This is a genomic window from Tunturiibacter gelidiferens (genome assembly GCF_051013345.1).
In the GTDB taxonomy this organism is placed as follows: domain Bacteria; phylum Acidobacteriota; class Terriglobia; order Terriglobales; family Acidobacteriaceae; genus Edaphobacter; species Edaphobacter gelidiferens_A.
In genome coordinates this window covers 2,750,714-2,862,116 of record NZ_CP132939.1, presented here as the reverse complement: position 1 = coordinate 2,862,116, position 111,403 = coordinate 2,750,714, and the positions used below count along the sequence as shown (strand labels likewise).

Here is a 111,403-nt window from a genome sequence, read left to right as displayed (position 1 = left end):
GTTCGACGGCAAAGGCAACCTGAGCGACTGGTGGACACCGGAGGATACGAAGAACTTCGTGGCTCGGACGGACTGTCTGGCGGATGAGTATGGCAGCTTTGTCGCCGTCGACGACGTGAAGGTGAATGGCCGGCTGACGCTGGGCGAGAACACTGCTGACAATGGCGGTTTGCTGCTGGCTTACATGGCTTACCTCGATCGTGCGAAGAAGGAGGGCGTGGATCTGTCGGCGAAGAAAGATGGATACACGGCGACACAGCGGTTCTACATCGGCTATGCGCAGAACTGGTGCGAGAACTCGCGGCCGGAGCAGGTGCGGACGCAGGTATTGACCGATCCTCACTCGCCGGACCACTTCCGCGCGAATGGAGCTATTGTGAATCAGCCTGGATTTGCGGCGGCGTTTGGCTGCAAGAAGGGCGCGCCGATGGTGCCCGTGAGGAGCTGCCGCGTTTGGTGAACGATCTGGCTTAGTCTTCGGGTTCGAGACGACGCGGGAGAGAGGCTTCGGCTTTCTCTCCCGTTCGCTTTAAGTGTGCGAGAGTGGAAGTATGGCGGTTTTGGAGAAGAGACGGGCACTGGGGTTTGCGGCTTGTGCGCTGGCTAGTTCGTTGTGGGGATGCGGGTTTTTCTTTGGCAAGATTGCTCTGGCGGAGATGAGCTTCGCGCATATGGTGTTGTACCGGTTCTTGTTTGCGATGGTGGTGCTGCTGCCGTTGCTGGTGACGCATCGGCCGGGGTTGAATCGCCGGGAGTGGGGGTTGCTTCTGGCGGCCTCGTTTCTGGGTGTGCCGCTGCAGTTTCTGATTCAGTTCTATGCGCTGTCGATTACGACGGTCAGTCATGCTGCGTTGATGGTGGGGACGATGCCGGTGATTCTTGCAGTGGGGGCGGCGGCGTTTGCACATGAGCGGATGGACTGGGTGGGTTGGGTGGCGCTGGCGGGGTCGACGAGTGGGGCGGCTCTGATTGCTCTGGGTGGTGGATTGCATGCCAAAGGCGGCGCGACGCTGGCTGGGGATGCACTGGTGGTGGTTTCGTTGCTGATTGCGTTGTTCTGGATTCTTTTCAATAAGGAGTTGATGGGGCGGCACTCGCATGTTGTGGTGACGGCGTATGGGTTGCTGCTGGGGACCTTGATGCTGATGGTGTGGGTGCCGGTGCGGTATGGGATGCCGCCGGTGGCAGGGGTGTCGGTGAAGGCGTGGCTGGCCCTGGCTGCGAGTGGAGTGCTTTGTACGGCGACGACTACTCTGCTGTGGAACTGGGGGATGACGCAGGTTCCGGCGTCGCAGGCCGGAGTGCTGCTGAATATGGAGCCGCTGATTGGGAGTGTGCTGGGGGTGATTGTGCTGGGGGAGCGGCTGGGGCCTAGCGCGTGGGTTGGAGGCGGGTTGATTCTTGCTTCGGCCGTTACGTTGACGACGCGGTCGAAGACCAGGGTGCGCGAGGATATGGCTCTGGCTGGTTGAAGTTGCGGTTAGTGGCTGGTCGTCAGAGGCTCATGGGTCAGTGTCGAGGATCTGAGTTTTTGGTGGTGTGGCGCCAGATGAGGGTGAGGGTGATGCCCGCCAGGATGAGGCCAGTGCAGAGGCCTAGCCAGAGGCCGACGGCTCCGAGGTGCAGTCGGAAGCCGAAGAGGTAGCCGATCGGAAGACCGATGATCCAATAGCCGACGATGTGGACGATGAGGCCGGCGTGGGTGTTGCCGGCGCCGCGGAGGGAGCCGGTGGCGGTGATCTGGAGGCCGTCGAAGAACTGGAAGACGGCGGCGACGAAGAGAAGGGGATGGTGGCGGCAATGACGTCACGGTCGGTGGTGAAGCTGGCTGCGATGGCGTGAGGGAAGAGTAGGAGGACAGCGGAGAAACAGGCCATCACGCCTGCGCCGAGGAGGATTGCGGCCCATCCAGCGGAGGCGGCTTCGGCGGGGGCTTTGCGTCCGATCGCCTGGCCTACCCGCACCGCCGCGGCCGCGGAGATGGCGAAGGGAACCATGAAGGTGAAGCTGGCGCAGTTGAGTGCGATCTCGTGGCCGGCCAGGGGAGCCGGCCCATGACTCCGATGAGGAAGGTGACCATGCCGAAGATGGAGATTTCGACGAAGATCTGACCGCCGGCGGGGGCTCCGAGGAGTGCGAGGCGGTGCAGGCGGCGGGGTTCGAAGTGACGGGCCATGCTGCGGAGGCCGTAGTGGTGGCGGCGCTCGATGCGCCACAGGGCAACGACCATGAAGAGGGCGAGATAGCAGCGGGAGATCGCGGTGGAGAGGCCTGCGCCTGTGACTCCGAGGGCGGGAATGCGGAGGGGACCGAAGGTATGACCATAGATGAGGAGCCAGTTGCCGACTATGTTGATGAGGTTTGCCGTAACCAGAGCGACGGCGATGGGGCGGACGTGGTTGAAGGCCTGGAGGTAGCGGCGGAGGGTGAAGTAGAGGAAGAGGGCGGGAGTGCCGTAGTTGAGAGCGCCGAGGAAGGCCACGGAGCCGCTAAGGACGGCGTGGTCGATGGGGAGGCGGAGCATGAGGGCGGGGGCGCAGAGGATGATGAGGATGAGCGTGAGCGCTAATCCTGCGGCGAGAATGAGGCCATGAAGGAGCCAGCGGTTGGCTTCGTCGAAGCGGCCCGCTCCGTGGGATTGGGAGAGGTAAGTGTCGAGGCCGAGGAGAACACCGGCGATGCCGAAGGCGATGGTGTTGTAGAGGACCTGGCCGAGAGCGGCGGCGGAGATGGCGAGCGCCGGGTTGGCCATGTGTCCGACCATGATGGTGTCAACGATACCCATGGACATCCAGCCGAGTTCGGCGAGGATGAGCGGGAGGGCTAGCGTGAGCACAGGCCGAATTTGCTGGCGAATGGACATCGTATTTTCGGGTACCCCTCCCCCTCAGGGTATTTTGTACGCAAGTTCAATCGATTCTGTTAGATAGCAGCCTATAGTGCTTGCAAAATATTGATTACAAGAGACTTCCGCACAAAATACTTGTTTTGTTGTGTTTAGATCGCGGTATTGCTGGAAAAAGACGAAACCCCGGAGTTGGGCCGGGGTCTCTTGAAGTCTGCTACCAGTATAGCTGGTGGAATGAAACTAATACGCCACGCGAATCTGCTTGTCTGGCGCAGTGATTGGTGAGTTTGGGGGTTGACAAGGGCAAGAGCGGTTCGGCCGATAGATTGTCATAAACAGGACTAGCCTGCCGCGAGGGAAGAATGGACACCGCAGGACGGTGGCTGAAAGGGACGAGCGGTGAGGCAGGTTAGAGTTCGTCGAGATCCTTCGCTCCGCTCAGGATGACGGCAAAACCTGGAGGGGCGCAGGATGAGGCCGAAAGCTGGAGGACGCAGGATTACGGCAAAGGCTTTAGGAGCCGGACCGTTTTGAAGACCGACGAATCAAACGTTTGTAACCTTCCGATGGTTGGGAAAGGTTAACTGCAAAATTGCTCACAAGATTGAGAGAACCGAATGCGCGCCTTTGTTGTGGAACGTTCCGAAGCAGGTTTTATGAAGGTCGAGCTTCCCCGCCCTGTTCCGTTGGCAGGTCAGGTTCTGGTGCGCGTGCATGCGAGTGGCGTGAATCCGCTGGACACGAAGATCCGGGCGGGGAAGGCGGCTCATGCGAAGCAGCCGCTGCCCGCGGTGCTGGGTCTTGATATGGCCGGAGTGGTGGAAGAGGTTGGCGATGGTGTGACAACGTTACAGCCGGGCGATGAGGTGTATGGGATGGTGGGGGGCGTTGGCGGATTGCAGGGGACGCTGGCCGAGTTTGTGGTAGCCAATGCGGGGTTGGTCGCGCTGAAGCCGAAGTCGCTCTCGATGCGAGACGCTGCGGCGCTTCCGCTCGTCACCATTACGGCGTGGGAAGGTATGATCGATCGCGCGAAGGTGCATGAAGGCCAGAGGGCGCTGGTCCACGCGGGGGCGGGTGGAGTGGGGCATATTGCCGTGCAGCTGGCAAAGGCCTTCGGGGCTGAGGTCTTCGCTACGGTCTCAGCGGAGAAGCGACACTTCGTGGAAGAGTTTGGTGCGGTGCCCATCGACTACCGCACGCTTTCGACAGAGCAGTATGTGAACAATATGCCGGAGGGGAGGGCTTCGATGTTGTGTATGACACGGTGGGCGGTGCGACGATTGACGCGTCGTTTGTTGCGGTGAAGAGATATACCGGCCACGTGGTGAGCTGCCTGGGATGGAGCTCACACTCGCTGGCGCCGCTTTCTTTTCGCGGGGCGACGTACTCAGGCGTGTTTACGCTGATGCCGCTGCTGACGGGGTTGGGGCAGGCGCATCATGGGGAGATTCTTCGCGAGGCGGCAGAGCTGGTTGATGAAGGCAAGCTGAGGCCGATGATGAATGAACGGCACTTTGCAGGAACAGATCTCGATGCTGCCCATGCGCTGGTGGAGTCCGGTGCTCTGGGCAAAGTGGTGGTGGAGCTCTAGATTCTTTTGCGTAGCGGGGGCGTGGGCTTGGCTGAGGAATCGGCAGGGGTTGGAGGATTTACACGCTTGTAATCTTCCGCCGCGAGGGCTTGCTACACTTTCAAACATGCTCGAGCAACCTTTGACTCATCGCTTTACGGACGGACGGAGTGAGGGAACGACGATCCTGAAGCTCGTTGGGCCGCTGACCTTGTCTACGATTTTCGGGTTTCAGAATGAGTTTCGCGGGCAGACTCCGCAGGTGATGATCGTTGATCTGAGCGAGTCGCCCTATATGGACTCGGCCGGGCTGGGGCTGCTGATGAACTACTACGTGTCGGCGGAGAGCCATGGGCGAAAGCTTCTGCTGGCAGGCGTGAATGAGCGGATTGCGTCGTTGCTTGAGATGACGAAGGTGCATAAGATTTTGAAGAGCTTTCCGACCGTGGATGCGGCGGAGGCCAGTCTGTAAGAGCCTGTTCGACACGCGGAAGAGCTGATTTGATCTTCGGCGAGGACGCGGATCTTTAGAAAAGACAACGGCAACCGCAACCGCAGATTCCTCCGCTTCGCTGCGGAATGACAAACAAAAGAACAGGCAACGGCAACGACAGAAGAACAGGCAACGGCCACGACAAGAAGAACTCTGAAAGCGCTGGGATAGGGCCGATGACGCGCCCTATCCCGCTTCCTGGTGTCCTGCCGGACGGGCTCCCTGCGCGGGAGGCGGTCACTTCGTGACTCTTGTACCGGTCCTGGTGGGTTAGCGGCCGGGGTCCTCCCTTTGGTCGGAATGGGCTTATTGGGGGGTGATGATGCCTCCTACGGGCATGCTCTTTGGGAGACGGGCTTTCTTTTCGTTTGGGCGCTTGAGGTGCATGGCTTCGGCGGTCATGTCGGTGTACTTGAGGCCTGCGCCGGTGTTGAAGAGGACGACCTTGTCGGTGGGCTTGAGTTCGCCTGAGGCGAGGAGGGCGTCGTAGGCCGCGGTGGCGGCGGCTCCTTCGGGGAGAGGAAGATGCCCTCGTGTTTGGCCCAGTCGAGGATGCTGGCGAGGATCTGCTCGTCGGTGAAGGCGAGGCTGCGCCGCCGGACTGACGGACGATGTCGAGGATGATGGCGTCGCCGTAGGGCTTGGGGACGCGGAGTCCGGCAGCGAAGGTGGCGGCGTTCGCGAAGAACTCGCTGACTGGCTGGCCTTCTGCGAAGGCTTTGGCTACGGGGCGCAGCCGCTGGCCTGGAGGGCGTACATCTTTGGGCGCTTGCTTCCCTTCTCGACCCAGCCTAGCTGCTCTATTTCGTCGAAGGCCTTCCACATGCCGATAAGGCCTACGCCGCCTCCGGTGGGGTAGAAGACGGCGTCGGGGTAGGTCCAGCCTAGCTGTTCAACCAGCTCGTAGCCCATGGTCTTTTTGCCTTCTACGCGGAAGGGCTCCTTGAGTGTGGAGATGTCGAACCAGATCTGGTTGGCGGGGGTGTTGGCGTCGTGCTGGGCCTTGATGTTTTCGGCGACCATGCGGGCGCAGTCGGAGATGAGGCCGTCGACCATGGTGACCTCCGCGCCATAGAGGACGCCTTCGAGGTAGTTGGCGAGGGGGACGTCCTGGGGCATGAAGATGTGGGCCTTGATGTCGGCAGCAGCAGCGTAGGCGGCCAGGGCTCCAGCGGCATTGCCTGCGGAGGGGACGGCGAGATGCTGGAGACCATAGTGCCTGGCCATAGTGACGGCGAGGCCGAGGCCGCGGGCCTTGAAGGTGCCGGTGGGGTTGGCTCCTTCTTCCTTGATGTAGAGGCCGGGGTAGCGCTTGCTGTGCAGCATGGGGGTCCAGCCCTCGCCGAGAGTGACGGGGTTACGTCAGGCAGGACGCTGGAGTAGCGCCACATGCCGAGGCTTGAGGGCGATGCTGCGGCGCGGGAGGCGATGTCTTCGCGCTTTGCGGTGTGGCGGAGCTTGTCCATGTCGTAACGGACGTAGAGCGAGCCGGCGCAGAGGGGCAGAGCGTTTGAGGGGTTTCGGCAGAGAGGTGGTGGTGACAGCGAGAACATTCGATGAAAGCAATGGCGGGCATATATTAGATGTTACCGTAAAACCTGTTGGGTGGCCTTCCGGCCGGGACCGCTGCGCGCGGCGGTCACTTCGTGACGGGTATACTCCTTCGGTTGACGCTCCCGTTGGTCGCGAGGAAGATATTTGCGCCGACCATCGGGAGGCCCGGGCGAAGCCGGTATACATGTCACGAAGTGATCGCTGCCCGCGCAGGGCGAACGTGAGGCAGTCTCTGCCTTCAGTGTTGTTTGAGCCAGCGGCGTGACGAAAAGTCCATGAAGATGCTGGCGATGAGAAGGGCAAAACTGATGGCGAAGGCGCTGACGACCCAGTTGAGCTCCATCCGGCCTTTAAGCATGAACCTGTCGAGCAGGGCCAGGACCAGGACGAGGACCGCCGCCTCTGCGAAGAACGAGGAACATCGTGGTGCAGCGATGGCGATCAGGTCGAGGAGCGGCGATGGTTTCCTCTGGGGCGGAGCTTCGCTACCGGGTGCAACCAGCGCGATTCGATTGGAGGGCTGGGGAGAAGAAGCTGGGATTTGCTGCGGTGAGATGCTCCCGAGGGAGGTTAGTACGTTTTTGTGAAACATAAACAAGCCTTTGTGGTGCCTGCTTCCAGTCTCGCCCGGTGGCATGTGAATGTCGAGTTAATTTCCGGTAAATGAAAGATAATGAACGGTTTATTGATATATATCCGTGACAAATGAGAGAATATGCAGGGAATTGAGGTTTCGATGCGTTTGATCGCGGTGGATATGGACGGGACGCTGGTGGGGCCCGATGGGCAGGTAAGCGAGCGAAATCTGGCCGCGATGAAGTCGGCGGAGAGGGCGGGGGTGAAGGTGGTGGTGGCTACGGGGCGGCGGCACTCTTATGCGATGAGGGTGCTGCGCGGGCTGGGTCTGCGGGAGGAGGATGCGCTGATCAGCTCGAATGGGACGGTGACGCGGACGATTGGGGCGCAACTGTTAGAGAGGACGTTGCTGCCGGTGGAGACGGCGCGGTGGTTGTGTGGGCATGTGGAGGAGTTTCGCAACGCGCTGGTGGTGACCTTCGATAGGGTTGGCTCGGATGGGGAGGATGTCCGCGGGGCGTTGGTGGTGGAACATCTGGCGGAGCTGAATGCGAGCATCGGCAGGTGGGTGGCGGCGAATGAGCCTTATATCGAATGTGTGGTGCCGATTGAGAATGCGCTGGAGGGAGATTCGCCCATCCAGATGATGCTGTGCGGAACGGTGGAGAGGATGCGGCGGGCGGAGGCGAGGCTGCTGGAGCATCCGGGAGTGTCGGCTGTGGGGGTTACGCCGCTGCGGAGAGATGAGGTGCGGGATTTGGAGAATATTGGGTTGGCCAAGAGTGGGGTTTCGCCTCAGGAGAGGGCTGCGGTGACGGAGGCTGCGCTGCATCGGACGGAGTATTCGGAGAGGGATTTGAGTATTGTGGACATTTTGCCGGCGGGGTGCAGCAAGGGGTCGGCGCTGCTGCGGCTGGCGGAGAGGCATGGGGTGAAGGCGGAGGAGATTCTGGCGATTGGGGATAACTGGAATGACGTTTCGATGCTGGAGGTTGCGGGGCACGCGGTGCTGATGGCAAACGCTCCGCAGGATTTGAAAGCGATGGCTGGAGAGAGAGGGTGGGTGATGGGGCGGCGGCATGATGAGGATGGTGTCGCAGAGGCGATTGAAGCGGCGCTGAACCGTCTGCCAGTGACACGATAGTGGGAGTTTTGATTGGGTCGATTGCGGGCCGAGGGTGTTAGGCTTTGAATGTGGCAATGTGTCTTAGATCGTTTGTGTTTGGCGTAGCGATGGTGGCTGTGATGTGTCCGCTGGCGCATGCGGCGGAGCATGTCACGCTGAAGAACGGTTTCGAGGTGGATTGCGTTCGGCGGGAGGCGGTTGGGGATAGAGTTCGTCTCTACTTTGTTGAGAAGGGTAAGCCCGCTTCCGATTCGAACTACATGGATGTTGCATCGGACGCAGTGGTTCGGGTGGAGATGATCGCGGATTTGCCGGAACCAGTGGAAGAGGTGAAGGCGCCGTCTGCGGTAACGTTGATGATTGCACCGACGAAGGAAGAGATGCATGAGATGTTGGCGCATGCGGGTGCGGCGCACAACATTGATGAAGATCTGCTGGCCAGTGTGGTGAGGGCAGAGAGTGGCGGCCAGGTGAGGGCGGTCTCGCGGACTGGCGCGCAGGGGTTGATGCAGCTTATGCCGGGGACTGCGAGTGCGATGGGCGTGGAGGATGCGTTTCGTCCGGAGCAGAATATTTCTGGCGGTACGGCGTATCTGGATTTGATGCTGACGCGCTATCACGACAATGTGGCGTTGGCGCTGGCGGCTTATAACGCCGGACCGGGTGCGGTTGATAAGTATCATGGGGTGCCTCCGTATCGCGAGACGCGGGCGTATGTGGCCAGAGTGATTCGCGAGTTCAATCGGCGGAAGCAGATGGCGATGGTCGCGCTGGCGCGGTGACCGGGCTCAGGCTGCAGACCAAGAGAGAGATGGATGACGAAGCGTAATGGAGTGATGTGGGGAGTCGGCGCAGTCGCGCTGGTGGTGCTGGTGTGGCTGTTTCGGACCAAGGTGCAGTTCGACTGGGCCAACTTCTGGCAGCAGCTTCGCTATGTGAGCCTGGGACATATCGTTGCGGGTATTGTGCTGATTTACGTTACGTTTTATCTGCGGGCGGTGCGGTGGTCGGTGTTTGTGTCGCCGACGAAGAAGGTTGCGGCGACTTCCCTTGTGGGTTCGCAGTTTATTGGCTTTACCGCTGTCGCGCTGTTTGGGCGGTTGGCAGACTTCACTCGGCCGTTCCTGATATCGCGCCGGGAAGATCTGTCCCTGAGCTCGCAGGTGGCGGTGTGGACGATTGAGCGGATGTTCGATCTGGGCGCGGCTGCGCTGATCTTTTCTGGAGCGCTGGCGTTTACTCCGAAGGGGCTGCCGCATCATGAGGTCTTTGTGCGGGCGGGTGTGTTGAGCATGGGCGCGACGCTGGCGATCGCTATCTTTGCGGGTGTGGTGCGGGTTGCGGGTGGGGCGGTGGCGTCGTTTGCGCGGGGGACGGTGGGGCTGGTTTCGAAGTCTGCTGGAGAGAGTATTGCTACGAAGATCATCGGGTTTCGCGATGGATTGAATGCGTTGTCTTCGGCGCGGGACTTTGGTGTGGTGACGCTGCTGTCGCTGACGATATGGATGATGATTGGGTTTGCTTATTTGGAGACGGCGCATGCGTTTGTGCATACGCCTGAGTTGGCAGGGGTGACGTTTTCGCGGACGATGCTGCTGATGGCGGCCAGTATTGGCGGGTCGTTGGTGCAGCTTCCGATTATTGGGTGGTTTACTCAGATTGCGATCACGGCGGCGGCGATGCATACGTTTTACGGTGCGCCGATTGAGGCTGCTACGGCTTGCGGAGCGTTGCTGCTGGTGGTGACTTTTCTTTGCATCATTCCTACTGGATTGATTTATTCGCGGGTGGAGCATGTGAGCTTGAGGAGGGTGGCGCAGGAGAGCGAGGCAGCTGGGGCTGCGGTGGATTTGGGGTAGATGCTGTGTCCTGCCGGACGGGCCCACTGCGCGTGGGGCGGTCACTTCGTGACTTGTATACCTTTTTGCGGTGAGTGAAGGGCTCTGGGCCTCCCGTTGGTCGGCGATGATGATTCCGACCAACGGGAGGAGCTATGCCGCTCATCTTGCCTAGACCGGCATACGCGTCACGAAGTGACCGCCGCCCGCGCAGGGCGCCCGTCCGGCAGGACACCCGCTGCTAGAATCGATTTATTCCGATGAAGTGCCCCTACTGTGGTTTTGCCCAGGACCGAGTTGTCGATTCACGCGAGAGTAAAGATGCGGACTCGATACGCCGGCGACGGGAGTGCGAAGGCTGTAACAAGCGATTTACGACGTATGAGCGGATCGACGAGATCCCCTACATGGTAGTGAAAAAAGACGGAAGGCGGGAGAAGTTCGACCGGCAGAAGGTGCTAAGTGGGCTGCTGCACGCGTGCGAGAAGCGCCCTGTGGCCGCGGTAAATCTGGAGCGGATTGTGGATGAGACCGAGGCGTACGTGGTTGATTCTCCGGAGCGCGAGCGGACAACGAATGAGGTTGGCGAGTTGATCATGTCGCGGCTGAAGGAGATCGATACGGTTGCGTATATCAGGTTCGCGAGTGTGTATCGGGACTTCAAAGACGTTCGCGAGTTCAAGGAAGAGCTGGAAGATTTGTTGAACGGAAAAGATCGAAAGAGATTGTCGAAGAGGTGAGGTGACCGCGGATCTTCGCGGATAGTACGGATCTTAAAGTATAGGCAACGACAAAGACGAAATACGGGGTCTCTCCGCTGCGCAACAGACGATGAGACCGTCTGCCGCTCCGGTCGAGATGACGCCCTTCCGGTGGGAAGATTTGGAATGAGTCTAACTTTACAGAAAAGGCGGTAGTGGATGACGGCAACGAAGAAGACGCACAGGATTACCTTGATTCCGGGCGACGGGATTGGCCCGGAAGTCTCTGGCGCGGTGGTGAAGATACTTGAGGCCGCGGGTGCGGCGACGGGAGTTGCGTTTGACTGGCATCCGTATGACGCGGGGGCCAATGCGTTCGAGAAGACGGGTGAGTACATTCCGAAGGTGTTGTATGACTCGATCGAGAAGAATCGTGTGGCGCTGAAGGGGCCGGTGACGACACCGGTTGGCGGCGGGTTCGCTTCGATCAACGTGACGCTGCGGAAAAAGTTTGAGCTGTTTGCGAATTTTCGGCCGGTGAAAAATCTGCCGGGTCTGAAGACGAAGTACCCGGGGCTGGATCTCATTATTGTGCGCGAAAACATGGAGGATCTGTACGCCGGCCTGGAGCATGAGGTGGTGCCGGGGGTGGTGCAGGCGCTGAAGATTATTACCGAGAAGGGTTCGACCCGGATCGCCAAGTTCGCGTTCGATTACGCACGGAAGCATGGACGGAAGAAGATTCATGCGATCCATAAAGCGAACATTATGAAGCTTTCGGATGGCCTGTTTCTTCGGTGTTGTCAGACGGTGGCGAAGGATTTTCCGGAGGTCGCTTATCACGAACACATCGTGGATAACACTTGCATGCAGCTAGTGATGAATCCTTATCAGTACGATATTTTGCTTACCGAGAATCTGTACGGAGATATTCTGAGCGACCTTTGCAGTGCGTTTGTGGGTGGGCTTGGACTTGTTCCAGGTGCGAACCTGGGGACAGAGTGCGCGATCTTTGAGGCGGTGCATGGATCGGCTCCGGATATTGCGGGGAAAGATATGGCGAATCCTACTGCGCTGCTGCAGAGCGCGGTGCTGATGCTGCACCACATCGATGAACCGGCGACTGCGGAGCGTGTGCAGGCCGGGCTGGAGCAGGTCTATCGTGAAGGTAAGACGCTGACGAAGGATGTCGGGGGAACAAGCGGGACGAAGGCGTTTGCGGATGCGGTGGTGAAGGCGATGGAAGCTCCCGTGGCGGCGGCGTAGGGAATTCTTCACTGAGGACGCACGCAGAGGCAGGGGCGAATACAGGGATCTCTCCACTGCGGCGGCAAAGAACGCCGCCTTCGGTCGAGATGACGATTTTTTGTAAAGGTGCGAGGTGGTATGAGGCGGATTTGTGGGTGGTTGATGGCCGCGGCGGTTGCGGCGGCAGGGTTGAGCGGATGTAAGCCGAGTGACGCAGTGAAGCATAGCGGCGATGGAAGTACGGCGACTGTTCCGGCGACTCCTCCGGCTTCGACGGTTCAGCTCGACAAGGCGACGCTGGGGATGGTGACGGGGACGATTCGGTTTGCTGGGAAGACTCCGGAGCCGGTGAAGATCGATATGTCGATGGACCCCGTTTGTTCGATGACCGCGGGAGACAACTTTGCGGAGCAGTATGCCGTGAAGGATGGCAAGCTCGGGAATGTGTACGTGTATATCAAGAGCGGGCCTCCGGCTGCGATGCTGGCCGGTGGGCCGACGCCTGCTCCTGTGGTGCTGGACCAGGTAGGGTGTAAGTATGTGCCGCATGTGATCGCGGTGGTGCGCGGCGGGTCGGTGGAGTTCAGGAACTCAGACTCGACGATGCACAACATTCATACGATGCCGACGGTGGTGGGAAGCCAGCCGATCGATATCTCGCAGGGGCCCAAGGGTGCGCCGCAGGTGAAGCAGTTCAATCAGCCGGAGGTGATGATTCCGGTGCGGTGTAATAACCATCCCTGGATGAATGCGTTTATCAATGTGTCGGCGACGCCGTTTTTTGCGGTGACGGATGGGGATGGGCACTTTGGGATTAGCGGATTGCCGGCGGGGACGTATACTTTGGCGGCGGTGCACGAGAAGCTGGGCGAGCAGACGATGACGGTAACGGTTGAGCCGAAGGGAACGGCTAAGGTGGATTTCAGCTTTAGCTCGAAGTGAATACGATAAAGCAGCCACGGAGGCGGGATGATTGCAGGATTGACGGTGTTGACAGCGATGCAGCATACGGCGCAGTTCACAGTTGATTTGGCGTTTGTGGTGCATGCGCTGCCGCTTTGGTTTCTGGTGTTTGCTCTGTTTCTTCCACGTCTGGCGATGGTGGTGGCTTGGTTTCAGGGTTTGCTGGGGCCGTTTCACTTCGATCTGACACCGCCTCATTTTCAGGGTTTGGTTCCGCTGCTTTTCTGGCTGCTGCTGCCGAGGGCGCTGGTGCTTTATCTGATCTATCAGGATCAGGGGATTCACTTCTGGTTTCTGCTACATCTGCTGGTGGCCTTACTGGTGTGGGCCGGCGGCGGCCACCGGATGACGCGCACACGGCGGCGGGATAACTAGAGCGTCCTGCCGGACGGGCCTCCTGCGCGGAGGGCGGTCACTTCGTGACTTGTATACCCCTTTTGCTGGGTCTTCTGCTTGATCCTCCCGTTGGTCGGCTTGTGACGAGTGACGGTGTTGGGCCGGCGCGTTATTCTTAGTGGATGGAACGACGCAGGGTTGGCATTCTTGGCGCGACCGGAATGGTCGGGCAGCGATTCATTCAACTTTTGAGCAATCACCCGTGGTTCGAGATTGCGTGGCTGGCGGCGAGCGATCGCAGCGCTGGGAAGACGTATGCCGAGGCTTGCAGGTGGAAGCTGGATACTCCGCTGCCTGCTCGAATCGCTGCGATGACGTTGCAGCCGAATGTTCCCGAGGGCTCGGCGATTGAGCTGCCGAAGATTATCTTTGCGGCGCTGGATGCGGATATTGCGCGGGAGCTGGAGCCGAAGTTTGCGGCGGCGGGATGCGCGGTGATTTCGAACTCGAGCGCGTTCCGGATGACGGCGGATGTGCCGTTGGTGGTGCCGGAGGTGAATGCTGATCATCTCGCGCTGCTGGAGACGCAGAGTTGGCGGAAGGACCATGGCGGGCGCGGTGGATATATCGTCACGAATCCGAACTGCAGCGCGATTGGACTGGTGCTGGCGCTGAAGCCGCTTGAGGAGAGGTTCGGGATTGAGAGCTTGTTCGTGTCGACGATGCAGGCGGTGAGCGGCGCGGGGTATCCCGGCGTGGCATCGCTCGACATTCTGGGGAACGTGGTGCCGTTCATCAAGAATGAAGAGGAGAAGCTGCAGGAGGAGGTCGGCAAGCTGCTCGGCCGCCTTAGCGGCGCGAAGGTCGAGATTTTAGATGCGAAGGTGAGCGCGCACTGCAACCGGGTTGCGGTGGAGGATGGGCATACGGAGTGCGTAAGCATCAAGTTGAAGAAGAAGGCTACGCGTGAGGAGATTCTGGCGGCGTGGAGAGAGTTTTTGCCGCTGGAGGGACAACATCTGCCGACCGCTCCGGAGCAGCCGGTGGAGTATGACGAGGGAGTGGACCGGCCGCAGCCTCGTCTGGACAAGATGCGCGGGCATGGGATGGCGGCGACGGTGGGACGTTTGCGCGAGTGCACCGTGCTGGATTGGAAGTTTGTGGTGTTGTCGCACAATACGATTCGAGGAGCGGCGGGGGCGGCGGTACTGAACGCGGAGGTGCTGGCTTTGTTGGGTAAGCTGGATAAGTTGGGCGTTCCATTGGAGAGGTTTTCGGCCAGGGCCGTGGCGGTGACGGCTTGAGTGTAGCGCGAGAGAAGCTGGTTGTGATGAAGTTTGGGGGTACGTCGGTGGAAGATGCGCCGGCGATGAAACGGACTGCATCGATCGTTCGCGGACGACGGGAGAGGGGGCTGGAGGCTGTCGTTGTGGTATCGGCGATGGCGAAGGTGACGGATCTGTTGTTGTCGGCTGCGGCCGCGGCTGGACGTGGGGATAAGGCTGGGTCGCTGGCGATTGGCGCTCGGCTGAGACACCGGCATATCGATACGTCGACTGCATTGCTGGAGGGGAGCGATGTGTGCGAGTGCAGCAGGTGTTGCATCAGGAGTTCGATGCGCTGGACGACCTGCTGCGCGGGATTGCGGCGGTGGGAGAACTGACTCCGCGTACAAACGATCTGGTTGTGAGTTTCGGCGAGAGGCTGTCGAGCAGGATGATGGCGGAAGCGCTGGATCAGCAGGGGCTGCAGGGCGTGCATGTCGATGCTCGAAGCTGCATCATTACCGACGCGAGCTACGGCAAGGCGGTGCCACTGGATGGTGCGATTGAGGCGAAGCTGGCGGAGATTGTGTTGCCTCTAGTTGCAGGTGGAAAGACGCCGGTGATGGGCGGGTTTATTGGATCGACGGCGGAGGGTGTGACCACTACGCTGGGGCGTGGCGGGAGTGACTTCACCGCTGCGCTGGTGGGTGGCGGGATGCATGCGGGCGCGATTGAGATCTGGACGGACGTGAACGGCATTATGACGACTGATCCGAGGATCTGCCCGGATGCTCTGCGGGTGAAGACGATCAGCTTCGAAGAGGCCGCGGAGCTGGCTTACTTCGGGGCGAAGGTGCTGCATCCGGCGACGATATTGCCGGCCGTGCAGAAGAGCATTCCGGTGTGGGTGTTAAATTCTCGCAACGCGGAGAATGAAGGCACAAAGATTACGGCGATGGCGGCGAAGTGCGCGAGTCCGTTCAAGAGCATTGCGGCGAAGAAGAGGTTGACGATTATTGACGTCGTCGCAAGCCGGATGCTGATGTCGCATGGGTATCTGAAGGCTGTGTTCGATGTCTTCGATAAGTACAAGTGCGCGATCGATATGGTGTCGACGAGCGAGGTGAGCATCTCGCTGACGGTGGACAGCAATCAGCAGTTGCCGGAGATCTGCGCAGAGCTGGCGAAGATTGCGGATGTGAAGATGGAAGGGCATAAGGCTCTGGTATGCCTGGTGGGAGAGGATATTCGCGGGCACAATGGCATCGCGGGTCAGGTGTTTTCGTCGATCAGCCATGTGAATGTGCGGATGATCTCGCAGGGGGCAAGCGAGATCAACATGAGCTTCATGATCGATGAAGAGGATGTCGAAGAGGCGGTGCGGAGTCTGCACAACCACTTTTTGCGAACCCGGATGAGACGGTGTTCGATGTTGCGAACCGGGTTCAGCTTGAGGGTAAGGCTTAGGAAGGAAGACATGCGGGTTCTGGTGTTGGGGATGGGGAAGACAGGCAAGCTGGTGGCAACTGTTGCAGCAGAACACGGGCATAGCGTACATGTGCTGGATGCGAAGGAGAATGCGGGAGCGGCGGCGCTGACGCCACCGTTTGTTTCGGGGTTCGATGTGGTGATTGATTTCACTACTCCGGAGGCGACGGTTCAGAATATGCGGGCGTGCCTGGCGACGGGCGCGAAGATGGTGATTGGGACGACGGGATGGTATGACAAGCTGACGGACATGAAGTCGCTGGCGGAACGGAAACAGGCGGGGCTGTTGTATGGAACGAACTTTTCCGTCGGCGTGCAGGTGATGTTGCGCCTTGCAAAGACGATGGGGGAAGATCTGAAGAACGCAGGGTATGCGTTTTCTATTGCCGAAACGCATCATGCGAGCAAGCTCGATTCGCCTTCCGGCACCGCGATAACCTTGGCTAAGGTTGTGGAGGCTGCGACTGGTGCGACTGCGGTGCCGGTTGAGTCGAAGCGTGACAGCGATGTGATGGGAGTGCATTCGCTGAGCGCTGCGAGCGACGCAGACCGTTTGGTGTTGACGCATGAGGCGTTCTCGCGAAGGGCTTTTGCCGAGGGCGCGGTGAGAGCGGCGGAGTGGCTGTCTTCGCGGTCTGGATGCTATGACTTTCAGGATGTTTACAGCGAGATTTAGTGGTTGCAAGGAGACGTTATGAGCGTGATGGAAGCAGTAGCGAAGACGAAGTTTGCGGATTTGACCTTTGAAGAGAAGCTGGACCGGCTGGCAGAGGTCGCGGTGAAGGTGGGGCTGGGGCTGAGGGCGGGGCAGGAGTTGATCATGTCCGCTCCGATGGAGGCGTTGCCGTTGGTGCGTCGGATCACCGAACATGCGTATAAGGCAGGGGCGCTGCTGGTGACTACGTTCTACTCGGATGACCCGAGTGTGCTGGCGCGATTTGAGTATGGTGCGGATGCGAGTTTCGATCATGCGCCGAAGTGGCTCCAGGATGGGATTGCAGAGGGTTTCCGGAGCGGTGCGGCGCGGCTGGCGATTGCGGGGACTAACCCTGCGCTGCTGGCAAAGCAGGATCCGGCGAAGGTGGCGCGGGCTAACGTTGCGGCGTCGAAGGCGGGTAAGCCGGCGATGGAGTTGATTACGCGGCATGAGATCAACTGGACGATTGTGGCGTGTGCGACGCCGGAGTGGGCGAAGCTGGTGTTTCCAGGAGAGCCGGTGGAGGTCGCGGTTGCCAAGCTTTGGGAGGCTATCTTTGTTGCTTCGCGCGTGGCTGTGGACGATCCGGTGGTGGAGTGGCAGGAGCATGGCGCGCGGCTGAAGACGCGTATGGAGATGCTGAATGCGAAGCGGTTTTCGGCGCTGCACTTCAAATCGCAAGATGGCACGACGGATTTGACCGTTGGGTTAGCGGATGATCATTTGTGGGCCGGCGGTGGGACGACTGCGGGGAATGGAGTTTATTGTCAGCCGAATATTCCGACTGAGGAGTGCTTTACGACTCCGCATAAAGACCGCGTGGATGGGACGGTGCGGGCGTCGAAGCCGCTGTCGCACCAGGGGACGCTGATTGAGAATATTGCTGTGCGGTTTGAAGGCGGCAGGATTGTCGAAGCCACGGCGACGGCTGGCGAAGATGTGTTGAATCGTTTGATCAGTACGGACGATGGAGCGCGGCGGTTGGGAGAGGTGGCGCTGGTGCCGCACTCGTCACCGATTGCGCAGAGTGGCGTGCTGTTCTGGAATACGCTGTTCGATGAGAATGCGGCGAGCCATATTGCGCTGGGGCAGGCTTATTCGACGTGCTTGATCGGCGGCGAGAAGATGGATGCGGAGCAGCTGGCGGCACTGGGTGCGAATGCCAGCCTGATCCATGTGGACTGGATGATCGGGTCGGGTGAGATGGATGTGGACGGTGTGGCTGCGGATGGAACCGCCGAGCCGTTGATGCGCATGGGTGAGTGGGTTTAGCGTCGATTGGCCCGGTAGCCGTTTGGACGGTTTACCGGTCTGGTGCGCTTCGCTCGAAACCACATTGCTCGGGGTGCTTTTAGCGAACTTTGCTGGCTAAAAGCTCTGCTACAGAGGGTATGTAGAAGGGGAACGGCATGTAGTCATGCCATCCGACCAGTAATGAGAACACAAGGTGGATTAGAGGTGCCATGAGGAATGCCATAGGAATGTATTGGGCAATCTCAGCGCGTGACATTCGTAAGGCAAGTGGCGCCAGAGTGAGTGTGATGAAGGCTGGAAGGCCGTAGTAGATCTGCCAGGGGAGCGTGGGTAACCATAGGTGGGCATACCTTGCGAAGATCATTCCTGCTACAACGACGATCATCGCAAGGGTGAGTAGTAATCCCGCGCTGGGTCTACCTGTTCGTTTGCGAGTAATGAACGAAAGAACGGCAATAAATAGAAGAAATGCGGCTGCCATGAAGATGAGGAACCGGGCTATGTCTTGCATCTAGACTCCGAGTTTCGGTTTACGAGCCTTCGCAGGCGTGGTCGACGTTGGTCGTGCAGGATTACGAGGGAGATCGCGGAGAAGTTCCGCTCTGTTTTTCTTGTCGACTGAGGAAATTTCCCTCGCATTCGCAGGAAACTCGCTGTAGATTGATCTTCAACCGTACTGCGGTTCGTCCAAACATCCAAGTTCTCAAAGAGTAGTTTCGGCAAGACGATCTGGTTTGCAGAAAACCTTAGCTCATCTTCCTCAGTAGGCGTATTCCTTCTGTTGCGCGGTGTCGCATCTCTACTAATCGACTTTCGAGGAGAACTCTATGAATTCCGATATGACGCAAGGCGTTTCCCGTAGGTCGTTTCTGCGCATTGCTGGTGCTGCCTCGGCGGCTACTTCGTTTCCTGCATTTGCCGCGATGACACCCGCTGCAGCACCAGCACAGACGGCGCGACGAAGCGGATCGCGTGGGATGCAGCCACTGTCGGCTGACACCGTGGTGATCAGCTCGAATGAAAATCCACTGGGGCCGGCGCAGTCCGCGCTGACGGCGATATGTAGCATGGGCGTGCAGGGCGGCCGGTACCACTGGGATGAGTACGTGAAGACGATTGATGTGTTCAATGGAGAGTTTGGTTTGAAGAAGGATTATTCAGCATTGTTTCCTGGATCGAGCGGACCGCTGGATCTGGCGCTGATGTCTAACCTTGGCCCGGACAAGCCGCTGGTTTATGGCGATCCGAGCTATGAACAGGGACCGCGCGCGGCTGAGGTGATGAAGGCGCCGAAGTATCCGGTGCCGCTGACTGCGACCTACGCGCATGATGTGAAGGCGATGTTGAGGGCACATCCTTCTCCGGGGGCCTATTACATCGTGAATCCGAATAACCCGACGGGGACTATGACGCCTAAGGAAGACATTGTCTGGCTGGTGAATAACAAGCCGAAGGGATCCATCGTGATCATTGATGAGGCTTATCACCACTTCTCGAATGACGAGTCGTGCATCGACATGGTGAACCAGGATAAAGATGTGATTGTGATGCGGACGTTCTCGAAGATCTATGGGATGGCGGGCCTGCGTGCGGGATTTGCGGTGGCGCGGCCGGATCTGATTGATCGATTTAACAACGTCGGTGGGCCTAGCCAGAGCCTGGCGAGTATCTCGATTACGAGCGCTGCCGCTGCTCGCGCGAGTTTGCAAGACAAGGACCTGGTGCCGCTGCGCAAGAAGATCAATGCAGATATTCGGACGGAGACGGTGGAGTTTCTGACCAAACACGGTTACAAGGTTGTTCCGGGGTCGCAGGGCAACATGTTCATGGTGGATGTGAAGAGGCCCGGGAAGGAGTTTCAGTCTGCGATGTTGAAGGAGAACGTTGCGATTGGACGGACGTGGTCGGCCATGCCGAGCTATGTGCGGGTGACGGTGGGGACGAAGGCTGAAATGGAGAAGTTCCAGACAGCTTTCGTGAAGTGCATGGATATGCCGGCGGGTGCGGCGAACGGAGCGGCGGAGCTTCGTATGCCGGAGTTCCACGTGCCGTCGGAGCTCTCTAGAGGCTAGTTGTGTAAAAGAAGCCCTGGCGAGAGATCGCTGGGGCTTTTTTTGTTTTGGGGAGTTGCGGGGACGGTTGTTCTGAAATCAACACCGCCGGCGCGGTAAACTTGCAGTCATTATGGAATTGATGGGTTGTGGAACGGCACTGGTGACTCCCTTTCGCAGGGACGGCAGCGTAGACGAACCTGCGCTGCACGCGCTGGTGATGTGGCAGATCGAGAGCGGGATCGATTTCCTTGTGCCCTGTGGGACGACCGGCGAGGCTTCAACTTTGAGTGAAGTCGAGTGGTTGCGGACCATTGAGGTGGTAGTGGCGGCCGCGGCTGGGCGGGTTCCGGTTTTTGGGGGCTGCACGCATAACTCGACCCAAGAGGCCGTGGCGCGGGTGCAGAAGCTGTCTCAAGTCCATGGGTTGGCAGGCGTTTTGTCCGCGAATCCCTACTACAACAGGCCTGGTCAGGAGGGGCAATATCAGCACTTTCGTGCGATCGCAGAGGCGACGGAGTTGCCGGTGCTGCTGTACAACATTCCTTCACGAACGGGTGCGAACCTGGAGCCGGCGACGGTGCTTCGGCTGGCGGAGCTGAAGAATGTGATTGGCGTGAAGGAGTCGAGCGGAAATATTGCTCAGATCACCGAGTTGCTGACGACGGCGCCGCGGAGCTTCAAGGTGTTTGCGGGAGATGACGGGCTGGCGTTGCCGGTGCTGGCTTTGGGTGGAGCGGGACTAGTGTCGGTGGCTTCGAATGTGATTCCGGTGCAGATGGCGCGGATGGTAAGGGCCGCTCTCGAGAACGACTGGGTGGATGCGCGGCGGATCAACCGGCAATTCTTCCGGCTGATGCAGGCGCATTTCTGGGAAGCGAGTCCTGCTCCGGTGAAGGCGGTGATGCATATGCTGGGGCGTGGGGAGGATGTGCTGCGGCTGCCGATGGTGCCGGTGTCGGATGCGACGCGGAGACGGCTGGAGCGGATGGTGGGCGAGTTGGGAATGCTGGTGGGGGTTCCTCATTCTGGTGGAGATCTGCGGATGTTCTAGGCTGCGATCGAGATGTTTGATTGTCGCGAGATATTGAGAGACGAGGATGATGTTTTGAACGGAACTTTGCAGGAACGAATTGAGCATTGGTTTGCGCAGGGCGCGGCGGCGATTGGGAGTGCTGAGGCGGAGGCGAGCTTTCTTGAGTTGCGCGGGAAGCTGGAGGCGGGCGAGTTGCGGGCTGCGGAGCCGGATGCCTCAGTGCCGCTTGGCTGGCGCGTGAATGGGTGGGTGAAACGCGGGATTTTGCTGGGGTTTCGCATTGGAACGATGATGGAGATGGGTGGAGACACGCTTCGGTTTATCGATAAACACACGTATCCGGTAAGGCGGTTTGAGGTGGCGGATGGGGTGCGTGTGGTGCCGGGTGGCGTGAGTGCGCGGAGTGGGGCGTATGTGGCTAAGGGTGTCGCATTGATTCCGCCTTCTTACGTGAATGTTGGGGCGTATGTGGACGAGGGGACGATGGTGGATTCACATGCATTGGTGGGAAGTTGTGCGCAGGTAGGTAAGCGGGTGCATCTTAGTGCGGCGGCTCAGATTGGCGGGGTGTTGGAGCCGGTGAATGCGAGTCCTGTGATTATTGAGGATGATTGTTTGATTGGCGGGAATACTGGGGTTTATGAGGGGACCGTGGTGCGGAAGCGTGCGGTGCTGGCGGCTGGAACCGTGTTGACGCGGGGGACTCCGGTGTATGACCTGGTGAAAGGCAAGATTTATAAAGCGACGGGGGAGATGCCGCTGGTGATTCCTGAGGGGGCGGTGGTGGTGCCGGGGTCGCGGGCGGTTTCGAAGGGCAAGGGCGCGGAGTGGGGGCTTAGTTTGGCGGCTCCGGTGATTGTTAAATATCGGGATGAGAAAACTGAGCTTTCTTTGGTGTTAGAGGAGATTTTGCGCTGATTTGTGGTGGTCAATCGTGGTGAGTTTGTGGTGTTTTGCGTGGCTGATGTGGTGTTTTAAATGCTGTTTTTTGGGTGTCTAAAAATACGCCACGATTTTGAAGTTTATTTTTTACCGCGTCCTGCCGGACGGGCCCACTGCGCGTGGGGCGGCCACTTCGTGGCGCGTATACCTTGTTTTCGCTGACAACTGTCTGCGGTGGCCCTCCCTTTGGTCGGGAGGGACACTGCTCGGGCTCGGTGTTTATGCGTGTTTGTTTGGGACTGTGTTGAAGAGGTTGATGAAACCCTCGGACAGGGTGGGGTGGGTGAGGATGAGGTTGTGGACGGCGGTGTAAGGCAGGTTGGCGGACATGGCTAGCTGGATGACGGGGAGAAGTTCGCCGGTGCCGGGGCCGATGGCGGTGAAGCCGAGGATTCGGTCGTCAGGGGCGATGAGGACCTTCATGAAGCCTCCGGTTTCGTCCAGCGTGCGTGTGCGAAGGGCGGCGGCCATGGGGATCTTGCCGAGGCGGTAGGCGATTCCCTGCTTCTTCGCTTCGTTTTCGGTGAGGCCTGCGTGGGCTAGTTCGGGGTCGGTGAAGGTGACCGAGGGGATCTGGCGGCCCTTGGTGGTGCGGCTGGCTCCGGCCAGGCTGGCTTGGGCTAAGTTGTCCCGGATGATGCGGAAGTCGTCGAAGGAGGCGTGGGTGAAGTGGGGGGAGCCGGCGCAGTCGCCCAGGGCCCAGACGCCGGGTGCGGTAGTCTCGAGGCGGTCGTTGACCTGGAAATGACCGGCGGGGTGGTCTTGATGCCGACCAGGTCCAGGCCCATGTTCTGCGTGTTGGGGGTGCGACCGGTGGCGGCTAAGAGATGGGTGCCCTCGAGTTTGCCGCCGTCGCTGAGGTGCACGATGACGGATTTGCCGGAGGTGCCTTCGACGCGGATGACGCCGGCGTTGGTGACGATGTCGATGCCTTCGTCCGCAAAGAGCTGGTGCAGGGCTTCGGTGACGTCGGGATCTTCTCGATGGACCAGGGTGGGGTTGCGTTCGATGATGGTGACGTTGGAGCCGAAGCGGCGCATGGCCTGGGCTAGCTCGAGGCCGATGAAGCCGCCACCGAGGATAAGGAGGTGTTCGGGGAGGGTGGTGAGTTCGAGGACTTCGATGTGGGTCATCGGAGTGGATTCGGCGAGGCCGGGGATGGGGTCGATGGTGGCGCGGGAGCCGGTGTCGAGGAAGATGGAATCGGAGCGGAGGGTGCGGGTGCCACCGGCGTTGAGGGCGACCTCGATGGTTTTTTCGGCGATGAAGCGGCCGAAGCCCATGACGATCTCGACGTTATTTTTTGTGTAGTTGGTGAGGTGCATGTCACGGAGACCATCGATCATGCGTTGGCGGCGGGCGCTGACGGCCTCCATGTCGACGCGCCAGTCGCCGTGAACGATGCCGAACTCAGAGCCGCGCTGGAACAGGGAGGCGACCTTGGCGGAGTGGATGACGTTTTTGCTGGGCAGGCAGGCTACGTTGGGACAGGCTCCGCCGAGACGCTTGTCTTCGACGTTGGCGACCTTTTTGCCCTGAGAGCCGAGATGCCAGGAGAGATATTTTCCGGCTTCTCCGCTGCCTATGATGAGTGCGTCGTACTGTTCCGGTGTGGACATAGGAATCTCCGTGAGATTGAACCTAATAATCGCGGCGCTTTTCAGATGCACTGGAGGTTGCAGACGGCTCCTATTATCGCGCCATAAGCTGAGTTGGCCAGCGCCTCCGTCACGGCCGCGCTAATTGGCCGCACTCGTCGGCACCTATGTTCCGGAGAGGAGTGCTTTGGCATTGCTTGATGCCGGTCGTCATCTCCGCGACCTGCTGGAGCGATCCGACGTGTCGGTCAGCTCGAGGTCGAAGTGCTATTTGGAAGTGCCGATAGTGGGGGTTCCGGGATAGAGTTGCTGGCCTGTCTCATGATCGAGAATTTGAATGCCGAAGCGTTCTGCCACTTCTTGCTCGGTACTCAGCTTTGAAGTGACAGGTAAACCCGCGCTTTCCCATGCAGCCAGTCCTCCCTCCAGGATCCACACGCTGAGTATCCCCTTTTTCTTTAGAGATACGGCGACGCGGGCGCTTGTCAGCTGACTGGAGGAATAGCAGTACAGAATGATTCCCAGATCTTTGGGAGAGATGACCTTTGATCGAGCGCGTAAGCGGGCTGGATCGATACGAAACGCGCCAGGAATCCCTGGTCTGTCCTGGCGTTCCTCGTCAAAGCTGAGGAGATCGATGATCACAAACTTCTCTCCGGAAGAGAGCTTTTGATTCAAGAGAAGAGGGGCTATTCTGCGTAGCCGCAGACGCCTTAGCATTCGAATGATGACCCAGGATCGCCAGAGGATGTAGCAGGCTAACGGTATCCCGATGAGCGCAGCCAATAGATCTCCGAACCGGGACAGCGTCGCCGCGACCGTCTCCAGACTCTTCGCGAAGAGAAAGCCGCAACCTGTATAGGCCGTTGCCCAAGCCAGAGCTCCAACAGCGTCGTGCGCAAGAAAGGCAGTCCTGCTGGCTCCTTCCAATCCCGCGAGCGGCGGGGTAACGCCATCCAAGCCAGGCACAAATTTGGCGACAAACAGGGAGCGCAAGCCCCAACGCTGGAAGGCTTCCCGGGCTTTTTGTGCGGTGTACTGCGGGTCGCTGCTGAAGGCACAGATGATCCGCAGGATGCGGCGCCCCCAGTGACGCCCGGCTTCGAACCAGACGAGGTCACCGGCAAGGCAACCGACTACACCAACGCAGAGGACCAGACTTAGATGCAGATCTCCGCTTCTTGCAAGTGCTCCCGCCGTCATCAAGAAGAGGATTGCAGGAACAGGAAGGCAGAGCTGTCTGGCAAACACGGCCAGTCCAAGAATCGGATAACTGAGTCGAAAGGCAAGATTCATTTAGAGCGGTCTACCTGTCTTTGAAATATAGCAATGGTTGCACGCTTTTCGGGGAGTTGCAGGGTTAAGAATCTGTTCTCTCACTGTGAGGAGAAGAAAGTTAGCTTTTCTCTGCCCAGGTTCTGGAGGAGCGTGCTCATGGATATCCCCATCATAATGCGACGCGGATCATCGAAGAGATGCGCGATTGCCGGTACCGATCTTCCCGTGATATCAAGGAAGGCATGAGTACTCCTGAGCAGACGAATTCGGTCGATGCAGCCAAGCGCAGGGCTGCGGTGTGGGCTGCGTCGCAGATCGAAGACGGGATGGCCGTGGGCCTTGGCACTGGTTCGACTTCGGCGCTGGTGATTGAAGAGGTGGGGCGAAGGGTTGCGGAGGGTTTGCGGATCAAGGCGATCGCGACGTCTGAGGCTTCGCAGAAGCTGGCGCTGGAGTTGAAGATTCCGATGAGCGATTTCGCGCATCTGCCCGAGCTGGACATGACGATTGATGGGGCGGATGAGGTGCAGGAGGGTACGCTTTATCTGATCAAGGGGCATGGGGGGCGCTGCTTCGGGAGAAGATTGTGGCGATGGCGAGTAAGAAGTTGATTATTGCGGTGGACCCGAGGAAGCTGGTGAAGACGCTGGGAGCCGTGTTTGCGCTGCCGGTGGAGGTGGTGCCGTTTGGGTATGAGACGACGGTGAAGCGGCTGCAGGATCTCGGGTTCGAGTCTGAGTTGCGGGTGACCGATGATGGCAAACCTTATGTGACGGATGGGAAGCACTACATTGTGCACTGCAAGCTGCCGCAGGTTGGGTTCGATGCGCATGAGGCGGCGGCGAAGCTGAAAGCGACGGTTGGGGTGGTGGAGCATGGGCTGTTTCTGGGGATGGCGAGTCGGGTGGTGATTGGCGGGCCTGAGGGGATCAAGGTTCTTGAGGCCGCTCGGTAGCGAAACTAAATTTCGCGATCTTCACGACGAGCACTTCGTAGCAACAAGATACCCAACAGACCTGGAATTGCAGCCACGAAGAGCGCGAAAGCTGAGTCTCGCGGAAATGATCTGTACTCTTTTGCAGGGCCAGTTTCTTCAACTATTTAGTAGATAAATCCAAATGCGCTGATAGGAGCCAGAGCCATAAGCCATATGGCCGCGAACTTTCTGTACCAAATTGCCGAAATGCACGCTGGTAAGAGAGTGAGTCCATACAGAACTAGTCCTACAATCTCGGGAGCGGTGTCATTGGCTCCGATCGTGAACGAACCGATGAGCGTTGCCCGAGAGCATGAAGCCCCCAAATGCAGCCTAATCCTGTAATTACTTTGGTCGAGTCGTGCATACGCCAGAGTTTACATTGTGCTTAGTCGACGCCGGAGAGCGTGCATTTCGTGGAAAGAGCTGTTTGCCATGAGAACAGACAACGACAAAGGCAAAGACAAATGCGGGGGTCTCTCCACTGCGGCGGCAAAAAACGCCGCCTTCGGTCGAGATGACGATGTCCTCTTGGCGGTTGGGAATGAGAACAGGCAACGACAAAAGCAAAGACAAATGCGGGGGTCTCTCCACTGCGGCGGCAAAAAACGCCGCCTTCGGTCGAGATGACGATGTCCTCTTGGCGGTTGGGAATGAGAACAGGCAACGACAAAAGCAAAGACAAATGCGGGGGTCTCTCCACTGCGGCGGCAAAAAACGCCGCCTTCGGTCGAGATGACGAAGTTTTGCTGTTTGCGATAAGAACGGACAGCGACAAAGGAGGATGACGTGGATTTACAGGAGAAACCGGGGGCGATGGTAAGCTTAAGCATTGATGGCACAAGATAAATTGAAGATGATTCCGCTGGGTGGCCTTGGCGAGTTCGGTATGAACTGCATGGCCCTCCGCTGGCAGGATGACATTATTGTCATTGATGCCGGTCTGATGTTTCCTGAAGAAGAGTTGCTGGGTGTGGACATTGTTGTCCCGGATATCAGCTATTTGACTGAAAACCGCGAGAAGGTTCGCGCGATCCTTTTGACGCATGGACATGAAGACCACATTGGCGGACTGCCGTGGATTCTGTCCGAACTGAACGTTCCGGTGTATGGGACCGAGTTCACGCTGGCGTATGTCGAGGGCAAGCTGGAAGAACACCGGCTGCTGGATGATGCGGATTTGAATGAGATGATTCCCGGGCATCGGATTACGCTGGGGCCGTTTTCGATCATGCCGATCCGGGTGACGCACTCGCTGGTGGACTGCGTGGCGCTGGCGATTCATACGCCGGTGGGCGTGGTGCTGCATACGGGCGACTTCAAGATTGACTTGTCGCCGCCGGATAACAAGCCGTTCGATCTGCATGCGTTTGCCGAGCTGGGCAAGCAGGGCGTGCTGGCGTTGCTGCAGGATTCGACCAATGTCGATCGCAACGGGTATACACCGAGCGAGCGTGCGGTAAGGCCGAAGCTGGACGAGATCTTTTCGCAGACGAAGAAGAAGCTTTTCTTTAGCTGCTTCTCTTCTTCCATTCATCGGATTCGGCTGGCGATGGAGCTGGCGCATCAGCATGGGCGCAAGGTTGCGGTGATTGGACGGTCGCTGGATAACTCGACTGAGATTGCGCAGGACCTTGGGTATCTTGATTTGCCGCAGGGTTTGGTGATTAATCCGGGACAGATTCGTGATTTTCCTGCGAATAAATTGCTGATCATGATCAGCGGTACGCAGGGGAGCCGATGAGTGCGCTGAGCCGGGCGGCGGTGGCCAATCACAAGTTCGCGCATATCGAGGCTGGCGATACGGTGTTGCTGAGCTCGCGGGTGATTCCGGGCAATGAGAAGTCGATTTACCGGATGATCGATCACCTGGAGCGGCGCGATGCGCGGGTGATTCATGATGACGGGCAGTCGGGGCTGATCCACGTGAGCGGACATGGGAGCCAGGAGGAGCTGAGGTTGATGATTAATCTCGTTCGTCCGAAGTTCTTCATTCCGATTCATGGAGACTATCGTCACCTGAAGCGTCATGCGGAGCTGGCGGCGTCGATGGGCGTGGTGGAGAAGACGATTTTGATGGAGGACGGCGACGTTCTGGAGTTCGATAAGGGCTCGGCCACGAAGACCGGGAAGGTTACGGTTGGGCGAGTGTGCATCGATTCTGGCGGGACTTCGACGGACGTGGTGGAAGACATTGTCATTCGCGACAGGAAGCATTTGAGCGAGGATGGCATTGTGCTGCCCATTATTGCGATTAATAAGCAGACTGGCCTGTTGGAGAATCCACCTGAGATTGTGATCCGCGGTATGGCGATCGCGACCGAAGAGGGTTTGATCAGTGAGGCACGGCAGGTGGTGCAGCGGACTCTTGAGGGATCTTCGGCGGAAGAGAAGGCCGACTATGGCGTGATCAAGGAGAAGATTCGGAATGATCTGAAGAGGTATATCCAGAAGAGCACGAGCCGGCGGCCTTTGATCATGCCGGTGATTCTGGAGATCTGACGAACGAACGGGAAGAAGAAAGAGCGCTCCTGATGGGGCGCTTTTTTGCGTCTCGATTCGCTCTGCCAGGAGTGGTTGCGGACCCAGAACGACTTCGCGAGATCTGATTTCGCGAGTGTTGATGCGGGTTAGGGCGGTGGTTACCCCTATAAGTTAGCTGTCGAGATCAGGGTGTGGGGATAGTAGGATCAGCGCGAACGGTTAGTGCTGGAGAGTGAACGAAGCCTCTCAGGAGTGGTGATGCGCGGTTTCAGGCAAGGTGTCTCTCTGTTGAAGATTGCTTTTTGCCGGTGGATATTTGCAGCGATAGCGATCGCCGCAATATTCGCAGGAGCGACTGAGGCGCAGAAGCCCGTGGTTGAGCCGCCCACGCGACCCAGGATTGGGCTGGTGTTGGAGGGTGGTGGAGCGCTGGGCTTCGCGCATATCGGCGTGATTGAGTGGATGGAGGATCATCATATTCCGGTGGACGATGTGGCCGGAACCAGCATGGGCGGCCTGATCGGCGGGTTGTATGCGTCTGGAAACAGCCCCAGGAGATTGGGACATTTGTTGGCGGAATCGACTGGCCGGCGGTGTTGAGCGGGCAGGTTCCGTTTCCTGCGCTGAGCTATCGGCGCAAAGAGGACAGACTCGCTTTCCCTAACCGGCTGCAGTTTGGCCTGAAGCATGGATTGAGCCTGCCGAACGGGTTGAATTCAGGGTCGGGGGTGGGCTTGCTGTTGGATCGGACGCTGCTTCCTTACTACGATTTGAAGAGCTTCGATGATCTGCCGATTCCCTTCCGCTGCGTGGCGACGGATATTACGACGGGCGACCAGCATGTTTTCAAGGATGGATCTCTGGCGCAGGCGATGCGATCGACGATGTCGATCCCAGGGGTATTCGCGCCGGTGGTGCATGGGGAGGAGGTCTATTCGGATGGCGCGGCCGTGAATAATCTGCCGGTGGATGTGGCGCGGGGGATGGGCGCGAAGATCGTGATTGCGGTGTATCTGGATACGGGGGCGGTGAATAAGGAGAGTTTCAATTCGCTGGTGGGCGTTGCGAGCAGAAACCTGGCGATCATGGTTTCGGCCAATGAGCTGAAGAGCATGAAGGACGCGAATATTCTGCTGAAGGCGGATGTGAGCAAGTTCACCTCGAGCGAATTCGAGAAGAGCGCGGAGATTATTCCGCAGGGCGTGAAGGTTGCGGAAGAGCATGCGGCGGAGTTAGAGAAGTACGCGCTGAACGATGCTGACTGGCAGGCTTATGTGAAGCAGCGGGACGCCCGGCGAAGGACAAGGGTTCCGGTGCCGCAGTTTGTAACGGTGTATGGGCTCAAAGGGGCGCAGCGGGCAGAGGTTGCGAATGAGTTCATGAAGTATGTCGGGAAACCGGTCGATCCGGACAGGATTAATACCACCATTGCGGACTTGCAGGGCACGGGAACGTACTCGAGTATCAGCTACAACCTGCTCGACGAGAAGGACAAGACCGGGTTGCTGGTGCGGCCGCGGCTGACAAATTATGGGCCGCCCTTTTTGAATGTGGGCCTGACGCTTGCGTCGAACGACTCGAATGACATCCAGCTTGGGTTGGGTGGACGGGCTACGTTTTTCGGGTTGACGGGGCCGGGGTCCGAGGTGAGGGTGGACGCATCGGTGGGGCAGGTGGCGGGAATCGCCGGGGAGTTGTATCAGCCGTTGATTGCGGCAAAACGGTACTTCGTTGCGCCGCGAGCGTACTATGCGCACACGATCACGTCGTTCTATTCGGGAAGCCAGGAGCTCTCGGAGTACACCGAGGAGCGGAATGGGTTTGGGTTCGACCTTGGGTATAGGTTCAGCTCGAAGGCGGAGTTGAGAGTGGGAGAGGACTACCAGTGGTATGGCGAGACGCTACGCGTGGGGCAGCCGATTGAGCAGATCTTTCACCTGACTCCGTTTGTGAGCAACGTGCGGTTTCAATATCTGGGGCAGGACAGTGTGCAGGTTCCGACGAAGGGGTCGGAGTTGTTGACGAAGTATACCTACTCGACGCAGAGACCGTTCGGCGAGGGTGGGTACTCGCAGTGGGATTCGCGGGTTGCGCATTTTACTCCGGTGGGGGAGAAGGGCATTATCTTCGGCACGATGGAGGGAGGGACGAGCTTTGGTGCGACGAATCTTGGACTGGCAGGATTTTCGCTGGGCGGCGCGCTGCGTTTGAGTGCGTATGGTCGCGGAGAGCTGCTGGGGAGCGACTATTTTCTGGGGCAGGCGGGCTATCTTTACCGGCTGGTGAAGCTGAATCCGGTGATCGGGGATTCGATTTATGCGGCAGGGTTTTATGAGATTGGGAAGGTGTGGAACGCGTCTCCGGGGACACCGACGCTGCCGAACGATATCTCGGGTGCAGTGGTAGTGAAGACGATTCTTGGACCGTTTTACGGGGGAGCGAGTATCGGGGATAGCGATCACCGGAAGTGGTTCTTTGGATTGGGGCGAGTGTTTTAGCAGCGTCTGGCGGATAGTATTATCTCTGCGGCGATGAGCTGAGGAGACTGGGTTGATGAGTGAGTTTGTGACGTTGGAGGAGATTCGGGCGGCGAAGGAGCGGATTGCTGGAGTTGCGGTGAGGACGCCGCTTTATCGCGTGGAGCGGGCGCGGTTGCAGATGGGTAAGTTTGCGCAGCCGGAGTTTGATCTCTACGTCAAGGCAGAGAGCGAGCAGCCGATTGGGAGCTTCAAGCTGCGTGGGGCTTACAACATGGTGGCGCAGTTGTCGCCTGAGGCGCTGCGGCGTGGGGTGATTACTTATTCGAGCGGCAACCATGCGCAGGGGGTGGCGTATGCGGCGCGGGCGCTGGGGGCGAAGGCAGTGATTGTGATGCCGGCGAATGCTCCTGAGGTGAAGAAGGCAGCTACAAGAGCTCTGGGCGCGGAGATTGTGGAGGTGGGGCCGGCTTCGTCGGAGCGGAGGCTGAAGGCGGAAGAGCTGGTGGCGAAGTTTGGGTATGCGATGATTCCGCCTTATGACGCTCCGCAGATTATCGCGGGGCAGGCTACGTGCGGGTTGGAGATTGTGGAGCAGTTGCCGGGCGTGGAGCTGGTGATCTCGCCGGTGAGCGGTGGCGGGTTGCTGAGTGGGACGGCTACTTCGGTGAAGCTGGCAGCGCAGGCTGGGTTGATGAGTGCCGGGGTGCAGGTTTGGGGCGCGGAGCCAGAGCTGGCGGCGGATGCGAAGGAGAGTTTTTATTCGAAGACGCTGGTGGAGTGGCCTGCTGCGAAGACCACGCGGACGATTGGCGATGGCCTGCGGACGCAGAGTATGGGAGTGTTGAACTTTGCGCATGTGATCAAGTATGTGGATGGGATCGTTACGGTATCTGAAGAGGAGATACTGGCGGCGATGAGGGTGATGTTGCGTGCGACGAAGCTGGTGCCGGAGCCTAGTGGGGCTGTGACGCTGGCGGCGGCTCTGTTTCATGCGGAGGAGTTGCCTAAGGTGAAGAAGGTGGCGGTGATTTTAGGTGGGGGAAATCTGGAGCCGGCGCTGCGGGAGCGGTTGGAGGGTGAGCTGGTTGCGAAGGCTTAGTCCTGCCGGACGGGCCCGCTGCGCGCGGGGCGGTCACTTCGTGACTTGTATACCTTGTCTTCGGTGGGTGTGAGGTAATGGCCCTCCCGTTGGTCGGGGTCGACTTAGTGTTTTTGGTAGCGGGTTAGGACGTCCTGGAGGGAGAGTACGCCCTCGAGAGAGCCTCGCATGGCGCGATTGGTGATGGGGAGGAGAGGCCAGCGGTGGAAGTGAGGGATGGCGCTGGACAGAGGAAGGTCGGGGAAGAGGACGGGAGTGCGCTCGGGGCCTAGATGCTCGGCTAGTGTCGCGGTGTGGGACGTGGGTGTGGTTGGGTCTTGCCCTTCTGGCTGATTGATCGTGAGGGCTTCCAGCTCTTCTCTTTTGCGGTGTACCAGAGGCCGTCGCTGCAGTGGACGAGGAAGATGGGGATGGATTTCACGTCTTCGTATTGGGTGAGGGATCGGAGAGTGTTGGCGATGGTTTCGCTGCCTTGAAGGATGGGGACAGTCACGGGTTGCATGGCGTCTTCGAGGCGGAGGTTGCTCTCTTCGCGGAGCTCTTCCATCGAGGGGAGGTCGAGACCGTCCTGGTGGGTGAACTGCTCGAGGATGGGAACGGGTTGAAGAACGCGGGAGACGATGTAGGCGATGGTGTTCGCGAGGATGACGGGCAGAACGATGGAGTAGTTGCCGCTGACCTCGATCACCATGAAGACGGAGGTAAGGGGAGCGCGCAGGAACGCTGCGAAGAGGACGCCCATGCCCACCAGCGCGTAGGAGCCGATAGTGCCGGTGAGGTGCGGGAAGTAGATTTTTCGAAGGTGCCTACGGCTGCGCCCAGCATGGCTCCGATGAAGAGCGTGGGAGCAAACATGCCGCCAGGGGTGCCGCTGGAGAAGGAGAGCGTGGTGGCGATGATCTTGAAGAGAGCGAGGAGGAGGAGCATCTTCCAGGCGAACTGCGCATGCATGGCCTGATCGATGGCTTGATAGCCTGCGCCCATGACTTGTACGAGACCGAAGTAGCCGATGGCTCCTACGAGAAGTCCGGCGGCGGCGGGTTGTAGAAGCTGCGACCACTGCGGCTGGGTGCGGAGCTTGGGGCGAAGATAGCTGAGACAGCGGGTGAAGAGGAGAGAGGCAAAACCGCCGACGACTCCGAGGACGGCGTAGGCGAGTAGTTCGCGGGAGTCGCGGAGGTCGATGACGGGGATACGGAACATCGGCTGAGCTCCCCAGAAGGAGCGGGCGACGACGACGCTGGCGACTGCGGAGAGGACGATGGAGCCGAGGACAGCGGCGCTCCATTGGCCGATGACCTCTTCGATGACGAAGAGGATGGCGGAGATGGGGGCGTTGAAGGCGGCAGCGAGTCCGGCGGCGGCTCCGATGGGAGCGAAGATGCGGAGTTTTTCTTTCGACATGCCGAAGCGGCGGCTGATGAGCGAGGCTACGCCGGCTCCGATCTGGAGCGATGGGTCTTCGGGGCCGAGAGAGTGGCCGCTGCCGATGGCGAGGGCGGAGAGAAGGAACTTGCCGATGACGGTGCGGAAGGAGATGTAGCCGTTGCTGATGTAGAGGGCGGCTTTGGTCTGGTTGATTCCGCTGCCGCGGACGTTGGGGAAGACATAGCGGGTGAGGACTGCAATGACCAGGCCTGCGGCGGCGGGAATGAAGAGGAGACGCGGCTGGTGCGGGTTTGGAGAGGAGCCCAGCAGCAGGACACTGAGCCATTCGATAGCCATGCGGAAGGAGACTACGAGGAGGCCGGAGATGACTCCGATGAAGATGGAGAGGAGAAGAAAGACGCGCTCTTCGCGGCCGGGGGCGATGCGGGCGATGATGTCTTCGCGGAGAGCACTGGGTGCGACTGGTTCCGTCTCCGCCATTGCTGTTTGGTCTTTCATCTTTGCTTAGGGCTCCATCGCTTTGGGAAATTGGGCGAGTTGCAGAAGGAGCGCGTTGTCGCCAGTGGGAGCGCCGCATATTTTGCTGGTCTGCTTCTCGGTGTCGAAGATGAGTTGCATGGCTGCGTCCTGCTGAGTGGGATCGTTGAGGAGAGCGACGCGGCTGCTGGTGGCGTCTCTGCTTGCCCATTTTGCGGTGAGATCACGCAGCGACGCGGAGAGACCGTTGGCGTTGGAGACCTTGGCGCTGCAGACGTCGAAGCGCTTCTTCGCCAGGGCGCGGGCTTTTAGCATGCGCGTGACACGTTCGTTGTTTGGGAGCTTCTTCAGGGGTGCGAGTTCCAGGATGCGCGCGGAGTCTTCAAGCATCTGCTTGTCGGCGGGGGTAGTTGATTCGTGGGCGGAGGGCGAATTTTCCTGCTGGTGCATGGCCCGCTCCAGGAGGCGGTGAGCTTCGTCGAAGTGGCCGGAATCGTATTCGAGGCGAGCAGCGGATTGGAGGGCGACCTGGTTTGTTGGCTCCTGCGCGAGGACTTTCCGGTAGTAGGTCAAGGCGTCGTGAGGGGCTTTGGCCTGCTCGAGAAGTTGTGCGAGGGTGAGGGCCAGTGGGACGTCTTCGGGGGCGTTGCCTCCGGCGATGAGGAGTTCAGTACGGGCGCTGCTGAAGTCTTGACGCGCGATGAGGTACCGCGAGAGCTCGAGACGGACCTCGCGGCGGCGGAGGACTCCGTCTCCCTCCCAGGTGCCGTAGATGGAGGCTCGGTAGTAGTTGATGGCGGACTGTACATCGTTCTTCTTTGCGGCGAGACGGGCGAGGCTGAGGTTGATGAAGCCGTCGCCGGGTTGAGTCTCCCAGAGGCCGAGGAAGTAGTTGAAGGACTCCTCGGTGTGACCGGCGTTGCCGAGGGCCTGGGCGAGGAGTAGCTCACAGGAGTGCTGACCAGGGGCGTAGGAGAGGGCGGTGCGGAGGGCGACGATGGCCTGATCGGGGTGGCCTGCGTTGATGGCGGCCTGGCCTCGGACGGACCAGCGTTGGGCCAACTCTTCGCGGTGAGAGGTGAAGGAGCGAAAGAGGAAGAACGTAAGGAGGAACAGAACGATGGTGATCAGCAGCAGACTGAAAAAGGTCAGAGAGTCGCGGAGGATCAACTTCCGCTTGAGGCTCGAATAGTCTTCCGCCTGGAGTGTCATCATGCGATTTGCACGTTTTTGTCCTGCTGCATGGTCTTTCTTCAGTCTATGGATTTGATGCGTATAGAGATAGTGGCGCAGTTTTGTGGAGTCATGAAGGATGTTGGTCGGTTTCGTCGAGGAGCAAAAGTTTAGACTGGACCGTATCTCGCTGCCCTGTGGTTTGTGGCGGCGTCGAAGTGAGGACTATGCGGATTTTTTCTATCAGGCGATGTGCGGCGATGGGTGTTGGGGCGGCTGTGCTGATAACGAGCGCCGCTGCGTGGGGGCAGAAGAAGAGACAGAACTACGACAGGGCGGCCATTGCGACTGTGCTTCATGATGCGAATGTGTATGTTGCGTCAGATGCGGATGCGCAGAAGCTTTCGCTGGTGACGCCGGGACACGAGGTGCAGATCGTTGAGCGGAGTGGGCCGTGGGTGAAGGTGTTTGCGAATACCGATATCAACGACGACGCGAATGAGGACGATCGCAACAAGCCTGAGTTTGGCGAGGACGCGAATGTGACGCCGGCGTCGGGTTGGATTCGGGATAAGGGGATTCTGGGGCCGGGTACGGCTGGCGGGGATGTAATTCTGTTTGGGTCGGCTGCGAACTTTGAAGATGAGGCGGAGCGGCCGCATGCGCCGAAGGGTGCGGCCGGTGCGGCTCATCTGCTGTATAAGCGCGTGGCGGAGTACTTTCCGGACTCGCCGTTGGCGGCCGAGGCGGCGTGGCGGGCGGCGGATATTCGCTGGCAGTTGGATAAGGTTGATGTCAGTACGCTGCCGAGCGCGAAGGAACAGGAGGCTTATTTGCGGCCACAGATCTATGAGGGCGAGTTGAAGAAGGTAATGAAGATGTATCCGGGGAGCGAGTTTGCGGCGCGCGCGGCTTTCGATCTGCTGGACAACAAGCTGTGTGGGGACTGGCAAGGACTGCCGAAGTGTCCGGAGATGGAGACGGGGCTGTATGTGAAGTATGCCCAGCAGTATGCAGATGGGCCTAAGGCTGCGGAGGCGCTGTATAACGCGGTGTACCGTCAGGGGTGGTGGTGACGATGTATCAGGTCCAGGAGGACAAGAAGCGGTCGGAGGAGGCGGCGAAGAGGGCACAGGCGCTGGCTATGGATTTGAAGGCGCGGTATCCGAAGTCGGAGTTTGCGGCTCGCGGGGCTAGTATTGCGTTTCGGGTGTCGCAGGGGATTGCGATCTATGGGAGTGATCGGGATTAGAGGCGCTGTCCTGCCGGACGGGCCCACTGCGCGTGGGGCGGTCACTTCGTGACTTGTATACCTTGTTGTGGTGGATGAAGAGACGGGATCCTCCCGTTGGTCGGAAGGAAATTGATCCCGACCAACGGGAGGACCCATGTCGCGAAGCCTGCCTAGACCGGTATACCCGTCACGAAGTGACCGCCCCACGCGCAGTGGGCTCCTCCGGCAGGACCTATCTTGTTTACCGTTTACACATGCAGACCCTTTAGGATGGATGCATGTCGATTCTTCATGTCATCATCCTTGCCATTGTGCAAGGGCTCGCTGAACTTTTGCCTGTTTCGAGCTCCGCTCACGTTGTGGTTGCTGAAAAGCTGTTGGGACTTGACCCGACGACGCCGCAGATGACGCTGCTGCTGGTGATGCTGCATACGGGCACGATGTTCGCCGTGATTGTTTACTTCTGGAACCAGTGGAAGAAGACTTATTTTTCGAGCGGCGATGCGTTCAAGCGGTTTTTGATCCGTTTGATCTGGGCTTCGCTGCTGACGGCTGTGATTGGCGAAGTGATCATCAAGGTGATTGAGAAGACCGCGTTCAAGGGAGCTTCGAAGGGGAGATCGAACTGCTGTTCGGGCGGCTGGATCTGATTGCGCCTGCGCTGGCGGCGGCGGGCTTGCTGATTCTGCTTGCCGGTCTGATGGAGAAGCGTCGCATGGGCGCGCATGAGAAGGTCTATGGCGACAGCGTGACGATGCGGCAGGCGGGCTGGATCGGTGCGATTCAGGGCTTGTGTCTGCCGTTCCGCGGATTTTCGAGGTCGGGCGCTACGATCTCGACGGGCATGTTGACGGGGGCGAGTAAAGAGCGGGCGGAGCGGTTCAGCTTTGCGCTGGCCGTGGTGCTGACGCCTCCGGCGGTGGGACGCGAGGTACTGCGGCTGGTGAAGGCCTCGCATGAGGCGAAGGCGGCAGGCTTGCCGATTGATCTGCACGGCAGCATGGTGATGGGGGTGCTCGGCGCTGTCTTTGCATTTCTGGCGGGACTGTTGGCGTTGAGGTGGTTGAGCAGTTGGCTGGAGGAGGGCAGATGGTATCTCTTCGGGATCTATTGCCTGGCGGCGTCTGCGGTGGTGTTTGGGCTGTATCACGCGGGGTATTAGGTCGCTATCGACGCGTGCAGAGCCATGCCCAGTAAATGAGTGGGAGTTGTAAGGGGATGCGGAGCCATTGCGCCCAGCTTTGGCCCATGACGCCGGGAAGGCGCAAGTGTGATGTCGCCATGTAGATGTTGGCGGGCAGGACGGCGACGAGTAGAACCATCAGACCCCATGCTGCGGCGTGGCGGGTTGCGGGGACGAGCAGGCCGATACCGCCGAGTATCTCCGCCACTCCGCTGATGTGGACTAGAAGTGTGTGCGCGGGTAGGTAGGGCGGCATGATTCGCAGGTAGGCGCCTGGGGCCAGGAAGTGAAGTGTGCCGGAGACAAGGAAGATTGACGCGAGGAGGATGCGGCCGATCATACTGAATCACTTCCTTGTTTCGCATGCTTCACGCTAACAAAAAAATCGGGCAGCGCGGTCGAGCTCGCTGCCCGTCGTCGAATTGGTACGCCTTGGTTATTTGGATACGAGTGCGTCGCGGTGGCTCTTCACGTAGTCGTGAGAGGTTAGGACGTGGGCCTGCTGCTCTGCGATGAGCTGGCGGACGGGCAACGGAAGATCCTGATTGAGGGCGTCGGCGTAGGCCTTTTTGGCTTCGTCTTCTCCCTGTTCCGCAGTCTCGAGGAGGGTGTGGTCTCCGCCGCCGAGTTTGGCCTTCAAGTCTCCCCAGACGCGGTGGAGGGTGCCGGCTGTGGTGCCGGACTCCTTGATGTCATGTACGCCGTTCTGGTGGAGGATCTCCTCCATGTCCCCGCGGAAGCTGGCACGCTTGAGGGATTCGGCGAGGAAGTAACGCTTGAGAGTGTCGTCTTTCAGATGTTCACCGATGTCGGCAAAGCCTCTCTGGCTGTCGAGAAGGGTACTGACGAGGGAGTTGATAGCACGCTGCATTTCGTTCTGCTTACCTGAATCTGTGGGCATGATGAATACCTCGATCTTGGGTGGAGTGGTTCGGGAATCCGGTTGGAGCAGGGTCCGTCGGCTGCGCGCGATTCTCCTCCGCCGACGGCAAGCTGGAGAAATCGCGAAAATCCCGCTCCCCTGCCAACCGGTTCTAAGGACCGCCGAGTGAAATTTTGCTCGACGGTGAATATGAGGGAGTAGATGCAGGGAGTGCCCGTGGGTTTGTATGTGGGTACCCCGAAGTGAGGTTTTTCGACATTTGTGTAGGGGGTTGGGGAGGGTCTGGGATAATCGAAGGTGCTCTGGTGATTTGCGGGCTCGGTTTGGATCGGACGGCGTGAGAGATTTTGTGCGCCGTGACGAATGAGCCCGCGCGTCCCCCTCACATGAAGGCTCCCCAATGAAAACTCTGAGACTTGTTTCGACCCCGACGCGCAACCGCCGCCTGAATGAGATTCTCGGGATGGTCGTACTGGTGAGCGCAGGGCTGCTGCTGCTGGCGCTGGCGAGTTATACGCCAACCGATCCGTCCTTCGATACGGTGGGACAGTATGTTAAAGGGCGGCCGGCGCATAACTGGACGGGGATGGTTGGGGCGTACCTCGCCGATGGAACGCTGCAGCTGATTGGTGTGGCGGCGTTCTTCCTGCCGCTGGTGCTGGGACGATTGGGGATCTGCTGGATGCGGTCGCGACCGGCTGGGTCTCCGCTGGCGAAGACGATTGGGTTGGGGATGTGGGTGGTGTTTGGGCCGGCGGCAATCGCGCTGTTGCCGGGGGAGATGATGTGGCGCGGTTCGCTGCCTATCGAGGGGACGACGGGGCGGCTGCTGGCGGATCTGCTGGTGCACTATCTGAATCTACCCGGGGCTGCGATTGTTGTGACGCTGATGGTTGCGGTGTCGCTGTACTTGGCAACGACGTTTACGTTCAATACGGCGCGAGAGTGGGCGACGATCCGGTTTGGATTTGTGCAGCGGCTGTGGGAGTGGTGGTCGCAGCGGCGGAGTCGCCGGGCTGGTGCTGAGGTAGATCTTGAAGAGGCGTATGGGAGTAAACGGGAGCAGGCGGATGCCAGGGCCCGGCGGGCTCGTGAGCTTGCCGAGGCGGCGGAGCGCAGGAGACTGGAGCCCGAGCCAGAGCCAACGACGACGCTGCTGGGTGGATTGTTTGGCTGGTTAGGCAGGAAGAAGAAGGTGCAGCCGATCTCGATTGCACCCGAGGAGGTTGCGGTCGGGCATCATCCTTCGATCTTCGAGTCGATGCCACGGACGCGAGTGGATGCTCCTCCGGTCACGGCGTTTAGTACGGCGGCGGCGGCGGTCGCGCCGTTTGCGGAGGTGCTGGCCAAAGCGGCGGCTCCGGTGCATGCGCTGGATGACGAGTCGAACTTCAGCGATTTTGCTGGTGCTGACGAGTGGCGTGAGCCGGTTTCGATGAAGGCTCCGGCGCCGATGCGGACGCCGAAGAAGGTAGCGGAGGAGCACAGAGTTTCATTTGCTGCTCCGGTCCCTGCTGCTCCGCAGCCGCTGCAGAACGCTGCCGGAAAGTATCTCTTTTGGCAAGCGGGCGGATGCGGATATCAAGCCGGTGACGATTGTGCCGAAGAGTGTACGGGGCTACAAGCTGCCCCCTTCGTCGCTGCTCTATCGCAGTGAAGAGCACGCTGTCGTTCGCGAAGATGCGCTGCGTGAAGAGGCGCGGGTGCTGGTGGAGAAGTCGGCTGAGTTTGGCGTCGACGGGCAGGTGACACAGATCAATCCAGGGCCTGTGGTGACGACGTTCGAGTTCAAGCCAGAGGCTGGTGTGAAGGTCGCTCGGATCACGGGGCTGGCGGATGATCTTTGCCTTGCGATGGCGGCTGAGTCGATTCTGATTGAGCGGATGCCGGGCAAGAGCACGGTTGGTATCCAGGTGCCTAATCATGAGAGGGAGACGATCTGGCTACGGGATGTGGTTGAGTGCGAGAGCTTTGCTCAGAGCAAGAGCAGACTGGCGATTGCTCTTGGTAAGGACATCAATGGGCGCATCGTTACTGCGGATCTGGCGAGTATGCCGCATGTGTTGATTGCGGGTTCGACTGGCTCTGGTAAGTCGGTTGCGATCAATGCCATGATCATGAGTGTGCTGTTCAAGTCGACGCCGGAACAGGTTCGCATGATCCTTGTGGACCCGAAGCGGGTGGAGCTTGGGATGTACGAGGGAATCCCTCACCTGTTTACGCCGATCATTACCGAAGCGAAGCTGGCGGCCAATGCGCTGCGGAATGCGGTGCGCGAGATGGAGCGAAGACTGAAGCTGCTGGCTGCGAATCATGTGAGGAATATCGATCAGTTCAATAAGCTGTTCGACCATGGCAGCGAGTACTTGTTTGAGGACGTGAATCAGGAGCCGCTGCCTTACATCATCATCATCATCGACGAGCTGGCTGACCTGATGATGCTGGACCGGGCGAATGTCGAAGAGTCGATCACCCGGTTGGCGCAGATGGCTCGTGCGGTGGGCATCCACCTTGTGCTGGCGACGCAGCGGCCTTCCGTGGATGTAATTACCGGGTTGATCAAGGCGAATGTACCTACCCGTATGAGCTTCCGATTGGCGACGAAGGTGGACTCGCGGACGATCATCGATTCGAATGGCGCGGAGAGCCTGCTGGGACGCGGCGATATGCTCTATCTGCCGCCGGGGACGAGCCGGGTTCAGCGTGTGCATGCACCGTTTGTGACGGAGAAAGAGATCTCGGCCGTGACTGCGTTCTGGAAGGCGCAGGGCGAGGCCGAGTATGTGCATGGCTTCCTGGAGGGACCGAAGGAAGACAACGGCACCGGCAAAGATGGCGATGGCGGCGGCGATGGGGACAACAACGACCCGATGTACGACGATGCGGTTCGGTTGGTGTTTGAGTTTGGAAAGGCGAGCACTTCCCTGCTCCAGCGCAGGCTGCGGATCGGATATGGGCGCGCGGCTCACCTGATCGACATGATGTACAACGACGGTTTGGTGGGGCCTGCGGACGGATCGAAGCCGCGAGAGATTCTGAAGTCGCCAAATTGGATCAGCGAAGTGGATGCGGCGATTCGGTAAGAGCGTTCTCCGCGCTGCTGGTCCGCCAATGATCTGTCCTGCCGGACGGGCCTCCTACGCGGAGGGCGGTCACTTCGTGACCCGTATACCTCGTCTTGGCGGAGATGGAAGTTGCCGTCCTCCCTTTGGTCGGAAGATATCAGCTAGCGGTGGACTGTCTTCGACGAACGGATGGCGATGATTGCGAGGATGCAGATGACGGTCAGAAGCGCGATCCAGAGCAGGTGAGGATGGCGGTCTGTGAGGGGGCGGGCGTCTGGACGATCTCGGTAGGCAGGGTTGAACTGCTCAGGGCCTAACTTTGCTGCGTGGAACTCGCTCGACGGGGAGAAGAGGCGGGTGTAGTCGTACTGGGGTGCGGTTAGGGCGGCGTCTCCGTAGAAGAGGATGAGAGGCTGGGCTGTGGGGGCGTCGAAACAGATCTTGCGCTGACGCGTCTCGAGGCGAATGGCGGTGAATGGGAGTGGGGGGTCGTCACCGTTGTTGACCGCGACTTCGACTGTGGCTGCGCTTTGCATGTTGGAGCCCAGGGTAGCGGGGACGGTGAGTTGCTCCTGACGAATCTCGCGACCTGCCTGAGTGAGGTGGACGCGGAGGATGGTGCCGGCGAGGGTTTCGTTGAGTGCATCGGCTGGGTTAGGAGTGGTGGTGGGGTGGTCCTTGATGCTGACGTCGCGACTGAAGTTCCCTTTGAAGACCGGCGAGAGGACGAAGGAGACACGCTCAATGGGGATGCGTTGTGGCAGGCCGAAGGTGGCGATGCTCTGGCGGCCGCGTTGAATGATGCTGGAGGTTTCGGCTGCCTTGGTATAGAGAGACTGAGCTTCGCGGCTGGGGGGACGGTGACCGACTTCACCATCTTTTGAAGAGCCTGGGGAGAACCGTCTAAGGCGTGTGTGCCGACCGCTGGGGAGACTGCTAGTTCGATGTGGAGATAAGGGAGGCTGGTCTCCTGCAGGTGAATCGTCGTGCTGCGAGAGAGATGCTGGCTGGTGAGGTCGAAGATGGTGAACTCACCGAGATTGGTCTGGTTCGCGTAGTTGGGGTCGTGGGTCCCTGAGACTGTGGCGGTGGCGAGGAAGTCTTGTCCGGCTAGATCGAGAGCGAGCTCGGTATAGGGGCGGTTCGGCATCTCGAGGTCGAAGACGATGTTGCGACCGCGAAGGCCCAGGTTGCGTATGGTGGCGATGTCGCTGTCAGGCTGTTGGGGTTCGCTCAGCGTGATGGCGTAGGGGATCTCACGGTTGTTCTGAAAGAGGCGGAGATCTTTGAGAGACGGACCGGCGTGTGGGAAGACAGAGGGGTCGATGACGGCGCAGCTTTGACCTGCGCCTGACGGGACTGTGATGGCTCGTTCGAAGCGGAGATAGTGCGGGTCGGTTGGCTCCGGGGTTGGGTTGGCCTGCCAGAGAAGAAGGGTCAGGAAGATCGCAGACTTCACTGGTCGGCTCCTTCCTGCCTGGGCAGATGAGGTTCGGGCGTCGGGTTGGGGATGCGGAGGGCGAGCCAGTCTTTCTGATAGGCGAAGCTGATGGCCATCAATAAGGCTCCGAGGCCGAGAAAGCTTAGGACGCGGTAGCCCTGGCTGAGGTTGCGCAGATCGTAGAGGAAAGCCTTCCCGATGGTGAAGACGAGCAGGAGGAGCGCCTGCCAGCGGAGGAAGGCGGATCGCTTCCAGAAGCCCATGGCGAGCAGGCACGCTCCGTAGATCATGAGAAAGGCGGAGATGGCGAGGGCCTTTTGCAGATCGGCTTCCGGATTGTCGGCGGAGACGCGCCATGCGGAGTCAAGCTCGCGGAGGCACGAGAGGATGGCGATGAAGTTGAAGGCGACTATAGAGGATCCCGCGATTGTGAACCAGGTCGGGATTGTTTTGTCCTGATCGTCGGAATGACGGATGGGGCCATGCGCCACGAGCGCTGAGAGGCCCAGAGCGGCGAGTCCGAAGAGAGCGGTAGCAAAGCGGAGGTTGAGGAATGCGGTTTCTATTCGCTCGTTGAGCCAGAAAGGTTCAACGAGGAGGCCGCAGATGCCGAGGACCAAAGCTATGGTAGCGAGGCGGCGAAGGATGAGCGGGGCTGTAGCGGCGGCCTTGACTGGGGTTGGGCTGGAGAGACGAGCCGCGACCCAGAGGAGAGCCGCCCCCTCAGCGAGCCAGCCAACGATGATCCAACGACCACTGGCCTTTAGAGGGATGGCGATGGTGAGGAAGACGATTGCGAGAGAGAGATGGACGGCGGAGGTTACGCGGGATTGGGGCAGGCGCATCAGGCCCAGATAAAACGCGGCGAATAGAACCGCCAGCCAGGGGAGGAGATCGTGATTGCCGGTGTCCTGGAGGACTGAGTAAAACGCGAGAGCCACGAAGGCAGCGTTGGTGAGCGGGAGGAGGATCTCGGTGATCGGAGTGGAGCGATGTTCTTCGTTTTGCGGGGTGCGGAGGGACGGAATGAGGAACGTAACGAAGAATAGGCCGATGAAGATCGCTGTGGCGGCTAGGGGCTTCGGCGTGTTGTAGACATCGAACCACTCGACGTACCAGCCGATGAAGAAGGCCACTGTGAGGGGAAAGACTCCGAAGAAGACGTGGCCAGGGTTTGAGGCGGACGAGCGAGACCGTGGCGACGTCGATTGCGAGGATGTAGGTAAAGAGGAAGACTTCGTGGTTGCCGCCGGTGGAGAGGAGAAGAGGGGTTGCGAAGGCTCCCGCGAGTGCGTAGGCGGCAAGGATCTGGCCGTTCTGCGACCAGGCCATGTAGGCGTTCCATGCGGTGACCAGAATCATGGCGCTGAGAGCTACGCCGGCGGGTAGTAGATGGTAGAGCTGGAAGGCTGCCCAGAGAGAGAGGTAGAGGGCTCCGCTGCCGATGGCCTTGAGCGAGTAGGAGAAGGCGTTGAAGCCCTGGCGGCGAAAGCGCTCGGACCAGACTACGATAGCCGCGCCCGCGATAAGACCGGCGAGGATGCGGCCTATGGGGCCTATCCAGTGATTGTCGATAGCCCACTTGAGGAAGAGAGTGGTGGCGATGAGGAGCGCGACGATGCCGATGCGGCTGAAGAGCTGGGAGCCGATGCGGTCTTCCAGCGAGCCGTTGGATCTGGGGGACAGCGGACGAAGTCGGGGAGGGGGCTTCTGTGGATGGAGTTGGGGAAGGGCGTGGTGGAGGGGCTACGAGTTTACGCGCTCTCAAAGACGGGGTGGAGCGCAGTTCTGCCAGTTGCCGCTCTAGACTTTCGACGCGGGCGGAGAGGGCTGCGAGGGTCGCGGCCAGCTGGGCTTGCTCGTTGGGCTGCTTCGGCTGGTCCTGATTCCGCTCGTCCTGCTCATCCTCCGAAGCCATGGCAACTACTTTACCGCTATCGTGCGCCGGAGTGGTAACTGAAGACTGTCAGTTGATAGTCTTTGCGCTAAGGACGAGTGAGATAGATGCCGGTTCAGATTTTGATTGTGGATGACGATGAGTTGAGCCGCGAGGTGCTTATGCTGCTGGTGGAGAGGGCGGGATACGAGGTTGAGGCGGTGGAGTCGGGGGATGCTGCGCTGGCACATGTGCAGCGGGTACGTCCTTTGCCTGAGGTGGTGTTGACGGATATGCAGATGCCCGGGACTGCGGGGGATGAACTTGCCCGGCGGCTGCGCGAATTGTGCGGGGTGGGAACCTTGCTGCTGGCGATGAGCGGCAGCAAGTTAGAGGATGGGACGGGGCAGGAGTTCGATGGGTTTCTACTGAAACCGTTTACGATGAAGACCCTGGCTGGAGCGATCTCCGGTGGTTCCGCTCGGGTCGAACGGGGATCAAGCTCTGCGAACGGAGGCGTGTTGGATGAGGATGTGTATGGGAAGCTTTCAGATTCCATGCGGCGGTCGCAGTTGGAGCAGCTGTATGCCCTTTGCCTCAAGGATGCGGAGGCGAGGATTGGGAAGATGCGACGGGCAACATCCGATGGCGATGATGCCGCGTATAAAAAGGAGGCTCATGCCGTCAAGGGTGGGTGCGGGATGGTGGGCGCCATTGAGATGCAAAGACTTGCAACGTCAATGGAGGAGCGGGGTTTGTGTGATGACGATGTAGCTACATTGGACGAATTCATGGTGGCGTGCGAACGACTGCGGCGTATTCTGATCGCACGCGAAAGCAACTAGTGTCGGGTCAACGAGTTGTCGGGGAGATGATGCAACGATGAAGGAATCGATAAAGAAGTCTGACGATGCAGTTGTTGCGGCGACACCGATCCGTATCGTTGTTGCCGACGATCATCCGGTGGTGCGCTTCGGCGTGAAGAACATGCTGGAGAATGAGGCTGGCTTCGAGGTGGTAGGCGAAGCGGAAGATGGCGACGTGGCGATTACACAGACGCTGGAGCTTGAACCGGATATTCTGCTGCTCGATCTGCAGATGCCTCGGCTGCCTGGACTGGAGGCTCTGCGCGCGATTATGAGCAAGTCGCCGCGGGTGAAGATCATCATGCTGACGAGTACGATCTCGACGCAACAGATCATCGAAGCGCTGCAGATCGGAGCTCGCGGTATCGTGCTGAAGGATGCGGTTGCGGGCGATCTTTCACGTTCCCTGCGGGCTGTGCTCTCTGGCGACTACTGGATAGGCGGGGAGCGCGTTGCCAATCTGGTGACGGCGCTGAACGAATTGATGAAGAAGGCAGCGGCAGTCCCGGAGCGGAAGACCTATGGTTTGACGCCCAGGGAACTGGAGGTTGTGACCTGCATCGTGGAAGGCTGCAGCAACAAAGATGTCGCGAAGCAGTTCACGATCAGTGAGGAGACGGTGAAGCGGCATCTTTCGAATATCTTCGACAAGACCGGCGTTTCGACGCGGCTGGAGTTGGCGCTCTTTGCGATAGCTCACAAGCTTGTTGTTCTGGATAACTAGCTCTCGGATCTGTCGTTTGCGGGCCTTCAGTAAAATGAAGGCATGAGCGAGGGTGCGACTTCAGAGATTGTGGATTTATTGGTGATTGGCGCGGGGCCGACTGGCATGGCCTGCGCGATTGAGGCACAACGGGCGGGTTTTACGACGATGCTGGTCGATAAGGGCTGCCTTTGCAATTCGCTGTTTCATTACCCAGCGCATATGACTTTTTTACGACGCCGGAGCTGCTGGAGATTGGGGACATGCCCTTCTCCAGTCCAAACCAGAAACCCAATCGCAGTGAGGCTCTTGAGTACTACCGCAAGGTGGCCGAGTTCTACCGGCTGGATGTTCGTCAGTATGAGAATGTTGAGCAGGTAGAAGGTGGGGACGGGAATTTTACGGTTCACACAACGGATCGCTTTGGGCGGGCGGTGCAGCATCGTGCGCGGAAGTTGGTGATCGCCACCGGATATTACGATCTACCGAACTACCTTGGAATTCCGGGCGAGGATCTTAACAAGGTGAAGCACTACTATCATGAGCCACATCCGTACTATGGGCTTGATGTATTGGTGATCGGGGGCAAGAACTCCGCAGCGATTGCAGCGCTCGACCTTTGGCGTCATGGAGCGAAGGTAACGTTGGTGCATCGGGGCAAGGAGATTCCGAAAAGTGTGAAGTACTGGATTCTGCCGGACATCAATAACCGGATCAAAAATCATGAGGTCGAAGCCTACTTCGATAGCGTTGTCACGAACATTACCGAGGACGATGTGACGCTCGCAACCCGGAGGGAAAGGTGACGATTGCAAACCAGTTTGTGTTTGCGCTGACGGGGTACCATCCGGACTTCGAGTTCATCGAAAGGCTGGGGGTAAAACTGGATAAAGCGAACGACCGTTGCCCCGTATGCAATCCGGCTACGCTCGAAAGCAACGTGCCTGGAATCTATGCGGCCGGAGTCATTGTCGCGGGGGAGCGGACGAGTGAGATCTTCATCGAAAACGGGCGCTTCCATGGGAAGTTGATCGCGGAAGATTTGCGGAGGAAGCGCGTTGCGGCTTAGGTTGTGGGGCTCGGCTGGAGCGATATCTCTTCACATCCGGTCCTGTTGCTGACTCACTGACGGATGGTAGTCTGGAACCGACAATCGAAGAAATCTTCAGGGGATCTGTGCTGCGCAAGGAAAGCCAGACCTCCTCTGTCGGTTGCGAGATGTCCGTAACGAACCATCCGACTTCACGCTTTGCGCAAACTTCAGGAGAAGGTGCTTTATCGCTCACGTTGTAATCATTGGATCAGGGGCAATGGGTCTTTCTGCAGCGTTCCACGCCGCTAGGGCGGGACACACAGTGGAAGTTCTGGAGGTGGCGCCGGAGCCCGGCGGCATGGCCGCTCACTTTGATATGGCAGGGCTTTCCATTGAGCGCTTTTACCACTTCGTTTGTAAGAGCGATACGCCGACAATGGCGCTGCTGGAAGAACTTGGCATCGGCGATCAGCTGAAGTGGAGGACTACCTCCATGGGCATCTTTACCGGCAACAGGATGCACGATTGGGGCACCCCCTTTGCGCTGCTGAAATTTCCAGAAATCAGCATCCTCTCCCGTCTCAGGTACGGCCTGTTTGCGTTTTTGTCTGTGCGGCGGGAGCGCTGGGATGCGATTGAAACAGAGGCAGCCCACAGATGGATCACTCGATGGTGTGGGACGGAGGTGTTTGAGCGTCTCTGGAAGCCACTGTTCGCGCTGAAGTTTTATCAATATGCGGATAATGTCTCAGCCGCCTGGATATGGACTCGTATCAAACGGCTAGGCCGCTCCCGCAAGTCATTCATGGAGGAAGAGCTCGGCTACATTGAAGGCGGGAGTCAAACGCTGGTGAATGCTTTGTGCTCGTCGATTGTGAGCAAGGGCGGCAAGGTCCGCACGCGTTGCGGGGCGCAGAAAGTGATAGTGGAAGATGGTCAGGTAAAGGGGTCATGACGCCCGAGGGGTTCGTGCGAGCGGATGCGATTATCTGCACGGTTCCAACACCGCTGGTTGCGGCGATGATCCCGGACCTACCTGAAGAGTGGAAGGCACGTTACGAGTCCATCGTAAATATGGGTATTTGCTGCCTGGTCTTCAAACTCAAGCGATCGGTGAGTCCGCACTTCTGGGTCAATATCAGTGAACCAGATATTTCTACCCCAGGAATCATTGAGTTTTCGCAGCTAAGACCGGTCGGCGGCGACACTGTGGTGTATGTGCCTTATTACATGCCAAACGACAATATCAAATTCACCTGGACAGACGAAGAGCTTCTAAACGAGTCCTTCGGATACCTTCAGAGGTTGAATCCGCAGCTTACGCGCGACGACATTATCGCGCAACACGTATCCCGTCTTCGTCATGCGCAACCTGTCTGCGAACCTGGATTCGCAGCGAAGATTCCACCGATCCAAACTCCGATTCGAGGACTACAGGTTGCGGATACGTGCTTCTACTATCCGGAAGACAGAGGAATCTCAGAGAGCGTTCGAACAGGGCGTCAGATGGCGGAGCATCTTTCAAAAGGTTGAGTCGCCGCCGGCCTGACGTAAGACGTGTCCAACCAAACGTTCGGGTACAGCCGCATTTCAAGTGTTGTTAGCCGATGACGCGGCGCAGAAAGCCCTTGATGCCCAGCCAGGTGAGTAGGCAGAGAGAGGCTATGAGCATGCCTACGATGAGGAAGGGGTTCATGTGCGGCAGCGTGGGAGTTAACGCGGCGCGTAGGCCTTCGCTCATGTAGACGATTGGGTTGATGAGAACGCCAACCTGGAGCCAGCGGATGTGCGTGAGCGCGGCCCAGGGGTAGTAAACGCAACCCAGGAACGTGATCGGGATGACGACCACGCCGAAGATGAGACCAATCTGCTGCGGTTTGACGCTGGTGCCGATGGTGAGGCCGAGCGCGCCGGCGGTGAGACTGGCAAGAGCTACAACCAGGATGAGGAACGGCCAGTTGCTGATGTGGGTAGTCGGGTGCGTTGCCGGAACGTAGTAGGCCAACGGGTAGACGATGCAGGCAGCGATGACGCTCTGAACGGCAGAGAAGCAGATTTTTTCGATGGCGACGAAAGGCACCGGTAACGGGCACATGACACGGTCGTCGATCTCGCGGGTGATTCCGAACTCCTGCGCGAGAGGGAGGGCGACCGCGGCAATGCCGGAGAACATGATGGCGACAGCCATGAGGCCCGGCAGCAGAACTGTGGAGAAGGCGTTGCCGGCCATGGATGCGGTGGGATTCATGGCGGCGCCTGCGTTCATATGAGGGATGACGTAGGTGAAGACGAAGAGGAAGAGCAGGGGGTTCATGCAGACGCGGATGATGAAGGGGAATAACTCACGGCGCAAGACGTGCAGATCGCGGCGGAAGAGACCAACGAAGGCACGCGTGTACTGAGTGAGCTTCGAGCTTTGGGACCCGCGGGCGGTTTGACGATTTGGCGGCGTGCTCGGTTTTGCGGCCTCTGCCAGTTGTGTCATAAATATCTCGATCTTTAGACGAAGCTCTGAGCTACTCGCGAAGGTCGCGGCCGGTGAGACGGATGAAGACGGTCTCGAGGCTGGTTTCGGTGATGGTAAGGTCGCGGAGGCCGTAAGGGTTCGCCTCACGAACGACGTCGGAGAGGAGGCCTTCGGCTCCGTGGGCCAGGACGCGGACGCCCTTTGGGGTAGGCTCTGCCCTGGCTACTCCAGTGAGTTGCTGGAGCTGCCGGACGAGGGTGGGGATGTCGTCCTGGCTGCGGAGGTATAGCTCGTAAACCTTCTGCGCGCCGACGGAGCCTTTGAGTGCTGTGGGGGTGTCCTGTACTAGGATTCTGCCGTGGTCGATGATGGCGACGCGATCGCAGAGCTCGTCTGCCTCTTCCATGTAATGGGTTGTGAGGACGACAGTGATTCCCTCTTCGCGAAGGTTGCGGACGGCGTCCCACATAGCGATGCGGCTTTGTGGGTCCAAGCCGGCGCTAGGCTCGTCCAGGAAGAGAACTTTGGGGCGATGGGCGATGGCACGGGCAATCTGGACACGCTGCGCGAGACCACCTGAGAGTTGTGCGGGATAGGCACCCGCACGCTCGGTGAGGTGGAACTGCGCGAGAAGCTGATTGGTTCTGTCGGCCGCCTCCGAGCCGGAGAAGCCGAAATAGAGACAGTGGAAGTTAATGTTCTCGTAGATGGTGCAGGCTCGGTCGAGCGTGTTGTACTGGGGCACCACGCCGATGAAGCGACGAGCCACCGCGGGGGTATCAACGACGTCGATTCCTGCGATGCGAACACGCCCCGAGGTTGGCAGGGCGCGGGTGGTGCAGATGCTGATGGTGGTGGTCTTGCCTGCGCCATTAGGGCCGAGAAGGCCGAAGAGCTCGCCTTCGTGGACTCTGAGATCGATGCCGTCGACGGCGACGACTCGTTGCTTGCCGTCGTAGATTTTCTGGAGGCTTTCGATCTCCACTATCATTTCGGCTCCTCCTACGCTTGTGCGATTATATGCAACACTACGTTGCGTTTCAGGTGGTTGAGGCGTTGACTGTTTTGCATTGTCAACGAGCTGTGCGAATGACGATCTTTCCGAAGTGCGATGCGGACTCCATGTGGGCGAAGGCCTCAGCGGCCTGAGTGAAATCGAAGACCTTGTCGATGACAGGACGCAGGCCGGCCTTTGAGATGGCAGCGTTCATCTCCTCGAACATGGCGCGGGAGCCTACGTAGATGCCCTGCACGCGAAGCTGCTTGTGAAGGATGGGTGTGAGGGCGACGGGGTCTGAGGTTGCGACGCCGGAGAGAATGCCTATCTGCGCGACCGTGCCGCCGACTCGGGCAGATCGCAAAGATTGACCAAAGGTGCCAGCGCCACCTACCTCGATGATGCGATCTGCTCCCATGCCTGCGGTCGTTTCGGTAACCCATTTGGACCAGTCGGGATGAAGCTTGTAGTTGTATCCTGCGTCGAGGCCGAGGCTGCGTGCGCGGGATAACTTCTCTTCGCTCGAGGAGGTGCCGAGAACGCGGGCTCCGAGGAGCTTCGCGAATTGGAGCGCAAAGATAGAGACGCCGCCTGTGCCCTGGATGACTACGGTCTCTCCTGGATGTGCTGGACTGGGTGGGTCTCCGGCGTGATGAAGAGCGTTCCACACAGTCACGCCAGCACAGGGGAGAGTGGAGGCCTCTTCGTAGGTGAGGTGCTCGGGGAAACGGACGACTCCCTCTTGATCGAGAAGAGCGTACTCAGTGAGCATGCCGTCTGCGTCGCCTCCGAGAGCGGCCTTTGATTTGTCGGCGGTAAGCGGGCCGTCGAGCCAGCGCTGCATGAAGATGCCGCAGACGCGGTCGCCGACTTTGACGCGGGTGACACCGTCGCCCGTGGCGACGACTTCTCCCGCTCCGTCGGAACAGGGGATGCGCGGCAGGGACATCTTCGGGTTGTAGAGGCCTTTGACCACCATCAGATCGCGATAGTTTAGAGAGACCGCGTGAACTTTGATCAGGACCGTGCCGGGGGTTATTTGCGGAGTAGGCAGATCAATCTGCCGGAGGTGATCGAGGCCGAATTGCTGGATTGGGTATGCGCGCATAGTGTCTCTGGAAGGGTTGGATGCTGCCGATTTTGGAATTGCCAGGAGACGAGAATAGCGAAACTATTTATATATTGATATATCGCAGCGTAGAATGAGAAGTATGTCGCGAGGATGGGAGAGTAAATCCGTGGAAGAACAGCAAAACCAAGCTGCCGCTCCGAAACCTGTCACCGCAAACGATAATGCCGAGGTGGCGGAACGCAAACGAAAACGTCAGGCGCTGGAGTTGCAGAGAGAACGTATTCTGTCGGAGCGGACTTCGAGCCCACACCGACGATCTGCGCTCACGGTTGCGCTTGCCGATATCGAAGAGAAGCTCGCGGAGCTTGGGTGGTCGATTCACTTGTAGGGTTTTAGACTGCTTGGACGTTGGCAGTTGTGGCCCAACCGAGTCGGAGTCCCACTGTTGGGTCGGCTTGATCTGATCGTCGACTTTACGGTTAGGTTGGCGCTGAATTCTGGTGTCCAACATTTACTCGTCTGTTCTGGGAAGAGAAGGCGCGCCTACGGCGGCCTTCTGGTTTGGGAAGGAACGAATTTACTGCGGTGTTGTCGGAGGGGCTGGATCGGCGTCTGGGCTGCTCTGTTGGACGCCAATTGCGTCGCCCGAGACGACAAGATTGACGCGGCGGTTCTGGGCTCTGCCCTGCGCGGTAGCATTGTCGGCTACAGGCTTGGCTTTGCCGTAACCAGTGGCGGAGATGTTATCCGTCTGAACACCCTGAGTGACTAAAAAGTCGCGAACGGCATCAGCACGGTTTTCCGAAAGTTTCTGGTTGTATTGGTCGCCTCCGACGCTGTCGGTGTAGCCCTCTACCTGAAGCTTCAATCCAGGATAGGCCTGAAGGATTCCGGCAACCTTAGCCAGACTGATCTGTGTGTTGGTCTTGAGCGTGTAACGGCCGGTGTCGAAGAGCACGTCGGACATGTTGACGATGAGGCCTCGAGCTGATTCGCTGGTGGCGAGGACGCTGTTCAGTTGACTCCGAAGCTTTTCGCGGACGGAGTTGGCATCTGTTGCGCTCTTATTGGCAGCGGCTGCACGAGCCTGAGCTTCGGCGGCGGCTGCTTCAGCACGGGCGCGGTCGGCATCAGCTTCAGCCTGGGCAGCACGGGCGCGTTCAGCCTCAAGCTGCGACTGTTGAGCCTGAAGTTGCGACTGCTGAGCCTGAGCCTCGGCGTCACGTTTGGCGTTGTCTGCGTTCAATTGGCGCTCCGCAGCCTGCTTGCGCAGAGTGACGAGACGGGCGTCTTCAGAACGCTGTACGGCCTGGCGCGCGAAGGTGATCTCCATCTTGCGGTCGCCCTTTTTGTTCTGGTCGATGTCGGTAGCATTCCGTAGGTCCTGCATCGCCTCCGCCATGATGTCGGGAGCGTATTTATCGGCTCCAGCTGCCTGCGCGATGCGGACGGCGTTGTTGGCCTGATAGAGCTCAAGCGGAGATCTTTCATCTCTCGTAATTGGATTCAGGTTCGACTTGGAGCCCTCTGTTTGGGCGTAAGAACCGCGTGCCAGAAGGGAGTAATGAGCATTCACTTTTTCGAGCACGCCGGTAGTTTTGTCATTGATGATCACGTTCTGCAGCACGACGACATCGCTCGGCTGGGTTACTGAGAAATAAGGCTCTGCGGTGACGATCATGCCGAAGGACTGCAGGGCGGTGGTCACTTCAATGTTGTTCTTATTGTTCGCTGGAAGGACTTCGCCAAGATTGTTAGGGCGGCCGTCGGGAGTGATCGCCCAAAGGACGTAGGTCAGGTACTCAGGGCCGAAGCCGTTGGCTGGAGTGAGTCCCTGGAACCGGGCTGAGATGTGAATTCCACCCCGCTCGCTTGTTACCTTGGCCTCCCCTTTGGCCAAAGGAAGCAGAGGAGTACCTTTGAAGGCTAAATTTGTCGAACCGCTACGATGCAGATAGTTGACGGCGTCGAGGTCGCGTTGAACGACCTTCACACGATAGAGATAGATTCCGTTGTCCTGCTTCTTGATCTCATCCGAATCCTGAGGAGGATTGGTCTGGGCCGTGGGGTTAGGCTCCTGTGCGTGGAGCGCTATAGAGCCAGCTCCAAAGTATCCAAAGATTCCAGCAGAGATCATCAGGGCAGTAAGGACGTTCTTGGTGCGGTTCATTCACAATCTCCTTGCCGAACACAAACTAATGGCACAGGCGCAGAACTTTTCCTGCGTCTGGCGACTTATGATGCGATGCGCAGGACGGAGTAAAGGGTGTCCGGGAAACGCGCCTACCGGGTACACTCCATGGTGCTTAGAGGGATATAAACAACTGAAAGCAGGGCGCTTGCGAGACGCACGAGACGAACAACGGCTCTCCGTGAGAGAGCCGCAGGTGGTTTGGGTTATGCGCTGTGCTGATGTTGTGGTGTGGTCTTATGGACAAAGTGGTAAGGAGGCCAGGGGCCGGAGAGCTGCATGCGGCAGTCTTTGAGCTCGAGCGTGGCAGAGGTGTATTTGTTCTGATAGCGCTCCACGGTCTTATTGTCGATGAGGTGAGCGATGTCGAGAAGCATCTTGCCGGTGTCCATTCGCTTACAGGTGATCTCTTCGGCCAGCGGCAAAAACATGCGGTGCATCTGGATGGAGAGGGCGCGGGCTTTGGATTGGCGCTCGCGTTGACGGCTGGCGCTCTCGCGCAGGCTGGTCAGATACTGCTGGCCCACGGTCATGTCCCGAGCGGCGTTGCCTGGGCAGATATCGTCGACGAGTACTTTGAGATGCATCTCGGCTTTGCCGCGTAGACGCTCGACGTTGGCCTGAAAGTGACGCTGATTGGAGCGAACGGAGCGGCGCAGAGCATCGTCATCCTGAAAGGTGGTCCCGAAGCGGAAGGGCAGGACGGTGGAAAGCTTGAAGCAATCTGCGACGACACGTGCATGATCTTTGGCGGCCTGCTGGTCGAGTCGAGCTGTGTCTTCGGGGCTGTGCTCAGAGACGATGACAGCTAAATCACTGGCGGGAAACAAGAACGTCTGGTTACCGAAGAGCCCCGAGACATTCGTCAGGGGCATCGGGCGGCGGTGGCGGCAAAGCTCTGGAAATGCCTGTCTCTCTGCGACGCAATACGCGTACCATGCCATAAGTTTTATCCTTCCGAGCACGCTGAGGGGTCTAACCGCCCCATCAGGAAGTTGGTTATGTAACTCAAACCGATACGAAAATCTTGAAGGAGCTCTTCATTTCAATAGGTTTTTGGTCCTGAGAAGCATGCGAATTTGCCGCAAATTCCGCCGAACCGAAACGGATAGTATGCCTATCGAAGTACGATTGGCAACACTTTCTTCGCCGGAAAGATGCACTATTTTATGGGCACGGGCCATTGTCGATTTACTGAGGCTTGGAAGAGGTCATACCTCCAGATGCGATCCAGGAAGGACGCAGACCGTGGCGAGTGGAACGCTGATCGACTCTCCGGTTGAAGTTTTTGGTTCGCTGGAGGGTGCTCAGGAGTGCGCCAAGAGGGCGGATCGGACGCGGTGATCGGCCTGGAAGCGGGATCTTCAGGGCTGGAGATGCCGACCAGACGCAACATCTTTCCAATGACACGAACAACAAGTCTCATATTTACCTCGAAAACGTCTGAGCTTCCGCAAGGCTGGGCTATTTTTAACGGATGAGCCCAAACTACGAGACTACCCTTGGCAGCAGGGGCGGTAAGTGGACCAGTCTGTTTGTCTTGAGCCTGATCTTAGGCGCCATGTTTTACCAGGCATCGACGGGATGGGCCCAGAGCGCCACGGCCAAACCAGCACCCGATGTGATCGTGTTTACCAATGGCGATCAGTTGACGGGAACTCTGGAGGGGGCGACTGGCGACTCGTTTGTGTTCAAGAGCGATATCGTCGGCGAAATCACCGTGACCGCGGACAAGATCAAGGAGCTGCACACAGCTGGTAAGTTCGTCGCGTTGAAGAACGGCGAAAACGTGACCCGCACCTCCAAGACGCCGGCAACGATAACCTATCAGGACAATGCGGTGGCGCTGGCCGACCAGACATCCTCGAGCGTTGTCGAGACAATTCCGGTGAAGGATCTTTCCGTTCTGATCGATGGCGCGACTTATTCCAAAGAAGTCACCGGAAACCCGGGAATCTTTCAGGATTGGACAGGAGGAGTGACCGGTGGAGTGACGTTGGTTGAATCGACGAACACGGGACAGACGTTCACTGCGGCAGTCAACCTGATACGGCTCGTTCCTTCAGTCGCATTTCTGTCGCCGCGGACCCGCGACACCATCAACGTTTTGGAGACTTATGGCAAGTTGACGCAACCCGTGATTCCGCAGACGACGCCTCCAACGCCAGATTCCGTAGCGAAGACCAACATCTTTCATGCCGATGCGGAGCATGATAAATACATCACTGCCAGGCTTTATGGGTTGGTAGGGGTGTCGTATGATCACAACTTCGCGCAGGGCCTGAATCTGCAGCAGATCTACGGCGGTGGTATCGGCTATACCCTGATCAAAACACCGGTTCAGGAGTTTGACGTAAAGGCAGATGTCCACTATGAAAGACAAAATTTTGTGCCGCCCACCACGAGTAATGATCTGATCGGATCGAGCTTCAGCGAGCTGTATCATCGCAATCTGCCGCACAAGATACTGTTCACGGAAAGTGGCACGTACATACAGTCGTGGAACAATACCGGCATATACTCTGCGATCTTTGAGGCCGGGTTGCTGTTACCCACGTACAAACGCTTCAGCCTCAATCTCGATCTGCAGGATAATTATCTGAGCAATCCGGCGTTTGGCTACAAAGACAACAGCTTTCAATTCATCACTGGTGTGACTTACACGCTGAAGTAGGACGGTTAAGAGAGAACGGCCTCGATGCTGATGATGCGTCGAAGCCGTTCTGTTTTATGGCGTGTTCTCTGCGGCTATGCCGGTTATGGTGTGGGAGCGTTGAGAATCTGGGTGACGGGACCGGGGAGTTCCTTGTCGGCGTTCTCCAGAAGCAGGCTGACCTGCCACATCTGCGTGTCGGAGAGGACATGCTTGTAGGAGGGCATGCCGGAGAGACGAATGCCGTTGGCTACCTTCCAGTAGGTCTCGCCGGCTTCATCGTCGCTGACGCCGACTACATCGCTCGTCGAGTGTTTCTTCCAGAGCTGCGGAGCTGAGGGGAACATAGCCTTGGCGTAGGGTACATCGCGGCCAGGAGTGCCATGGCAGCTCGCGCACTGAGCACGGTAGATGTGTGCTCCGGACTCAAAGACATCCTCGCTTGTGCCGAAGGGAGCGGCTTTGGACTCGCGTTCGATCCGGGCGTCCAGAGGGAGCCGGACGATCTGCTTTTCGAAGGGAGGGCCGAGTCGGCCACTGCGACTGGCAGCGGTCCGAACTTGAGATAGGCGAAGAGTCCAAGGACGACGGCGACAATACCTAGCAGGAAACCGAGAAAGACTTTGCCAACACCGCCGCTACTGTTTTTTTTCGCCATCTTGAGCAAACTCCTTGGGGGTGATGGCCGCTTTGAGGGGCGGCGGATGTTCTAATAAGGGGATGGCCGCAGTTGGGCTTTCAGCCCGCAGGTCTCGAGTACCACAATAGCAAAGCCAAGCTTGTGCAGGAGTAATCGTTGATGTTCGGTTTTCGTTCGAGTGTAAAGAAGGTAGCAGGATTGTTGCTGGCGGGGTTGATGGCCAGCGGGGCGGTTGCGGTACAGGCACAGGTGACGCACAGGACGCGGCGGGAGTCGAGCGCCAACCGCAAGGCTCGCATCGCGCGGACGACTGCGGAGACGTATAGCCATCGGTATGAAGTTGCGGGGGCGGCGGATACATGCGGTTCAAACCAGGCTCTTCCCTGCAGAAGAATAATGAAGTGACGTTCTGGATGTCGGGAACCTACTTCCTGAATCCGAAGCTGGGCATCATCGGAGAAGTTCGCGGAGCGTATGGGAATGCGAAGATCGGGAACAACCTTGGGTCGCCAGTAACTCTGCCATTCAATCCGCAGATCTCGGAGTACCCGTTCCTGGGCGGAGTGGCCTACCGTGTGTACGCGAAGGAGAAGATTGCGGTGACGGTGACCGGCGAGGGCGGAGCTGTGCTGGGCAAGTTCGACGGCGACGCCAAGGGCTTCCAGTCGAGGGATATCGGGGTGTGGCAGGATGCAACCAAGCCGGCCTTTGCCCTCGGTGCCAACTTCGACTACAACTTCTATCCGAACATCGCGTTTCGGGTTTCGCCAACCTACGTGGCGACGTTCTTCCGGCTGGATCCGACGGATCTGACCCATGGGCCGCAGAGCACGATCCAGAACAACTTCGGGGTAAATGTCGGTCTGGTGTATCGGTTCGGAAAGATCAAGTAAGAGTTGGCTGATTGTGAACCGGTGCGGCGAGGTACTTCGCTGCACCCGTTTTGTTTTGCGGAGAGTTGATATTCAGATCACTGGTTGAAACGGCGTCGTTTCCGGCCAGAGACGATACAGCGCAAGTAAAATGCTGTAGCGGGGAATGATTCGTAGGAGGCAGTTCGTAATGGCGACGATCAAGCAGGACGACTTTATCCGCAGTGTGGCGGATGCGCTGCAGTACATCAGCTTCTATCACCCGGTGGACTACATTACGAACCTTGCCCGGGCCTACGAGATGGAGCAGAGCCACGCCGCGAAGGATGCGATGGCGCAGATTCTGATCAACTCGCGGATGTGCGCCGAGGGCCATCGGCCAATCTGCCAGGACACCGGGATCGTGACGGCGTTTGTGAAGGTGGGGATGGATGTCCGCTGGGAGCGGGGTATTGGCGGCATGATGACGATGCAGGAGATGGTCGATGAAGGCGTGCGCGAGGCATGGCGCAATGCCGACAACGTGTTGCGGCCGAGCATTCTGGAAGACCCGGTGTTCACGCGGAGAAATACCGGCGACAACACGCCTGCGATGGTGGTAGTGGAGTTGGTGGAAGGCGGGGACGTCGACGTAACGGTTGCGTCCAAGGGCGGAGGTTCGGAGGCGAAGAGCAAGTTCGCGATGCTCAATCCTTCGGACTCGGTGGTGGACTGGGTGCTGAAGACGGTGCCGACCATGGGCGCGGGATGGTGTCCTCCGGGAATGCTGGGGATTGGGATCGGCGGAACCGCGGAGAAGGCGATGGTGATGGCGAAGGAGTCGCTGATGGACCCGATCGATATGCAGGAGCTGATCGCGCGGGGGGCAAAGACGAAGATCGAAGAGCTGCGGATTGAGCTCTATCACAAGGTCAATCGGTTGGGGATTGGCGCGCAGGGATTGGGCGGCCTGACGACTGTGCTGGATGTGAAGATCATGGACTTCCCGACGCATGCGGCTAATCTGCCTATTGCGATGATTCCGAACTGCGCAGCGACGCGGCACCTCCACTTCAAGCTGGATGGCAGTGGGCCGGTGATGGTGGATCCGCCGAAGCTGGATGCATGGCCGAAGCTGGAGTACGACGTACACACGGCGCGGCGGGTGGATCTGAATACCGTGACCCACGAGGATGTGAAGACGTGGAAACCGGGCGAGGTGATTCTGCTTTCGGGCAAACTGCTGACTGGTCGCGACGCTGCGCATAAGCGGATGACCGATATGTTGACGCGAGGTGAAAAGCTTCCGGTCGACTTCAGAAACCGGTTTATCTACTACGTTGGGCCGGTGGAGGCGGTGCGTGACGAGGCCGTAGGACCTGCCGGACCGACGACAGCGACGCGCATGGACAAGTTCACTCGACAGATGCTGGCTGAGACCGGCCTGCTGGGAATGATCGGCAAGGCAGAGCGCGGACCTGCCGGGATCGATGCCATTCGCGAGTTCGAGGCGGTGTATCTGATCGCGATTGGCGGCGCGGCTTACCTGGTCTCGAAGGCGATCAAGAGCTCTAAGGTCCTGGCCTTCGCGGACCTTGGGATGGAGGCGATCTACGAGTTCGAGGTCGAGGATATGCCGGTGACCGTGGCGGTCGATACCAAAGGCACCAGCGTGCATACGACGGGGCCGGAGGAGTGGTCGCGCAGAATCGCCGGGATTCCAATTCTGCAGTAGCTGCGTGCGACGGTTGGTCTGTGTCACTGGTACCCCTCACCCCACGATAAAGTGCTAAAGTATTCAAAACACATGATTTATCCTGGTACTTCAAAGTGTAACTTGTCCCTTTAAAAGGACTTAGCGAGAATTGTTTACTAAAAGGTAAAGGCCCCGATGGATGGTCGGGGCCTTTACCTTGCTCTACTACCAGTATAGCAGTTGGTGCGGCAGTTTATGACGGGGTATCTCTTTGAAACGATGGTGGTTAGTTTGGTTTGGGGCTTGACAGAATCGGGCGGTGTCAATTCTGAACCCGCTGATGTGAAATTGCCTATAACCCGCGACGGCTCCGTTCACAACCTCGGCAACCTCGGCGGAACAATCAATAACACCTTGCTCGGCTCAGGAACTGTGGCCCTTTCAATCAACAATCGAGGCCAGGTAACTGGGGTGGCGGATCTGCCCGGCGACCAGATCCGATATCGGGTTGTGAGTGAGGTGAGTGTGACCCAATGATCACAAACCCAGGCCAGAGAGCGAAGGAACTCTACGACTTCGGACCGTTCCGCGTTGATCCAGAGAGGGAGACTTTGCTGCGGGAGGGTGAGCCTGTCCCGATGACGCCGAAGACTTTTCAGATCCTTCTGGTGCTGATTCGCCACAGCGAAGAGGTGGTAACCAAAGACGAGTTAATGAAAGCGGTGTGGCCCGACACTTTTGTGGAAGAGGCCAATCTCAGCCGCAACATCTTTATGCTGCGGAAGGCGCTGGGGGAGACGGCACAGGATCACAGGTACATCGTTACGGTGCCGGGGCGGGGATACCGGCTGGTGGAGAATGTGCACCTGATTCCGGATCAGGAGGTGAAGATTGTCGCCGCGACGAACTCCATAGTGCACGTCGATTGTTTAGATCGATAAGTTGTCACTTTCATACCGAGAAACGGTCTTGGGGAACTGACCAGGCGTCAGCGTCTGATCGCGGCACAGTTTGTGATGCCCTTGGTGAAGTCGAACAAGAACGATTTGGTGGAGAACCGATCTCCACCAAAGACCGAATACCTTTGCGCAGACTTGTCCTTCTCGACCAAAGCTTTCCCTTGCAGTCGCGGCGGACCATACATTGTCGGTAGTGATCGACCCTCCGACAATCGCATTGGCGATTTTGCACCTAGTTCTAGACTCGATGCTCCGGTCGGCAACAAACTCCACTCCGCCTTCCAATCTGAACTTAAGGAATGACCGGCGTGCTGATTCAGATGGATCATCGAATGTTGTTTAGCGCACCCGGTCTTACAATGGCAACGGGAACGGATAGTCGGCTCCGGGAGCAATTCGCGTGCCCCTTATTGTGCCATCAAAATGGAACCCCGGGATGAGTTTCCCGGATAGGTCATAGTTATCCTGAGTCCAGGTTCCCTTAAACCTGTTCCCGTCCCGGCTCACGGTGAGATGTGTTTTTTCAATGCCAACCCCGGTGGCATTCATTCCCTCGAAAATAAAGGCCGTATGCACAAGGTCGTAGCTCCGCAGCCCGGTTTTTTCCACGCACCCATGCAAAAACTGGTGCCCGCGTTAAACGCGCCCACATCGTTCAAGAGCTCTGGACCCCCGGCACTGAACTGTTCGAAACCTATATCATTCAGCATCCCTCCAGAGAAATAGACCTTCTTCCAAAGCCGAGAACAGTAGGCCTCGAATCGTCATTTTCCTTATCTTGTGCCACGGGTGAACCAGCCTGGTCTGAGAAGTCTTCTTCCCCCTGTGCGGCCGGTTCTTGAAGGCTCCTCAGTTCCGGAGACAACCTATTGCCGTTATGTGCCGCGGTTCCGCATTCTGCTTTCGCAACAGGAGCAACCAGGATTGACAGCGCTATCAAGGCTAGATTGACCCGCCCTGGATTTCTGAGTCTTGTAGTTCTCATGAAGTTCTCCTTTTGTCTTGCGATCTTGGGTTCGCTCGCAAGACGAAATCCATACTCATTCGAAGATCGGATCGGCCGCGTGGCTTGCGTTCCAAACGGTCTGAGCATGTTGTCTATTCCAATTCCATCGTTCCGGCGACGGACAAAACAGGACATCCCGCTTTTGGCCGCTTTTGGCCGGTATAATTTCCTGCTGGGGTCGGGATGGAGTATGTCAGCTAATGGCGATCCTCGATTGAACCTACTGGGACTGCCGAAGGTCACGGAGCGACCAAGGGTCCGCCTGGAGTCCTGGAAGGAAATTGCGTCCTATCTCATGCGCAGCGAACGTACTGTTCGCCGATGGGAAGAGACGGAGGAACTCCCGGTCCATCGCCAGCTTCATGAAAAGCGCGGCAGCGTCTACGCGTACGTCGACGAAGTGGATGCGTGGCGGCAATCTCGTCGTCTGGCTGAGCCGGGACATTCTGACCTGTCGCAACAGCAGTCAACTGTTCTTCTAAACGGCAGCACGCATGGCGATGGACCCAAAGACAAGTTCGTTGAATTTAACGAAATATCCTCAAAAACAGTTCGTCTCCAACCTCGCCTGACGGGTGCCAGGTTCTGGTTATTCATTCTTCCTGCTGTGTTTGGACTTCTTGCTGTGCTCGGAGGTCTTTTCGCAGTTCGTTCCATTCGGCAACGCACGGGCCGTTCAGTCCAAATGCTCACTGCAATACCGCTCACGACCGACCAGGGCAATGAAGTGCAACCCACACTGTCTCCCGACGGGAATGAAGTAGCGTTTGCCTATAATGACGGCCACTCTTTCAGATACCACATCTTTGAGAAGGCCATCGGTTCTGAAGGAGCCGTCCGACTAACCACCGATTCCACAAATGACCGGAACCCTAGCTGGTCACCCGACGGTCAGATCATTGCATTCTTGCGTTTCGATTCGGATCAGAACGCTCGGGTCATGACGATCCCATCGGCAGGAGGGACCGAGAAGGAGATCGCGACACTTCAGGTTGATCCCACTGAACCGGAAGTCAGTATTTCATGGTCGCCAAACGGTGAGTGGATTGCCACGTCCGAAGCGGAGACACCACATTCACCCATGAGCCTTGTCCTCATCTCAGCTTTGACGGGTAAAAAGAGGAGAGTTCTGTATAAGCCAGCACCCATAGATGCGGACCTAAGCCCCTCGTTTTCTCCCGATGGGAGATACCTTGCATTTGCGCGGCATCTTGGTACATATTCCGCCGATATTTACATTCTCGAAATTCCGCACGAAGACGGTACGGTCTCCCAGGCGAGAAGACTGACCAATTCCACTCGGATGAATACGAGTCCGGTATGGGCGAGGGACGGCCAGAGCATCATTTTCGTCGGCGACCACTCAGAGCTCGGCTTTCGAATCTGGAGAATTCCCGTATTTAATCATGGCGACGCTATTTTATTGAACGAGATAGGGCAAGACATTTCATCGATTGCACTTAGCGCTGGGACAAACCGTCTCGTCTATGCCAAACACATGGAAGATAACAACATTTGGCGTATCAATCTGGATCCCGTTTCGTCGGAATCGGGGCATCGCTCAGAGATATCAAAGAGCCGGCTGATTGCTTCGACCCGTCAGGATTTCAATCCTCAGTACTCACCTGACGGTAAGCAAATCGCGTACCAGTCGGACCGTTCGGGCGATTGCGAAATCTGGCTTGCGGACAGGGACGGGACCTCTCCGCGTCAACTGACCCGCCTGCATGCGGAGGTGAGTGGGTTTCCGAGGTGGTCTCCAGACGGGAAGTACATTGTGTTCCATTCCCGGCTCTATGGATATGCCAATCTATTCATCGTCAATGTGAAGACCGGCGATTATCGGAAACTGACGGCGGGATTGGGGAATGACACCGCGCCAAGCTGGTCGCATGATGGGAAATGGATTTACTTCGAGTCTGAGCGTGAGGCTGGAGGGCAAATCTGGCGAGTCCCTGCGAGCGGAGGTTCCGCGAATCGACTTACGAAGACGGACGGAGTCGCCGCATTAGAATCCGTGGACGGAAAGACCCTTTATTTTTCCAAAGGTTCTGATCCAGGGCTGTGGTCGCTTCCTTTGGCAGGGGGCACCGAATCGAAAGTTTTGCCGTCTCTTTACGGTTTCGATAACTTTGCTGTGGCCAAGCGAGGAATCTACTTCGTGCGGCCTGCGCCGGAGTCCCAGGCCATCATAAGTTTCAAAGACTTTTCTAGCGGCGCCATCGAAGACCTGGCCGTTCTCGAAGTGCCGATTGGGCGCGGGTTGGCCGTTTCGCCTGATGAACGCTCAATTCTGTATACGCAATTAGATCGAGCCGACAGCGATTTATTTCTGGTCGACAACTTTCGGTAAAGCATCATGCCCAGTCGGCTACTCTGCAGGATCTCAATTACTCTCGGCGCTCGATATGTGAAGCCGTACGTGAAGACGAACAATAGGGACTATATCGATGCCGAGGCGGTGGGTCGCCCAGGATGCGGTTCGTGCCGATCAAGACCGATGATCAGTTGGATCTTCAGTCCCTGCATCGGGTGCGTGATGCGTCGCACGGCAGTCGTCAATCAGATTCGCGGCTTGCTGCTGGAACGCGGGATCACTGTGCGGAAGGGACGGTGCCATCTGGATGCCATGTTGCCAGGACTCCTGGAAGACGCCTCGATGAAGCTGTCGGGCTCAGTGCGGCTGCTGTTGACTCAACTGAAGCTGGAATTGGCTTGGGCTTCCCAGTTGGACGCGACGCGCTTGGCAGATTAGGAGATGCGGGAAGGGTGCTCTGCCGGGGGCACGGGCTTGGGCTTGCGGCTTAGGACGAAGCTGCGGCGCTTGCGGCGTTTGTCGGAGGCGTGGTCTATCTTCTTCCAGAAGCCGATGAAGTAGTCGACCGCGGAGATGATCGAGACGATGGTCATCCAGTAGATTGCGGTGACGGCGATGAAGTGAACGCCTACGATGTAGCCGCCCCAGTTCCAGTAGTCCCAGCGGTGGGCGAGGATTGCCGCGACGACCGAGACAATCTGGATGACGGTTTTGAGCTTGCCGATCTCACTGGCTTCAATGGTGAAGCCTTCGGTCGCGGCGATGCTGCGGAGGCCTGAGACCAGGAACTCGCGGCTGATGACCAGGACCGCGATCCAGGGTGGGACCACGCGAGGGTTGTAGGCCACCAGGATGATGTACGCGGCGGTGACCATGAGCTTGTCGGCGAGGGGTCGAGCAGCATGCCCATGGTAGTGATCTGTTTGCGCCGGCGGGCGAGGTAGCCGTCGAGGCCGTCCGTGATGGCGGCAAGGATGAAGACGATGCTGGCAATGATCTCCTGCTCGCCGCCGCGCAGGCCCACCGCTCCGTGGCCGCCGGAAAAGGGGAAGGCGGGCGAGAGTATCCAGATGAGCAGAGGAACGCATGCGATACGGCTCATCGTGATGGAGTTGGGCAGGTTCATCGAGAGGTTACACGGTCCGCAGCAGGAGTACGCGGCACAATAGCATTCTGCCACAGTAAGACGCGTGAAAGTGGGAAAGGCTAATGGCAGCCTGCGGTTGCGGGGCGCGCTTCCGTACGGAGCATACTCCTACGGTCTTGCGCGAGCGTGATTTTGCGTTTTGGTTGGTTGTTGCCACCGAGCAAGTCCCGGCGATGCACCCGGAAGCGGCCGCATCGAGCAAGAACTGCACCTCCTTGACGGCTATCGACAAGATAGCTGAAGACTTTAGCGGAACAGGCTGGTGTTTCGACGGCTCTGAGGCCACTTTCGTTGCCCTCCAATAAATGGGAGCTCTTCCATAAACCCTTCCTGTCAGAAGCTCCTCTCTGTTCTTTCCATGACGCCGATAGAGAAGTAGTCCGAGCGTCGATATGCCGATTCGAAGTGTCTTGCCCAAGACGATTGCACTCTGCGCTCTGAGCCTTGTTGCCCTGGCTGCGACGGCCCAGCAGTTTCAACAGCCTCTGGTGATTACGACGGGAGTTGGCCGTCGGGGATTGTGGCCGCAGATCTGAACGGAGACGGCAGGGCCGACCTGATCTATACCGACCATGGCGCGACCGCAACCGCATCGACAACTCATATTTTGCTGAGTAACGGGGATGGAACCTTCGCCCCTGGGGAGACATTTGCCACAGCGGGGGCGTCGATTGCTGTTGCGGACTTCAATCATGACGGGCATGTTGATCTCGCATGGGTTTGGGGTGCGGTTGGACTCGGCAAAGCTTATCTGGCGCTGGGAAGAGGGGACGGAACCTTTGCGCCGGCGCAGGAGCTTGGCACCTTCGCGATTGTGGGAACGAATGCACCGCAGTTCCGCTACGTGATGGGAGCGCAGCTGCACGATACGGGTTACATGGATCTGCTGGTGGAGGATGCTGCGAACCCTTCGTTGATTACGCTGACGATGGACGAGAGCGGAACGCTGGTGAGGATCGTCGGGACACAACTCGCAAACGGCGTGGGGCCGATGGCAACGGCAGATCTAAACGGGGATGGTCACACCGATCTGGTGATTCAGTCCGTCACCGGCGGCGCAGCAGATGTCTTCCTTGGCTCGACGGATGGGCTGCTGACCGCTTCCGGCACCTATGCGGGATCAGGAGCGGTGCAGAGCATGCTGTTACATGACGTCGATGGCGACGGACATCCCGATCTAGTGCTGGAGGGAGTCGAGGGGCGGATTGAGATCTTTCATGGAAACGCGGATGGAAGTTTTTCGACGACCTCCGAGGGCGGAAGTGGGAGCGCAGATGCGACGACCGGTTTGGGGGACATCTTGTCGCGGTAATTGATATTGCTGGGCGAAACAATTTTTATACAGCGACTCCGGCTGGCATGAGTGTTCTGCTTGGACAGAGCGATTTGAGCCTTGGACTGCAGGGAATCTACAACGCGGGACCGGGGCGGATGAGCTTCGCAGTTGCGGACTTCAACGGCGATGGCTTGATGGATGTGGCAGTTGACTCGCCTGAAGGAATTGCGATTTTGTTGGGGAGTGCGGATGGAGGGCTCGGGAGTTCTCGCGCGTTTGCGGCAGGACAGCCGGCGTTGAGCGGAGCTTTGGGGGAGTTCAGCGGATCGGGCAATCTGGATGCCGTCGTGAATGTTTCTGCTTCGCAGGCTCTCCTGCTGCACGGGAATGGAGACGGAACGTTTTCCACTACCGCAACACCGACGACCGCGCAGGTGGGTGTTGCCGCGGACCCTCAAATTGCGGGGCTGCCGAGAGCGCCACTGGCAGCAGGACTAGTGCAAGCGGCGGCGGTGACAGTCGATCTCGATGGAGATGGCAATCAGGATGTGATCGTGGCCTATGACAACCAAAGCGCCGATCACGCTCACCCGACGGCAGCCGTAGCGAACGCGATTTATATCTGGTATGGAAACGCCGATGGAAGCTTCTCTTCGCCCGTATTGATGACGCCCTCGCGAAATTTTTACCAACTGACGGTGGTCGATGTAAACGGCGATAGTCGGCCGGATCTGGTGATGAGTGACGGTTATGTGGTGAGCGTCCAGAACAATCTCGGCGGGCGAATGTTTGGGGCAGAAGCACACTTCCTGGCAGGTATGGGAATCAATTCGATCTCCGCTGGAGACGTGAATAAGGATGGATTGACAGACCTGGTCGTTGCTGATGGCGGGACGGTGATTGCGAATCCAGCGATCGGCCGAACAACGCCGGAGAGCGATGATGTAATTACCGGTGGGATCACGGTGCTGCTCAACAGAGTCAAGACGCAAACTATCACTGGCAGACTCACGGCTGCCCCGAATGCGACAGACTATGGGGAGACCTTCACGCTTATGGCACAGGTCACTCCTCCAGCGAATGGACCGTCGGTAACGGGAACTGTGACGTTCGCTGTCGACGGCAAGCCGCTGGGGAGCGTGGCTGTAAGCGGGGGTGTGGCTTCGGTTATAGTTTCCGGAACTACGCCAATCGGAAGACATGTGTTGACAGCCGAGTACAGCGGGAATTCAACCTACCACGGCGTCGTGTTGAACGGGACGCATGCCGTAACCGGTATCCCGACCACGGTCGTCTTTACGATTTCGACACCCTCGACAATCTACTTCGGACAGACAGTGAGTGGGTCCGCGGTGGTGACTGCGAGTGATGGCAGCACGCCAACCGGGACGATCTCTTTTTTCGACGGCACGACGAACATTTGCACGATCCCGGTAACTCAGGCGGCGAGCTGCCCGGCGAGTGCAGGCGCCGGATTCGCTGTGGGGATACATACACTGACGGCGGTGTACTCAGGAGATTCAACGCATCAGGGATCGACCTCCGCACCGGTAACGGTGACGGTACTGCCACTTGCGACGACAGCGAATGCGTTCAGTATTTCGGTGACGGGTTCTTCGATCACAACGGTGGGCGGGATGGTGAACCTGCAGGTGGCTGTGACTCCTCAGGCGGGATATTTACAGCCGGTTCAGTTATCGTGCAGCGATCTGCCGTCGGAAGCGACGTGCAGGTTTGCGGCAGGGACGATTCCAGGAGGCGGCGGGACAACGACCCTGCAGTTGAGCATGATGGCTCCACGATCATGCCAGGTTGCGGATTCTGAATCGCGGACTGCTGATCTGCCGTTTGCGGGTACGACTCTGGCGGCGCTGGTTGTGTTGCTCTTACCGGGTAAACGGCGGCGCGCGATTAGGAATTTGCTAGTAGCAGTCCTTGCAATCGGCGGAACGGCTTCGCTGACGGGATGCGGGGCCTGCACCAACCTGGGGACCAAACCGGGGAATTATACGATTCGAGTCATTGGGACCGGATCAGGGACGGTTGCGAGCATCGTGTCTACCAAAGTAAAGGTGACCGTGAAGGACTAACCGCTTTGATTGAAACGAGGGTGACATAGCAAAAAGAGGCAGCCTCGTCAGCTGCCTCTCTGTTCATCATTTTGTCGTTGTATGAGCTTCAAGCATAGATACCGCGCTGTTTGGTGGTGTAGGCCACGCGGTCGATTGCGAGCATGTAGGCGGCGATGCGGTTGTTGACGTTGTGGTTCTGGGCGTAGGTGACGACATCGTGAAAGCTCTCGGTCATGATGTTGTCGAGGCGCTGGTTGACCTCGGCCTCGGTCCAGAAGTAGCCCATGCGATCCTGCACCCACTCGAAGTAACTGGTGGTGACGCCGCCAGCGTTGGCGAGGATGTCGGGGATGATGAAGACTTTTTTGTCGGCGAGGATCTCGTCGGCCACCGTCGTCGTCGGGCCGTTGGCGCCTTCGCAGAGGATCTTGCAGCGGATGCGATCGGCGTTTTTGCTGGTGATGACGTTTTCGGTGGCTGCTGGGATGAGGATCTCGCAGTTGTAGGTGAGGAGCTCGTGTCTGTCGACGGCCTCGGCCTCGGTGAAGCCAGTGATAGTTCCGGCTTTCCTGCGGTGCTCGATGAGGGCTTGGATGTCGATGCCGTTGGGATTGTAGAGTGCCCCGTCGTACTCGGCGATGCCGATGACGGTGTAGCCCTTCTGGCAGAGGAGCTTGGCGGAGTTGGAGCCGACGTTGCCGAAGCCCTGGATGATGACGCGGCAGCCGTCGATGGACATGCCTAGATGCTTCATGGCTTCATCGCAGACGACGGAGACGCCGCGGCCGGTGGCTTCTTTGCGTCCGCGGGAGCCGCCGAGGTTAACGGGCTTGCCGGTGACGACGGCGTTGACGGTCTGGCGCATGTGCATGGAGTAGGTGTCCATGATCCAGGCCATGGTCTGTTCGTCGGTGCCCATGTCGGGCGCGGGAACATCCTTTTCCGGTCCGATGAACTCGATCAGCTCGGCGGTGTAGCGACGGGTCATGCGCTCGAGTTCACCCTGAGACATCTTCTTGGGATCGCAGATGACGCCGCCCTTAGCACCTCCAAAGGGGATATTGACGACGGCACACTTCCAGGTCATCCAGGAGGCTAGAGCACGGACTTCGTCGAGGGAGACGTCAGGGGAGTAGCGGATGCCGCCCTTTGCGGGGCCGCGGGCAACCGAGTGCTGTACACGGTAGCCGGTGAAGACTTCGATGGAGCCGTCGTCCATGCCGACGGGGATGTGAACGATGAGTTCGCGGGAGGGGTAGCGAAGGACCTTCCAGATGCCTTGATCAAGATTGAGTTTTCGTGCGGCGAAGTCGAATCGAGCGGCCTGAGCTTCCCAGGGGTTCGTCTCCTGCTCGAGCGTAAGGGTCTGCATTTTTACTTTCCTTTGTTCTGTTGCTGGTATCAGCGATTCTCCGGCCATCTCGTGCCTCCGCTAGAAGCAAGGATACAGCTTGTGCCAGACCGGTCTGTGGCCAAACTCGAGGAGTATAGGCTCGCCGAATGACGATGTGCAATCGAACCAACGGGGGAGGAGCCGCCATCGTCAAGACTATCCGACCGGACATAAAACATGCATAAAGCTGCATTTATGATGGAGGAAGCCATGCCTTTTCTAGACTCCAATTCCCTCCCCCGCCGGTGAATTTCTAAAATTAAGCCGTAAACATTCGCTGGTGCCCGTTTACCGGACAGTGACGGCAGACCTGGAGACTCCGGTTTCGGCGTTTCTGCGCATTGCGGCGGAGGAACCGGAGGCGTTTCTGCTGGAGTCAGTAGAAGGCGGCGAGCATGTCGGTCGCTACACCTTCATCGGCATACAACCGTATAAGAAGATGGTGGCGCGGGGGACGCGGATTACGGTTCGCGAGGGACGGCGGGAGAGCACGTTCGAGGGGGATATCTTTGAGGAGCTGAAGCGGGCGCTTAGCGGACATACTCCGGCGCGGTTGCCGGGGCTGCCTCCGTTTACGGCTGGCGCGGTGGGGTTCTTTGCGTATGACGTGGTGCGTCAGATCGAGAAGCTGCCCTCGCTGGCAAAGGATGAGCTGGGGGTTCCGGATGCCTGTTTGATGTTCTTTGATCAGGTTCTGGCGTTCGACCACGTGAAGAAGGAGATTCACCTGATGGTGACGGCGGACCTGACGCGGGAGGCTCGCGAGGGTGCGTATGAGCGGGCGGTGCGAAGGCTGAACAAGATGGAGAGGCGGCTGGCGGAGGCGTTGCCGGTGCGGCGGAAGAAGAAGCCTGAGGGGAAGTTGAAGATCACGTCGCGGACTGCGAAGGCTGCGTTTCTAAAGGCGGTGGAGAAGACGAAGGAGTACATCGCTTCGGGGGATGTGTTTCAGTGTGTGCTGTCGCAGCGGTTTGATTGCGTGCCGGGGGTGGATGCTTTTGAGGTGTATCGGGCGTTGAGGATTGTGAACCCTTCGCCGTATATGTACTTTTTGCGGTTTGGTCTGGAGGATGCTGCCGGGGTTGGGTTGAAACCCACGTCTGCAAAGGCCAGACGTGGGGCATCCGGTTCTGCGACGCCCCGATCTTCTGTGGCGCATATTGTGGGGTCTTCGCCGGAGCTGCTGGTGAGAGTGCATGGTCGTGAGGTGGAGTATCGGCCGATTGCGGGGACAAGGCCGCGGGGTGCGGATGAGGTGAAGGATCGGGCGATGGAGGCGGATCTTCGCGCGGATGAGAAGGAGGTCGCCGAGCACATCATGCTGGTCGATCTGGGGCGGAACGATGTGGGGCGGGTGAGTGAGTTTGGGTCGGTGAAGGTGAAGGATCTGATGTTCGTGGAGCGGTACAGCCACGTGATGCATATGGTGAGTTCGCTGGAGGGCGAGCTAAAAGCTGGGCTGGGGGCGCTGGATGCGTTTCGTGCGTGCTTCCCTGCTGGAACGCTGAGCGGTGCGCCGAAGATTCGCGCGATGGAGATTATTGAGGAGCTGGAGCCGGCTCGGCGAGGGGTGTATGGGGGGAGTGTGCTTTATGCGGACTTCAGTGGAAATCTCGACTCGTGTATTGCGATTCGTACGCTGTATATGAATGGCGAGCAGGGACACTTTCAGGCGGGGGCTGGGATTGTGGCGGATTCGGTCCCGGAGAAGGAGTTTGAGGAGTCGGTGAATAAGGCGCGGGCGGTAGTGCGGGCGATTGAGCGGGCGCGGGGTGTTTAAGAGCCTATGTATCCTTGTGTGAAGCACAAAACAGCGACAACAAGGCATGTCATGTTACGGATTTGTCCGATGGTTCTATTCGCAGCGTTCGGGGGATTGCCTTCGGTCACGACCCTAGTGCAGAGTGGCACAACGCTTACGGGGACTTCCTCGAGCGCCGCCACAGACGAGAGGATCGTGAATACTCCCTACTCAGCCCAGCGTCACTTCACATCTGTCGAGAAGTTGGCCGATGGAAAAATCAATCGGAGCGAATCGGGCGGAAGTGAGGCGCGAGATTCGCAAGGACGTACCTACAGCGCGGGCGAGCGCCATTGGACTTATCAAGGAGTTCTCAAGAGTGAAATACTATATCGAATCCACGATCCGGTTGCGAACACTGACACAAGATGGGACTCAAGCTCGAAGGAAGTGAAGGTTATCCACTGGCCTCAGAACGTGAGTAATGATGAGACTTCTAGTGCGCAGTGCCAAGCGTGCCTTGAAGCTATGCCGAGCGATTCAGGTAGCGTAATCGAGAAGCTTGGAACAAAAACCATCGATGGAGTTGCCGCTGTAGGCACGCGTAGTAGCTACACAGCGGAACAAAGGCTCCAATGACCACCCAATTGTTGTCGTCCACGAGACATGGTACTGTCCGCAACTCAAGATTGTGATCCTCGAAACTAACGATGATCCTCGTAGCGGGACGACTAGAAATGAGTTGATTGCCGTAGTTCGTGGTGAGCCGGACGTCAAAAAATACAATCCGCCATCGGATTACGTTGTTCACGAGTTGCAGATGCCGTGATAGTCGGCAAATTTTGAGATAGATTCGACATGCGCATTCTTGCGGGTGTTGCCTGTGGGTGGCTGCGTGGGGCGTAGAATTTAAGGATTGCTATGGTCTTCGTTCTGGATAACTACGATTCGTTTACTTACAACCTGGTGCAGTATATGGGTGAGCTTGGCGCCGAGATGGTGATTCGGCGCAACGATGAGCTGACGCCGAAGGAGGTTGAGGCGTTGCGGCCGGAGAGGATCTTGATCTCGCCGGGGCCTTGTACGCCGCAGGATGCGGGGATCAGCATGGAGCTGATCAAGCACTTCGCCGCGCTGGGGGAGGCCGGTGGGCCGAGGGTGCCGATTCTTGGGGTGTGCCTGGGGCACCAGGCGATCGGTGCGGCGTTTGGCGGCAACGTGATTCGCGCGCCGAAGCTGATGCACGGCAAGACGAGCGAGGTGGAGCATGATGGGAAGACCATCTTTGCGGGGATACCGTCGGCGATGACGTGTACGCGATACCACTCGCTGATTGTGTCGGAGGAGGGGCTGCCGGAAGAGCTGGAGGTGTCGGCGCGGACGGCAGATGGCGAGACGATTATGGCGCTGAGGCATCGCGAGCTGCCGATTGAAGGAGTGCAGTTTCATCCGGAGAGCGTGTTGACCGTGCATGGCAAACAGATCATTCAAAACTTCCTGAAGATGTAGGTTGGAGCAGTAATGGTGCGTCGGCTGATTCTTGTGTTCGCGATCGGATGTGAGGCGGCTGGCGCTCAACAGCCGATCGGCACGGTTGGAGTGCAGAACGCCAACATCGCGGGAGCGCTCGAAGTGAGCAATGGCCGCGCAATTCTGGTGGGAAATACGACCGTCACGGCGAGAGATCATACCGCTGAGATTGAGTTGAAGCGGGGTGGCACCGTCCGCGTGTGCGCGACCAGCGGGCTGCATGTGACGTCGGGCCAGGAGCGGGTGGCTCACAGCCGTTGATGCTGGCTCTGGATCGAGGTGCCATTGAGGTGCAGATGGCGGCGACGACGCACGATATGGTGATGACGCCGGACCTGCGTTTTACGATGCGTGGCGATGGTCCGCTCGACCTGCAGCTTCGAGTGACGAGGAACGGCGACACCTGTGTTGAGAATCGCGGAGCACAGGCTCCCGTCTTGAACATTGCGGACCAGTTTGGTGAGGCGACCTACGAGCTGAAAGCCGGGCAGCATGTGCTGTTCGAACATGGCAGTCTGAAAGAGGTTGTCGACCATGAGAGTTCCTCGTGCGGGTGTCCTCCGGAGCCGGCGGTGACTGTGGCCGACGCGCTCTTGAACGCGGGCGATCCGAGTACGCCGGGGGATGCGACGAAGGCTGCGGCCGAACAGCATCCCTTCCCCGCCGCCGTGAGCGCGGGATTGGCTCCAGTCGCGGTGCCACAAGCTCCTACCGGGGATCTGCATGAGCAGGTTTCGGCAACCCTTAGCTCTGGCGGCGGAACGGATAGTCTGACGCCCGCAGCTGTGCCAGATCCGAAGGGAACCACTGCAGAAGCGACTACGAACGGGGCTGCGCAGAGTACACCACCGCCCAATTCGCCCCCTGCATCAGCGCCTCGTCACGGTTTTGCGCATGCAATGGGTCGGTTCTTCCGGAAGATCTTCGGCAGCGGATGAGACGTGGCGATAACAGGTGTAATAAAAGCGGAAGCAGGCCTGCTGAGCTACAATTAAAGGGTTGTAGGCTCGTCGGCAGAGATGTTGATGCCGACACCAAAGATTCTCAGTACAGATGAATTCAGCACAGATCAGGGGTTTTTATCTTATGTCGATTCCCGCAACGCAGATGCGCCCGGGCATGATTATCAAGCACAACAACGACCTTCATCTGGTCTTTTCAGTGGAGCACCGCACGCCGGGAAACCTGCGCGCCTTCATCCAGGCGAAGCTTCGGAACGTCCGCACCGGCGCAATGTTTATCGAGCGCTTCCGTTCGCCGGATCCGATCGATCGCGTCATCGTCGACGAGACGAAGATGGAGTTTTTGTACAACGATGGCGATGACTACTACTTCATGGATGAAGCATTCGAACAGACTATGCTGAAACGCGAAACGCTTGGAGACGCAGTCGAATTCCTGATTCCGAATCTAAGCATCAGCGTCAGTTACTACGACGGCAAGGCTGTCGGCATCGAGCTTCCGGGAGTAGTTGAGATGACCGTGATGGAGACCGAGCCTGGAATCAAGTCGGCGACGGCGTCGTCGGTAACCAAGCCTGCAAAACTTGAGACGGGACTGGTTGTGCAGGTTCCACCCTTCATCAACGAAGGCGAAAAGATTCGCGTAGATACGGCTGAAGGCGCATATATGAGCAGGGCGTAACCAAGTTAGTTTGTAGAAGAGGCGGGGTCACTGGCTCCGCCTTTTCTTTCGTCTGCTGCGCCTTGCATGGGTGTAGCCGCTCTGCGACACTGGAGGCTCCATGGTGTGCCATTACCTCGTAAAAGGTCGCGTGCAGGAGTCGGATTTCGCTGGTTTGTGCACCAGGAGGCGGCCGAGATTGGCCTGCGCGGATGGGTTCGGAACACCGATCAGGGACACGTCGAGATTGTTGCAGCGGGTAAACCAGAAGAACTTGCCGAGTTGAAGAATGCGCTGAGGAATGGTTCGCGCGGCAGCCGCGTTGACGCCGTTGAGGAACACGAACTGGTCGAGAGCGAAGGCGCGCAGCTCGGACCATTTGAGATTGAGGGAGCCTGGTAAGAACTGATGACACTACCGATTAACTGTGAACCACTGAAGACTCTGATCCGCACCGTGCCGGATTTTCCGAAGCCTGGAATTCTGTTTTACGACATTACAACGGTCTTGAAGGATAAAGCGGGATTCGCCACGCTGATCGACGCCTTCGCCCAGTACTACATTGGAAAAGAGATCGACCTGGTGCTGGGCATCGAGGCTCGCGGCTTCATCTTCGGTCCTGCGTTGGCGTATCGCCTCAACGCGGGATTCGTGCCTGTGCGCAAGCCGAAGAAGCTGCCCGCGCCGACGGCTCGGGTGAACTACGATCTCGAGTACGGGACCGACTCTCTGGAGATTCATCTCGATGCCATTCAACCGGGCGAGCGCGTCGTCATCGTGGATGATCTTCTGGCGACTGGCGGCACCATGCAGGCGACGGTGCAGCTGGTACGGCAGCTCGGCGGCGAGATCGCGGGACTTGGGTTTGCGATCGAACTCGACTTTCTGAAGGGCCGCGAGAAGTTTCAGGAGTACGACGTACTGAGCCTGCTTCACTACGACGAGTAAGCCGGCAAATCGAGCGGAGCCTGCGCAAAAATAGACATCTCTGAATAGCTGCTAATCATTATGCAAAGACAAAAGGGGACAAGATGAAATCACGTGGTTACGCTGTACACGATAAGAAGTCGCCACTCGTTCCTTTCAGCTTCGAGCGGCGGGAGCCAGGCGCAAATGATGTAGTCGTCGAGATCGCTTACTCGGGCATCTGTCACTCGGATATTCACCAGGCGCGGGATGAATGGGGCGGCTCGATCTATCCGATGGTGCCGGGGCATGAGATCGTCGGGCACGTGACGGCCGTTGGTGGAGCGGTGAAGAAGTTCAAGGTAGGCGATGTCGCCGCGGTTGGAGTGATCGTTGACTCCTGCCGGGTGTGCGAGAACTGCAAGGCAGACGAGCAGCAGTACTGCCTGAAGGGTGCGGTCGAAACCTACAACAAGCGCGACTACGCGGGAGAGGTCACGTACGGTGGTTACTCCAACAACATCGTTGTGAACGAGAATTACGTCCACACCATCTCTCCGAAGCTGAACCTCGCTGCGGTAGCGCCGCTGCTGTGCGCAGGAATTACAACCTACTCGCCGCTACGCCACTGGAAGGTCGGAAAGAATAGTAAGGTTGGCGTGGTTGGACTGGGTGGGCTGGGTCACATGGGTTTGAAGTTCGCTCACTCATTCGGCGCGCATGTTGTGCAATTCACGACATCCGAAAACAAAATCGAAGACGCGAAGAAACTGGGCGCCGATGAGGTGGTTGTCACGAAAGACGCCGCAGCTGTAGCCAAGCACGCTGGAAGCTTCGACTTTATTCTCGACTGTGTCTCGGCGCCCCACGATATAAACCAGTACCTGAATCTGCTGCGGTTGAATGGAACCCTGTGCCTGGTGGGTCTCCCTGAAACTCCCTTGTCCGTGGCTCCGTTTTCTGTGGTGGCCAATCGGCGCTCTCTCGCTGGGTCGGGAATCGGCGGGATGAAACAGACTCAGGAGATGCTGGACTACTGCGCAGAGCACAACATCGTCTCCGACATTGAGCTAACATCGGTCGACAAGCTGAACGAAGCTTACGAGCGGGTGTTAAAGGCCGATGTGAAGTATCGCTTCGTGATCGACATGGCGACGTTGCCTAAGGGTTAGTCGCCGCTTGTCTTCGCGGCTCAGGCGAAGAGGGTAAAGAGCGGCGAATCCAAAGCGACGGTCTGCGCGGGGCCAGAGAGCTTTCCCGTAGCGGCGTCGCGGCGAAAGACCGTGACATTTGCGGAGTCCTGATTGCCGCAGAGCAGCCACTGCGCCGTCGGATCCAGCGTAAAGTGGCGAGGCGTTTTGCCGCCGCAGGCGATCCGCTGAAGCAGCGTAAGGTCGCCGTTTTTTGCAATCGAAAAGACGACCAGAGAATCTTCCCCCGATTGCTGGCGTACAGAAAATTTCCGTCGGGTGAGATGGCGATTTCAGCCGCGGTATTCTTCTCGGCAGGAAAGTCCGGCGCGATCGTCTTGACGGAGAAAGTGGAATTTACCAGAAGGCCCTGCGGCGCGTTGCTGAAGCGGGTCGCTGTCCACAAGCAGCGATCGATGCTGGAGTCGATCTCATTGATGCAGTAGACCCAGCGACCGTTGGGGTGGAAGACGACGTGGCGCGGTCCTGACCCTGGACGTTCGTTGGTGAACAGGTGCGGATCGGAGAGTTGGCCAGTCTCAGGATGAATGTAGAAGACGGAGATGTGGTCGGTTCCAAGATCGCAAACCAGGAGGAAGCGGTCGTCCGGCGAAATCGTAACGCAGTGGGGGTGCGAGTTCTCCTGACGAGCAGAGTTAGGCCCCGGTGCCCCAAACTTCTGATGATCTTTGAAATCGAGGCGTTCGACCGGCTGGCTGAGCGTGCCATCCGGCTGGACGCGATATGAGGTGATAGAAGCGCCGACGTAGTTAGCTACAAAGGCAGCGTGGCCGGTAGAGTCTACCGAAACATAAGCAGGTCCGGCACCGCCAGAAGGGACCTGCCCGGTTTGCTGCAGGTTGCCGGTTCCCGGATCCAGCATGAAGCTGGTAACTGTCGCGGCAGGATCATTGATGGCATTGACCGCATAAAGTGAGCGGCGGCTCGAGCCGGGAGGCGACACGGCAAGATAAGACGGTCGGGCCGTGGCAGCAATCAGCACTGGCGGAGTCAGTTGACCAAGGGCGGAATCGAAGATCGACCGATAAATGCCTTTGCTCACTCCCTTGTTCGTGTCAGTTCCGAAAAAAACATGAATCGGGGGCGGCGGGACTACTTTCTTTTGCGAGTGGGCCAGGCGGCAAAGGAGCGCGCAGAGGCCGTGAAGGCAGGAAACAAGACAAGGAATCGGCGGCGCGTGAACATGGACCAAACCCCTGGGAGGTTATGCTGGTTCGCCTGGAAGGTGTATGCCCAACTCGTCTTCGGCACGCATATTCTCGTTGATGACGGGAAGACTTGGAAGATTGTCGGTGCGGCCAGCTTCTTTTACGACGGCGCTGGCGTGTTCGAGGACCTCATCGACAGTCATGGTATACATCTCGCGGCCATTATCGTATCCAGACTCGACCGCGTGCTGCAGATATCGACCGGCGGTCTGCGCGGCAAGATAATCGGTAATGACATACCCTGTACGGCGCTTTTGCTCGACCCAAGCCAGGTTTGGCATGGCGATCCAGACAGGTTTGCCATTGACTGCAAAGCGGATGTCGGTGGCGTCGGCATGGCGCGTCGCGATGGCCACGATGGTCCCCTTCCATACGCAGTGAAGGTCTTCCCGGTCCAGCGGTCGGTTACTTTAAAGTCTTCATACATGATTGTCTCTAGATTAGAGCAGGGTGAGGGGATCAGCAAGGCGGGGGCGTAATACCAACGAAATTTGGTCGGACCTATAGCAAATTCGGACTACCGCCGCCAATATTTCCCACAATGGGAATAGAGTACGAGGTTACTTTCGTAAGCACTTGAAATTGCCTCTAGTATATGCAAGTTACCGCAGTTATTCTTAGTTCTAATTTTACGGTGATCGATGAGCGTGCGTCGAACAGAAGCTGAAGCCGCTAGCTTAAGGGCGATCTGGACACGTGATTTGTTGGACTCCCAGCCAGAGCTTGAATGTGACGAACTGGTTAGGCTTGCTGCCTGTCTCTGCGGAACTCCACTCGGCCTGGTGACGCTGCTCGATGAGCGACACCAATGGTATCGTGCGTCCGAAACGCTGAAGATGGGTGAAACACCGCGCGAGGTAGCCTTCTGTGCGCACGCGGTCCGGCAGAACGGACTCTTCATGGTGAAGGACGCTCTGCTTGATAGCCGATTTTCCAGCAATCCCCTGGTAACTCTGGATCCGGCGATACGGTTTTTTGCCGGAGTGAGTCTGCATGACTCCGACGGCGAGCCGATCGGGACTCTCTGTGTAGTCGACATGTCCCCTCGCATCCTCAGCGAGGATCAATCCGAGGCTCTTGAGATATTCGGACGACAGATAAGTCTTCGGCTACAGGCGATAGTGCAGCGGCGGGCGCTGGAGCAGGCATTGGCGGAGAAAGAAAGAGCGAGCGCCGGACTCCGCGCCAGTGAAGAGTTGTTTCGCGCATTCATGAATGCCAGTCCGTTTCTGAGCTACATCAAAGATGCTGCGGGACGTTTGCTCTTCTACAATCGCAGTTTCGCGCAAAGGTTTGGCGTCAGCGAATATGCCTGGCTTGGGCGAACCGACGAACAGCTCTGGTCCAGAAAGCTGACCAAATCCGTACGGACTCATGATCTCGAAGTGATGGCTGGCGGAAAGATGGTCGAGACCGAAGAGCACATTCGGAACTCCGACGGGTCTGTTAGCTCGCTACGATCTTTCAAGTTTCCCTGTCACGATTCGGCGGGTAACGTCCTGCTGGCAGGCGTTGCCGTCGACGTGTCCGAGGAGGTGGCTCATCAGGCCGAGCTGGAGCGCTATCATCGTGAGCTCGAAGACGCAAACGATCAGCTGCGAAAGCTAGCTGTCACCGACGAACTAACGGGTTTGCGCAACCGCAGGTCATTTGAGGAACGCCTGGTCATGGAGTTTTCACTGGCGCGGCGAAGAAAGCGGGAACTTTCTGTCCTTCTGATCGACGTTGACGACTTCAAAACTATCAATGATCGGTGGGGCCACGCGGCGGGTGACGAAGTCCTGCGGCGACTGGGCATGATTCTACGAACGACAGTGCGACTGCCTGATCTGCCCGCGCGTTACGGAGGAGAGGAGTTTGTCGTCCTCCTCCCGGAGAGTGGCGAAGAGAGCGCCATGGGCCTTGCCCGACGGGTAATGCAGCGGGTTGCGACGGAAGAGTGGGAGAATCAGCCGCTGACGATCAGCGTAGGAATGGCTTCGATGAACGAGTCGCTCGAAAATGGCTTTCAGCTGGTGGAGCTGGCGGACGAGGCGTTGTATGCCGCCAAGCGCGCGGGCAAAAATCGCGTTATGGTGCACAGCGGTTAGAGTTTTTGGACACGAAAGAAAGAAGCGCACCTTGCGGGGTGCGCCTCTTTGCGTTAATGGAGTGCTCTGAAAGTTACGCTTCCGCGTTCGGATCGCCAGCTTGGCCTTCGCCGCGCTCTTCCATCTGCTTCGCGAGCTCTTCGCGCTTTTTCGTGCGAGCTTCGGCGCGCTTCTGTGCCTTCTCGTTTAGCTCGTGCTCGGCACCGAGGAGCTCGATATAGGCCATCTCGGCGGCGTCACCCTTGCGGGCTCCGAGGCGTGTGATGCGGAGGTAGCCGCCCTGGCGTGCAGCGTAACGAGGAGCTACGGTGGCGAAGAGGCGGTCGACCGATTCGGGTGTCATCAAGTAAGCAGCAGCCTGACGGCGGGCGTGAACGGTGCCGCGCTTTCCGAGGGTGATCATCTTCTCGATGAGGGGGCGAGTGGCCTTGCACTTGGTGATGGTGGTTTCGACGCGGTCCATCAGGATGACGGAGGTGACGAGGTTGCGCAGCATGGCGCGGCGATGGCTGGTGTTGCGGCCTAGTTTGTATCCTGCATTACGGTGACGCATCGATGATCTCCTTCGACTCGGCATTGGCCGTGAGTCGGTACTGCTTGGAATGTGTGCGTTCGGCCTAAGCCTGGCGCGGGTGAAGCTGCCTCGGTCAATCAAGAGGCTTGTTGCTGCGCAGCTTATGCTGCGTTTTCATCTAGAGCCTGCGGCGGCAGAGCTAATCCACCGCCGCAGTACTGGTTAGAAGTTCTCTGGTTCGCTGCCGACGAGGTCGAGGTCTTCGTCCTCATCTTCGTCTTCGTCATCGTCGTCATCAAAGTTGCCGAAGCTGGCGGCGAGGGTGGCTGCGGGCAGAACGGAGGTGGGTCCGGGCTGCGGGTTGCCGTTCTCGTCGATCTTCATGCCGAGGGACAGGCCCATCTGTGCGAGGATCTCTTTGATCTCATTCAGAGACTTGCGGCCGAAGTTCTTGGTCTTGAGCATCTCGGCTTCGGTCTTCTGGATGAGTTCGCCGATGGTGGCGATGTTGGCGTTCTTGAGGCAGTTGTAGCTGCGGACGGAGAGCTCGAGCTCTTCGACCGAGCGGTTCAGGTTCTCGTTACGCAGGGCCGGGCCGTCGTGCTGACCGTCGTGACCAGCTTCCATCTCCTCTTCAAAGTTGATGAAGATGGTCATGTGGTCCTTCAGCAGCTTGGCGGAGAGGCCGAGAGCGTCTGCCGGGAGCACGGTGCCATTGGTCCAGATCTCAATCGTCAGTTTGTCGTAGTCGGTGATCTGACCGAGACGAGCTGCCTCGACGAGGTAGTTGACCTTGCGGACGGGCGAGTGGACGGAGTCGACCGGAATGAAACCGAGGCCGAGGTCGCCGTCAAAGTTCTTGTCAGCAGAAATGTAGCCACGGCCACGCTTCAGGCGCATCTCCATGTCGATCTTGCCGCCTTCGCTGACTGTGCAGATATAGACGTTCTTGTCGAGGATCTCGACATCGCCGTCGGCTTCGATCATGCCGGAGGTGATGACGCCGGCCTGGTCGGCGCGGAGGTAGAGAGCCTTAGGGCCTTCGCCGGCAAGCTTGAACGGAATCTGCTTGAGGTTCAGGATGATATCGGTCGCATCTTCGACGACGCCGGTGATGGACTGGAATTCGTGCAGGACACCTTCGATGCGAACGGCGGTTACTGCGGCACCCTCGATAGAGGAAAGTAACGTCCGGCGGAGCGCATTGCCGATAGTGGTACCGAAGCCGCGCTCAAAGGGCTGCGCGGAGAACTTGCCGTACTTTTCGGTGAGTGTTTCGGTGTCGACTGCGAGACGCTTGGGCTTTTGAAAACCTCTCCAAAGCATGTGTTTCTCCTTTTCCGGCTCACTCGCGATGCATTCTGCGAGATGGCGGGTGTTTCTGTTACGGGGTAGGTTGTGTGTTGCTTTCGCATTTGTAACGCGGCAAGAAACAAATACGATGTTCTTTGCCGCGCTGCAAGATGACGAATCTTGTATGTAACTCCAGCGGTTACTTGCTGTAGAGTTCGACGATCAGCTGCTCGTTGACGGGCAGGTTGACGTCCTCGCGCTTCGGCAGAGCGATAACCTTGCCGGAGAGATTGTCGCGGTTGATGTCGAGCCACTGGACCTGGTTCTGACCGGCGGCAAAGTTCTTCGCCTCTTCGAGCATGACCAATGCCTTCGAACCCTCGCGGATCGCGATCTCATCGCCAACCTTCACCTGGAAGGAGGGGATGTTGACCTTGCGGCCGTTGACCTGAAGGTGACCGTGACGGACAACCTGACGGGCCTGACGGCGGCTCATCGCGAAACCGAGACGGTAGGCGACGTTGTCGAGACGAGTCTCAAGCTGCTGCAGCAAAAGTTCGCCGGTGACACCGGTCTTGTTCGACGCCTTCTGATAGTAAGCGCGGAACTGAGTCTCGAGGGTGAAGTAGATGCGCTTGGCCTTCTGCTTCTCGCGGAGTTGCAGACCGTAGCCGACAACCTTCTTCACTTTACGGGACTGGCCGTGCTGGCCTGGGGGAAGTTGCGCTTTTCAACGGGGCATTTCTCAGAGAAGCACTTGGTTCCCTTGAGGAAGAGCTTGGTGCCGTCGCGGCGGCAGAGGCGGCAGACGGGTCCGGTGTAACGTGCCATTTTTATAACTCCTGACTTCGGGTGACGATCGCTTTACGCGCGGGCAGCGCTTCTTCACGATCCAGTTGTAGTAACGTCTTGCCTGCGGCGGGGCCTGAGAACAAGCTCACCGCCGCAGTTGGGACAGATTGCATTCATAACCTGAGCGCATGTTGCACAGAAGCTGCACTCGTAACTGCAGATGAAGGCTATTCCGTTTGCGTCGAGAGCTGCATTACAGCGTTCGCATTCGGACTTCATCAAAAGTGCCACAGATCAAACGCGGCGACGCTTCGGCGGACGGCAGCCATTGTGCGGCATCGGCGTAACGTCGCGGATGCTGCGCACCTCGATGCCGGTGGTGGCGAGAGCGCGGATCGCGGACTCACGGCCAGAGCCGGGACCGGAGACGCGCACGTCGACCGAACGGACACCGTGGTCACGAGCTGCGTTGGCTGCACCGACGGCGGCCTGTTGCGCGGCAAACGGAGTTCCCTTACGGGATCCGCGGAAGCCAAGCGAACCGGATGACTTCCAGCTGAGCGTGTTGCCGACCTGGTCGGTGATGGTGACGATGGTGTTGTTGAACGAAGCCTGAATAAAGACGAGGCCAAATGGAACATTCTTGCGCTCGCGCTTCTTGAACTTCTTATTCTTGCCGGGCTTTGCTGCACCCTTCGTATTCTGTGTCTTCGCCATGTCTTATTTCGTCGCTTTCTTCTTACCGGCAACGGTTCCCTTGCGTGGGCCTTTGCGGGTGCGAGCGTTGGTGTGGGTGCGCTGGCCGCGGACGGGCAGCGAACGACGGTGGCGGAGGCCACGGTAGGACTGAATTTCGATGAGGCGCTTGATGTTGAGCGAGATGTCCTTGCGGAGATCGCCTTCGATCTGGCCCTCGGCTTCAATAACCTGACGGATGCGGTTCAGCGCGTCCTCGTCGAGCGTGCCAACCTTCGCGACGGGATCGACATCCGCCTTCGCGAGGATCTTGGCGGCGCGAGAGTCGCCGATTCCGAAGATGTAGGTGAGACCGATGCGCGCCTGTTTGTTGTTAGGGACATCGACTCCAGCAATACGTGCCATGGGGTTCCTTTTCGGTTGAGCTTCGTAGCTTCGCCACGAAAGCGGGGTTGTTTGTTTGCGGCGAGTCCGTCGGGTTCAACGCAAGCCTTGACTTCGGCTAACTAGCCCGACGGGGCCGGTAGTGCTGGGTGTCGCAAAGACCTTCTCGGTCTCTCCTTAGCCCTGACGCTGCTTATGCTTCGCGTTCTCGCAGATAACACGCACCACGCCACGGCGGTGAATGACCTTGCACTTGTCACACATCTTCTTTACTGAGGCACGAACCTTCATTCTGATTCCCTTCTTTTATGCAACGTAAAACCTGACAACTAAAGGACGCGTCACGGGAAACACGTTCCCTTCTGACAAGCGGCCTGAATGCCAGGGCAAAATGCCCTGACCTATCCCAAGTGCAAATGCGCTTGAGCAACCCATTGATGGAGACGGGATGGGCTCCCGTAACCGTTGTCTACTTGTAGCGGTAGACAATGCGGCCGCGGTTGAGATCGTACGGGCTGAGCTCAATCGCGACGCGGTCGCCGGGGAGGATGCGAATGAAGTTTTTGCGCATACGTCCGGAGACGTGAGCAAGGGCCTGATGCTTGTTCTCAAGCTCGACCTTGAACATCGCATTCGGCAGGGTTTCGACAACCACCGCCATCACTTCAATTGCATCTTCCTTCGACAAACGATCTCCTTTGGAGGTGAAGAGGCTAACCCCTTACATCTCCACAACTTCTTCTATAAGTTGAGCATTTTTCCTCAACCAGAGTTACCATGCGACACACTTGCGCACACCGCATCTCTTATAGTACCCCAAAACGGGTCGATTTTCCTAGCGGGTAAGCACCAGGGGGCCATCTTTCGTGAGGGCGACCGTGTGTTCAAAGTGGGCGCTGTAGCTGCCGTCAATCGTAACCGCCGTCCAGCCATCCTTCAAAACCCGAACTTCCGGGCCGCCGGCGTTGATCATAGGCTCGATCGCGAGCACCATGCCTGCCTTCAGCCGGGGCCCTTGCCGGCGGCACCAAAGTTCGGAACCTGAGGATCTTCGTGCATGGCGCGTCCAATCCCATGCCCGACAAACTCCCGGACGACGCCAAACCCTTCCGCTTCACAGAGTTCCTGAACAGCAGCTGAGATATCGCCCAGACGTCCACCGACCTGGCATTGCTCAATCGCCTTCTCGAGGGAGGCTTTCGTGACTTCGAGAAGCTTCGTCGTCTCCGCGCTGACTTTGCCGATGGGGTAGGTTACGGCGGCGTCGGAGTAGTATCCATCGATGATGACCCCGCAGTCGATCGAAAGAATATCGCCTTCGGCCAGAATTCGCTTGGCGTTCGGCATGCCGTGGACGACTTCGTTGTTGACTGAAGTGCAAAGAGCGGACGGGTAGCCGTGATAGCCCTTGAAGGCTGCGATGGCACCCAGCTCGGCAATCCTTTTGACGGCAATCTCCTCGAGATCCATCGTTGAAGCGCCGGGGACGACGTGGGGCGCAATCGCGTTGTGGACCTGGCGAAGAGCCTTACCGGAGATCCGCATCTTCTCGATCTCCTGCGCCGTTTTAATCATGATGGCCATAATGCAGTTCGTCTCGAATACTACTGGTTTGACGCTTGGCGAAGTCGGTTGAGCGCGGATACGATCCCAGCTGTGACCTCTTCCACTGGACGATCTCCACCCACGATCTCGAAGCGGCCTTGCTTGCGATAGTGCTCCACCACCGGAGCCGTCTGCGCTTCGAAGGTCTTCATCCGCTCCGTAAAGACAGCTTCAGAGTCGTCAGGACGCTGGATCAGAGCCGAGCCGTCAACATCACAGATGCCCGGAACAGCAGGTGGATTCGAATAGATGTTGTAGATGTGGTCAGTTCCACAAATCCTACGGCCGGTGATGCGATGGAGCAGTTGCTCGTACTCAACGACGATACTGATCGCGATCACTGGCAGAGTGCCTGCATCAGAGGACAGCTGTACATCCAACCAGTTCGCTTGATTTAGAGTCCGCGGAAAACCGTCGAGAATAAAGCCGCGCCGGGTATCTGGCTGCTTCAGCCTGTCTGCGACCATCTGGTTCACGAGATCATCGGAAACAAGCGTGCCCTGATCCACGAGCGCCTTGGCAGCCTTGCCAAGCTCTGTCCCCTTGGAGATGTTGGCGCGAAGAATGTCACCGGTTGAGACTTGAGGGATGCCATAGGCGGCCATCAAGGCCTTTGCCTGCGTCCCCTTGCCAACGCCCGGTGCGCCTAAAAGGAGTACCGGCCCTGGCAGAAAGTTCTTGTCTGACGGGGCTGTCTCGTGTTCGGATGCGATGCTTGTTGTCAACGGGTTAAGTCCCTACCAGCTCTTGCGACCGCGGATGCGACCACTCTTGGGAGTGAAGCCGTCATAGTGGCGCATGATGAGCTGCGATTCGACCTGCTGGACAGTGTCCATGGCTACGCCGACGACGATCAGCAGCGAGGTGCCGCCGAAATAGAAGTTGACGCCAAGACCATTGGTCATCCAGGTCGGCAACCGATCAAAGACCGAACCGATAAGCCAGAGATGGTTGAAGTGGATTCCGCTGATGAGCAACTGCGGAATGATGGTGATGATGATCAGATACAGCGCGCCGACAAGGGTGATGCGGGTCAGCACATCGTTGATGAAGTCAGCAGTGCGCTTGCCAGGGCGAATGCCCGGGATAAAGCCGCCGTACTTGCGCATGTTGTCGGCGATATCGTCCGGGCGGAAGACGATGGAGATGTAGAAGTAGGCGAAGAAGATGATCGCGACCATCTGCAGCAGCTCGTACCAGGGCTCGCCGGGAGCCAGAGCACGCAGGATCGGGCCGAAGAAGGAGGAGTCCTGCAGGGAGTAGCCGAAGATGTGGGCGCCGGAGAAGAGCAGAGGAGCCGACAGGATGGAACTGGCGAAGATGACCGGCATCACGCCGCCGGAGTTGACCTTGAGCGGGAGGTGCGTGGACTGGCCACCCATCATCTTGCGGCCGACGATGCGCTTGGCGTACTGGACCGGAATACGACGCTCGGAGCGCTCTACGAAGACGATGAAGGCGACGACAGCGACCATGCCGGCGACCAATACCGCGATGACAATGGGGGTGAGTGCTCCCCACGCTCCGTCGCGAAACTTTTCGTAGAGGTTTTCGATGCCTTTCGGCAGGCCGACCACGATGCCGGCGAAGATGAGCAGGCTCATACCGTTGCCGATGCCGCGCTCGGTGATCTGCTCGCCCAGCCACATGATGAACGCTGTGCCTGCGGTGAGGGTGATGACGCAGAGCGGAATGAAGGCGGAGCGGGAGATGGTGACCATCGTCTGCCCGGTGCTGGTATTGGTGAGCGTCAGTGCGATGGCAAACGACTGCACGATGCCTAGCAGAACCGTGACGTAACGCGTCCACTGGGTGATCTTGCGGCGGCCGAGCTCGCCTTCCTTCTGCAGCTTCGCCAGCGGCTCATAGATGACCGTTAGCAGCTGGAAGATGATCGACGCCGTGATGTACGGCATGATGCCGAGCGCGAAGACGGTGAGCTTGCGGAGGTTTCCGCCGGAGAAGAGGTCGACCAGGCCGAGTGCCGAGCCGGAGTTCTGATTGAAGAACTGGGCGAGCATGTCGGCGTTGATGCCGGGGGTGGGGATGTGCCCGCCGAGGCGGTAGACGGCCAACATGCCAAGCGTAAACAGCACGCGCTTGCGGAGGTCGGGGATTTTGAAGATGTTTGCGATTTTCTCGAACATCGGGTGCGGGAACCTCGGGGTAAAACCTGTGATCTGGTGAAACGGCGATGCGAGGGCGCGCGCCCTCGCCTGCCAATCATTCTAAATGCTGCCTAGCCGATCAGGATGGCCTTGCCGCCGGCCTTTTCGATCGCCTCTTGGGCGGTCTTCGAGAACTTGTGCGCGTGAACCGTCACAGCGGTCTTGATCTCTCCGTTATTCAACACTTTGATCAAAGCGCCCTTCTTGCGCAGCAAGCCCAGCTCGATGATCTTGTCGAGGGTGAACTCGGTGACATTCTCGGCAGCGACGATCTCGGCGACGCGATCGAGGCCAAGGACCTGGTACTCAACGCGGAAGATGTTGGTAAAGCCGCGCTTCGGCAGACGGCGGTGAAGGGGCATCTGACCGCCTTCAAAACCACGCATCAGTGACGAACCCGAGCGAGAGCCCTGACCCTTGTGTCCACGGGTGGAGGTCTTACCCATGCCCGAACCCATACCACGGCCGACACGCTTCTTGTTTTCGTTCGCCCTCTTGGGGGCACGGAGATTGGAGAGATTACGAATTGTCATTGTTTCCTCGCTTAACGCCGACGAAGCACCTTGTGCCCTTCGCCGACTCGCTTATGAGTTAGCCCTTACGGGGTGGTGCCGATACGCCGGATCGCGACTAGTCGACGACGCGGACGAGATGGGGAACCTTTGCGACCATGCCACGAATGGATGGTGTGTCTTCCCGCTCGACGACCTGGTTGAGACGGGTAAAGCCGAGGCCCTTGATGACGAGCTTGTGCTTGACCGGGGTGCAGATCTTGGAACGGAAGTATTGCAGCTTGATTTTGGCGATTGCGTTGGTGTCAGCCATGAGAGAGCTCCTTGAATCTTGTTGGAGCAGGGTTGAGCTTAGAGCTCTTCCACTGCCTTACCGCGCAGGGCGGCGACTTCGGCCTTGTTGCGAAGCTGGACGAGAGCATCGAACGTAGCCTTGATGACGTTGTGCGGGTTCGCCGAGCCAAGGCTCTTGGTCAGCACGTTCTGCACGCCAGCGGCGGTCATCACAGCGCGAACCGTCTTGCCGGCGATAACGCCCGTACCTTCGGGAGCTGGCTTCAGCATCACCTGGCCGGCGCCGAAGTGGCCGAGAACCTGGTGAGGAATCGTGCTCTGGGTCAGGTTGACCTTGTGCAGATTCTTCTTGGCCGACTCGATCCCCTTACGGATCGCCTGAGGAACTTCCTTTGCCTTGCCCGAGCCGTAGCCAACTACGCCTTCCGCCGGATCGCCGATGACGACCAGCGCGGCGAAGGACATATTCTTACCGCCCTTGACGACCTTGGTGACGCGGTTGATCGAAACGACCTCGTCCTTCAGGTTGAGGCGGTTCGCATCGATTTTCTTCTTCATTGCCATAATGTCTTATCCAGCTTTCTGGCGGCCAGTCAAGGCGCCGTGGGAACCTTAGAAATCGAGACCCGCTTCACGGGCTGCATCGGCGAGGGCCTTCACGCGGCCGTGATACAGATACCCGCCACGATCGAACACAATCTTCTTGATGCCCTTCTCCTTGGCACGCTCGGCGATCAACTTGCCGACTTCAGCAGCCGCGGCGATGTTGCCGCCGTACTTCTTCTCTTCGGTCTTCTTGCCCATGGAAGAAGCAGAGGCGATGGTAACTCCGTTGAGATCGTCGATGAGCTGCGTGTAGATGTGATTGAGCGAGCGATAGACGTTGAGGCGCGGACGCTCGGCGGTCCCGGACATCTTCTCGCGAATGCGGGTGTGAACGCGCTGGCGGATCACATTGCGCTGACGTGGATTGATCATGATTGACTTTCCTTCCTAGTGGCGTACTCAGAGTGCTGAGGACGTTCGGTTATTGAAACCAATGTTGAGTGGCTGCATGAGGAGTGAATCACCTTAGCTCACTCCTCATGCAGCGCAGATTACTTCGCTCCGGTCTTACCGACCTTCTTCTTCAGCTTCTCGCCGGTGTAGCGAACGCCCTTGTTCTTGTAGGGGTCTGGCTTACGGAGCGAGCGCATGTCAGCAGCAATCTGGCCTACCTTCTGCCGATCGATGCCGGAGACGGTGAGGTGAGTCTGCTTCGGATCAATCTCGACAGAGATGCCGGTGGGCAGCGGAAACTCGATGGGGTGAGAGTAGCCCAGGGTGAAGACCACCATGTTCTTCCCCTTCAGCTCGGCGCGATATCCGATACCGACGATGTCGATCTCTTTCGTCCAACCGGTAGTAACGCCGGTGACCGCGTTGAAGACCAGCGCGCGAGCGAGGCCGTGAAAGGCTGCCTGCTTATCCGTCTGACGCTCAGCGATGAGATGGCCATCCTTCTGGATGAGGGTGATGCCGCCAGGCAGCATCGCGCTGACTTTGCCCTTAGGGCCCTCAACAAGGACGGTGTTGCCGTTCTCGCTAACCGTGTACTTGACGCCGGTGGGTAGGGCAATCGGTTTCTTACCAATACGTGACATAACGAATCCCTTTTGTGGCTTGCGAGTCGCGATAGCATCGATGCTTATCGTTCCACTGCAGCCGATAAAACCGTTCTTAGGTCGTCATCGCAAAGACGACGATGTGTTTCCTTCCGAGCTACCAGACTTCGCAGAGAATCTCGCCGCCAACACCTTCGCGACGCGCCTGGCGACCGGTCATGACTCCCTTGGGGGTGGTCATGATGGAGATGCCAAGACCACCCTGAACCCGACGGATCTCATCACGGCCGAGGTAAACGCGGCAACCGGGACGCGACACACGCTGCAGATCGCGGATGACAGCCTCGTTGTTCGGGCCGTACTTCAGGTAAACGCGGATGACCTTCATGCCATTCTCTTCGGTCGGCTTATAGTTCGCGATGTAGCCCTCTTCTTTGAGGATGCGGGCAATCTCGGCCTTGAGCTTGGATGCGGGGACGTCGAGCTTCTGGTGACGCGCACGGATAGAGTTACGAATGCGGGTCAAAAAGTCTGCTACTGGATCGGTGAGGTTCATTCATTCTCCTTCATCCCCCGTTCGCTCACGAGTCTCTCTCGCAAGAACCAGCGGGGATGTCTGTTTCGGGTGATACGTCCAGACTTCTGCACCATAAGCTAACGCCCTGATGAGGTCTCTGGAGTAAGCGTGCGACCTGCGCCGCACACGAATCCTTTTATTCTACCAGCTCGACTTCACAACGCCCGGGATCTCTCCCTTGAGGGCGAGCGAACGGAAGCAGAGACGGCATACGCCAAACTTCCGCAGAAAGGCGCGGGGACGACCGCAGAGCTGGCAGCGGTTGTGCTGGCGGGACTTGAACTTCGGTTTCCTTGCGTCTTTGACGCGTTTTGCTGTAGTTGCCATGTGTTTTGCTCTCTATCTTTAGTGCAAGTTCAAAAGAAAACTTGATGATCTTTCTTTATGCTCCAACGCGGAAGGGCATACCGAAGCTCTTCAGCAGGGCGCGGGCACCGTTGTCGTCCTTCGCCGTCGTGACGATGGTGACGTTCATACCCTTCAGTTTGTCGACCTTGGCGTAGTCGATCTCAGCGAAGATCAGCTGGTCACGCAAGCCAAGAGTGTAGTTGCCGCGGCCATCGAAGCTCTTCGACGAAACGCCGCGGAAGTCACGGACGCGTGGAAGAGCGATGGAGATGAGGCGGTCAAGGAACTCATACATCGTGTCGCCGCGCAGCGTGACCATCGCACCGATCGGCATGCCCTCACGCACCTTGAAGGCTGCGATGGACTTCTTGGCCTTGGTGGTCACAGGCTTCTGGCCGGCAATGGCGGCAAGATCGGCGACCAGGGGATCCATGATCTTGACGTTCTGGGTGGCTTCGCCGAGACCCATGTTGATGACAATCTTCTCGAGCTTCGGGATCGCCATCGCGTTGGTGATGTTGAGCTCTTTGCCCAACGCCTGCTTGATCTCGCTCTCGTACTTCTGCTTCAGACGTGCTGCCATGATTTTTCTTCGCTTTCTCCACGATTTCCGGGTTGGGTTTGAGCCCGTATACCGATACGTGGGGTGAACCGTTGTTACAGGATTTGAACTGCTGTTACGTGAAACAAACTTTGCTTACTTCTTCTTCTCGGCGATAGTTGAGCCGCTGGTCTTCGAGAAGCGAACCTTCGTGTCACCCTCGAAACGCGAGCCGATGCGGGTCTTCTTGCCATCTCCGTCGAGCAGCATGACGTTCGAGATGTGGATGGTGGCCTCCTGCTCCGCGATGCCGCCCTTGATGTTGCGCTGGGGGTTCGGCTTCACGTGCTTCTTCACCATCATGACGCCCTCAACCAGGACGCGATTCTTTTCAGCGATGACGCGAAGAACCCGGCCCTGCTTGCCTTTGTCCTTGCCTGCGATTACTTCGACCTTGTCATTCCGCTTGATCTTGATGCCTGCCATAACTCTCTCTTCCTCGACGATCGTGAAACCTCGGAGCCGGACTCCGTTATAAGAAATGCTTATTAGATGACTTCAGGCGCGAGCGAGACGATCTTGAGGAACTTCTTCTCACGAAGCTCGCGGGCCACGGGTCCGAATACGCGGGTTCCGACCGGCTCGTTGGCATCATTGATGACGACTGCGGCGTTCTGGTCGAAGCGGATATACGTTCCATCGCGGCGGCGATACTCCTTGCGCGTGCGAACGATCACAGCCTTGACGACCTTACCCTTCTTGACGGTGCCATCGGGAGAGGCTTCCTTGACAGCTGCGGTGACGACGTCGCCGAGGCCTGCCTTCTTGCCGAGACCACCACCGAGGGGCAGGATCACCTGCAACTTGCGCGCGCCGGAGTTATCGGCTACGTCAAGCATTGTTCTCATTTGTACTGACATCGTTCTTCTCCTGGCAATCTACTGCGGTGACACGGCCGGGGATCATGCCCCAGGCTTGAACTTGATAAACGCTAAAAGCTACTTAGCTTCGGCAGCGACAGCAGCAGCAGACTTCTCTTCCGCCAGCGCGAGCGATGAGCGGCGAACGATCTCCTCGAGCGACCAGCGCTTCAGCTTGGAAAGAGGACGGGCCTCGCGAATGCGAACTACGTCACCGACGCGTGCGGAGTTCTGCTCGTCATGCGCGTAGAACTTCTTGTTCGACTTCATCACGCGCTTGTACTTGGGGTGCGCCTTGCGCATCTCGATCTCGACGACGATCGTCTTTTGCATCTTGGTCGAGACGACCAGACCCACCTTCTCATTGCGACGCGAGGTCTGAGCTTCGGGAGTTGCGGCTGCGGTGTTGGTTGTATCTGCCATAATTAGTCCTTCTTCGCTTTCTTGCGGGCGGTGCGAGTGCTCTTGGCCGGCGCAACGTTGGCGACGACGGGGTTAGCGGCCTTCTCGGCGGCCAGAGTGCGCTGCCGTTCGACGGTCTTGATGCGAGCGATGTCCAGCTTGAGTGTCCGCAGCTTCTTGATGCCTTCGTTGTTGCCCAGGCTCTTCTGGAAGCGGATGCGGAAGAGCTGCTCGCCGGCCTTGGCTTGCTCGCTCTTGAGCTCATCGTCACTGAGATTGCTAATTTTTTCGAATTCCATTGTCTTTTTCCTTCAATACTAAAAGCTACTTAGCGACGACCGTCGCCTTCACATCGTGGCGCTGGACGAAGCTCGTCTTGAGCGGAAGCTTATGAGCCGCGAGACGCATCGCCTCTTTGGCCAGCTCCGGAGTGACGCCTTCCATCTCGAACAGAATGCGGCCCGGACGAACAACGCAAACCCAGTGATCCGGAGCGCCCTTACCTTTACCCATACGGGTTTCAGCAGGCTTCTTGGTGATCGGCTTGTCCGGGAACAGACGGAGCCAGACCTTGCCGCCACGCTTGATGAAACGCGTCATCGCGATACGGCTGGCTTCGATCTGCCGGTCGGTAATATAACCGCACTCCATCACCTTCAGGCCGAAGTCGCCGAACGAGAGATCGGAGCCGCGCCACGCTTTGCCGCACATGCGACCGCGCTGCTGTTTGCGAAACTTGACCTTCTTTGGCATCAACATAACGAAACCCTCTTCACTCTTGCGGGAATATCATCCCGGAAACTCCGGCCAAGCCGGGAAAAACTTAGCTTGCGAATGCGCCAGTCGTAACACCCTGGTCGCGACGCTTCTTCTGCTCGTAGATATCGCCGCGATAGACCCAGGTCTTGACGCCGATGATGCCGTAGGTGGTGTGCGCTTCGGCAAAACCGTAGTCGATGTCGGCACGCAGCGTGTGCAGCGGCAGACGACCCTGAAGGTACCACTCGGAGCGGGCGATCTCGTTTCCGTTCAGACGGCCGGAGACGCGGACCTTGATGCCCTTGCAACCGAACCGGAGAGCAGAGTCAACCGACTTGCGCATCGCGCGGCGGAAGCTGACGCGCTTCTCGAGCTGCAGCGCGATGTTCTCGGCAACCAGCTGAGCATCGAGCTCGGGCTTATTGACCTCGAGAATATCGATGAAGACCTCGCGGCTGGTGCGCTTCTGGATATCCGCCTTGAGCTTGTCGATCTCGGCACCCTTGCGGCCGATGATGATGCCCGGACGCGCAGTGCGGATGATCAGGCGCAGCTTGTTGCCTGGGCGCTCGACTTCAACCGAGCTGACACCGGCGGCCTTCAGCTTCTCGCGCAGCTCAGCCTTCAGCTTGACGTCTTCGACCAGCAGCTTGTCATAGCCGCGTTCCACGAACCAGCGTGACTTCCACGGCTTGTTGATGCCGAGGCGCAACCCATACGGATGGACTTTCTGTCCCATAGCTTCCCTTTACTCCGTGCCCTCTCCGGTTGAGCCGGTGGGCGGTAGTGCAAAACTTTAAGTTTACAAGAAAACCCGCTTACTTCGCGGCCTTTTTCGCTGCTGGCTTCTTGGCGGCTGCCTTCTTGGCTGCGGGCTTCTTCGCCGCGGTCTTGGTGGCTGCCTTCTTGGTGCCCTTTTTCACTGCCGGAGCCGGAGTTGCATCAGCAGCTGCGCTGATCGCAGTAGCCGACTTCTTCTCCGCAACCGTCACGATGATATGTGCGAGTCTGCGCTGGTAGCGGAACGCGCGGCCCATCGGGGCAGGGCGGATGCGTTTCATGCGCGGACCTTCGTTCGCAATCGCGGTGCGGACGTAGAGGTTATCGACATCAACATCGAGCCCCTGCTCCTGCGAGACATAGGTTGCGTTCTGAATCGCTGAACGCAGAACCTTCTCCACCACTGGCGCCATGCGCTTGGTGCTGAAGTGGACGGTGTTGAGCGCCTGCTCGACGCGTAGTCCCTTGATCAGATCCAGGACAAGCTTCGCCTTCTGCGGGCTGGTGCGCTGAAACTTAGCTTCTGCGCGGAACTCTCTGATTTTTTCTGCTGCCTTAGCCATAATCTTCGTCCTTCAAACTTCTGCTTCGCTGCCCGACATCCGTTGCCGCGGGCTCGCGGTCTTACCTAACTGCAATCTGTCAGCCCAATTTATTTGGGCTTCGCGGAGGTCTCAGCGGCGCGCGCGGAGTGGCCCTTGAAGGTGCGGGTTGCCGAAAACTCTCCGAGCTTGTGGCCCACCATGTTCTCCGTCACGTACACCGGAATGAACTTGCGGCCATTGTGCACGGCAATGGTGTGACCGACGAAGTCCGGGTGAATCGTGGACCGGCGCGACCAGGTGCGCAGCACCTTCTTGTCGTTGACCTGGTTCATCCCCACAATCTTCTTCATGAGGTGATCGTCGATGAAAGGACCTTTTTTCGCTGAACGTGACATTTTGCTAAGCTCCGACTTTCTTGTTGCGATGCTGGATACGACGAATCTCTTGCTTGCGAGACTTGGTGTTGCCCTTTGCTGCGGAACTGCTAGTCCTTACTTGGTACGACGCTTCACGATGAATACATCGGTCCGCTTGTTATTACGAGTCTTGTATCCACGAGTCGGCTGGCCCCAAGGCGTTACCGGGTGACGACCACCCGAAGTCTTACCTTCACCACCACCGTGCGGGTGATCGACAGGGTTCATCGAGACACCTCGGTTGGATGGACGAATACCCTTCCAACGATTGCGTCCGGCTTTACCGATCGTGACGTTCTCGTGGTCGGTGTTACCAACCTGGCCGATGGTCGCCATGCACTCAACCAGAACCTTGCGGGTCTCGCCGGAGGGCAGCTTGAGCAGAGCGTAATCGCCTTCCTTGGCAATCAGGTTCACCTGGGCGCCAGCGGAACGAGCCATCTGCGCGCCCTTACCAGGACGAAGCTCGATGTTGTGCACAATCGTTCCGGTCGGGATGAACTTCAACGGCAGCGCATTACCGACGAGGATATCGGCCTCCGGACCGCTCATGATCGACTGCCCGACTGTGAGACCGATCGGCTGAATGATGTAGCGCTTCTCGCCGTCCGCGTAGTTGATCAGCGCGATGCGGGAGCTACGGTTCGGATCGTATTCAACCGTCGCGACCGTACCGGGGATCCCGAACTTGTCGCGCTTGAAGTCAATAAGGCGTAGTTTCTGCTTATGACCGCCACCGTGGTGACGCATCGTAAGGCCGCCGTTGTTGTTGCGGCCGCCGGTGCGCTGCTTGACTCCAAGCAACGGCTTATGAGGCTTGTCTGTCGTGATGTCATCGTTGACAAGCTTCGTCGCGAAGCGGAGTGATGGAGTAATCGGTCGAAATGATTTGATCGGCATCGTCTTTATTCCCTTGCCCGCGCTGCTAATCGCTTAGCTGCGCTTCGGTCCTGAATTCTGTTGCTGCGAAACAAACTCGCGCTTAGAGACTGTTGAGGTACTCCGGCATCTTCTCGCCATCCTTCAGGCGAACGTAAGCCTTCTTCCAATCGGGGCGGAAGCCGGCGAACTTGCCACGGCGACGCTCCTTGCCTTCAACGGTCGAGGTGCGAACACCAGTAACTTTGACCTTGAAGAGTGTTTCAACAGCCTGCTTGACTTCGGTCTTGGTGGCCTTCAGGGCAACTTCGAACACCAGAGTGTTCTGCGTCTCCTTGACGGTCATGCCCTTCTCAGTAATGAGGGGGCGGCGAATGACGGTGTAGAGAGTTGGCATTTACGCAACCTCCTTCTGCGCGGCAACCCTGCTGCGCTTCGAAACAAACTTCTTGAGAGTCTCCTGAAGAGCCTCGATAGCATCCTTCGAGAAGACAGCGTGCTCATAGCGGAGAAGGTCGTAAGGATGAACCTCAGAGCTGAGAACCAATTCAACACCCTGCAGATTACGCGAGCCGAGGTAAAGCTTCTCGTCGAGCTTGCGGCTGCTCTCAACAAGCAGAGTCGTCTTGCCAGCTTCGAGCTTGTTCAGCGCCGTGCGGAAGAGCTTGGTCTTCGCCTCGGGAACCTCGAACGAGTCGACGATGGTGAATTTACCATCGTTGATCTTCGCAGAGATCGCGGAGCGGAGTGCGCCCATCAGCTTCTTCTGCGGGAAAGCGTACTCGTAGCTGCGTGGCTTCGGTCCATGAACCGTACCACCACCACGCCAGAGCGGAGTCCGAATCGAACCAACACGCGCACGGCCGGTTCCCTTCTGCTTCCAAAGCTTCTTACCTGCACCAGAGACCTGATTGCGATTCTTGGTTGCGGCAGTTCCCTGCCGAAGAGCAGCACGGTAGTGCTTGACCGACTCCCACAAGAGGCCATCGTTGATCTCTGCCGCGAAGACCTCGTCGACGAGTTCGAACTCTCCGACCTTGGCTCCAGCGAGATTTACTACGTTGATGTTTGCCATCGTTCTTCTCTCTTTGCGCTCGCCATCGATGCGGCGAGCAATAACTTTGTTTGCGGCTTCATGGTGCAAGCCTTTTCAATCGATTACTTACTTCTTCTTGGACGGTGCAGCCTTCTTCGAAGCCTTCAAAGCATCCTTCGTTGCGGCGCCCGCAAATCCACGACGCTCGCGCGGTGGTGCCTTTGCCTTCGAGATCAACACGAAACCATCACGCGGGCCGGGTACAGCGCCTTCAACCAGCAGAAGGTTATCCTCAAGATCGATACCGCGAATACGCAGGTTGCGAACCGTGATCTGCGCGTGGCCCATGTGACCAGGCATACGCTGACCAGGGAACACACGCGACGGGAACGAGGAAGCTCCGATCGAGCCCTGCACCTGGAACATGTGGCCGTGCGACTTGGGACCGCCGCCGAATCCATGGCGGCGAATGACGCCAGCAAAACCGCGCCCCTTGGAGGTGCCGATCACGTCGACGAAACGCTCGTCGTTGAAGATGTCGACCAGAATGCGATCCCCAGCCTTGGCTGCAACCTTCTCCTCGCCTTCAGCAGACTTCACTGCTTCGAGCTCGACTTCCTTGATCATCTTGACGGGAGGAACGTTCGACTTCGCGAAGTGACCGGTCATCGCCTTATTGATCTTCGAAGCCTTCACGAAGTCAACATAGCCGATCTGCGCGGCTTCATAGCCGTCCTTCGCGAGCGTCTTGAGCTGCGTGATCACGCAAGGACCAGCCTTCAGAACGGTCACAGGGTGAATATCACCGCGCTCGTCGAAGATCTGCGTCATGCCAACTTTTTTCCGAGAATTCCTACTACTGACATTGGAGTTTCCTTTCCTCATCATGCTGAGCTCGAAGTTCAGCACTGCCGGGTTAGTACTTCTAAAGCGAACTAAAACATCTCGCCGAAAGATTCTTTACTTCTGAACCGTCTTGATCTCTACGTCAACGCCTGCAGGCAGATCAAGCTTCATCAGCGCGTCCACAGTCTGCTGGGTCGGCTCGAGGATGTCGATCAGACGCTTGTGCGTACGGATCTCGAAGGCCTCACGCGACTTCTTGTCGACGTGGGGCGAGCGAAGAACGCAGTATTTATTCTTCATCGTCGGCAGCGGAATTGGGCCCGCAACCTGAGCTCCGGTACGCTTGGCCGTCTCGACGATCTCGCCGGTCGAAGTATCCAGTACGCGGTAGTCATACGCCTTCAAACGAATTCTGATTCTCTGTCCTGCCATGGTGTGTCTCTTTCACGCTTCAAAGATCGTTTGGAGTAGCTGCCGGTGATAAACGTCTACACCTGCCGGCAGCCCTCGTTATTCTTGAAAAGCTAAAACTAACTGATGAAACACGTTCTTTACTTGATGATCTCGCTGATGGTGCCGGCACCGACGGTGCGTCCGCCTTCGCGGATGGCGAAGCGCAGACCCTTCTCCATCGCCACTGGCGTGTGCAGCGTGATCTCCAGCTGGATGTTGTCGCCGGGCATGCACATCTCGGTGCCCGCAGGAAGCTTCGCCGAACCCGTCACGTCCGTCGTGCGGAAGTAGAACTGGGGACGGTAGCCGTTGAAGAACGGAGTGTGACGTCCGCCCTCTTCCTTCGACAGCACGTAAACCTCGCCCTTGAAGTCGGTGTGGGGCTTGATCGAACCGGGCTTGGCCAGCACCATGCCGCGCTCCACATCTTCCTTCGCAATACCGCGCAGCAGAAGCCCCGCGTTATCGCCCGCCAGACCTTCGTCCAGCTGCTTCTTGAACATCTCGACGCCGGTGCAGACCGTCTTGCGGGTCTCGCGGAAGCCCACGATCTCGCAGTCCTCGCCAACCTTCACCTTGCCGCGCTCGATACGGCCCGTGACCACAGTGCCACGACCCGAGATCGAGAAGATGTCTTCGATCGGCATCAGGAACGGCTGGTCGACCGCACGCTCAGGCTGCGGAATGTACTTGTCCACCGCTGCCATCAGCTCGTCGATCTTGGCCTCCCACTGGGCTTCGCCATTGAGCGCGCCCAGTGCAGAGCCGCGGATGATCGGAGTGTCGTCGCCAGGGTAGTCGTACTTCGACAACAGCTCGCGAACTTCCATCTCCACCAGCTCGATCAGCTCTTCGTCCTCGACCGCATCGCACTTGTTCAGGAACACGACGATGAAGGGAACGCCAACCTGACGCGCCAGCAAAACGTGCTCTTTGGTCTGGGGCATCGGGCCGTCGGTCGCTGCAACCACCAGGATCGCGCCATCCATCTGCGCCGCTCCGGTGATCATGTTCTTGATGTAGTCCGCGTGGCCGGGGCAGTCGACGTGCGCATAGTGCCGGTTCGGGGTCTCGTACTCGACGTGCGAGGTCGCAATCGTGATACCGCGCTCGCGCTCTTCAGGTGCGTTGTCAATCGTGTCGAACGAACGGAACTTGTTGTTCGGGTTGTGCTTGGACAACACCTTCGTAATCGCCGCCGTCAGCGTCGTCTTGCCATGATCGATGTGCCCGATCGTCCCGATGTTTACGTGCGGCTTTGACCGGTCAAACTTTTCCTTGCCCATGACTGCTCTCCGTGTTTCCGTGTTTCGTTGACTTCTAAATTCCTGAAGACCAATCCCGCGATTATTTTGCGTTTGCTTCTTTGCCCTGCACCTTGGCAATGATCTCTTCCGAGACCGAGCGAGGCGCTTCTTCGTACTGCTTGAACTGCATGGAATAGTTAGCGCGACCCTGCGTTGACGACCGCATGTGAGTGGCGTAACCAAACATCGTGCTCAGTGGAACAGTGGCCTTGATCGCCTGTGTACCGCCGACCATCTCCATACCTTCGATACGTCCGCGACGGCTGTTGAGGTCGCCGATGATCGTTCCCATGTACTCCTCGGGGACAGTCACTTCGACCGACATTACCGGCTCCAGCAGAACCGGCTTGGCCTTGCGGGCAGCTTCCTTGAACGCCATCGAACCGGCGATCTTGAACGCCATTTCATTCGAGTCGACATCGTGATAGCTGCCGTCGTACAGCGAGACCTTGACGTCCACCATCTCGTAGCCAGCCAGAACGCCACGCTGCATCGCATCCTGAATACCCTGATCGATCGGCTTGACGTACTCCTTCGGAATCGCGCCGCCCTTCGTATCATTAGTGAACTCATAACCCTTACCCGGCTCGTTGGGCGAGATACGGATCTTGCAATGGCCGTAGTTACCCGAACCGCCGGTCTGACGGATGTACTTGCCTTCAGCATCAGAGTTCGTGCGGATGGTCTCGCGATAGTTCACCTGCGGCTTACCAACATTGGCTTCGACCTTGTACTCACGCATCATGCGGTCGACGATGATCTCAAGGTGCAACTCGCCCATTCCGGCGATGATCGTCTGACCCGAATCGATATCCGTGCGGACGCGGAACGTAGGATCTTCCTGCGCCAGCTTGGCGAGAGCCATACCCATCTTTTCCTGGTCAGCCTTGGTCTTCGGCTCCACAGCCACCTCGATAACAGGCGCCGGGAAGTCGATCGACTCAAGCACTACAGGATGCTTGTCCGTGGTGATCGTGTCACCCGTGACGAGATTCTTGAGACCAACCGCAGCGCAGATATCGCCGGCGAGGATCTCAGTAATCTCTTCGCGCTTGTTGGCGTGCATCTTCAACAGACGGCCGATACGCTCCGTCTTGCCGGTACGCGGATTCAACACCGAGTCGCCGGTCTTCAACTGACCCGAGTAGACGCGGATGAAGATCAGCTGACCAACGAACGGGTCGGTCATGATCTTGAACCCGAGCGCCGAGAACGGCTCGTTGTCATCAGCCTTGCGGATAACCTCTTCTTCCATATTGTCGGGGTTGTGCCCGATCATGGGAGGAATATCGAGCGGGCTAGGCAGGTAGTCGACAACCGCATCAAGCAGCGTCTGAACACCCTTGTTCTTGAACGAAGAACCGCAGAGAACCGGGAAGATGTTCATCGCGATCGTCGCTTTGCGGATGCCAGCCTTGAGCTGTGCCTCGGTCGGCTCCTGGCCTTCGAGATAAAGGTGCATGATCTCGTCGTCAGAGTCAGAGACAGCTTCAATCAAGAAAGCACGCGCAGCCTTGGCCTTCTCGAGCAGGTCAGCAGGAATCTCTTCCACCGAATACTCAGCGCCCATGGTCTCGTCGTGCCAGTAGATGGCCTTCATGGTAACGAGATCGACGACACCAAGAAACTTCGCCTCTGCACCAATCTGAATATTGATCGGAACCGCGCGCGCGCCCAGACGATCAACGATCGTCGAGGTCGCGTAAACAGCGTCCGCACCGGCTTTGTCCATCTTATTAATGAAACAGATTCGCGGAACCCGGTACTTGGTCGCCTGGCGCCAGACCGTTTCAGATTGGGGCTGCACACCGGCGACGGCATCGAAGCACGCAACCGCACCGTCGAGAACGCGGAGCGAGCGTTCCACCTCGGCGGTGAAATCTACGTGGCCAGGCGTATCGATGATGTTGATGCGGATGTTCTTCCAGGTGCAGGTCGTAGCCGCGGAGGTGATCGTAATGCCACGCTCCTGCTCCTGCTCCATCCAGTCCATGGTCGCAGTTCCCTCATGCACTTCGCCGATACGGTGCGTGATGCCCGTATAGAAGAGAATGCGCTCGGTCGTCGTCGTCTTGCCGGCGTCGATGTGCGCCATGATTCCGATATTCCGGCAACGATTCAGAGGTGTAGTGCGTGCCACGATCTATCTCTCATCTGCGAGCGTCTGCTCGCGGTAAAAACTGCGTTGAACCTAAAAACTTGAAAGACAAAGCTCTACTGAAAAGCTTCTTCCCTACCAGCGGTAGTGCGCGAATGCCTTATTCGCCTCGGCCATACGGTGGACGTCTTCCTTCTTCTTCATCGCGGCACCACGGCCATTGGCGGCATCGAGCAACTCAGCAGTAAGCTTTTCAACCATGCCCTTCTCGCCACGCGCGCGGCCATAGGTTACAAGCCAGCGGATAGCAAGCGAGGTGCGGCGCTCCGGCAGAACTTCGATCGGCACTTGGTAATTCGCACCACCAACACGGCGGCTCTTGACCTCGAGAAGCGGCTTGCAGTTCTCGATCGCCTTCTTCAAACAGCTTGAGGGCTTCGTCGCCACCCTTCTGCTCAAGGTTGGTCATGGCGGTGTAGAAGATGCCCTGAGCGGTCGACTTCTTGCCGCCCCACATCATCGAGTTAACAAATTTCGTGACCAAGGTCGAGTTATAAACCGGGTCTGCAGCAACTTCACGCTTTGCGATGTAGCCTTTTCTTGGCATTGCTTTCTCTTCTCGTCTTCCTTCAGGACCGTAGAACTCTCAAGCCCTGAACCTGATTTATGCAGCCGGCCGAACTCAGCCTGCTGAGTTGATCTAAAAACCACAAACTACTTCGCGGCAGCAGCCTTGGGACGCTTCGCACCGTACTTCGAGCGGCTCTGCTTCCGGTTGGCAACGCCGACCGAGTCGAGCGTTCCGCGAACCACGTGATACCGAACGCCCGGCAGATCCTTCACGCGGCCGCCGCGGATCAGCACAATCGAGTGCTCCTGCAGGTTGTGGCCGATGCCCGGAATGTAGGTCGTGACCTCAATCCCGTTGGTGAGGCGGACACGCGCAACCTTGCGGAGAGCCGAGTTCGGCTTCTTCGGGGTCTGGGTGTAAACGCGGGTGCAAACACCACGGCGCTGGGGAGAACCCTGAAGCGCGGGGCTGGCGGTCTTATAGCGAGTGGGCGTGCGGCCCTGCTTGACGAGTTGATGGAACGTAGGCACTAGAACTCCTTGTTAAGGCGCGCGAAACATTTACAACCAAACTTATGTGAGACGTGCAGGTAGGATTGAGCTTCGCCTCTTGCCATACACGCAAAAAAGTGAGAACGCTGAAGCGTCTCTGACGAAGATCTTCCCTGCTGCGTCTGTAAACCGGTACAACAAACCAGACGTAAACAGTCGACGGTGGCCGAGCGCCTTTCCTCAACTTTCAAAGGATGAGCCGACTCCGTTTCGCTGTCCCGGCCCGCATAGCCCATCCAGGGTGGAGGGTGTCGCAGGCACGATTGCGATAGGCCGCAGACCAACGACATTCAGATCCGATGAATCAAACGAATCACTGATCGGGAATGTCCTGCGGTGAATCTCTTGTATCCAGTATAGCGCAATCATTCGCCACCCGTCTTGCGACAGGAAACGAACCTAAGATCGCGTGGGTTTTTCTCCACCCATCCGTGCGTTGAGCTTCCTCTACGACACGGTCCGGATACTCGCGGAACCTTTTTACAATATCAACATGGTGGCAAAACGTCAAATTTTCGGACGATTTTCCCATCAAAAATCGCCGATTGCACAAGCCACAATGCAGCCGCCACGCCTATGACAAAAGAACGTCCCTCCATGCTAGGCTTTTCGAATGGCTTTGGTCGATCTCCGCAAGCGTTCCCTCTCTTTCACTCTTATCGCCTTCACCGCAGTATCGATCGCAGGAAACGCCTCCGGAGCGCGTGCTGAGGTCAATGCAACCACCTCAATTCCGAAAGATCCACGGATCGGCGCTCTGATCGAGACCCTCGGCCAGACCAGAACCCCTTCCGCTGCCGCCATCTCGCCCGATGGGTCCACCGTTGCCTGGTCGGTCCGCACCCATGACGGCACCCAGATTCACCTCACCGACGTGGCAAACCCGGACCCCGCGAAGGAAAAGATCGTCTCCACCGGATCGGGAGCGGCAAACTGCAGCAGCTCGGATCCAAAGTGGTCGCCCGACGGAGAGTCCCTGGCCTTCGTCTCCGACTGCACCGCGAAGACCGACCAACCCGGACAGGATCAAGTTTTCCTCTGGTCCAGAAGTTCCGGCGAGTCGAAACAACTCACCCATCTCACAGGCAACATCGACTCTCTCGCCTGGTCGCCTGATGGCAAATCCATCGCCTTCCTGTTCGTCGAGAACGCCACACGCAGCGCCGGAGCCCTGTCCGCTATGAAGCCCTGGTCCGGCGTCATCGGCGAAGACGGAGTCGAGGTGCAGCGGATCTATGGCGTGGATGTCGCTTCGGGCCTGGGAAACTGGATCTCGCCTGACCGGCAACTTCACGTCTACGAGTTCGACTGGGCTCCCGACTCACGCAACATCGCATACATCGCTGCCGACGCGCCAGGCGAAAATAACTGGTGGATCGCAAAGCTCTACACGCAATCGGTCGGTTTCATCGCCGCATGCGGCGAATACGAAAACACCGACGACAAGGGCCAGAAGAGAACGATAAAAATGTGCAAGGAAGCCGGAGCGCCGATGGGAGTTCCCACTGCGATCCTCGATCCCGTCACAGTCTCCGGCCCCCTCCACGGCCTACAGATCGCCGTCCCCCGCTTCTCCCCCAACGGCAAGCAGATCGCCTTCATCGGCGGCATCATGAGCGACCAGGGTTCCACCGGCGGCGATCTCTACCTCATTCCATCCGCCGGCGGCGAACCGAAGAACGTAACCCCAGGCCGCGCCGCATCGATCGCCTACTTCGGCTGGGCTGGCCCGGAGATCATCGCCATCGCCGAACAGGTTGGCGGCAGCAGCCACCTCACCGCCCTCGACCTCGCAACCGGCGCCGATATCCCGCAAGCCAGCGTCACCTTCCCCGAAACCATCGGTGCAGGCGGCATGGAGATGAGCGTATCGCTCTCGCACGAACGAACCATCGCGCTGATTAGAAGCTCTTACGAGAGAGCCCCAGAGGTGTGGGCTGGTCCGATCCACGACCTGAAACAGATCACACATCTGAACGACGGCATGAAGCCTTCCTGGGGAAAGACCGAGAACATCGAATGGACCAACGATGGGTTCAAGGTCCAGGGATGGCTGCTCTATCCCGCCAACTACGACCCGGCAAAGAAATATCCTCTCCTGGTAAGCGTGCACGGCGGACCCTCAAGCGCCGTCACGCCCCGCTGGCCCGGCGTCGGTTACGGCGGCGCGCCATTTTCGGCACTCGGATACTTCGTCTTCATGCCCAACCCACGCGGCAGCTACGGACAGGAGAGAAGTTCACGCAAGCCAACGTTAAGGACTTCGGCTACGGCGATCTTCACGACATCCTCACCGGAATGGACGTCCTCGAAAAACGCTTCCCCATCGACAAAAATCGTGAAGGCCTTACTGGCTGGAGCTACGGCGGCTTCATGACCATGTTCGGCGTCACGCAAACCACGCGCTTCAAAGCCGCGGTCGCCGGAGCAGGCATCAGCGACTGGAAGAGCTACTACGGCGAAAACTCCATCGACCAGTGGATGGTGCCCTTCTTCGGCAAGACCGTCTACGACGATGCCGACGTCTACGCCAAGAGCTCCGCGATCGAATACATCAAGAAAGTAAAGACTCCAACCCTGGTCGTCGTAGGAGATCGCGACGGCGAATGTCCCGCTCCGCAGAGCTTCGAGTTCTGGCATGCGCTACGTGCCGAAGGCGTAAAGACGCAGTTGGTGATATACCCGAACGAGGGGCATGCATTCCACGATCCCGCACATCGGAGAGATGTCCTGGAGCGTGCTCTGAACTGGTTCGAGACAGAGATGCCCGCAAACTAGACGATTCGTCTTCAAGCCTCGCTCCCTTCAACTTTTTCCGCTGAAGGGAGCGATCTTCACACGATGCGAAATGACTGGTTGGATCGTCCAACCAGCGTTCGAGTATTATGCCCGGAATATTTGCTTCCGGTCTGTGCAGCTTTTACACTATGGGTTCAGCTATTCAGCGGTTGCGGTGTGACCGTTCAGCTTGAGTTCTGGTTGGACGGGGAGGTTCAATGCGTCGGTTTACCACGTTAGTCTTTCTTCTGCTTTTCACGATTCCTTTCGGCGTCTCCATTTCGGGTTGTTCCAAGAAAACAGCCACAGTCTTCTGCAACGGCGGAGACACCGGCCCTGCCGTGGGTCAGGTGTCGAACATCGCGTTACAACCCAAAATCTTCGGCGTCTCGCTGAACTTTGCGCAGATCGGACAGGTCACCACACCGACTGCAATCGATTGCAAGGGCACAGCCGTGACGGTGTCGAGCTACACCTATGCCACCTTTCTCCCCAACGGCCAGCCGGACATGACCATCGCCGATGTCCAGCCGACCACTGGCCGGCTCTGCGCAGGCACCTGGAACAGGAACACAGGCGGCGGCATCGCAGACTTCACCACCTGCAACCCCACCAACAAATCCGGCACAGTCTATGTCGTAGCAAACGGTGGCGGAGTCAGCAGCAACCCCTCCCGATCTTCGTCCATCCCGTGGTCACCAACGTGACCCTTGGGCCGCTCTCGACCGACTGCATTAACGATCCGGCGACCAACTGCAGCCCTGCGGCCTTCATCACCCAGACCACGACCTGCGCACAAACCACCAATGGCAACGGGTGCTGCGCCGTCCCGGTTACACCCACAGTGAACGCAGTCGCCGCAACAGGTTGCGTCTCTCAGTTCGTCACCACTCAGCTTGCAGCCAGAGTGTTGGCCGGAAACGGCGCGAATATCAGCTGTCAGGTAGGTCATCTTTCCTACGCCCCGCAGACCGCTTCCGTCGTGACCATCGACCAGAACGGCGTCGCCACCGCGCAACAGCCGGGATCGACTGTAATTACAGCAAACATCGCGAATGCCGGAAGCTCCGCTGGCTTCTTCTCCACCTGCCCGCCCGTCTCGATCGCCCTCACCGCCTCCAGCGGCACAAGCAACTTAACCAGCGTGACCGTAAATCCCAACAACGTTCAACCGATCAAAGCCGTGCCAACGGATGCGCACGGAACAATCCTCACTGGACTCGTTCTCAACTTCGAGTCCACAACTCCGACGACCATACCCGCTGCTTCCGCCGCCTCGGTGACCCCCATCTTTCCCGGCGCCGCCGCCATCACCGCCGTCTGCCAGCCGCCCACCTGCAACCCGTCCCCGTTCAACCAGATTGGCCTCTTCGGCAACGGAAAAGCAGTCACCTCGAATCCTGTCCTCGTTACAGCCCCTGGCACCAATAGCACCAATCTGTATATCGCGAGCACGAACTCGTTTTATCTCGTGCCAGTGGACTTCACTCAGACTCAGCTCGGTAACCCGGTTCGCCTGCCCTATCAGCCCAACTCCATGGTCATCAGCAACGACGGCAGCGCCATCTTCATGGGAAGCGCCTTCGAGCTCATGACCTTCAATGCGGCGTCCAACAGCATCGCCGCCCAGGACACGACCGTACCCGGCACCGTCCTCGCAGTCTCGCCCGACGGCACAACGCTGGTCCTCACCGACCCAATCCGCCAGTTCGTCTATCTCTACAGCACCAGCGGCCGCGCCACCGGCACCACCGGCACTACCGGCACCACCACCACCACCGTCGGCGGTATTCAGACGCAGTACGGCGGCGTTGCCACCCACGCCGTCTTCTCGCCAGACAGCACAACCGTCTACATCACACTCGGCGATTACAACTCTTCGACCGGCGTCACGACTCCCAACAATACGTTGCTGGTTCACTCCAGCTTCACCGGCTGGTATCAGACCACGTCATCTCAACCGACCACCGACGTGGCCATCGGTGTGCCAAGCGTAGGAGCCTTCTTCGGCGGCAATCCAACCACGGCCCGCTCCTACTGCCCGGTAACCACCACGGTAGGCGTCCCTCCGACAACCTCCTCGACCACGACCAACCTCTTCTACCCCGATGCCGGAGTGCTCGGACCGCAGACCGATCGAATTGCCACCACCAACGATGGCCTTCACGTTCTCGGCGCGACCGTCACGCCGACTCCAACCCTGATCGACCTAGCCATCGGAACCCCAGCCAGCGCTACCGCTGCCGCCGCACCACGGTTGCCGATCGGTGCCTGCCCGGCAGAGGACACCCCACCGCAGAAGTTCCCCACCTCCACCGCCTTCACAGGTGCGCTTCCCGGCGTCACCGCCTCAGCCATCACCGGCGTCTTCCCAACCTCGGACTCGAAGGTCGCCTTCGTCACCTATCTGGGTAGCGGAGCGGTTGTGCCGACCTATACCCCTCAGCCCACCGGTGCCGGAACCCTGGGAAGCATCCCTCTGTCGACCGCGCTCGGCACTCCCATCGCACCGGTCACCGGCGTAGTCAGCGCAGACAACCTGACCTTCTTCGCAGGGACCTCGGGAGACAACGCCGTCCACCTCATCACCAAACAAACCGACGGTACCTACAAGGACACGACAACCCCCATCGCACCGAAGCTGCCAGACGTGAACGGAAACATCGTCACTCCGAACCTGCTGGTACAGAAGCCACGCAAGGCCACTTCCTAGAATCGGTCCTGCCGGACGGGCGCCCTGCGCGGGCAGTGGTCACTTCGTGACGTGTGTACCGGTCTCGGCTGGACTAACCCTCAGGCCCTCCCGTTGGTCGGCACGGAATTTAGCCTGCGACCAACGGAAGCACCTCGCGAAGCTATTACAAGTCACGAAGTGACCGCCGCCCGCGCAGGGCGCCCGTCCGGCAGGACACCGTCTACGCGAGCCGCTTCTTCAGCAGATCACGCGCAATCGCATCCAGAACACCATTGAGAAAGTGAATCGACTCAGGCGCAGCGTATCGCCGTCCAATCTCCAGCGTCTCGTTGATGATGATCGCAGCAGGTGTATTCGGAAAGCCCAGCATCTCCGCCACGGAGGCACGCAGCAGGTTTCGGTCGACCACCGGCATCCGTTCCAGTCGCCAGTTCTGCGCGTGCTCTTCGATCAGCTTGTCGATCTCTTCATCGCGAGTCGTTGCAATCCGATAAAGATCCTCTGCAAATCCACGCGTCTCGGCATCGACATCTTCAACCGAAGCCCAAAAAAGCTTCTGGACCTCCGCGGGCGACTGCTTGCCCAGGTCTCCCTGAAACAACATCTGCATGGTGAGTTCGCGCGACTTGCGGCGTGTCCCCATTAGCTCTTCCCCTGGCCGTTCTGCGCCGCGAGCTTGCGCTGAATCGACACCATCTCAATCGCCGCGCTGGCCGCCTCGAAGCCCTTATTTCCTGCCTTCAGCCCCGCGCGGTCGAGCGCCTGCTCCAGCGTCTCGCAGGTCAGTACACCAAACGCATGAGGAACCCCAGTCTCCTGCTGCGACTGCCCGATCCCCCGCGCCACCTCATTGTAGATAGCCTCGTAGTGCGCCGTCTCCCCTCGAAGCAAACATCCCAGCGTAATAATCGCGTCGAACCTCTTCGACTCCGCGAGCGTGCGCGCAGCCGACGGAACCTCCCACGCCCCGGGAACACGAACAATCTCAATGTCCTTCCGTGCAGCGCCGCTACGATGCAGCGCATCGAGAGAGCCCTGTAGAAGCCGGTCGGTGATCACGGTATTCCAGCGCGTCGTCACCACGGCGAACCGCATATTCGCAGCGCTCAAGTCGCCTTCAACAGCCTCAGGCTGGCCGTGAAGCGGATTCTCCGACTGCCAAAAGCCAATCCTCAGCTCTGAAGTGATCTGCACGGTGAAGAGCCTGCTGTTCCAGTGCGTCAACTCAGCATCGGAAAGAACGTCCCGGATCTCTTCCGTACGATAACTAGCAAGCAGCCACGTCTCCACCAGCGAACGGATGTGATCCAGCTGCGTGACCTCGATCAGCACTGTTGGCACCGCCGGTTCCCGGCCCGTGACAAACTCGAGATTGCCAATCGGCGCAAGAAATGCAGCACCGCGGCCCTTCGCATCCTGCCATCCTTTGCCCTGTTCGAAGCCAAGGGCAGAGAAAAGGCTCGAGATCCGGTCGAACTCAGCCCCTGACGCAATCGCGCTGACGTGCGTAATTCCCTTAATCATAGATTCGATTGTATCGTCTGGAGTGCGACGCGACATCGCCGCGAGAGGAGAGGTCTGTGAACTACGAGACGTTGTTGTGCGAGATAAAGGATCAGGTAGCGCGAGTGACCCTGAACCGTCCCCAGGTGCTCCACGCCCTGAACACCCAGGTCTTCAACGAACTGGAAGCCGTCTTCACAGCGCTCGCCGCGGACCCAGCCGTTCGGGTCATCCTCCTCACCGGCTCCGGCGAGAAGGCATTCGCAGCGGGCGCAGATATCAAAGAACTCGCCGCCACAGACGCAGCCGCAGGAGAGGCAAAGGCGCGCCGCGGCCAAGGCGTCTTTCGCCTCATCGAGACCTGCGGCAAGCCCGTCATCGCCTGCATCAACGGCTTCGCCCTCGGCGGCGGCTGCGAGCTCGCCATGGCTTGCACCATGCGCCTCGCCAGCGAAACCGCGCGTCTCGGCCAGCCCGAGGTAAAGCTCGGCCTCATCCCCGGCTACGGCGGAACCCAACGCCTGCCACGCCTCGTAGGCCAGCCCATGGCGCTCAAACTCCTCCTGACCGGCGAGATGATTGGGGCCGCCGAGGCACTCCGAATCGGACTGGTTGATGAGGTCCTTCCTCCAGACAAGCTGATGGAACGAGCAGAGACTCTAGCCAGAGCAATCGTCGGCATGGCCCCACTGGCCGTCGCCGGTTGCATCGAAGCCGTGCAAAACGGAGGCGAAATGACCCTCGAAGAAGCCATCGACATGGAAGCAAAGATCTTCGGGCGGCTCTGCGGAAGCTCAGACAAGGAAGAAGGCACGAAGGCCTTCCTGGAAAAGCGCTCCCCCATATGGACAGGACGATAATTCTCCAATCTTTGCAGACAATTCCAGGGAATTTTGACCTTTTGATCGATGCCATGGCTTGGTATGCTGGTCATCGTGCCCAGATATTCGCCACTCCGACACTCGCTACCCAGATACTCGCCGTTTACCGCTGCCCTTCTGCTTCCGCTCGCCCTCGCCGGCTGTTCCCGGCCCGCCATCCCCAACGTCGCCGAGCAGAATGCGCTCGCCGCCGAACACCAGCAGGAGACTAACCTCGCGCGCCAGCAAATGGAGCTGATTCCGCCTCCTTCGAAGACCCGCTACATGGCGGTAAAGAACCTGAATCTCTGGGAGAATCCCTACCTCACCGTGCAGGGCGCAATGGCAACGCTGCACGTGGTCGTCGCCGACTCCAACACCAGTGGCCTCGGTGTGGGCGGAA

General features: G+C 58.4%; 119 protein-coding genes and 12 pseudogenes (2 of these 131 cut by a window edge). 66 read left to right on the top strand and 65 right to left on the bottom strand.

The genetic code is table 11. From position 1 onward, the window contains the following. A protein-coding gene (locus RBB80_RS14155; protein WP_433968877.1) for a M13 family metallopeptidase crosses the window boundary here: on the top strand, positions 1–460 show its end. The gene continues 1,658 nt to the left of window position 1, outside the view; the window shows 460 of its 2,118 coding nt (coding positions 1,659–2,118); its start codon lies off the left edge, out of view; its stop codon occupies positions 458–460. Positions 461–551: 91 nt separating this feature from the next. Continuing rightward, positions 552–1,472, top strand: coding sequence for a DMT family transporter (locus RBB80_RS14150; protein ID WP_433968875.1), 921 nt, complete (start codon positions 552–554; stop codon positions 1,470–1,472). Between the two features lie 37 nt (positions 1,473–1,509). On the opposite strand, the gene RBB80_RS14145 is transcribed toward RBB80_RS14150, so the two are convergent. From RBB80_RS14145 to RBB80_RS14135, 3 genes and pseudogenes are all read right to left on the bottom strand, one after another. Continuing rightward, positions 1,510–1,740 carry a hypothetical protein gene (locus tag RBB80_RS14145; RefSeq protein ID WP_433969669.1) on the bottom strand — a complete coding sequence of 77 codons (231 nt, stop codon included), beginning with the start codon at positions 1,738–1,740 and terminating at the stop codon, positions 1,510–1,512. Between the two features lie 110 nt (positions 1,741–1,850). Then, positions 1,851–1,997: pseudogene (locus RBB80_RS14140) on the bottom strand (MATE family efflux transporter); the annotation flags it as partial. Then, entirely contained in the window at positions 1,955–2,863 is a 909-nt protein-coding gene (locus RBB80_RS14135; protein ID WP_433968874.1) for an MATE family efflux transporter, read from the bottom strand. The pseudogene RBB80_RS14140 and the gene RBB80_RS14135, both read right to left, overlap by 43 nt. A gap of 641 nt (positions 2,864–3,504) precedes the next feature. On the opposite strand from RBB80_RS14135, the gene RBB80_RS14130 reads away from it, so the two are divergent. From RBB80_RS14130 to RBB80_RS14115, 4 genes are all read left to right on the top strand, one after another. Further along, complete coding sequence (locus tag RBB80_RS14130) at positions 3,505–4,155, top strand: alcohol dehydrogenase catalytic domain-containing protein (RefSeq protein WP_433968872.1); 651 nt, start codon at positions 3,505–3,507, stop codon at positions 4,153–4,155. Beyond that, a complete protein-coding gene (locus tag RBB80_RS14125; protein WP_433968870.1) occupies positions 4,104–4,442 on the top strand; it encodes a zinc-binding dehydrogenase in 339 nt (112 codons plus the stop codon). Before RBB80_RS14130 ends, RBB80_RS14125 begins: the two co-directional genes overlap by 52 nt. Positions 4,443–4,563: 121 nt before the next feature. Next, positions 4,564–4,893, top strand: a complete 330-nt coding sequence (locus RBB80_RS14120) for an STAS domain-containing protein (protein WP_433968869.1) — start codon at positions 4,564–4,566, stop codon at positions 4,891–4,893. Between the two features lie 321 nt (positions 4,894–5,214). Further along, complete coding sequence (locus RBB80_RS14115) at positions 5,215–5,385, top strand: hypothetical protein (RefSeq protein ID WP_433968868.1); 171 nt, start codon at positions 5,215–5,217, stop codon at positions 5,383–5,385. Between the two features lie 252 nt (positions 5,386–5,637). Here RBB80_RS14115 and RBB80_RS14110 read toward each other — a convergent pair whose 3' ends face one another. Next, positions 5,638–6,240 carry a pyridoxal-phosphate dependent enzyme gene (locus RBB80_RS14110; RefSeq protein ID WP_433968866.1) on the bottom strand — a complete coding sequence of 201 codons (603 nt, stop codon included), beginning with the start codon at positions 6,238–6,240 and terminating at the stop codon, positions 5,638–5,640. Between the two features lie 466 nt (positions 6,241–6,706). After that, positions 6,707–7,060, bottom strand: a complete 354-nt coding sequence (locus RBB80_RS14105; RefSeq protein WP_433968864.1) for a hypothetical protein — start codon at positions 7,058–7,060, stop codon at positions 6,707–6,709. Positions 7,061–7,183: 123 nt separating this feature from the next. Between RBB80_RS14105 and RBB80_RS14100 the strand changes: the two genes are divergently transcribed. The 11 genes and pseudogenes from RBB80_RS14100 (at position 7,184) to RBB80_RS14050 (ending at position 17,978) form a co-directional block, all read left to right on the top strand. Further along, a complete protein-coding gene (locus RBB80_RS14100; protein ID WP_433968863.1) occupies positions 7,184–8,188 on the top strand; it encodes an HAD-IIB family hydrolase in 1,005 nt (334 codons plus the stop codon). Positions 8,189–8,244: 56 nt separating this feature from the next. Continuing rightward, complete coding sequence (locus tag RBB80_RS14095; RefSeq protein ID WP_433968862.1) at positions 8,245–8,952, top strand: lytic transglycosylase domain-containing protein; 708 nt, start codon at positions 8,245–8,247, stop codon at positions 8,950–8,952. 33 nt (positions 8,953–8,985) lie between these two features. After that, the gene (locus RBB80_RS14090) at positions 8,986–10,029 is read left to right on the top strand and encodes a lysylphosphatidylglycerol synthase transmembrane domain-containing protein (protein ID WP_433968861.1); all 1,044 of its coding nucleotides are present in this window, start codon (positions 8,986–8,988) and stop codon (positions 10,027–10,029) included. Between the two features lie 239 nt (positions 10,030–10,268). After that, on the top strand, positions 10,269–10,748 hold the full coding sequence (nrdR, locus tag RBB80_RS14085) for a transcriptional regulator NrdR (protein WP_433968859.1): 480 nt from the start codon (positions 10,269–10,271) through the stop codon (positions 10,746–10,748). Between the two features lie 180 nt (positions 10,749–10,928). After that, positions 10,929–11,975 carry an isocitrate/isopropylmalate dehydrogenase family protein gene (locus tag RBB80_RS14080; RefSeq protein ID WP_433968857.1) on the top strand — a complete coding sequence of 349 codons (1,047 nt, stop codon included), beginning with the start codon at positions 10,929–10,931 and terminating at the stop codon, positions 11,973–11,975. Between the two features lie 120 nt (positions 11,976–12,095). Continuing rightward, positions 12,096–12,899 (top strand): carboxypeptidase regulatory-like domain-containing protein, encoded by an 804-nt coding sequence (locus tag RBB80_RS14075; protein WP_433968856.1) that lies wholly within the window; start codon positions 12,096–12,098, stop codon positions 12,897–12,899. A 27-nt stretch (positions 12,900–12,926) separates the two neighbouring features. After that, entirely contained in the window at positions 12,927–13,295 is a 369-nt protein-coding gene (locus RBB80_RS14070) for a hypothetical protein (protein WP_433968854.1), read from the top strand. A gap of 143 nt (positions 13,296–13,438) precedes the next feature. Next, a complete protein-coding gene (gene asd / locus RBB80_RS14065; RefSeq protein WP_433968852.1) occupies positions 13,439–14,560 on the top strand; it encodes an aspartate-semialdehyde dehydrogenase in 1,122 nt (373 codons plus the stop codon). Positions 14,561–14,586: 26 nt separating this feature from the next. Then, a pseudogene (gene lysC / locus RBB80_RS14060) lies at positions 14,587–15,988 on the top strand (lysine-sensitive aspartokinase 3). After that, complete coding sequence (gene dapB / locus RBB80_RS14055; protein WP_433968850.1) at positions 15,936–16,685, top strand: 4-hydroxy-tetrahydrodipicolinate reductase; 750 nt, start codon at positions 15,936–15,938, stop codon at positions 16,683–16,685. The pseudogene lysC and the gene dapB overlap by 53 nt, the downstream one beginning before the upstream one ends. An 18-nt stretch (positions 16,686–16,703) precedes the next feature. Beyond that, positions 16,704–17,978: an aminopeptidase gene (locus tag RBB80_RS14050; RefSeq protein WP_433968848.1), complete on the top strand. Its 1,275-nt coding sequence runs from the start codon at positions 16,704–16,706 to the stop codon at positions 17,976–17,978. A 79-nt stretch (positions 17,979–18,057) separates the two neighbouring features. Here RBB80_RS14050 and RBB80_RS14045 read toward each other — a convergent pair whose 3' ends face one another. Continuing rightward, on the bottom strand, positions 18,058–18,471 hold the full coding sequence (locus tag RBB80_RS14045; protein WP_433968847.1) for a hypothetical protein: 414 nt from the start codon (positions 18,469–18,471) through the stop codon (positions 18,058–18,060). A 316-nt stretch (positions 18,472–18,787) separates the two neighbouring features. Between RBB80_RS14045 and RBB80_RS14040 the strand changes: the two genes are divergently transcribed. The 3 genes from RBB80_RS14040 to RBB80_RS14030 all read left to right on the top strand — a co-directional run bounded on the left by RBB80_RS14040 (position 18,788) and on the right by RBB80_RS14030 (position 21,965). Next, the gene (locus tag RBB80_RS14040) at positions 18,788–20,032 is read left to right on the top strand and encodes a pyridoxal phosphate-dependent aminotransferase (protein WP_433968846.1); all 1,245 of its coding nucleotides are present in this window, start codon (positions 18,788–18,790) and stop codon (positions 20,030–20,032) included. 112 nt (positions 20,033–20,144) lie between these two features. Further along, positions 20,145–21,065, top strand: coding sequence for a 4-hydroxy-tetrahydrodipicolinate synthase (gene dapA / locus RBB80_RS14035; RefSeq protein WP_433968844.1), 921 nt, complete (start codon positions 20,145–20,147; stop codon positions 21,063–21,065). Between the two features lie 54 nt (positions 21,066–21,119). Next, on the top strand, positions 21,120–21,965 hold the full coding sequence (locus RBB80_RS14030) for a 2,3,4,5-tetrahydropyridine-2,6-dicarboxylate N-succinyltransferase (protein WP_433968843.1): 846 nt from the start codon (positions 21,120–21,122) through the stop codon (positions 21,963–21,965). A gap of 243 nt (positions 21,966–22,208) precedes the next feature. Here the strand turns inward: RBB80_RS14030 and RBB80_RS14025 are convergent, their stop codons facing one another. From RBB80_RS14025 to RBB80_RS14015, 3 genes are all read right to left on the bottom strand, one after another. After that, the gene (locus RBB80_RS14025) at positions 22,209–22,562 is read right to left on the bottom strand and encodes a hypothetical protein (RefSeq protein ID WP_433969667.1); all 354 of its coding nucleotides are present in this window, start codon (positions 22,560–22,562) and stop codon (positions 22,209–22,211) included. Positions 22,563–22,609: 47 nt separating this feature from the next. Continuing rightward, positions 22,610–23,608, bottom strand: a complete 999-nt coding sequence (locus RBB80_RS14020) for a dihydrolipoyl dehydrogenase family protein (protein WP_433968841.1) — start codon at positions 23,606–23,608, stop codon at positions 22,610–22,612. A 246-nt stretch (positions 23,609–23,854) separates the two neighbouring features. Next, positions 23,855–24,883, bottom strand: coding sequence for a VTT domain-containing protein (locus RBB80_RS14015; RefSeq protein WP_433968839.1), 1,029 nt, complete (start codon positions 24,881–24,883; stop codon positions 23,855–23,857). Positions 24,884–25,062: 179 nt separating this feature from the next. Here RBB80_RS14015 and rpiA point away from each other — a divergent pair. The 5 genes and pseudogenes from rpiA (at position 25,063) to RBB80_RS13990 (ending at position 31,904) form a co-directional block, all read left to right on the top strand. Beyond that, positions 25,063–25,820: pseudogene (gene rpiA / locus RBB80_RS14010) on the top strand (ribose-5-phosphate isomerase RpiA). An 856-nt stretch (positions 25,821–26,676) separates the two neighbouring features. Then, positions 26,677–28,343: pseudogene (locus tag RBB80_RS14005) on the top strand (ribonuclease J). Between the two features lie 240 nt (positions 28,344–28,583). Then, the gene (locus tag RBB80_RS14000; RefSeq protein WP_433968837.1) at positions 28,584–28,925 is read left to right on the top strand and encodes a patatin-like phospholipase family protein; all 342 of its coding nucleotides are present in this window, start codon (positions 28,584–28,586) and stop codon (positions 28,923–28,925) included. Beyond that, on the top strand, positions 28,922–30,823 hold the full coding sequence (locus RBB80_RS13995) for a patatin-like phospholipase family protein (protein WP_433968836.1): 1,902 nt from the start codon (positions 28,922–28,924) through the stop codon (positions 30,821–30,823). Before RBB80_RS14000 ends, RBB80_RS13995 begins: the two co-directional genes overlap by 4 nt. A 55-nt stretch (positions 30,824–30,878) precedes the next feature. Further along, positions 30,879–31,904: a threonine ammonia-lyase gene (locus tag RBB80_RS13990; RefSeq protein ID WP_433968834.1), complete on the top strand. Its 1,026-nt coding sequence runs from the start codon at positions 30,879–30,881 to the stop codon at positions 31,902–31,904. Between the two features lie 280 nt (positions 31,905–32,184). Here RBB80_RS13990 and RBB80_RS13985 read toward each other — a convergent pair. Both RBB80_RS13985 and RBB80_RS13980 read right to left on the bottom strand, forming a co-directional pair. After that, a pseudogene (locus tag RBB80_RS13985) lies at positions 32,185–33,629 on the bottom strand (chloride channel protein). A 168-nt stretch (positions 33,630–33,797) separates the two neighbouring features. Next, positions 33,798–34,985, bottom strand: a complete 1,188-nt coding sequence (locus RBB80_RS13980; protein WP_433968832.1) for a tetratricopeptide repeat protein — start codon at positions 34,983–34,985, stop codon at positions 33,798–33,800. A 185-nt stretch (positions 34,986–35,170) separates the two neighbouring features. On the opposite strand from RBB80_RS13980, the gene RBB80_RS13975 reads away from it, so the two are divergent. The 4 genes from RBB80_RS13975 (at position 35,171) to RBB80_RS13960 (ending at position 37,339) form a co-directional block, all read left to right on the top strand. Further along, complete coding sequence (locus tag RBB80_RS13975) at positions 35,171–36,019, top strand: SH3 domain-containing protein (RefSeq protein ID WP_433968830.1); 849 nt, start codon at positions 35,171–35,173, stop codon at positions 36,017–36,019. Positions 36,020–36,021: 2 nt separating this feature from the next. Next, entirely contained in the window at positions 36,022–36,195 is a 174-nt protein-coding gene (locus RBB80_RS13970) for a hypothetical protein (RefSeq protein WP_433968829.1), read from the top strand. A gap of 260 nt (positions 36,196–36,455) precedes the next feature. Next, on the top strand, positions 36,456–36,827 hold the full coding sequence (locus tag RBB80_RS13965) for an undecaprenyl-diphosphate phosphatase (protein WP_433968827.1): 372 nt from the start codon (positions 36,456–36,458) through the stop codon (positions 36,825–36,827). Between the two features lie 26 nt (positions 36,828–36,853). Next, entirely contained in the window at positions 36,854–37,339 is a 486-nt protein-coding gene (locus tag RBB80_RS13960; protein WP_433968825.1) for an undecaprenyl-diphosphate phosphatase, read from the top strand. A 4-nt stretch (positions 37,340–37,343) separates the two neighbouring features. On the opposite strand, the gene RBB80_RS13955 is transcribed toward RBB80_RS13960, so the two are convergent. Both RBB80_RS13955 and RBB80_RS13950 read right to left on the bottom strand, forming a co-directional pair. Beyond that, complete coding sequence (locus RBB80_RS13955; RefSeq protein ID WP_433968823.1) at positions 37,344–37,700, bottom strand: DoxX family protein; 357 nt, start codon at positions 37,698–37,700, stop codon at positions 37,344–37,346. A 96-nt stretch (positions 37,701–37,796) separates the two neighbouring features. Beyond that, complete coding sequence (locus RBB80_RS13950; protein WP_433968822.1) at positions 37,797–38,261, bottom strand: PA2169 family four-helix-bundle protein; 465 nt, start codon at positions 38,259–38,261, stop codon at positions 37,797–37,799. A gap of 382 nt (positions 38,262–38,643) precedes the next feature. On the opposite strand from RBB80_RS13950, the pseudogene RBB80_RS13945 reads away from it, so the two are divergent. Further along, positions 38,644–41,326, top strand: a pseudogene (locus tag RBB80_RS13945) (DNA translocase FtsK). Between the two features lie 143 nt (positions 41,327–41,469). On the opposite strand, the gene RBB80_RS13940 reads toward RBB80_RS13945, so the two are convergent. Then, complete coding sequence (locus RBB80_RS13940) at positions 41,470–41,844, bottom strand: hypothetical protein (protein WP_433968821.1); 375 nt, start codon at positions 41,842–41,844, stop codon at positions 41,470–41,472. A 30-nt stretch (positions 41,845–41,874) separates the two neighbouring features. On the opposite strand from RBB80_RS13940, the gene RBB80_RS13935 reads away from it, so the two are divergent. Both RBB80_RS13935 and RBB80_RS13930 read left to right on the top strand, forming a co-directional pair. Further along, on the top strand, positions 41,875–42,192 hold the full coding sequence (locus RBB80_RS13935; protein WP_433968819.1) for a hypothetical protein: 318 nt from the start codon (positions 41,875–41,877) through the stop codon (positions 42,190–42,192). Between the two features lie 62 nt (positions 42,193–42,254). Beyond that, complete coding sequence (locus RBB80_RS13930; RefSeq protein ID WP_433968817.1) at positions 42,255–42,386, top strand: hypothetical protein; 132 nt, start codon at positions 42,255–42,257, stop codon at positions 42,384–42,386. Between the two features lie 377 nt (positions 42,387–42,763). Here the strand turns inward: RBB80_RS13930 and RBB80_RS13925 are convergent, their stop codons facing one another. Both RBB80_RS13925 and RBB80_RS13920 read right to left on the bottom strand, forming a co-directional pair. Continuing rightward, positions 42,764–43,885, bottom strand: coding sequence for a DUF2339 domain-containing protein (locus RBB80_RS13925; RefSeq protein ID WP_433968815.1), 1,122 nt, complete (start codon positions 43,883–43,885; stop codon positions 42,764–42,766). 82 nt (positions 43,886–43,967) lie between these two features. Continuing rightward, a pseudogene (locus RBB80_RS13920) lies at positions 43,968–44,354 on the bottom strand (DUF2339 domain-containing protein); the annotation flags it as partial. A 399-nt stretch (positions 44,355–44,753) separates the two neighbouring features. On the opposite strand from RBB80_RS13920, the gene RBB80_RS13915 reads away from it, so the two are divergent. From RBB80_RS13915 to RBB80_RS13895, 5 genes and pseudogenes are all read left to right on the top strand, one after another. Then, on the top strand, positions 44,754–45,470 hold the full coding sequence (locus RBB80_RS13915) for an Hpt domain-containing response regulator (protein WP_433968814.1): 717 nt from the start codon (positions 44,754–44,756) through the stop codon (positions 45,468–45,470). 37 nt (positions 45,471–45,507) lie between these two features. Continuing rightward, positions 45,508–46,215: a response regulator gene (locus tag RBB80_RS13910; protein ID WP_179585554.1), complete on the top strand. Its 708-nt coding sequence runs from the start codon at positions 45,508–45,510 to the stop codon at positions 46,213–46,215. A gap of 42 nt (positions 46,216–46,257) precedes the next feature. After that, positions 46,258–47,263 (top strand): annotated as a pseudogene (locus tag RBB80_RS13905) (YpdA family putative bacillithiol disulfide reductase). A gap of 241 nt (positions 47,264–47,504) precedes the next feature. Beyond that, positions 47,505–48,182: an FAD-dependent oxidoreductase gene (locus RBB80_RS13900; protein WP_433968812.1), complete on the top strand. Its 678-nt coding sequence runs from the start codon at positions 47,505–47,507 to the stop codon at positions 48,180–48,182. Further along, the gene (locus RBB80_RS13895; protein WP_433968811.1) at positions 48,179–48,760 is read left to right on the top strand and encodes an FAD-dependent oxidoreductase; all 582 of its coding nucleotides are present in this window, start codon (positions 48,179–48,181) and stop codon (positions 48,758–48,760) included. Before RBB80_RS13900 ends, RBB80_RS13895 begins: the two co-directional genes overlap by 4 nt. Positions 48,761–48,827: 67 nt before the next feature. On the opposite strand, the gene RBB80_RS13890 is transcribed toward RBB80_RS13895, so the two are convergent. From RBB80_RS13890 to RBB80_RS13880, 3 genes are all read right to left on the bottom strand, one after another. Beyond that, positions 48,828–49,712 carry an ABC transporter permease gene (locus RBB80_RS13890; RefSeq protein WP_433968809.1) on the bottom strand — a complete coding sequence of 295 codons (885 nt, stop codon included), beginning with the start codon at positions 49,710–49,712 and terminating at the stop codon, positions 48,828–48,830. Between the two features lie 31 nt (positions 49,713–49,743). Beyond that, on the bottom strand, positions 49,744–50,685 hold the full coding sequence (locus RBB80_RS13885; protein ID WP_433968808.1) for an ABC transporter ATP-binding protein: 942 nt from the start codon (positions 50,683–50,685) through the stop codon (positions 49,744–49,746). A gap of 82 nt (positions 50,686–50,767) precedes the next feature. Next, a complete protein-coding gene (locus RBB80_RS13880; RefSeq protein WP_433968806.1) occupies positions 50,768–51,799 on the bottom strand; it encodes a zinc-dependent alcohol dehydrogenase family protein in 1,032 nt (343 codons plus the stop codon). Between the two features lie 130 nt (positions 51,800–51,929). On the opposite strand from RBB80_RS13880, the gene RBB80_RS13875 reads away from it, so the two are divergent. Continuing rightward, a complete protein-coding gene (locus RBB80_RS13875) occupies positions 51,930–52,151 on the top strand; it encodes a hypothetical protein (RefSeq protein WP_433968800.1) in 222 nt (73 codons plus the stop codon). 189 nt (positions 52,152–52,340) lie between these two features. On the opposite strand, the gene RBB80_RS13870 is transcribed toward RBB80_RS13875, so the two are convergent. After that, the gene (locus RBB80_RS13870) at positions 52,341–53,933 is read right to left on the bottom strand and encodes an OmpA family protein (RefSeq protein ID WP_433968798.1); all 1,593 of its coding nucleotides are present in this window, start codon (positions 53,931–53,933) and stop codon (positions 52,341–52,343) included. A 227-nt stretch (positions 53,934–54,160) separates the two neighbouring features. After that, positions 54,161–54,898 carry a GvpL/GvpF family gas vesicle protein gene (locus RBB80_RS13865; RefSeq protein WP_433968796.1) on the bottom strand — a complete coding sequence of 246 codons (738 nt, stop codon included), beginning with the start codon at positions 54,896–54,898 and terminating at the stop codon, positions 54,161–54,163. A gap of 596 nt (positions 54,899–55,494) precedes the next feature. Between RBB80_RS13865 and RBB80_RS13860 the strand changes: the two genes are divergently transcribed. Next, complete coding sequence (locus RBB80_RS13860) at positions 55,495–56,628, top strand: DUF481 domain-containing protein (RefSeq protein WP_433968795.1); 1,134 nt, start codon at positions 55,495–55,497, stop codon at positions 56,626–56,628. 83 nt (positions 56,629–56,711) lie between these two features. Here RBB80_RS13860 and RBB80_RS13855 read toward each other — a convergent pair whose 3' ends face one another. Then, positions 56,712–57,020 carry a c-type cytochrome gene (locus RBB80_RS13855; RefSeq protein WP_433969665.1) on the bottom strand — a complete coding sequence of 103 codons (309 nt, stop codon included), beginning with the start codon at positions 57,018–57,020 and terminating at the stop codon, positions 56,712–56,714. Here RBB80_RS13855 and RBB80_RS13850 point away from each other — a divergent pair. The 8 genes from RBB80_RS13850 (at position 56,991) to RBB80_RS13815 (ending at position 64,514) form a co-directional block, all read left to right on the top strand. Then, the gene (locus RBB80_RS13850; RefSeq protein ID WP_433968793.1) at positions 56,991–57,176 is read left to right on the top strand and encodes a hypothetical protein; all 186 of its coding nucleotides are present in this window, start codon (positions 56,991–56,993) and stop codon (positions 57,174–57,176) included. The genes RBB80_RS13855 and RBB80_RS13850 overlap by 30 nt on opposite strands. Before the next feature lie 227 nt (positions 57,177–57,403). Beyond that, entirely contained in the window at positions 57,404–57,652 is a 249-nt protein-coding gene (locus RBB80_RS13845) for a hypothetical protein (protein ID WP_433968792.1), read from the top strand. Continuing rightward, positions 57,607–58,140 carry an outer membrane beta-barrel protein gene (locus RBB80_RS13840; protein WP_433968790.1) on the top strand — a complete coding sequence of 178 codons (534 nt, stop codon included), beginning with the start codon at positions 57,607–57,609 and terminating at the stop codon, positions 58,138–58,140. The genes RBB80_RS13845 and RBB80_RS13840 overlap by 46 nt, the downstream gene beginning before the upstream one ends. A 169-nt stretch (positions 58,141–58,309) precedes the next feature. After that, positions 58,310–59,833 carry a fumarate hydratase gene (locus RBB80_RS13835; RefSeq protein WP_433968788.1) on the top strand — a complete coding sequence of 508 codons (1,524 nt, stop codon included), beginning with the start codon at positions 58,310–58,312 and terminating at the stop codon, positions 59,831–59,833. 303 nt (positions 59,834–60,136) lie between these two features. Next, on the top strand, positions 60,137–60,331 hold the full coding sequence (locus RBB80_RS13830; RefSeq protein ID WP_433968787.1) for a hypothetical protein: 195 nt from the start codon (positions 60,137–60,139) through the stop codon (positions 60,329–60,331). Further along, a complete protein-coding gene (locus RBB80_RS13825; protein WP_433968786.1) occupies positions 60,328–60,735 on the top strand; it encodes a winged helix-turn-helix domain-containing protein in 408 nt (135 codons plus the stop codon). The genes RBB80_RS13830 and RBB80_RS13825 overlap by 4 nt, the downstream gene beginning before the upstream one ends. Before the next feature lie 1,214 nt (positions 60,736–61,949). Continuing rightward, positions 61,950–64,112 carry a DPP IV N-terminal domain-containing protein gene (locus RBB80_RS13820; protein WP_433968785.1) on the top strand — a complete coding sequence of 721 codons (2,163 nt, stop codon included), beginning with the start codon at positions 61,950–61,952 and terminating at the stop codon, positions 64,110–64,112. Positions 64,113–64,298: 186 nt separating this feature from the next. Further along, entirely contained in the window at positions 64,299–64,514 is a 216-nt protein-coding gene (locus tag RBB80_RS13815; RefSeq protein ID WP_433968783.1) for a hypothetical protein, read from the top strand. Here RBB80_RS13815 and pgsA read toward each other — a convergent pair. Then, positions 64,511–65,142, bottom strand: a pseudogene (pgsA, locus tag RBB80_RS13810) (CDP-diacylglycerol--glycerol-3-phosphate 3-phosphatidyltransferase). The gene RBB80_RS13815 and the pseudogene pgsA overlap by 4 nt on opposite strands. Between pgsA and RBB80_RS13805 the strand changes: the two are divergent. The 4 genes from RBB80_RS13805 (at position 65,060) to RBB80_RS13790 (ending at position 68,589) form a co-directional block, all read left to right on the top strand. Continuing rightward, positions 65,060–65,245 (top strand): hypothetical protein, encoded by a 186-nt coding sequence (locus RBB80_RS13805; RefSeq protein WP_433970166.1) that lies wholly within the window; start codon positions 65,060–65,062, stop codon positions 65,243–65,245. The pseudogene pgsA and the gene RBB80_RS13805 sit on opposite strands and share 83 nt — an antisense overlap. A gap of 370 nt (positions 65,246–65,615) precedes the next feature. Then, positions 65,616–65,759, top strand: coding sequence for a hypothetical protein (locus RBB80_RS13800; protein WP_433968781.1), 144 nt, complete (start codon positions 65,616–65,618; stop codon positions 65,757–65,759). After that, positions 65,744–66,535 carry an FG-GAP repeat domain-containing protein gene (locus RBB80_RS13795; RefSeq protein ID WP_433968779.1) on the top strand — a complete coding sequence of 264 codons (792 nt, stop codon included), beginning with the start codon at positions 65,744–65,746 and terminating at the stop codon, positions 66,533–66,535. Before RBB80_RS13800 ends, RBB80_RS13795 begins: the two co-directional genes overlap by 16 nt. 47 nt (positions 66,536–66,582) lie before the next feature. After that, positions 66,583–68,589: an Ig-like domain repeat protein gene (locus RBB80_RS13790; protein WP_433968778.1), complete on the top strand. Its 2,007-nt coding sequence runs from the start codon at positions 66,583–66,585 to the stop codon at positions 68,587–68,589. Positions 68,590–68,677: 88 nt separating this feature from the next. Here the strand turns inward: RBB80_RS13790 and RBB80_RS13785 are convergent, their stop codons facing one another. Next, complete coding sequence (locus tag RBB80_RS13785; RefSeq protein ID WP_433968777.1) at positions 68,678–69,943, bottom strand: Glu/Leu/Phe/Val family dehydrogenase; 1,266 nt, start codon at positions 69,941–69,943, stop codon at positions 68,678–68,680. A gap of 301 nt (positions 69,944–70,244) precedes the next feature. Here RBB80_RS13785 and trpE point away from each other — a divergent pair, with 301 nt between their 5' ends. The 8 genes from trpE to RBB80_RS13745 all read left to right on the top strand — a co-directional run bounded on the left by trpE (position 70,245) and on the right by RBB80_RS13745 (position 76,936). Then, on the top strand, positions 70,245–71,744 hold the full coding sequence (trpE, locus tag RBB80_RS13780) for an anthranilate synthase component I (RefSeq protein ID WP_433968775.1): 1,500 nt from the start codon (positions 70,245–70,247) through the stop codon (positions 71,742–71,744). A gap of 882 nt (positions 71,745–72,626) precedes the next feature. Then, positions 72,627–73,214 (top strand): anthranilate synthase component II, encoded by a 588-nt coding sequence (locus RBB80_RS13775; protein WP_433968773.1) that lies wholly within the window; start codon positions 72,627–72,629, stop codon positions 73,212–73,214. A gap of 12 nt (positions 73,215–73,226) precedes the next feature. Further along, on the top strand, positions 73,227–73,496 hold the full coding sequence (locus RBB80_RS13770) for a hypothetical protein (RefSeq protein WP_433968771.1): 270 nt from the start codon (positions 73,227–73,229) through the stop codon (positions 73,494–73,496). Beyond that, positions 73,496–74,173 (top strand): hypothetical protein, encoded by a 678-nt coding sequence (locus tag RBB80_RS13765; RefSeq protein ID WP_433968769.1) that lies wholly within the window; start codon positions 73,496–73,498, stop codon positions 74,171–74,173. Before RBB80_RS13770 ends, RBB80_RS13765 begins: the two co-directional genes overlap by 1 nt. A gap of 148 nt (positions 74,174–74,321) precedes the next feature. Further along, a complete protein-coding gene (gene efp / locus RBB80_RS13760) occupies positions 74,322–74,879 on the top strand; it encodes an elongation factor P (protein WP_433969664.1) in 558 nt (185 codons plus the stop codon). A 156-nt stretch (positions 74,880–75,035) separates the two neighbouring features. Continuing rightward, positions 75,036–75,260 carry an acylphosphatase gene (locus tag RBB80_RS13755; RefSeq protein ID WP_433968767.1) on the top strand — a complete coding sequence of 75 codons (225 nt, stop codon included), beginning with the start codon at positions 75,036–75,038 and terminating at the stop codon, positions 75,258–75,260. A gap of 6 nt (positions 75,261–75,266) precedes the next feature. Then, on the top strand, positions 75,267–75,806 hold the full coding sequence (locus RBB80_RS13750; protein ID WP_179585596.1) for an adenine phosphoribosyltransferase: 540 nt from the start codon (positions 75,267–75,269) through the stop codon (positions 75,804–75,806). A gap of 83 nt (positions 75,807–75,889) precedes the next feature. Then, positions 75,890–76,936, top strand: coding sequence for an NAD(P)-dependent alcohol dehydrogenase (locus RBB80_RS13745; RefSeq protein WP_433968765.1), 1,047 nt, complete (start codon positions 75,890–75,892; stop codon positions 76,934–76,936). On the opposite strand, the gene RBB80_RS13740 is transcribed toward RBB80_RS13745, so the two are convergent. Both RBB80_RS13740 and RBB80_RS13735 read right to left on the bottom strand, forming a co-directional pair. Continuing rightward, positions 76,926–78,167: a lactonase family protein gene (locus RBB80_RS13740; protein ID WP_433968763.1), complete on the bottom strand. Its 1,242-nt coding sequence runs from the start codon at positions 78,165–78,167 to the stop codon at positions 76,926–76,928. The genes RBB80_RS13745 and RBB80_RS13740 overlap by 11 nt on opposite strands. Before the next feature lie 12 nt (positions 78,168–78,179). Next, entirely contained in the window at positions 78,180–78,539 is a 360-nt protein-coding gene (locus tag RBB80_RS13735) for a hypothetical protein (protein WP_433968762.1), read from the bottom strand. Between the two features lie 345 nt (positions 78,540–78,884). Between RBB80_RS13735 and RBB80_RS13730 the strand changes: the two genes are divergently transcribed. Then, positions 78,885–80,273 (top strand): diguanylate cyclase, encoded by a 1,389-nt coding sequence (locus RBB80_RS13730; protein ID WP_433968761.1) that lies wholly within the window; start codon positions 78,885–78,887, stop codon positions 80,271–80,273. A gap of 73 nt (positions 80,274–80,346) precedes the next feature. Here the strand turns inward: RBB80_RS13730 and rplQ are convergent, their stop codons facing one another. From rplQ to rpsL, 37 genes and pseudogenes are all read right to left on the bottom strand, one after another. After that, positions 80,347–80,826 carry a 50S ribosomal protein L17 gene (rplQ, locus tag RBB80_RS13725; protein WP_433968759.1) on the bottom strand — a complete coding sequence of 160 codons (480 nt, stop codon included), beginning with the start codon at positions 80,824–80,826 and terminating at the stop codon, positions 80,347–80,349. Positions 80,827–81,009: 183 nt separating this feature from the next. After that, positions 81,010–82,113 (bottom strand): DNA-directed RNA polymerase subunit alpha, encoded by a 1,104-nt coding sequence (locus tag RBB80_RS13720; RefSeq protein ID WP_433968758.1) that lies wholly within the window; start codon positions 82,111–82,113, stop codon positions 81,010–81,012. Between the two features lie 166 nt (positions 82,114–82,279). Next, positions 82,280–82,911 (bottom strand): annotated as a pseudogene (gene rpsD / locus RBB80_RS13715) (30S ribosomal protein S4). 54 nt (positions 82,912–82,965) lie between these two features. Further along, positions 82,966–83,151 carry a DUF1272 domain-containing protein gene (locus tag RBB80_RS13710; RefSeq protein WP_433968757.1) on the bottom strand — a complete coding sequence of 62 codons (186 nt, stop codon included), beginning with the start codon at positions 83,149–83,151 and terminating at the stop codon, positions 82,966–82,968. Between the two features lie 15 nt (positions 83,152–83,166). Continuing rightward, a complete protein-coding gene (rpsK, locus tag RBB80_RS13705; protein WP_179585612.1) occupies positions 83,167–83,589 on the bottom strand; it encodes a 30S ribosomal protein S11 in 423 nt (140 codons plus the stop codon). Between the two features lie 3 nt (positions 83,590–83,592). Beyond that, entirely contained in the window at positions 83,593–83,973 is a 381-nt protein-coding gene (rpsM, locus tag RBB80_RS13700; protein WP_179585614.1) for a 30S ribosomal protein S13, read from the bottom strand. A 156-nt stretch (positions 83,974–84,129) separates the two neighbouring features. Then, positions 84,130–84,243 (bottom strand): 50S ribosomal protein L36, encoded by a 114-nt coding sequence (gene rpmJ, locus RBB80_RS13695; protein WP_158790629.1) that lies wholly within the window; start codon positions 84,241–84,243, stop codon positions 84,130–84,132. A 178-nt stretch (positions 84,244–84,421) separates the two neighbouring features. Continuing rightward, the gene (gene infA / locus RBB80_RS13690; protein WP_013581270.1) at positions 84,422–84,640 is read right to left on the bottom strand and encodes a translation initiation factor IF-1; all 219 of its coding nucleotides are present in this window, start codon (positions 84,638–84,640) and stop codon (positions 84,422–84,424) included. A 147-nt stretch (positions 84,641–84,787) separates the two neighbouring features. Then, positions 84,788–84,946: a hypothetical protein gene (locus RBB80_RS13685; RefSeq protein WP_433968756.1), complete on the bottom strand. Its 159-nt coding sequence runs from the start codon at positions 84,944–84,946 to the stop codon at positions 84,788–84,790. 8 nt (positions 84,947–84,954) lie between these two features. Then, the gene (gene map / locus RBB80_RS13680; protein WP_433968755.1) at positions 84,955–85,536 is read right to left on the bottom strand and encodes a type I methionyl aminopeptidase; all 582 of its coding nucleotides are present in this window, start codon (positions 85,534–85,536) and stop codon (positions 84,955–84,957) included. Positions 85,537–85,556: 20 nt separating this feature from the next. Further along, a complete protein-coding gene (locus RBB80_RS13675) occupies positions 85,557–86,282 on the bottom strand; it encodes an adenylate kinase (protein ID WP_433968753.1) in 726 nt (241 codons plus the stop codon). 12 nt (positions 86,283–86,294) lie between these two features. Then, on the bottom strand, positions 86,295–87,704 hold the full coding sequence (secY, locus tag RBB80_RS13670; protein WP_433968752.1) for a preprotein translocase subunit SecY: 1,410 nt from the start codon (positions 87,702–87,704) through the stop codon (positions 86,295–86,297). Between the two features lie 92 nt (positions 87,705–87,796). After that, positions 87,797–88,258: a 50S ribosomal protein L15 gene (gene rplO / locus RBB80_RS13665; protein ID WP_433968750.1), complete on the bottom strand. Its 462-nt coding sequence runs from the start codon at positions 88,256–88,258 to the stop codon at positions 87,797–87,799. 97 nt (positions 88,259–88,355) lie between these two features. After that, positions 88,356–88,550 (bottom strand): 50S ribosomal protein L30, encoded by a 195-nt coding sequence (gene rpmD, locus RBB80_RS13660; RefSeq protein WP_433968748.1) that lies wholly within the window; start codon positions 88,548–88,550, stop codon positions 88,356–88,358. Between the two features lie 38 nt (positions 88,551–88,588). Beyond that, positions 88,589–89,095 (bottom strand): 30S ribosomal protein S5, encoded by a 507-nt coding sequence (gene rpsE, locus RBB80_RS13655; protein ID WP_433968747.1) that lies wholly within the window; start codon positions 89,093–89,095, stop codon positions 88,589–88,591. A 48-nt stretch (positions 89,096–89,143) separates the two neighbouring features. Beyond that, complete coding sequence (gene rplR, locus RBB80_RS13650) at positions 89,144–89,509, bottom strand: 50S ribosomal protein L18 (protein ID WP_179636966.1); 366 nt, start codon at positions 89,507–89,509, stop codon at positions 89,144–89,146. Positions 89,510–89,628: 119 nt separating this feature from the next. After that, positions 89,629–90,174 (bottom strand): 50S ribosomal protein L6, encoded by a 546-nt coding sequence (gene rplF / locus RBB80_RS13645; RefSeq protein ID WP_433968745.1) that lies wholly within the window; start codon positions 90,172–90,174, stop codon positions 89,629–89,631. Between the two features lie 118 nt (positions 90,175–90,292). Further along, positions 90,293–90,691, bottom strand: a complete 399-nt coding sequence (gene rpsH / locus RBB80_RS13640; protein WP_158790620.1) for a 30S ribosomal protein S8 — start codon at positions 90,689–90,691, stop codon at positions 90,293–90,295. A 162-nt stretch (positions 90,692–90,853) separates the two neighbouring features. Further along, complete coding sequence (locus tag RBB80_RS13635; RefSeq protein WP_020715220.1) at positions 90,854–91,039, bottom strand: type Z 30S ribosomal protein S14; 186 nt, start codon at positions 91,037–91,039, stop codon at positions 90,854–90,856. Between the two features lie 55 nt (positions 91,040–91,094). Further along, a complete protein-coding gene (gene rplE, locus RBB80_RS13630) occupies positions 91,095–91,643 on the bottom strand; it encodes a 50S ribosomal protein L5 (protein ID WP_183792932.1) in 549 nt (182 codons plus the stop codon). 114 nt (positions 91,644–91,757) lie between these two features. Further along, positions 91,758–92,087, bottom strand: a complete 330-nt coding sequence (gene rplX, locus RBB80_RS13625) for a 50S ribosomal protein L24 (RefSeq protein WP_353066036.1) — start codon at positions 92,085–92,087, stop codon at positions 91,758–91,760. 62 nt (positions 92,088–92,149) lie between these two features. Further along, complete coding sequence (rplN, locus tag RBB80_RS13620; RefSeq protein ID WP_158790617.1) at positions 92,150–92,521, bottom strand: 50S ribosomal protein L14; 372 nt, start codon at positions 92,519–92,521, stop codon at positions 92,150–92,152. Between the two features lie 78 nt (positions 92,522–92,599). Continuing rightward, positions 92,600–92,944, bottom strand: a complete 345-nt coding sequence (gene rpsQ / locus RBB80_RS13615) for a 30S ribosomal protein S17 (RefSeq protein WP_179636960.1) — start codon at positions 92,942–92,944, stop codon at positions 92,600–92,602. A gap of 2 nt (positions 92,945–92,946) precedes the next feature. Beyond that, positions 92,947–93,222, bottom strand: coding sequence for a 50S ribosomal protein L29 (rpmC, locus tag RBB80_RS13610; RefSeq protein ID WP_353066033.1), 276 nt, complete (start codon positions 93,220–93,222; stop codon positions 92,947–92,949). A 25-nt stretch (positions 93,223–93,247) separates the two neighbouring features. Then, complete coding sequence (rplP, locus tag RBB80_RS13605; protein WP_433968742.1) at positions 93,248–93,682, bottom strand: 50S ribosomal protein L16; 435 nt, start codon at positions 93,680–93,682, stop codon at positions 93,248–93,250. Positions 93,683–93,746: 64 nt separating this feature from the next. Next, positions 93,747–94,421, bottom strand: a complete 675-nt coding sequence (gene rpsC, locus RBB80_RS13600; protein WP_158943402.1) for a 30S ribosomal protein S3 — start codon at positions 94,419–94,421, stop codon at positions 93,747–93,749. A 79-nt stretch (positions 94,422–94,500) separates the two neighbouring features. Continuing rightward, positions 94,501–95,025 carry a 50S ribosomal protein L22 gene (gene rplV / locus RBB80_RS13595; RefSeq protein WP_433968741.1) on the bottom strand — a complete coding sequence of 175 codons (525 nt, stop codon included), beginning with the start codon at positions 95,023–95,025 and terminating at the stop codon, positions 94,501–94,503. An 89-nt stretch (positions 95,026–95,114) separates the two neighbouring features. Further along, positions 95,115–95,402 (bottom strand): 30S ribosomal protein S19, encoded by a 288-nt coding sequence (gene rpsS / locus RBB80_RS13590; protein WP_158943398.1) that lies wholly within the window; start codon positions 95,400–95,402, stop codon positions 95,115–95,117. 96 nt (positions 95,403–95,498) lie between these two features. Further along, positions 95,499–96,323 carry a 50S ribosomal protein L2 gene (rplB, locus tag RBB80_RS13585; protein ID WP_433968739.1) on the bottom strand — a complete coding sequence of 275 codons (825 nt, stop codon included), beginning with the start codon at positions 96,321–96,323 and terminating at the stop codon, positions 95,499–95,501. Positions 96,324–96,405: 82 nt separating this feature from the next. After that, positions 96,406–96,699 carry a 50S ribosomal protein L23 gene (locus tag RBB80_RS13580; RefSeq protein WP_183975620.1) on the bottom strand — a complete coding sequence of 98 codons (294 nt, stop codon included), beginning with the start codon at positions 96,697–96,699 and terminating at the stop codon, positions 96,406–96,408. Then, positions 96,700–97,377 carry a 50S ribosomal protein L4 gene (rplD, locus tag RBB80_RS13575; protein ID WP_433968737.1) on the bottom strand — a complete coding sequence of 226 codons (678 nt, stop codon included), beginning with the start codon at positions 97,375–97,377 and terminating at the stop codon, positions 96,700–96,702. An 87-nt stretch (positions 97,378–97,464) separates the two neighbouring features. Further along, positions 97,465–98,204, bottom strand: a pseudogene (rplC, locus tag RBB80_RS13570) (50S ribosomal protein L3). A 94-nt stretch (positions 98,205–98,298) separates the two neighbouring features. Beyond that, positions 98,299–98,616: a 30S ribosomal protein S10 gene (rpsJ, locus tag RBB80_RS13565; protein ID WP_013581294.1), complete on the bottom strand. Its 318-nt coding sequence runs from the start codon at positions 98,614–98,616 to the stop codon at positions 98,299–98,301. A 119-nt stretch (positions 98,617–98,735) separates the two neighbouring features. Then, on the bottom strand, positions 98,736–99,923 hold the full coding sequence (tuf, locus tag RBB80_RS13560) for an elongation factor Tu (protein ID WP_179585644.1): 1,188 nt from the start codon (positions 99,921–99,923) through the stop codon (positions 98,736–98,738). A gap of 61 nt (positions 99,924–99,984) precedes the next feature. Next, the gene (gene fusA / locus RBB80_RS13555) at positions 99,985–102,084 is read right to left on the bottom strand and encodes an elongation factor G (protein WP_433968735.1); all 2,100 of its coding nucleotides are present in this window, start codon (positions 102,082–102,084) and stop codon (positions 99,985–99,987) included. A 93-nt stretch (positions 102,085–102,177) separates the two neighbouring features. Continuing rightward, positions 102,178–102,649 (bottom strand): annotated as a pseudogene (gene rpsG, locus RBB80_RS13550) (30S ribosomal protein S7). Between the two features lie 107 nt (positions 102,650–102,756). Beyond that, positions 102,757–103,143 (bottom strand): 30S ribosomal protein S12, encoded by a 387-nt coding sequence (gene rpsL / locus RBB80_RS13545; RefSeq protein ID WP_123489299.1) that lies wholly within the window; start codon positions 103,141–103,143, stop codon positions 102,757–102,759. A gap of 634 nt (positions 103,144–103,777) precedes the next feature. Here rpsL and RBB80_RS13540 point away from each other — a divergent pair. The 4 genes from RBB80_RS13540 to RBB80_RS13525 all read left to right on the top strand — a co-directional run bounded on the left by RBB80_RS13540 (position 103,778) and on the right by RBB80_RS13525 (position 108,655). Next, complete coding sequence (locus RBB80_RS13540) at positions 103,778–105,541, top strand: S9 family peptidase (protein ID WP_433968733.1); 1,764 nt, start codon at positions 103,778–103,780, stop codon at positions 105,539–105,541. Then, positions 105,451–105,942 carry an alpha/beta hydrolase family protein gene (locus RBB80_RS13535; RefSeq protein WP_433969662.1) on the top strand — a complete coding sequence of 164 codons (492 nt, stop codon included), beginning with the start codon at positions 105,451–105,453 and terminating at the stop codon, positions 105,940–105,942. The genes RBB80_RS13540 and RBB80_RS13535 overlap by 91 nt, the downstream gene beginning before the upstream one ends. A 218-nt stretch (positions 105,943–106,160) precedes the next feature. Then, positions 106,161–106,649 (top strand): hypothetical protein, encoded by a 489-nt coding sequence (locus RBB80_RS13530; protein WP_433968732.1) that lies wholly within the window; start codon positions 106,161–106,163, stop codon positions 106,647–106,649. Continuing rightward, positions 106,634–108,655 (top strand): hypothetical protein, encoded by a 2,022-nt coding sequence (locus tag RBB80_RS13525; RefSeq protein WP_433968730.1) that lies wholly within the window; start codon positions 106,634–106,636, stop codon positions 108,653–108,655. Before RBB80_RS13530 ends, RBB80_RS13525 begins: the two co-directional genes overlap by 16 nt. 202 nt (positions 108,656–108,857) lie before the next feature. Here RBB80_RS13525 and nusB read toward each other — a convergent pair whose 3' ends face one another. Both nusB and ribH read right to left on the bottom strand, forming a co-directional pair. Continuing rightward, positions 108,858–109,280, bottom strand: coding sequence for a transcription antitermination factor NusB (gene nusB / locus RBB80_RS13520; RefSeq protein ID WP_353072311.1), 423 nt, complete (start codon positions 109,278–109,280; stop codon positions 108,858–108,860). Beyond that, the gene (gene ribH, locus RBB80_RS13515; RefSeq protein ID WP_433968728.1) at positions 109,280–110,161 is read right to left on the bottom strand and encodes a 6,7-dimethyl-8-ribityllumazine synthase; all 882 of its coding nucleotides are present in this window, start codon (positions 110,159–110,161) and stop codon (positions 109,280–109,282) included. The genes nusB and ribH overlap by 1 nt, the downstream gene beginning before the upstream one ends. Positions 110,162–110,217: 56 nt before the next feature. On the opposite strand from ribH, the gene RBB80_RS13510 reads away from it, so the two are divergent. Then, positions 110,218–111,000 carry an enoyl-CoA hydratase/isomerase family protein gene (locus RBB80_RS13510; protein ID WP_433968727.1) on the top strand — a complete coding sequence of 261 codons (783 nt, stop codon included), beginning with the start codon at positions 110,218–110,220 and terminating at the stop codon, positions 110,998–111,000. Between the two features lie 75 nt (positions 111,001–111,075). Further along, positions 111,076–111,403 carry the 5' portion of a hypothetical protein gene (locus tag RBB80_RS13505; RefSeq protein ID WP_433968725.1) on the top strand. The gene runs 242 nt beyond the window's last position, so 328 of the gene's 570 nt are visible here — the first part of the coding sequence; it begins with the start codon at positions 111,076–111,078; its stop codon lies off the right edge, out of view.

Coding starts and splice junctions, on each gene's coding strand:
- RBB80_RS14150 (WP_433968875.1), top strand. CDS start 552: ATGGCGGTTTTGGAGAAGAGACGGGCACTGGGGTTTGCGGCTTGTGCG.
- RBB80_RS14135 (WP_433968874.1), bottom strand. CDS start 2,863: ATGTCCATTCGCCAGCAAATTCGGCCTGTGCTCACGCTAGCCCTCCCG.
- RBB80_RS14130 (WP_433968872.1), top strand. CDS start 3,505: ATGAAGGTCGAGCTTCCCCGCCCTGTTCCGTTGGCAGGTCAGGTTCTG.
- RBB80_RS14115 (WP_433968868.1), top strand. CDS start 5,215: ATGGGCTTATTGGGGGGTGATGATGCCTCCTACGGGCATGCTCTTTGG.
- RBB80_RS14110 (WP_433968866.1), bottom strand. CDS start 6,240: ATGCTGCACAGCAAGCGCTACCCCGGCCTCTACATCAAGGAAGAAGGA.
- RBB80_RS14105 (WP_433968864.1), bottom strand. CDS start 7,060: ATGTTTCACAAAAACGTACTAACCTCCCTCGGGAGCATCTCACCGCAG.
- RBB80_RS14100 (WP_433968863.1), top strand. CDS start 7,184: ATGCAGGGAATTGAGGTTTCGATGCGTTTGATCGCGGTGGATATGGAC.
- RBB80_RS14095 (WP_433968862.1), top strand. CDS start 8,245: ATGTGTCTTAGATCGTTTGTGTTTGGCGTAGCGATGGTGGCTGTGATG.
- RBB80_RS14090 (WP_433968861.1), top strand. CDS start 8,986: ATGACGAAGCGTAATGGAGTGATGTGGGGAGTCGGCGCAGTCGCGCTG.
- nrdR (WP_433968859.1), top strand. CDS start 10,269: ATGAAGTGCCCCTACTGTGGTTTTGCCCAGGACCGAGTTGTCGATTCA.
- RBB80_RS14080 (WP_433968857.1), top strand. CDS start 10,929: ATGACGGCAACGAAGAAGACGCACAGGATTACCTTGATTCCGGGCGAC.
- RBB80_RS14075 (WP_433968856.1), top strand. CDS start 12,096: ATGAGGCGGATTTGTGGGTGGTTGATGGCCGCGGCGGTTGCGGCGGCA.
- RBB80_RS14070 (WP_433968854.1), top strand. CDS start 12,927: ATGATTGCAGGATTGACGGTGTTGACAGCGATGCAGCATACGGCGCAG.
- asd (WP_433968852.1), top strand. CDS start 13,439: ATGGAACGACGCAGGGTTGGCATTCTTGGCGCGACCGGAATGGTCGGG.
- dapB (WP_433968850.1), top strand. CDS start 15,936: ATGAGACGGTGTTCGATGTTGCGAACCGGGTTCAGCTTGAGGGTAAGG.
- RBB80_RS14050 (WP_433968848.1), top strand. CDS start 16,704: ATGAGCGTGATGGAAGCAGTAGCGAAGACGAAGTTTGCGGATTTGACC.
- RBB80_RS14045 (WP_433968847.1), bottom strand. CDS start 18,471: ATGCAAGACATAGCCCGGTTCCTCATCTTCATGGCAGCCGCATTTCTT.
- RBB80_RS14040 (WP_433968846.1), top strand. CDS start 18,788: ATGAATTCCGATATGACGCAAGGCGTTTCCCGTAGGTCGTTTCTGCGC.
- dapA (WP_433968844.1), top strand. CDS start 20,145: ATGGAATTGATGGGTTGTGGAACGGCACTGGTGACTCCCTTTCGCAGG.
- RBB80_RS14020 (WP_433968841.1), bottom strand. CDS start 23,608: ATGTCCACACCGGAACAGTACGACGCACTCATCATAGGCAGCGGAGAA.
- RBB80_RS14015 (WP_433968839.1), bottom strand. CDS start 24,883: ATGAATCTTGCCTTTCGACTCAGTTATCCGATTCTTGGACTGGCCGTG.
- RBB80_RS14000 (WP_433968837.1), top strand. CDS start 28,584: ATGCGCGGTTTCAGGCAAGGTGTCTCTCTGTTGAAGATTGCTTTTTGC.
- RBB80_RS13990 (WP_433968834.1), top strand. CDS start 30,879: ATGAGTGAGTTTGTGACGTTGGAGGAGATTCGGGCGGCGAAGGAGCGG.
- RBB80_RS13980 (WP_433968832.1), bottom strand. CDS start 34,985: ATGATGACACTCCAGGCGGAAGACTATTCGAGCCTCAAGCGGAAGTTG.
- RBB80_RS13975 (WP_433968830.1), top strand. CDS start 35,171: ATGCGGATTTTTTCTATCAGGCGATGTGCGGCGATGGGTGTTGGGGCG.
- RBB80_RS13970 (WP_433968829.1), top strand. CDS start 36,022: ATGTATCAGGTCCAGGAGGACAAGAAGCGGTCGGAGGAGGCGGCGAAG.
- RBB80_RS13965 (WP_433968827.1), top strand. CDS start 36,456: ATGTCGATTCTTCATGTCATCATCCTTGCCATTGTGCAAGGGCTCGCT.
- RBB80_RS13955 (WP_433968823.1), bottom strand. CDS start 37,700: ATGATCGGCCGCATCCTCCTCGCGTCAATCTTCCTTGTCTCCGGCACA.
- RBB80_RS13950 (WP_433968822.1), bottom strand. CDS start 38,261: ATGCCCACAGATTCAGGTAAGCAGAACGAAATGCAGCGTGCTATCAAC.
- RBB80_RS13940 (WP_433968821.1), bottom strand. CDS start 41,844: ATGCAAAGCGCAGCCACAGTCGAAGTCGCGGTCAACAACGGTGACGAC.
- RBB80_RS13915 (WP_433968814.1), top strand. CDS start 44,754: ATGCCGGTTCAGATTTTGATTGTGGATGACGATGAGTTGAGCCGCGAG.
- RBB80_RS13910 (WP_179585554.1), top strand. CDS start 45,508: ATGAAGGAATCGATAAAGAAGTCTGACGATGCAGTTGTTGCGGCGACA.
- RBB80_RS13900 (WP_433968812.1), top strand. CDS start 47,505: ATGGGTCTTTCTGCAGCGTTCCACGCCGCTAGGGCGGGACACACAGTG.
- RBB80_RS13895 (WP_433968811.1), top strand. CDS start 48,179: ATGACGCCCGAGGGGTTCGTGCGAGCGGATGCGATTATCTGCACGGTT.
- RBB80_RS13890 (WP_433968809.1), bottom strand. CDS start 49,712: ATGACACAACTGGCAGAGGCCGCAAAACCGAGCACGCCGCCAAATCGT.
- RBB80_RS13885 (WP_433968808.1), bottom strand. CDS start 50,685: ATGATAGTGGAGATCGAAAGCCTCCAGAAAATCTACGACGGCAAGCAA.
- RBB80_RS13880 (WP_433968806.1), bottom strand. CDS start 51,799: ATGCGCGCATACCCAATCCAGCAATTCGGCCTCGATCACCTCCGGCAG.
- RBB80_RS13870 (WP_433968798.1), bottom strand. CDS start 53,933: ATGAACCGCACCAAGAACGTCCTTACTGCCCTGATGATCTCTGCTGGA.
- RBB80_RS13865 (WP_433968796.1), bottom strand. CDS start 54,898: ATGGCATGGTACGCGTATTGCGTCGCAGAGAGACAGGCATTTCCAGAG.
- RBB80_RS13850 (WP_433968793.1), top strand. CDS start 56,991: ATGGCAGCTCGCGCACTGAGCACGGTAGATGTGTGCTCCGGACTCAAA.
- RBB80_RS13840 (WP_433968790.1), top strand. CDS start 57,607: ATGCGGTTCAAACCAGGCTCTTCCCTGCAGAAGAATAATGAAGTGACG.
- RBB80_RS13835 (WP_433968788.1), top strand. CDS start 58,310: ATGGCGACGATCAAGCAGGACGACTTTATCCGCAGTGTGGCGGATGCG.
- RBB80_RS13825 (WP_433968786.1), top strand. CDS start 60,328: ATGATCACAAACCCAGGCCAGAGAGCGAAGGAACTCTACGACTTCGGA.
- RBB80_RS13820 (WP_433968785.1), top strand. CDS start 61,950: ATGTCAGCTAATGGCGATCCTCGATTGAACCTACTGGGACTGCCGAAG.
- RBB80_RS13815 (WP_433968783.1), top strand. CDS start 64,299: ATGCGTCGCACGGCAGTCGTCAATCAGATTCGCGGCTTGCTGCTGGAA.
- RBB80_RS13805 (WP_433970166.1), top strand. CDS start 65,060: ATGCTGGCAATGATCTCCTGCTCGCCGCCGCGCAGGCCCACCGCTCCG.
- RBB80_RS13800 (WP_433968781.1), top strand. CDS start 65,616: ATGCCGATTCGAAGTGTCTTGCCCAAGACGATTGCACTCTGCGCTCTG.
- RBB80_RS13790 (WP_433968778.1), top strand. CDS start 66,583: ATGAGTGTTCTGCTTGGACAGAGCGATTTGAGCCTTGGACTGCAGGGA.
- RBB80_RS13785 (WP_433968777.1), bottom strand. CDS start 69,943: ATGCAGACCCTTACGCTCGAGCAGGAGACGAACCCCTGGGAAGCTCAG.
- RBB80_RS13775 (WP_433968773.1), top strand. CDS start 72,627: ATGGTCTTCGTTCTGGATAACTACGATTCGTTTACTTACAACCTGGTG.
- RBB80_RS13770 (WP_433968771.1), top strand. CDS start 73,227: ATGGTGCGTCGGCTGATTCTTGTGTTCGCGATCGGATGTGAGGCGGCT.
- RBB80_RS13765 (WP_433968769.1), top strand. CDS start 73,496: ATGCTGGCTCTGGATCGAGGTGCCATTGAGGTGCAGATGGCGGCGACG.
- efp (WP_433969664.1), top strand. CDS start 74,322: ATGTCGATTCCCGCAACGCAGATGCGCCCGGGCATGATTATCAAGCAC.
- RBB80_RS13750 (WP_179585596.1), top strand. CDS start 75,267: ATGACACTACCGATTAACTGTGAACCACTGAAGACTCTGATCCGCACC.
- RBB80_RS13745 (WP_433968765.1), top strand. CDS start 75,890: ATGAAATCACGTGGTTACGCTGTACACGATAAGAAGTCGCCACTCGTT.
- rplQ (WP_433968759.1), bottom strand. CDS start 80,826: ATGCGTCACCGTAATGCAGGATACAAACTAGGCCGCAACACCAGCCAT.
- RBB80_RS13720 (WP_433968758.1), bottom strand. CDS start 82,113: ATGCTTTGGAGAGGTTTTCAAAAGCCCAAGCGTCTCGCAGTCGACACC.
- RBB80_RS13710 (WP_433968757.1), bottom strand. CDS start 83,151: ATGAAGTCCGAATGCGAACGCTGTAATGCAGCTCTCGACGCAAACGGA.
- rpsK (WP_179585612.1), bottom strand. CDS start 83,589: ATGGCGAAGACACAGAATACGAAGGGTGCAGCAAAGCCCGGCAAGAAT.
- rpsM (WP_179585614.1), bottom strand. CDS start 83,973: ATGGCACGTATTGCTGGAGTCGATGTCCCTAACAACAAACAGGCGCGC.
- rpmJ (WP_158790629.1), bottom strand. CDS start 84,243: ATGAAGGTTCGTGCCTCAGTAAAGAAGATGTGTGACAAGTGCAAGGTC.
- RBB80_RS13685 (WP_433968756.1), bottom strand. CDS start 84,946: ATGGTGCTCGCGATCGAGCCTATGATCAACGCCGGCGGCCCGGAAGTT.
- map (WP_433968755.1), bottom strand. CDS start 85,536: ATGGCCATCATGATTAAAACGGCGCAGGAGATCGAGAAGATGCGGATC.
- secY (WP_433968752.1), bottom strand. CDS start 87,704: ATGTTCGAGAAAATCGCAAACATCTTCAAAATCCCCGACCTCCGCAAG.
- rplO (WP_433968750.1), bottom strand. CDS start 88,258: ATGACAATTCGTAATCTCTCCAATCTCCGTGCCCCCAAGAGGGCGAAC.
- rpmD (WP_433968748.1), bottom strand. CDS start 88,550: ATGGCTGACACCAACGCAATCGCCAAAATCAAGCTGCAATACTTCCGT.
- rpsE (WP_433968747.1), bottom strand. CDS start 89,095: ATGGCAATGAAGAAGAAAATCGATGCGAACCGCCTCAACCTGAAGGAC.
- rplR (WP_179636966.1), bottom strand. CDS start 89,509: ATGATCAATCCACGTCAGCGCAATGTGATCCGCCAGCGCGTTCACACC.
- rplF (WP_433968745.1), bottom strand. CDS start 90,174: ATGTCACGTATTGGTAAGAAACCGATTGCCCTACCCACCGGCGTCAAG.
- rpsH (WP_158790620.1), bottom strand. CDS start 90,691: ATGAACCTCACCGATCCAGTAGCAGACTTTTTGACCCGCATTCGTAAC.
- RBB80_RS13635 (WP_020715220.1), bottom strand. CDS start 91,039: ATGGCAACTACAGCAAAACGCGTCAAAGACGCAAGGAAACCGAAGTTC.
- rplE (WP_183792932.1), bottom strand. CDS start 91,643: ATGGCAGCACGTCTGAAGCAGAAGTACGAGAGCGAGATCAAGCAGGCG.
- rplX (WP_353066036.1), bottom strand. CDS start 92,087: ATGGCAGGCATCAAGATCAAGCGGAATGACAAGGTCGAAGTAATCGCA.
- rplN (WP_158790617.1), bottom strand. CDS start 92,521: ATGTCAGTACAAATGAGAACAATGCTTGACGTAGCCGATAACTCCGGC.
- rpsQ (WP_179636960.1), bottom strand. CDS start 92,944: ATGGCAGATACAACCAACACCGCAGCCGCAACTCCCGAAGCTCAGACC.
- rpmC (WP_353066033.1), bottom strand. CDS start 93,222: ATGGAATTCGAAAAAATTAGCAATCTCAGTGACGATGAGCTCAAGAGC.
- rplP (WP_433968742.1), bottom strand. CDS start 93,682: ATGTTGATGCCAAAGAAGGTCAAGTTTCGCAAACAGCAGCGCGGTCGC.
- rpsC (WP_158943402.1), bottom strand. CDS start 94,421: ATGGGACAGAAAGTCCATCCGTATGGGTTGCGCCTCGGCATCAACAAG.
- rplV (WP_433968741.1), bottom strand. CDS start 95,025: ATGGCTAAGGCAGCAGAAAAAATCAGAGAGTTCCGCGCAGAAGCTAAG.
- rpsS (WP_158943398.1), bottom strand. CDS start 95,402: ATGTCACGTTCAGCGAAAAAAGGTCCTTTCATCGACGATCACCTCATG.
- rplB (WP_433968739.1), bottom strand. CDS start 96,323: ATGCCGATCAAATCATTTCGACCGATTACTCCATCACTCCGCTTCGCG.
- RBB80_RS13580 (WP_183975620.1), bottom strand. CDS start 96,699: ATGCCAACTCTCTACACCGTCATTCGCCGCCCCCTCATTACTGAGAAG.
- rplD (WP_433968737.1), bottom strand. CDS start 97,377: ATGGCAAACATCAACGTAGTAAATCTCGCTGGAGCCAAGGTCGGAGAG.
- rpsJ (WP_013581294.1), bottom strand. CDS start 98,616: ATGGCAGGACAGAGAATCAGAATTCGTTTGAAGGCGTATGACTACCGC.
- tuf (WP_179585644.1), bottom strand. CDS start 99,923: ATGGGCAAGGAAAAGTTTGACCGGTCAAAGCCGCACGTAAACATCGGG.
- RBB80_RS13540 (WP_433968733.1), top strand. CDS start 103,778: ATGGCTTTGGTCGATCTCCGCAAGCGTTCCCTCTCTTTCACTCTTATC.
- RBB80_RS13530 (WP_433968732.1), top strand. CDS start 106,161: ATGCGTCGGTTTACCACGTTAGTCTTTCTTCTGCTTTTCACGATTCCT.
- nusB (WP_353072311.1), bottom strand. CDS start 109,280: ATGGGGACACGCCGCAAGTCGCGCGAACTCACCATGCAGATGTTGTTT.
- ribH (WP_433968728.1), bottom strand. CDS start 110,161: ATGATTAAGGGAATTACGCACGTCAGCGCGATTGCGTCAGGGGCTGAG.